This is a genomic window from Thermococcus sp. M36 (assembly GCF_012027355.1).
GTDB lineage: Archaea > Methanobacteriota_B > Thermococci > Thermococcales > Thermococcaceae > Thermococcus.
The window spans coordinates 1,267,534-1,373,234 of the sequence record NZ_SNUH01000001.1 but is presented as its reverse complement, the minus strand read 5'-3'; the positions used below and the strand labels follow the sequence as shown (position 1 = coordinate 1,373,234).

Below are 105,701 nucleotides of genomic sequence, written 5' to 3'. Positions count from 1 at the left end.
CGACGGCAGAGGTGGGCCTTCAGATTACAGAATCACTGCTGAGGGTCGGCAGGAACAGGGCCGCTGCATACCTGATAGGGGCGGCCGCGGTCATAGGAGTGCTCGACTCAGCGCCTGCGGTCGCTGACATGGCCCTCAAGACTGTCACAGCAGCGACGTTCTTCACAGCAATATACGAGCTGTACCCTGTGGTAGCCTTTAGAGAAAGGCTCCCCGCGAGGGGCATACTGGCAGGAACCGCCCTCGTGCTGTTTCTCATCGGCGGCATCCATGCCGTGGTCACTGAGTTTAGGGCAGGAGGGCTCTACATTGCCTCAGGAGTCCTGGCAGTGGTTCTGATCCTCTTCGGCCTGTTCGGCGACAGAATAGTCCCGGCCCCGGAAGAAGCCCTCTGATTCCCTTATTTTTCACTCTCGTCTGGAGCTAAAAAGGAAAACAAAGGAAAATACGATCACTTATGGGCGAATATCGCAACGATCTTTTCTCCGACATCATCAATCCTGACGAAGCCGAAGCGCTCGAACTGGACGATATCGTCTACCTTCAGCTCGGCGTCGTTCTCTAGGAGGCCTTTTCTAATTATCAGCTCGTCGCCCTGTGGGACGAGAACCTCGCAGGGCTTCCCATCGGTCACCCAGTGGACCATCCTCCAGCGGTTCTTCCTGGCTATTTCGTAGTCAACGCTGTGGAACCTCGCCTTAATGCCCTCCTTAGTAATCTCAAGTACCTCAACGTTGAAGAGATCTTTGAGCCGGACGAAGCTCCCCGGCTTGAAGAGGTTCATGTCGTCCTTCGAGACGTAGACCGGCTTTCCGGGTTCAAACTTGAGCTTCCTGACGCCCCTCTCCGGGTGGTCCGGGTGGAGCGGTATCTCGGCGACGAACTCCTCGTCATAGCCCTCTATATACATCGGTATCGGATCAGCAACGAAGAAGTACCTGTTAGCTATCGGCTCGATTATGCGCCTGTTTATCGCAGCAAGGTTGTCCCAGCTTATCGTAGTGTCGCTCCTCTTGAGGCCGACCTCTATGATGAGCTCCCTTATTGCCTCCGGCCTTATGCCGCGCCTCCTGAGGGCCCTTATGGTTCCGAGCCTCGGGTCGTCCCAGCCGAGGTACTTGCCCTCATGGATTCCCTTCCTCGTCTTCGACTTGCTGAGGATGACGCCCTCAATGGAGAGCCTGCCGTGGTGTACCGTAACCGGGTACTCCCAGCCGAAGTAGTCGTAGATGTACCTCTGCCTCGTCTCGTTCTCCGCGTGCTCCTGGCCGCGGAAGATGTGGGTAACGCCGAGCTCGTGGTCATCTATAGCGGAGGCAAAGTTGTAGAGCGGCCAGACGCGGTACTTGTCGCCGACGCGCGGATGGTCTGGGTCGTCGATTATCCTCAAAGCGGGCCAGTCCCTCACGGCTGGGTTCGGGTGCTTGAGGTCGGTCTTTATCCTGACGACCGCTTCACCCTCCCGGTACTCGCCGTTCAACATCTTCTTCCAGCGCTCAAGCTGGACTTCGATCGGCTCTTCCCTGTGCGGGCAGGCTACTCCCTTGTCCCTGAGCTCGCGGAACTTCTCGGGCGGACAGGTGCAGACGTAGGCCTTTCCGCCCCTTATGAGCTCCTCCGCGTACCTATAGTATATCTCAAGCCTGTCGCTGGCTATGTGTATCTCATCTATCCTGAAGCCGAGCCACTCGAGGTCTTCCTTAATCCACTCATAGAACTTCGGTTCGGGCCTCTTGACCTTGGGGTCTGTGTCGTCGAAGCGGAGTATAAACTTCCCGCCGTAGAGCCTCGCGTACTCGTGGCTCAGAATTGCCGCTCTAGCGTTGCCGAGGTGGAATGCTCCGTCAGGGTTCGGGGCGAAGCGGGTAACGACCTTCCCCTTCTCCGCCTTCGGGAGCGGTGGGAGGCCCTTCTTCTCATCCTTCTTGACCTTCTTCTCCTTAAAGAACTCAGGGTAAATCTCCCTCAGCTTTGCCTCCTGCTCCTCAGGAGAGAGAGCGTTTACTTTTTCTACAACCTCGTTCACCAGCGGGATTATCTCCTTTGCCCTGGGTCTCAGCTCCGGATTCTCGCCGAGAACCTTACCTATCACGGCCTTCGGATTTGCCTTTCCCCCGTGCTGGTATGCGTTGATGAGCGCGTACTTCCATATAACCGTCTCAGTCTCCATTTTCACCACCGGGAAAAGAAGAGGCGGGGACGTTATAAAGTTTAGTCTTCATGCCCCTCCATCTCTTCGTTCTCTTCTTTCCACCTCATGACCTCGTAGAACATCAGGACGATGCCGATGCCCCCAAACAGAAGGGCAGCCATCCCAAAACCCACAACCGCCAGGAGAATGCCCCACAGCAACAGGCCGATGCCGAAGAGCATTATCTCAACTCTCATGCGGATGCACCCAGAAGAGGCATTACGCTAACAAGTCAAAAACGTTGTGCCTAAAGAACTGAAGAAATGATAGAAAAGAGAGTCACTCCGCAAAGGTAACTATTTTGAGATTTATCGGCCGCCTGACGACGTTGTACTTCCTGGCGCCGACGAGGTATTTAATCCCGCTCTCGCTGACTGTGTCTATGAGCCTCTGGGTGATGACTCCGTTGAAGACGACCGCGTAGACATCCTTGCGCTCCCGGAGCTGGTTGGTGAGCTCCCTGACGGGTATCTCGGCTATGACGTTCCTGTCCCTGTCAAGGAGCAACGCCATGGACTCCTTCGCACTCTTGACTTTCTCCACGAACTCTTCAAACTCATCAAGCTCGCTAGGTTTGGGCTGCTGGATGGGCTTCACTATCCTCTCTTCCCTCTCCCTGTGTTCGGGCTTCTCGGGAGGCCTCGGCGGTGAAACATGGGGCGGCTGGGGTTTGGCCTCCTTTGGCCTCTCCTCTCTGGGCCTGGCCTTCTCCTTCTCCCGTATCACATCGTAGAAGTTCCTTCCCTTATAGAATATCTCCGTGATTACCTGCTCCGCCGGAACCTTACTCCTGAGGGACTTGACTATCTCCTTCTTGGTGAGCTCCTCGACCTCCTTGCCCTCCGGCGCGCGGGCGACGTAGTCTATGTCCGCCACCTGGAGGAGCTCCTTGAGGATAAGTTCACCGCCGCGGTCACCGTCGGTGAAGGCCGTAACGATGCGCTCCTTGCTGAGCTTTATTATCGTCTCGGGAACCGAGGTTCCCTCGACGGCTATGGCGTTCTTTATGCCGTGCTTGAGCAGGTTGAGGACGTCGGCCCTTCCCTCAACGACTATGATGGAGTCGGAGAACGGCACGTGCGGACCGGCCGGAAGCTTCTCGGGGCCGTACTCGATGAGCTCCTTTGCCCTTACCGCCTTCTTGACCTCTTCGGTGAGCTCCTGGGTCTCAGGAATCTCCTGCTCCATCAGGCTCTCAAGTATCTCCTTCGCCCTCTCTATGATGTACTTTCTCTTGGTCGCCCTGACGTCCTCGATGCGGAGAACCTTTATCTTGGCCTCGGCCGGGCCAACGCGGTCGATGGTCTCCAGCGCCGCCGCAAGTATCGCGGTCTCGACCCTGTCAAGGCTCGACGGAACTGTTATCGTCCCGTATGTCTTTCCGGCCTTAGTGTGAACCTCAACCCTTATCCTTCCGATCCTTCCGGTTTTCTGGAGCTCCCTAAGATCGAGATCGTCACCCAAAAGGCCCTCAGTTTGACCGAAAATAGCACCCACCACGTCGGGCCTTTCAACAATGCCGTTCGCTTCAAATTCAGCGTAGATAACGTATTTTGTGGTTCCAAATTCATCTTTGGCTGACATACCACCACCCTCTTTCATTTTTTCAAACTTCTGCTTTTCAGTTAAAATGTGGTGAAGCACTGTCTTCTTCCTCTTCATCGAATCCCCTCCGTATGGGGGCCAGAAACGGAGATGACCTTCAGGTAGAGGCCGTAGAGGTCTTCAACCCCTTTAATGTCCTTCTTTGCTATTTTCCTGAGCTCCCTTCTCGTTTCTGAATCAACCCTGCAGGGATATCCTTCCAGATACCTGAGGAGCTTCCTTGCGAGTTCCTCGCCCTTTCTGTCGAAGTCCGTTAGTATCATGACCTCCCCAAAGGATGACGCGATGAGCGCGACCTCGGTTAGAGGCAGGCGTGAGAGCCTTATTATCTCCGCTCTGACCCCCAGATTCCTCAGAGCCACCTCGTCTCGCGGGCCCTCAACTATGACGGCCCCCTCAAACTCTCGCAGTTTATCTATAAGCTCCAGGAATCTTTTATAGTTTTCGGCGTACATGACGCCCCGCTGGGGTAAACGAAAGTTCGGGTTATAAGCTTATTGGCCGCCTTCAGAACCTGTCCATGAACCTGAAAAGGGGCCACCATGTATAGTTGCTTTTCTTGCCGTAGTAAAGCGCCAGGATCAATCCAGTGAGCGGCAAAGCCGCCATCATGATGTCCCTGACCGTTTCTGGAAGGGGCAAGGTCATCCCAAGGATCAGGGTGAGTGAGAATCCTCCAAGAAACCCCAAGAGAGCATAGAAGATAGCCCCACCAACCCTGGGTTTCACCGCGGCGAGGTAAACTATCCCTAGGACAAAGGCCCACGAGAGCGTCCATTCTACGTCCCGCTGAGCAGATAAAACACCACCAAAAAGCCGAGTATGAAGCCCAACAGGTCTATGCGCTCCATGCTATCTACCGATATAACTTTTCAAGAGAATCCATAAAAGCATTGCTAACACACGTTTCTAACCGGCACCGTGTGGCTCATGGGTTCCTCATAGAACTCCTCCATAAGCCTCTGGAGCTTTCTTGAGAGCTCAACCTGCTTGCCCCAGGAACCCTCTATTTTGCCCTTCGCTGCCATCCTGCCCAGAAACTTCTTCATCTCCTCGCTCAGAGGTGAAGGCTTGCACCGTGCCCATGGGGTTCCCGGAAGGGGCATGAAGTAGTGGGCCCTGACCTTGCCGCCCTCCTTCATTATCCACTCCATAAGCTCGATGCTCTTTCTCTGGCTTTCAGGTGTCTCGTTCGGCAGGCCAACGATGAAATCAACTACAGGCTCGAAGCCATATTCCAGCATATACTCAACTGCCCTTTTGACGTGCTCCGCCTTGTGGATCCTGTGCATGGCTCTCAGCATCGCGTCGTCACCGCTCTGAGCACCAATAGCCAAGCGCCTGTTGTCGGCATAATCAATCAGAAGCTCTAAAGTCTCTGGAAGGACGAACTCCGGCCTAACCTCACTGGGAAACGTGCCGTAGAAGAGCCGCCTGCCTTCTTTCCTTAGGGGCTGAAGGGCCTTGAGAAGGGCCTCAAGCTTGTTGAGCTTCAGTATCGCTCCCGGTGAGCCGTAGGCAAAAGCGTTTGGAGTGATGTAGCGCATGTCCTTCATCCTGCGGGAGTATTTTACAATCTGGTCTATTGGCCTGTGCCTCATGCGGAGGCCTTTTATGTATGGAGTTTGACAGTAATAGCAGCCGAAGGGGCAGCCGCGGGTTATCTCTATTGGAGAAATGAGACGTAAGCTTTCCGGATACGGTGGAAAGCGCCAGAAGTCCTCAACTTTGGCAAAGCCAGTAAAGACGAACTCGCCATTGAGGTAGAAAGCAAGGCCCGTAATGTTGAGGAGCTCTTTGGTGATTTTGTAGTCCTTTCCTTTGAGCGTCTTCAGGAGATGATACAGAACTTCCTCTCCCTCGCCGATGACCGCTATATCGAAACCGAGCTGATCGAGTGTGTGTTTAGGCATCGCTATCGCGTGATAGCCGCCAGCTATTAACAGCGCACCTCTCTCCTTGAGAAGCCGGATTTCCTGAGGAAGACCTCCCCATATCTCTTCCGTGAAGAACGAGTAGAGAACGACTTTCGGCCGGGCCTTCAGAATCTCGTTGAAGTCCTTCGTTATTAACAGTTCTCCGAGGTCAAAGCCCTGGCTCTCTAGGGCTCCAAGGAGGTGGACAAATGCGTTGTGGTTGCGCTTGGTCATTCTGATGGCTATCTCCGGCATGATGGAACCATAAGAAGAGCCTTTTAAAAATCTGATGACGGCAAAAATCAAGAAGGAAAGGCCTTCAGGCCTTGATGGCGAGCTTGATGTCCTCGGCCTTGACGGTCTTCCTGCCGGCGTGCCTGGCGAAAGCGGCAGCCTTCTTGGAGAGCTCGATGGCGTACTCCTCAAGGTACTCTGCGAGAACCTTGGCGGCCTCCTCACTGACCCTCTCAGCGCCGGCCTTCCTTATAAGCCTGTCAATCGGGGCAATCGGCAACTCAGCCATTCCCAACACCTCCATAAAGGGTTTTTCAGTATTTTTTAGGGGATTGGAGATATATAAACCTTTCGGTAAACGGAGCCGTTTCCGGGGCCCTACCGTCAGATAAACCCTTAGATACATTTAACTCGTGGAGATGAGAATTCCGGAGTATCTGCTCCCACCCCGGATTTATGCGCGGGTTATTAAGAACCATTGGAGGATCCACCCGGGTGGTGCTTCCTGGGAGCCGTATGTCCGCTTGAAAAAAGTAACACCTAAAGGTGAGACGGAGAAGGTTAGTGTACTTTAACATGGAGGCAAGGGGCAATAATTGAGGAAAAAGCCGGTGTATGGAGAAGATCACCTCCTCCTCTTTGAAAGCGCTAGGTGCTGGCTTCCCTGGTAGTTCCCGCGATAGGGCTTCTCCGCAGACCCTTCGAGCCTTATGAAGGCTATCTGGACGAAGCGCTCGCCGTAGGCAAGCTCCACAGGCTCGTCGGAGGCGTTGAAAAGCGCCAGCGTCAGGTTGCCGTCCCAGCCGGGGTCAACCCACGCGAAGGAGCCAAGGAGGCCTTCCCTGGCGAGGCTGCTCCTGAGCTTCATGTCCCCCATCACATCGTCGGGGAGCTTCACGCGCTCCAGGGTCAGGATGAGGGCGTGAGTTTTCGGAGGGATTACAATTTTGCCCTCGCTCTCGACGTCGATGAGCTTCCCGTTTATGTATGCCTCCCTTCCGACGCGCAGATCGTAGCCCGCGGGCTGGAGAGATTTCTCACTGAAGGGCTCGATTAGAATTTCCTTCCTGATTTTCCAGTCCGGGAGCATCATTACCAACCACCGCCAAACGTTGGAGTGAGGACTATAAAAAGAATCCGGCTGGAGTTTTAACGTCCCTTATATTGAGCAAAGCCCGGCATTATGCAGGCGAACAAACTTTGCAAAGCAAAGTTTCTGTGGCGGGCCCGGCGGGATTTGAACCCGCGACTACCGGCTCCGAAGGCCGGCGCCATATCCCCTAGGCCACGGGCCCACGATGGTGGTTCATAACGGCCAAAGATAAACCTTGCGGTCTTTTTCGAAAATCTTTTAGGTTACCATGCCCGATGTTAATCTGGTGGGAGGACATGAGGAAGAGCGTAGCACTGCTCGCGGTAAGCGCCCTGGCGATAGTGGGGTTCTTTGCCCTCGCTCCTGCGTTTTCGCTTTATCCAGTTCTCGCGGGCAGGTATGGGGCAGAGACAATTGACGCGGTGACTGTGATACTCGGAATTGTGGGGCTCTTTTCCCTGATGGCTGGCATCGCCCTCTGGAAGATGGAGACCCTGCCCAGAAAAGTTGCCATTTATGAGATTATCGAGTTCCTGACGATGTGGTTCGGTGGGATGGTGTGGATAAACGTCGTTACAAGCCTCAATGGCTCCACCGAAAAGGCCCTCGTCACGGTCACGTTTTTCCTGACCTTGGTGGTGTTCCTTGAAATGCTCAGGAGAAAGCTCGACCCAGGTAGATACAGACGGATATGGGTTGCATTCTGGATCATTAAGAACCGCGGAGAAAAGTTTTGAGGGTGTCCGCCCGAGGGCGGACAAAAGAGGAAGGGAGTTCAGCCGAAGAGGGCACCGAGTCCAGCGAGGGCCTCCTCCTCGCTGGCCTCCTCCTCTTCCTCCTCCTCTTCCTCCTCAGCCGGAGCGGCCTCGGCGCCAGCGGCCGGAGCGGCGGCAACGGCGACCGGGGCGGCAACCGGCATGGCAGCCTTCTCGATGACCTCGTCGATGTTGACGCCCTCAAGGGCGGCAACGAGAGCCTTTATCCTGGCCTCGTCCGGGCTAACTCCGGCAGCCTCAAGGACGGCCTTGAGGTTCTCCTCGGTTATCTCCTTACCAGCGGCGTGGAGCAGCAGAGCGGCATACACGTACTCCATTTTTCGCACCTCCAATCATCTTCATTTTTTCATTCATTTCACACGGATTCGTTCAGGGATACGAGGGAAATGGAAAGTTCAGCCGAAGAGCGCGCCCAGTCCGGCGAGCGCGTCCTCCTCGGAGGCTTCCTCCTCTTCCTCTTCTTCCTCAGCCTCCTCAACCTTCTCCTCTACCTGAGGCTGAGCGGCAACGGCTATTTGTGCCTGTTGGTTTAAAAGCTCTTTGGTCTTCTCGTCAAGCAGCTCCTCCGGCAACTCCTGGGCTATGAGCAGGACTGCGCGAAGGGCCCTGCCAAAGATGTCCTCGACGGTCTCTGGAGTGATGTAGCCAGCCTCGACTGCAACGTTCTTGGCGCCAAGGAACGCCTTCTGGATGATTGCCTCGATGGTCTGGCTGGTCGGATAGGCGGTGTTGACGGACAGGTTGAACGCGTGCATGTAGGCCTGCTGGAGCATGTTGATGTACTCGTTCTCGTCGATAGCAAGGACGTCCGGGGTGTAGACTATGCCGTCCTCGTAGGCCGCGAGCAGGTTGAGGCCGACCTCGAGCGGCTCGATACCAAGGGCGTTGAGTATCCTCGCGAGCTGCTCGGTGATGACCTCACCGGCCTTGAGGACGGTGTGGTCTTTCTGTATGCTGACCTTACCCTTCTCGATTCTCGCCGGGATTCCAAGGGCCTGCATCTCACCGACGAGCGGGCCCGGAGCTATTGACGTTGGCCCTGCAGGTATAACGACGTCCCTCGGAACCGGCACGCCGGGCTTGGCCGGGGCCGGGGTCTTGCTCTCCTCAAGGAGCTTGTAGAGCTTGAAGGGGTTCATTTCAGTGGCGAGTATTCCGGCTCCGCCCTGAATGTGGTCTATGAGCTTTTCAAGTTCCGGTTTTCCTAGCTCCTGGGCGGCCCTTTTAATGGCGAGCTCGATGAGAGTGTTCCTGCTAACGCGGAGCAGGGCTTTGCCACGGAGCTTCTCACGCATCTTGCTGAGCGGGTAGGCTGGGACGCCGGCCACGTCCACCAGTGCTATCACTGGGTAGCTCTTGATGATGTTGGCGAGCTCTTCAACTTCCTTCTTCTTCCACTCGGCTACGTGGGCCATCTCCCTCACCTCTCCACCTTAACGGCCGGTCCCATGGTGGTCTTGACGTACACTGACTTCACTTGGTTCTCGCCGCGCTCCAGCTTGTTGATGATGGCGTTGAGAACGGCCTCGGCGTTCTCGGCGAGCTTCTCGTCGTCCATATCCTCCGTCCCGATCGGAGCATGCACCACGGGGTTGTTCTTGAGCTGTATCCTGACGGTCCTTTTGAGCCTGGCGACGATCGGCTCCAGGTTGGTCATGGTCGGCGGAACTACCTGCGGCATCTTGTTCCTCGGACCGAGGTACCTACCGAGGTACCTACCGATCTTCGGCATCAGCGGTGCGGCCGCTATGAAGAAGTCGTAGCTCTTCGCCAGCTTCCTTGCCTGTCTTGGGCTCTTGGCAAGTTCCTCAAGCTGCTCTCCACTAATCACATCAAGCCCGAGCTTTTTAGCCGCCTCGGCAACGGCACCATCAGCGATGACCGCGATCTTGGGCTCCTTCCCACGACCGTGGGGCAGCACAACCTCAAGCTTGAACCTGTTCTCCGGCTTGCGGAGGTCTATATCCCTGAGGTTGACTGCCACTTCGACGGTCTGTGTGAAGTTGCGCGGCTTAGCCCGGGCCTTCGCCTCCTTCACCGCTTCCACGAGTTTCTGTCTGTCAAAGGCCATTTACAGCCCTCCTTTCGGTTTTGATTTAAGCCTCAAAAAGTCAAAGATGCGTAAAAAGAGGGATTTTTAAACTTTTCCCTCACTCCTCGGCGTTGGCGAAAATCTCGTCGTAAACGCCTTCGTCAATCTCCTTCTGGACTTCCCTGGGGTCTTTGCCTTCCACCGTAACGCCCATGCTGAGCGCCGTTCCTATGACCTCCTTGGCGGCAGCCTTGAGGTCGGCGGCGAGCATCTGCTCGGCCTTGGCCTTGGCTATCCTGATGACCTGCTCCATGGTCAGGTTCCCGACTGGGCTGTGGCCGGCCTCACTGGAGCCCTTCGGTATGCCGAGCTCCTTCTTGATGAGCTGGCTGACCGGCGGGACACCGACCTCAATGCGGAAGGTCTTCTTCTTGGGGTCCTCGACGATGATCTTGACGGGAACCTGCATTCCCGCGAAGTCCTTGGTGGCCTTGTTTATCTCGTCAACCACCTGCTTGACGTTGAGTCCAAGAGGACCGATAGCGGGACCGAGCGGGGGTCCGGGTGAAGCCTTCCCTCCCTCAACGAGCACCTCAACAACCTGTGCCATTTTTCTCACCTCTGTCTGTTGACCGTTCACTCCTTCTGGCGTTTACTTATAAGTCTAACGTATTCGCCCCTCACCGTGACCGGGATCGGGACGATTGAGCCTATCAGCTCGACGACTATCTCGTCCTTTGCTTCGTCAACCCTGACGACCTTCGCCTTCTCGCCCTTGAACGGGCCGGCGATGAGCTCAACGATGTCGCCAGGCTCGAAGCCGCTCACAGCGGGCTTCTCCTCAAGGAAGTGTTCAATCTCCTCAAACCTTATCTCGCCCGGAAGGGTGCCCTTGGCGTGGCGTATGCCTTTAATCGCCTCATCAACGGCGCTTTTGCTGGGCGCCTCGACGAAGATGTAGCCCTTAACTTTCGAGGGCGCCAGTATGGCATAGACCGGAAGGTTGTAAGTCTTAACCTTACTGTATATCAGCTTGGCCGTTGTCTCCTCCTGACCCACTGTGACGCGCACTGTAAATATCCTGCCGTCGCTCATTTCCACCACCCTTACCGGCTCAGGAGCCGGTGATGACGTAGCCGATAAGACGGATCACAAGCCCGATAAGGCCGACCAGTATCATCCCAATGCCGGTGATTTTGGCGGCCATCTTAAACTCTTTCATTCCCGGCTTTTTTGTTACCAGCAAAACCCTCCGCGATTCCGCGAAGAAGCTTTTAAGCTTTTCCGTGGTTGTTGCCACTCCCGTCACCCCGTTAAATTTTGAAAATGGAGGACATCAAAGCTCCTCAAGGTCGAGCTTAATAACTTTTCTCTCGGTATCTTCGGAGTAGTAGGAGACCTCCTCCTCGGCAACGGCGTAGGGGGAGCTGACCCCCGTGACCACGATGAGGATCCTTATCATCTTGCCGAGCTCTTCGTCGAGCTGGATACCCCAGATGACCTGGGCCTCCGGGTCGAGCTTGCTCGTGACGAGCTCTATTATCTGCTGGGCCTCTTCGAGCTTGACGTCGCTTCCGCTGATGCTGATCAAAGCACCCTTGGCACCGCTTATGTCAACGTCGAGGAGCGGGCTGTTGAGTGCCTGCTGGGCAGCTTCGAGGGCCCTCTTCTCGCTGTCGCTCTCGCCGATACCTATCATCGCAACGCCGCCGTCCTTCATGACTGCCCTGACGTCGTTGAAGTCGAGGTTAACAAGTCCCGGCTTGGTGATGAGCTCGGTGATGCCCTTGACGGCCTGGACGAGTATCTCGTCTGCGACCTTGAAGGCCATGTGTATGGGCAGGTTAGGAGCAACCTCCATGAGCTTGTCGTTCGGTATAACTATAACCGTGTCGCTGTTCTTCCTGAGCCTCTCGAGACCGTACTCGGCGTTCTTGATGCGCCTTATACCCTCCACCGTGAAGGGAAGTGTCACAACGGCGACGGTCAGGGCACCCATCTTCTTGGCAATCTCAGCAACGACCGGAGCCGCACCGGTACCGGTTCCACCGCCGAGACCGCAGGTTATAAATACCATGTCAGCACCTTCGAGGGCTTCCCGGATGTCCCTCTCGTTCTCCCTCGCGGCCTCCTCACCCATTTTGGGGTTGTTTCCAGCACCGAGACCCCTCGTCAGCTCCTTGCCTATGAGTATCTTCTTATGGGCGCGAACCTTAAGGAGGTCCTGGGCATCGGTGTTGACTGCAATTACCTTGGCCCCCTGAATTCCGACCTGCATCATTCTGTTAATGGTGTTACAGCCGGCACCGCCGACACCAACGACATATATTTTGGCCTGTATCTGCTCAAGAATCCTCCTAAGCTCCTCATCAATGTCAGTCTGAGGAACCTGTGTCTCAGGAGCCTTGTTAAGGCCAGCAGAGGTCCTTTCAATGGCATCTTCAATCAGCTTCAGCATCCTTTCACCCTCCGGGCAATTTAACATCTGTTCCACTTTGTAGGCAGGAAGTATATAAATTTAGCTAAGGGCAGGTGCTGTTTTTTAAATCCCGCTTAACATCTTTAAAGATTTCGATTATTCAGTCCCTTATGAACTCCAGGCCGAGTTCTTCGGCAAGGGCCCTAGCCATCTGCCGCGTTTCGCCTTTACTCCCCTTCCAATCAACGTAAATGGCATTGACTCCGCCCCATGTCCTTTCAATAGCCTTCAGGAGAAGCTCCCTGCTCAAGAGGTGGGCGTACTTTGGGGCTATATGGCTGAACGCTATGTCTGTCTCAAGCGCCCTCTTCGTCTGCTTGGGCGCGTAGTGCCCGCCACCTATCCCTATGGCTACTGGGAACTTAGCTTTTTCATAGTTCTCTAGAACGTACATTATTGACTCAGCTATTATCTCCCCAGCCCTGTCTATAACCCACTCCTCCTCGCTTGAGCCTATCTCTATGAAAAGGCTCGGCACTTCCAGCTCGCTCGGGCCGTGGTGCGTCGCCTCGTAACAGACCGTCCAGCCGAGGTCGTTAAGCTCGTTCATCTTCATGAGGGCGAGCTTCATCGCAGCCGGATGGGCCACAGCAAGGCTCTCATCCTTTCCGCCGTACATCGCTTTGCCCCAGTTCCCTGTCACGTGGGTGGTGAGTGAGGGCATCTTCTGCCTGCTGGAGTGCCTGGACGCGAAGACTATCATATCCGGCTTAAGGCCGAGCTGTCTCTCAACCTCCGCATCGAGGTTGTCGTAGTATATCATCTCGCCGTTGGTAGTAAGGATGAAGATGTCACCCCTTGAGTAGACTGGGTTCCCGTCGAATCTCTTCTCGGTCTCTCTGAACCCAAAGTTCTCAATGAGCTTTTCCATTATGTTCATCGAGGCAAGGTCAATTTTGGTTGTCATTATCACCTTCATTGATCACTCCCCGAGGGTGCCTAGAGTTCCCACATTATAATGCTTTTGTTCCAGTGCCTTGAAAAAGGTTGAAACTAGGCCCCAAATTCTGGGGATTTATATAAAATTTAAACTTTACGTATATAAACCGAAAGTCCCCACTTTGACATAAGTTAAATCAACCTTTAGCAATTTTTCAAGATTTTGGGGAAAAATATGTAAAATATTCGCAACTATTGCTTTAAATTTTGAAAAATGTCGTGTTTTACTCAAGAGTAAAAGTAAAATATATATAGCCATTAGAGGCCATTATGAGCGATAACGGGACATCCATGAAGGGACAGGTACACCAATGTCCCCGAGAAACACCGCCCGGAAGGCGGAGGTGGGAGGATGGAGAAGCGGATGGAAAGCGCCGTCTCCACATTTAACGTGGAGGAGTCCCCCTGGGGCCTCAAGCAGGGGGTGGAGCACGAGAGGTTTTTGGAGGTTTTTGAACCACTCCCGGAAATCAGAGAAATCCTGCTCACCAGCAACACACTTGAAGAAGCCAGAAAAAGGCTGTCCAAGTTCGCCGAGGAGCTCCTGTGGAAGTACAAAAACGGCGAGATCAACGTTGATCCAATAGACAGATGGCTCGGAATCGAAGCCACCAGTGTCTTCCTGAACATAATCTCCGAATACGGGGAGAAGGCGGCGGGCTTCAGCACGCTGGAATACCTGTGGAAGGCCACTAGGGGTGACAAGCACGTCCTGAGCATAATAACCGACGGCTTCGTCGAGGAGTTCAGGCACCTCTTCAAGGCCATGGCTGGTGTCAGCGGCTACTCCAAAGGCTGGCTCGGGCCAAAGCTTGAAGCGGCAGGTATTAAATTCGTGGACTTCAGCAAGATAAAGGGCAGAAAGGCGGCATTGGCCCGCTCCGAGTATCTCGATAAGGAATGGAACTACATAAGGAGCTACCTCAAGAAGTACCCGAGCGGCCTCGACAGGGAGATTATCGAGAAGAGGAAGAGGCAGAGAGAACAGCTTATGGAGTACTTTGGCATAACCGAGGACGAGTGGTTCGACTACCGCTGGCAGTTCTCCCACGTCCTCAAGAGGGAGAAGGGTCTCGAAACCCTGAGGGAGCTCAACGAACTGGGCATAGTCAAGGTTCCGGAGGACGACCTCAGGCAGGTTGAGCTCGCCGTTAAATACCGCATCCCATGGGGAATAACGCCCCACTACCTCCACCTGTGGGACTTCCAGGAGCCATACAGGTACGACAGGCACGTGAGGAGGCAGGTAATGCCGCCGGAGTGGTACATGGACAACATGATAGTCCACAGGGAGGACAGGGAGTACTACTTCGACTTCATGGGCGAACATGACACATCTCCTATAGACCTCGTCACCAGGAGGTACGTCACCATTGCCATCCTCAAGGCCTATGACACCTGCCCGCAGATATGTGTCTACTGCCAGAGGAACTGGGAGGTCCTTGAGCCATTCATGGCTGGCTCCTTCCCGGGATGGGACAAGATAGAGAAAGCCCTGGACTGGTTCGCCGAGCACGACTCCATGATGGACGTCCTCATAACCGGCGGAGACCCGATAGCCCTCAGCGACAAGATAATCGACAAGATAATGTCCCGCCTTGCGGAGATGGATCACGTCGTGAACATCCGCTGGGGAACCAGGATACTCGTCACGGTTCCAATGAGAATAACCGACAGCCTCGCCGAGATTCTCGGATCATACATAGAGCCGGGGAAGAGGAACGTCGCCATCTCGACCCACTTCGAGACCGCCTATGAGGTAACTCCTGAGGTCGCTGAGGCCACGTACAAGCTGAGGAAGCAGGGGATATACATCTACAACCAGCTCGTTTACCAGAGGAACGTCAGCAGGCGCTTTGAGAACGTGGCCCTCAGGATTGCCCTCAAGAAAGTGGGCATCGACCCGTACTACACCTTCTATCCGAAGGGCAAGATAGAGCAGAAGGACTACCTCGTGCCCATAGCTAGGGTCGTCCAGGAGAGGAAGGAGGAGGCAAGGCTCCTGCCGGGACAGTTCAGGCCGGACGAGCCCGTTTTCAACGTCCCCAGGATGGGCAAGAACCACCTCCGTGCATGGCAGGACAGGGAGCTGGTCGGAATAAGACCCGACGGCAGCAGGATATACCTCATGCACCCGTGGGAGAAGGGCATCAGCGAGACCAAGCTCTACACCTACCCCGACGTTCCAATCAAGGAGTACCTCGACTACCTGGAGAGCATTGGTGAGGATCCGAACGATTACTGGACGATCTGGTATTATTACTGAAAAATTTTCATTATTTACTCTTTAATATTTGTTTAATTGTATGTAAAACTTCCAACAGGCCAAAAAATATATAACCCTGTAGTGTGCATATACTGCGATACATGTACATGTTTAGACGCCTGCGCACACGTGGGCGTCAGCCGTTAAGGGGGTGGTAAAGAATGAGGAAGTGGACCGCCATTGGTCTGATGTTTGTTTTGTTTTTGGCCGTTGTTGCCGCCGGCTGCACCACCGGCGGTGAAGAAACGACAGCCCAGGGGCTGACCCTTGAAAAGACCGACGACGGAAAGTACGTCCTCACCATCTACACCGGTTCCGGCCCTGGTAGCGTCTATTTCGCACTGGGTTCAATGTACGCCAAGGTGATAAACAAGAAGAGCGATATGATCTACGCTAAGGCTGTCACCAGCGGTGCCAGCGTTGCCAACTGTCTCGCCGTTGGCAAAGGTGAGGCCCAGGCGGCAATAGCCCAGAACGACGTTACGTACTACGCCTGGAACGGGCTCTACCAGTTCGAGAAGAGCGGGCCCATCAAGGATCTGCGTGCCATAGGAACCCTCTACCCCGAGCCTGTCCAGATAGTCGTCAGGGCTGACAGCGACATAAAGACCCTCGATGACCTCGCGGGCAAGAAGGTCGTTGTGGGCGCGGCAGGAAGCGGTGTGGCCGCAACCGCCGAGAGGGTTCTCAAGGCCGCCGGAGTCTGGGACAAGATAGAGCCGATCTACCAGACCTTCGAGGAGGCCGCCCAGAGCCTCGTTCTTGGCCAGGTTGATGCCGAATTCACCGTCATCGCATACCCCGCGCCGGCCATCAACCAGATAGCGGTTAAGGTTCCGGTAAGGCTCATCCCGGTTCCGGATGACGTTATCCAGAAGCTCCACGACCAGGGATACCCGTTCTACGTCAAGGTAACCATACCCGCGGGGACGTACAACGGGATGGACACCGATGTCCAGACCATAGCCGTCAAGTCAACCCTAGTTGTCCACAAGGATCTCCCCGACGACCTCGTTTACGAGATGACCAAGATCCTCTACACTAGCATCGACGACCTCGCAACGGCCCACCAGGTCGCGAAGCAGATAGACATCAACCACGCCTTCGACGGTCTCATGGTGCCGCTCCACCCTGGGGCCATCAAGTACTACGAGGAGCAGGGAATAACCGTCCCCGAGGACGTCAAACCCTGATCTCAGAGGGGTGAGAGGTTGAAAAAACCTTTCATTTTTTTACTGGCACTTCTCGCTGTCGCCCTGGCCATGTATCCCTTTCCCGCAGTCGGGATAGCCTTCAATGGGACGGAATGCTACTATCCCCTCCGGGGCCAGACCGTGCTCGAAGTCAGCTACACCCACAGCGTCTCACTGACCAAGGTCATTGACGTGTATCGAATTTCCAACAGAGGGATATACTTCACGATGGAAAAATGGCAGGAGTTCCTCGCGGGACAGCCCATGGATTTCGACTACCGGGACGGGGAATTCTACGTCAAGCTCGCTGATAGGTTTCTGGGAAAATCTTGGGAGTACTGGTTCATCCCGCTGAACAACTTTACTGTAAAGATTGACGGCAGCAGCGTATTCATCCAGCCAGCGGAGGCCGGCGTCCTCCGTATAGAGGCCGTGAACGTGCCTGGGATCGTTTTAACTGTTAGGAGGTGTTGAGAGTGGGGGAAGATCTGGAGGCTATAGAGAAGAGGATAAAGCTTGAAGCCACCCGAACACTGCCCGAGAAACTGGAAAAAGTCATCAACTCGGCCTCAATACTCATTGGAATATTTGAAATCCTCTTTATATTCAACTTCACATTCCTCCTGTACTCAATATTCAGCAAACTGGGCGTTGAGATGGAGTTTCTGAAGCTCGACTTCCAAGATCAGCAGGTAATGGCCTTCGTGCTCGGCATGATATTTGTCATAGCCATCCTGAGGTACCCAATACGGAAAAAGGAGAAGTACCTCTCAAAGGTTCAGTGGTTCGACTACGCACTCATACTACTGGGGCTCGCGGCGGCATTTTACAAGTTCTGGCGCTGGCCGACGTACATGGTGTACTACGACGTGAACCAGATGGACGTTATTTTCGGAATACTCGCAATAATACTCGTCCTCGAAGCGACGAGGAGGGCGATAGGATGGATACTCCCCACCATCGTGGTGGTCTTCCTCCTCTACGGCATCAGGGACGCGGGCTATAACTGGACCAGGATCGTCCAGTACCTCTACCTCGACCAGGGAATATTCGGGATACCCTTCTACGTCATGACGATTTACGTCTTCGCCTTCGTTTTCTTCGGGGCATTCCTGCTGAGGATAGGGGTCAGCGACTACATAACCGAGTTCATGATAAGCCTGTTCGGAACCCGGCCGGGAGGGCCGGCGAAGGCGGCGGTCATTTCAAGCGGACTGATGGGAACCGTCAGCGGTTCCAGCGTCGCCAACGTCCTGACGACGGGCACTTTCACGATACCCCTGATGAAGAAGGCCGGCTACCCACCAGAGATAGCCGGTGCCGTCGAGCCGGTGGCCTCGACGGGGGGACAGCTAATGCCCCCCGTCATGGGTGCGGCAGCCTTCATCATGGCCCAGTTCCTGGGGGTTCCGTACAACAAGCTCATCATAGCGGCGGTTTTACCGGCGCTGATATACTACACGGGTGTCTACCTCTTCATAGATCTTGAGACCAAGAGGCTTGGACTCAAGGGTATGCCCAGGGAGCACTTCAAACCGCTGAAGTACTTCCTAAGGAAGCTCTACATCCTGCTGCCAATAGTGGTCATCACCGTGGCCCTTGTCTGGGGAATTGCGCCCCATATAGCGGCGGTTTCCTCTCTGGGAATCGCAATCTGGGTCGCGTGGATATCAAAGGACGAGATACCAGGACATGAACACTTCTATGTGGCGATAGCGCTCATAACAACAGTGCTGATGTTCACCAGCAGGGAGTACGCCACCCCAGTTGGGGCGGTGCTCATTGTTCTGGCAGTGGTACTCGTGGCCGCGGCACTGCTGACTGACAAGGCAGAGTTCAACGAGAAGTTCTACATAAGCATGCTGTTCATACTGATGGCGGTTCTCGGAAAGCTGCTCTATATGAGGAAGGAAGAGATACTGCTGATGAGCGGAACCTTCGGAATAATCTTCTCCCTCGTTGTGGGCTACAAGTCGGGAACAGAGGGCGGCAAGAAGATGTACACTGCCACATACGAGTCAATGATAGACGCGGGCAAGACCAGCACAACTGTGATGCTGGCGGCGGCCAGTGCGGGTCTGATACAGGGCGTCCTCACGATGACCGGCCTGGTCACGTCCCTTGGCTACAAGCTCGTTGACCTCGCCGGCGGAAACCTGCTCCTGCTCCTGATAATGGCAATGATATTCAGTCTCATCCTCGGTATGGGCGTCCCAACGACGGCGAACTACGTTATAACCTCCCTCGTCGCCGCCCCAGCGGTTTACACTGCAGTCGCAGGCAACCCGATATATGACGCCTCCGTGCCGGGATACAGCACGGCGATAGCCCTCCTCGCGGCACACTTCTTCGTGTTCTACTTCGGAATACTAGCAGACCTCACGCCACCCGTCGCCCTCGCAGCATATGCGGGTTCAGCGCTGGCGGGGGGAGACTTCTGGAAGACCGCCATAAACTCGGTTAAATACGCACTGGCAGGGTACATAGGGCCGTATATCTACTTCACCCATCCGGAGATGTTCCTCATAACCGTCTCGGAGTGGACGCCCCAGGTGGCACTGAGGGTTCTGTACTACCTAGCGGCAACGATTCTGATAATGTACATACTCGCGATTGCCATAACAGGGCACTTCAAGAGCCTCACGGTACCAAAAGTCCTAAGAGCGGTCATGATAGGCCTCAGCCTCGTCGCGGCGTCGCTCCACGTAGTCCCAGTAGGGCTGGAACTCGCGCTCCTCTTGGGCCTGATAGTATACGAGAGAAGATCCTGAGCATTTCTTTTTTACTATCCGCCCGTCAAATTGGCGAAGTTTCTTAGGATCTCGTCCGAGACTTCGTCCATCTGCCGGCTGGCGGTGCCCAAAGACTCCCGCAGGTACCGTATGACAACGAGGACTATAACCATCACAGCAACCAGCATAAAGAGGTACTCCACCGCGGCCTGCGCCGTCCTCATAGGTACCCCCGCACTGTTTTTGTGGTTCATCCTTAATAACCCTGCCGGCCACAGGGATCGCCAAAAAAGGGAAAGGTTAATAGAGCATTACCTCAAAGCCCAGCTCGCTGAGCAGATCGGCGAGAACTTCACTGTCCACGTAGACGAGGAGGTGGTGGTTCCCGAGGGTTCCGTCTATGAAGTCCATCGCGTCCTCCACGCGGAGCTTCATCTGCGTCCTACAGCGGAAGTCGCTGTGTTCCTGGCCGACGACCTCCACGCCGGCAACAACCGCCTTCCTCCCGCGTATCTTCAGGAGGCTGGCCTTCCCCTTCGGCAGCTGGACGTCGACTCCAACTCCCGTGCCGCTCTCGAAGTGCGAGCGTATTATGTACCTTCCAATCAGGGGAGCCGTGCAGTGGGCAAGGATTATGTAGTCCTCCCCGAAGTCGGCTATGTTGCCCATGAAGGCTGGCTTGTCGAAAAAGCGCCTCACTATCATCATCCCGACGAGCGAGTTGAGCTCGCCCTCGCAAGCAGCCGGGATCCCCTGGGCGTTGAACATCGCGAGCGCGAGGCACGGAGTCATTTTCGACTTCATCACTATGTCAAAGCACCCAATTGTGAAGCCATCCAGCCTGTAGTCCTCCAGAATCCTCTTTATCGCCACGTATATCCTGCCGGCCCTCACGAGGTCTTCCCTGCCGGGCTCCTTTATCTCGACGGCCTTTCCGACTATCTCCTCAACGGCCTCCCACCCTTCCTTCTCCGTCGTCGCGTCGTAGTACTCGTAGAACTTTTTGAGGCTTATCTTCGTGTAAGGAAGCTCAAACTTCTCGTTTATTAGCCACGGAGAAACGCGGCCGATTAAACCGATGCGCATCTTCAGGAACTTATCGAGGGTCTCCTTCATGTCCTCGTAGCCAAGCAGGGCCGCCTTAAGCTCGTTGAAGTCTTTGACGAGGGTTGAAGGGACGAGCCTTTCCCTGAAGTACTCCCTGAGCTCTATTCCAGCCGCAAGGGAATTGTTGAAGGGATCCCCATAAATAACTACGGGCCGCCTGAAAACGGCGAACTCCTTGAGGGGCCCCTCCGTGCCGCCGGTAAGCGGGTAGAGGACTACCGCATCAACTTCGTTGAAGTTCACCCCCTCTTTTGCCTCCTTGAAGTCTGCCTTTGAGGAGATGAAAAAGCCCCCAACGACTTCGAACTCCTTCGCGAGGTTCGTTATGAACTCTGAAGCCTTCTTTTCAAAGGCCTTTGGGCTTGCCAGTTCGCTGACTCCAAAAACAACTCCTACCTTCATGCTTTCACCTAAGCATTTTAAAACTCACCCACTTAAATAAGCTTGTGGTGGAGCGCGTGGCGCTGAGATTCGTCCTTGACACGAGCATCTTCGTTAACCCCGAGATCAGGGGAAAGTTCGGGGAAAGTCCGACCGAGGCCATGAGGTCGTTTCTCAGCTACGCAGAGAGGCTTTTTAGCAGGGTGGAGTTCTACATGCCGCCCGGAATTTACAGGGAAGTGATGCACTTCGTGGACGAGGAAGGCCTTCTTCCAGAGATAGAGCTTTACATCATCAAAAAGCCCCCGAACGTCCACGACATCAAGATCCCCGCCTTCGTCGTTTACGAGCTTATAGACGACATAAGGAGGAGAATAGACAAGGGGCTCCGCGTGGCTGAAAAGGCCGTCCGTGAGAGCGTTATCGAGACGGACAACGTGGACAGGATAATCCAGAAGCTGCGCAGGAACTACAGGAAGGCCCTGCGAGAGGGGATAGTTGACAGCAAGGAGGACTTCGAGCTCATCCTGCTTGCCAAAGAGCTCGACGCGACGATAGTCTCCGCCGACGTCGGGATACTGACCTGGGCCCAGAAGATGGGCATCAAGTGGATAGACGCCGCCAACTTTAAGGAGGTTCTAGAAAGCCTCGCGGAGAAGATGGGATGAAGGGAAAAATTTATAAATGCTGCCCTGCATGGTATCATCGACGCCCCGGTGGCTCAGCCTGGTGGAGCGGCCGCTTGGTAAGCGGCAGGTCGCGGGTTCAAACCCCGCCCGGGGCTCCATTCTAACAAGTTTTGCCGTTGCAACGTTTAATCAAAAGTTGATAGCTCTTTTCAAAGCTACGAACTTTCGATGAAGTTTCTCCAAAAAACTGTCCGGAGCGAAAAGCTTAATAAGGAACCCGCTATTCCACTACCGCCGGATGGGGCCGTAGGGTAGCCTGGTCCATCCTGCGGGCTTTGGGAGCCCGTGACCCGGGTTCGAATCCCGGCGGCCCCACCAGTAAATTTCATTTCTACGACCGGGCGCTTTCTTTTAATTCTCTACTGGAGTCTTGACTTCGTCAAGAACTCACCAAGCCTCATTTCTTTCCTTATCTCTTTCACTTCCTTCCAGCGCTTTTTCGCCTTGCTCCCACCAGCCCTCACCATCCCAAAGCCGACCCAATGGCCAGCTTCAATCGCCCCCCGTCCCACATAGACTTTGAAACGGGATGCCAGCCCCTTTAAAAAGTCTGGATTTACTCAAAGCGCCCCATTGGGGCAGGTTCACGTGCTGAATCCTGCGATAAGTCCTGATTATGAACCGCACTGGCACCCCACAAAGATTTCGCGATGTATTGATACAACTCATCAAAGCCTAGAACTGCGCGGCAGATTCTTTCAGGACAGAAATGGCGTCAAAACAGGTGCATGAGAATTGTGGTGCGGTGGCCGGGATTTGAACCCGGGCCAGCGGCGTGGCAGGCCGCTGTCCTAGACCAGGCTAGACTACCACCGCAGTTCCAGCCCGTAGAATACTCACCCGTGGCCTCTTTATAAATCTTTCGGTGGGCTGAGACGGTTAAATTTATAAAGCGTTGCCGAGAAGGGTTAGCGGGCATGCCCCGGTGGCCTAGTCTGGATAGGGCGCGAGGCTGCGGACCTCGAGGTCCGGGGTTCGAATCCCCGCCGGGGCGCCACAGCATTTCTCATGAGTTCGCCCGGCAGCGTTATTGCGGCCAGAACAGGGATTTGATCGAAACATAGTTAATAAAGAAAAGCAGGGTCACTCCCCAGTTGCACCTTTAAGGGCATCCTTGCAGGCGCAGTGTCTCTCCTTCGGGATATACTTGATGGACGTCATAAGGAGGTACTTTATCTCCTCGCTCTTCTGGGCCATGAGCTCGACAACTTCCGTGTGAGTGAGCTTCTGGGTGCTTATCCCCGCGGCAAAGTTGGTGACTATGGCAACGCTGGCGTAACACATCTCAAGCTCCCTCGCGAGCGCCGCCTCAGGGCACTGGGTCATGCCAACGACGTCGGCGCCGAGTATCTTAAGGGCCCTTATCTCGGCCCTCGTCTCGAAGCGCGGCCCCTCCATGCAGGCGTAGGTACCTGTTGGGTGGTAGTTGAAGCCCAGTTCCTTTGCGGCGGTTATCAGTGCCTTCCTCAGCTCTGGGCAGTAGGGGTCGGTGAAGTCAACGTGGGCCACAAACTTCCTGTCGTGTGGGCTCTCATCGCCGTCGTAGAAGGTGTAGTGCCTCGTTTTGGTGAAGTCAAGCAGCTGGTCGAGAACGACGAAATCACCGGGCTTCATGGCCTCGTTGAGCGAGCCAACAGCCGAAGTTGAGAGTATCCTCTCGACGCCGAGCTCGTAGAGGGCCCAGATGTTAGCGCGGTAGTTTATCTTGTGCGGCGGGACGCTGTGCCCCTCCCCGTGCCTGGGCAGAAAGGCTATCTCCTCCCCGTCATACTCCCCTATCTTCACCCTGACCTTTCCGTACGGCGTGCTCACGAACTCCTCCCTGACGTTCTGGAGCAGCTTGGGGTCGTAGACTCCGGAACCTCCAATAATAGCTATCCTCGGCATGGTATCACCTGAGGAGAGAAACGGGGGAGGGCTTAAAACGTTAGTGCTTTTCCCACATGGCCCTCTGGTGCCGGGCCCTCTCCTCTATGTCCTCCTTCAGCCCACCACCAGCGTGGAGCTCCAGTATTTTAGTGAGTATTTCACTCAGAAGCCACGAGCCCCACTTCGGATCCTTGACCTCAAGGGCCGCATCAATAGCACCGTCTATGTCCCCCGCTTTCAGTTTCGCCACTGCTATGCTCCCGAATGCCAGGGAGCGCAGATAGTGACCCCTCACCCTCTGGGCAAACTGCCACGCGGTCTCAAGCTCCCCGAGCCGGGCGAGGTACGTCGTGACCTTAACAAGAACCGCGTCATTAACGCTCCTCTCTCCGATCCTGAGAACCAAGCCGAGGTACTTCCTATCCGCTGGGAAGGAAAGCAGCTTGTCAATGATAAAGGCTGAGACCTCATCGAGCTCCCTTCCCCCCAGCGACTCAACCAGTTTCAGCATGACTCCTTCGCGATCAGCGGCAGACGTGACTATGCCCTTCAGAACGGAAAGCCGCCTGGCGGGGGGAATCTTTCTGAGCATATCCATTACAAAATCTATCTCGCCCTGAGAGCCCAGCCCGACCAGAAGGGACTCCAGGGCCTCCATTCCATGCTCGGTCGAGAGCGTAAGTGCAATGTCCACAAACTTCTCGTAGGTCTCCCTGGGGACATCTGCGCCCTTCAGGTGAACTGCAACCTCCCTCATGGCCTCACTCAGCCAGTTCCCGTCCCTGAGCTCGGACAGAAGTCGGATGGAGCTCCCGAACTCTTCCCGCTTAAGGTGCCATTTTATTGTCTCCACTATGGCCACGGAGCGCCACGGCTCATCAGTTATCCGCCTAAGCAGGAGGTGGGCCTTGCGCATGTTGCCCCTCTCAAGGTACGCCCCCAGTACCCTGAGAAGAAAATCGTTGCGTTTCGTTGAATCCTCTATGTCGGAGGCATAGAAAAGGGCATCGTCCACCGAGCCGAGCTCAAGAGCCTTCATGACGAGCTCACTGAGCAGCTCATCCCTCAGTGGATCAGGGAATCCCAGTATCGTCTCGTGGGCCTGACTGAAAACCTTCCGGGCCACCTGGGGGTTGGTTCTGTGAAGGTACGCCCCCACACCCATGAGAGCCCTGACCCCCACGAGGGGATTATCAATGGCACCTATAACGTTGAAGGCGTATTTGAACGCCGTTTTGTATCCGGGTTTTTTCGCCAGGTACATGTAGTACCCGATTTTGGAATAGGTTATGGCTCGCAGATACCGGTCGTGTATATTCGATGCCAGCCTGAGGGCTTCCTGATACACGTCATCGGGCATAATACCCACCGACAAAACTTAGGGACATCCTGTATTTAACGGTTATCCAGCCCACCAAAAAGGAGTGCCGGCCAAAAACAAAAAATTCAGCCAAGCTCGTCGTAAACAACGCCCACGACTTCACCGTCGTCGAGCGACACAAAGCTTACTTTGGTCTTCTTGCCACTTCTGGGGTCAACGACGACGAAGTCCGGCTTGGACAGGTACCTGCTCGATGGTATCCTCCAGACATCGCCGTAATGGGCCCGAAGCTCCTTCAAAAACCTCTCGGAATCACGCCTAATCACGGTTGTCATCAATATCACCACTAATATATACTACTTTAAAGTATAAAAACCTTTCCCATAGACATTCATTAAAGATAATATCGACGATTGTCTATTTGCCCCCTTGTCCCACACAGACCAGCGCCCCCTAGCCATGGGCCGACACTTCTCATTAAGAGAGAAGAAAGAATTTCCCCTGAAGAACCCCGTCTTATGGACCACAAAAACATTGCACCTCTCAGCTTTCCAATACCGTCCATGCTCATCTCAGAAATCCCGGATTAGTTAACCGTGCGCGCGGTGCGTTCGCAGTGATCTTCACGGCACCACCACAGAGAAATAGAAAAGCGGGTTAATAATCAAGCCCTGAGGGCGTCAAGGTATTCAAGTTCCTCCGGTATCGGCCGCCTCCTCCGCCTTTCCATCTCACGCTGGAGCATGTAACCGTAAAGCTCGGCCATCCATGTCATCTCTCTCACCTCCTTTTTCTCTCTCCACCACTCCTATATCTCTTAGAATGTTTAAAAGCCTTATGCGACCTTAAAATCTCATTTATGGCCATGAGAATTCCAAAATCCCGGAAAAAAGGACTGATGACCGTGCCAGTTATTTAATGTACAGAAATTGGCAACCAAAATTAACATAACAGCGCCGATTTTCCCTAAAGGATACATCTGTCCACAAGATTCCCACCCAACTGTTTATAAACTTTGGAGACTCCATCCTAACGGTGGGAGAGAATGGCCCTAGAAAAGCTCGGAAAGGCACTTAACAATGCCCTCAGAAAGCTCGCCCGTTCCGGCGCAGTTGACGAGGCCCTCATAAAGGAGGTCGTGAGAGATATACAGAGGGCACTCATCCAGGCAGATGTCAACGTCAGGCTCGTACTCAAGCTGACAAAGACCATAGAAAAGCGGGCCCTCGAGGAGAAGCCTCCCGCGGGGGCTTCCAAAAAAGAGCACATAATACAGATAGTGTACGAAGAACTAACCAAATTCCTCGGAAAAGAGGCAAAGCCTCTGGAAATAAAGGGGAGGCCGACTGTCCTGCTCACAGTGGGAATACAGGGGTCGGGTAAGACCACTAGCGTGGCAAAGCTGGCACGGCACCTTCAGAAGAGGGGTTACAAGGTCGGCCTCGTCTGCTCGGACACCTGGCGCCCAGGTGCATACCACCAGCTGCGGCAGCTCGTGGAGCCCTATGGGATAGAGGTGTTCGGCGACCCCGAAGAGAAAGACGCCGTCAAACTGGCCCGCGAGGGGGTTGAGTACTTCAGGGACAGGGGCGTTGATGTCATCATAGTTGACTCGGCGGGGCGGCACAAGGAGGAGAAGGGCCTGATCGAGGAAATGAGGCAGATCAGCTCCGCCATACAGCCCCACGAGGTCATCCTGGTTATAGACGGAACGATCGGCCAGCAGGCCTACAACCAGGCGCTCGCGTTCAAGGAGGCGACCCCGATAGGGTCGATCATAGTTACAAAGCTCGATGGTTCTGCCAAGGGAGGAGGTGCCCTCTCGGCTGTTGCCGCTACCGGGGCGCCCATAAAGTTCATCGGCGTCGGGGAAAGGATAGATGACCTCGAACCTTTCGACCCAAAACGCTTTGTCTCCAGACTGCTCGGCATGGGCGACATAGAGGGCCTGCTTCAAAAGCTTGAAGAGCTCCAGAAGGCCCAGGAGTTTAAAGAGGAGGATCTCGAAAAGTTCCTCAAGGGCAAGTTCAACCTCAAGGACATGTACGCCCAGCTTGAGGCGATGCAGAAAATGGGGCCGCTAAAGCAGATACTCCAGATGATTCCGGGGCTCGGGTACTCCCTCCCCGACGACGCCGTCCGCATCGGGGAGGAGAAGCTCAGGAGGTACAGGGTCATAATGGACTCGATGACAGAAGAAGAGCTCGAACACCCGGAGATAATCAACTACTCCCGCATAAAGAGGATTGCAAGGGGCTCCGGCACCAGTACTGCAGAAGTCAGGGAGCTGCTCCACCAGTACAACCAGATGAGGAAGATGTTCAAGAGCATGGACAAGAGGAAGCTGTCAAAAATGGCCAAAAAGTTCAATCTCGGGGGGTTCGGGATATGATAGAGGCGTTTGTACTGGTTGTTGTTAAGCCCGGAAACGAGGAGAGCGTCTACAACGAGCTCCTGAAGGTGGGGAACATAAAGGAAATATACCGGGTCTACGGGGAGTACGACATAATACTCCGCGTCGAGGTCGAGAACATTCACGAACTTGATAAGTTTCACGATGAAGTGCTGAGGAGGATACGCAATATAGAGATGACAGAGACGCTCATAGCCAGCTCCTACAGGGGGTGAAGGCTTGGACAAGAGGTGGGTTGCAACGATCCACCTCGACACCCTTGAAGTCGAATGCGACCCCTCGTTCAGGTTCAAGTGCGTTGAGGGCTGCGGAAAATGCTGCTATGAGCTGGAAATACCCATCAGGGACGAAGATATAGCCGGGATAGAGGATCTGGGATACAGCGCATGGGAGTTCGTTGACTATGAGAAGATGTTTTACAGAGGGGACAAGTTCCTCAGCTACGCCCTAAAAAAGAGGCCCTTCGACGGGGGATGCGTCTTTCTCGACCCAGAGACCATGAGGTGCAGAATTTACAGCCGCAGGCCCCTTGCATGCAGGCTATATCCCTTTGTTTTCGTCAGGCACGGAAAGACCATGGAGGTATACGTCAAAATGGACTCGTTCTGCCCCGGCCTCAACCACCCCGAAGGCACTCCCATTTCCAGGGAATTCCTGCTCAGGGAGTATGGGGACGTGATCTATGAGTACCGGGAGAAGGCCACGAAGGCCTCCAGATAACCGAAACGTATTTATACATTTTTTTGTTAATTCCCGGCCACTGGAGGTGAGAGAATGAGCCAGCTAAAGTCGGTGCAGGAAAAGCTCAGACTCGTCAGGGTGCTCAGGCTGCTCAAAAAGACCTACACCTACGAGGAGCTCTCAAGGATAACCGGCCTGCCCATCACGGTGCTCAACCGGTACGTCAGGGGCAAGGTTCTCCCCAGCGCGGAGAGGACAAAGGAGCTCCTCAACCTGCTGCTCCCTTACATCAACATAGAAGAAGAGGTCAGAAGGAGGATAAAGTTCGATGAGTACGGATTCTTCGACAACATGCCGGTTCTGAGCGACACTGCTCTCATGAGCCTTATAGCGGAAGACATCGCGAGCAGGTACCTGGACAAAAACGTGGACAAAGTGCTAACCGCCGCCACCGACGGGATTGCCCTTGGTGTCCACGTCGCCAGAGAACTCAACGTTGACGTTGTATACGCCAAGAAGAAGAAAGAAGTCGGTGTCGAGAAGTTCTACGAGGTCAGCTACGTGCCCAGCGCTTCAGGGAGTGTAACCACCCTGTACCTGCCCCACTGGGCCCTCAAAAAGGGGGAAAACGTACTCATAGTGGACGACGTCATAAGGAGCGGCGAAACCCAGAAAGCCCTCATCGAAATGTGCAGGCAGGCGGGGGCAAGGCCTGTAGGGATGTTTTTCCTGATAAGCGTGGGCGACGTCGTAGAGCGCCTAAAGAAGGAGTACAACATACCCGTGGAGAGTCTCATAAAACTGGAGTGACCTCAAATGAAGGTGTTCATATACAACGTGGATGGTCTGACAGTACCCGTGGAGGCCGAGCCGGGCCTCCGTTTTAGATTTCAATGTAGCTCCGAGGAATGCGGAAAAGAAATCCTGATCGAAGGCGTTATTATGCAGGTAGACGAGGAGGAGTTCACGGAAGTTCTTGAAAGGACGATAGAAGAAAACAGAGACTTCAAGAAAATAAGGGAAATAACGTCCAGGAGGCTAGTCTTTGAGGGAAAGGTCAACGGGAAGCACGTAAAGCTCCCGGCCGAGAGCTTCGAGGACTTTGCAAAGAGGTTCCTGAACGAGGTTCTAGTCCTCCGTTAGCCGGATCCTCAGATCCTCCTTCACGACCTGCATGGCCACACTCGTGTTCGTCTTCTCCACGCCTTCAAGGGAAAGGAGCCACTTAACAAAGCGGTTCATATCTGCCCTGTCCCTAAACTTTGCGACCACCACTATGTCGAACTCCCCCGTTATGTCATAGACCATGACAGCCCTGTCGCTCTCGGCTATTTTCCTCTCGATCTCGACGATCTTCCTGCCCTGAGCCTTGACCCCGATCACTGCCGTGAGCCCGAAGCCCAGCTTTTCGTAGTCCAGGATGGGTGCGAAGCCTCTGATTATCCCCTCCTCTTCCATCTTCTTAATGCGGTTATACACCGTTCCGACAGCCACCCTGAGCTCCCGGGCTATCTCCCTGTACGATAGGCGGGCGTTTTCCTGGAGCAGAGAGATTATCTTGAGATCAAGCTCATCCACCATCCGCACCACCAGTTCTGCTACACCGTAAACTTTAAATACCCTTCCCTGGGAAGGAATAGCGGGCAGTGGACCGGTAGCCTAGCTAGGATAGGGCGGCGGCCTCCTAAGCCGCAGGTCCGGGGTTCAAATCCCCGCCGGTCCGCCAGCATCACAAACTTCTGCCAAACAAAAGTTCGTGGATTCTTCTGAAAGATTCAACATCGGATGTCTCCACTTTCGAGTTGCTCACTCTGGATATGAGAACTTCATTTCATCCAAAGAGTTTGCCCGGCCAAATTGCCACAGGATTAGAAAACATTCTGAGCAGACCTTTCTGAGAGCTACAAACCTTTCACGGCCCCTTTAGAGGTCGAGTGTTGATAGATAGACTTGTTCTTCCTCTCAGACCCCCGAAATCTTTAAATATCTCCAGCACTTTTAGTTAATTTGAGTAAGAAAAAGTGCGGGGGTGGGAGGATGGTGTACGTTGCGGTTCTGGCGAACATTAACGGCAACCTTCCAGCCCTCGCGAAGGCCCTCGAAAAGATAGAGACTCTCAAAGAGGAGGGCTATGAGATCGAGAAGTACTACATCCTCGGAAACATAGTCGGCCTGTTCCCGTATCCAAAGGAAGTTCTCGACACTCTGGACGACCTCATGAGGAGCAACAAGGTCAGAATAATCCGGGGCGAGTTTGACCAGGTCATAGCCGAGAGTGATCCCCACGCCGAAGGTCCGGACTACATCGACCGGGTGAACTATCCCGAGCACATCAAGCTGGCCTTGAAGTACACGTGGGAAAAGCTCGGTCACGAAGGCAGGGAGTTCATACGCGATCTGCCGGTTTACCTAGTCGACAGGGTTGGCAAGAATGACATTTTTGGCGTCTACGGAAGTCCCCTCGACCCATTCGGGGGAAGAGTCCTCCCGGAGCAGCCGACGAGCTACTACGAGGCAATAATGCACCCCGTGAAGGATTACGAGATACTCTTCGTGGCCTCGCCGAAGTATCCAGTCAACGCCATGACCCGCTACGGAAGGGTTATCTGCCCGGGAAGCATAGGATTCCCGCCTGGAAGGGAGCACAAGGCCACGTTCGCTCTCGTGGACGTTGATACGCTCCATACGAAGTTCATAGAGGTAGATTACGACAAGAAACTCATAGAGGAAAGGATACGCAGGGAAGGCCTGCCCGAGGAGCTCGTCAGGACTCTCTACCACGGAAAGATTTGACCAGTCCTATTCCATCCATTATTTCCCTTCTATTGTAGGCAAGGAAAAGCAGAAATCCCCCCAGCAGGGCATACTTCGACAGGAACACTAGGGACTGAAGAAGCAGCGCCAAGGCCAGTGGAACGTATATTCTGGGAGATATATCCAGAAGGGCTCTTGCATAGTGGGCAACACCCGTGAGTATGAGGCCGTAGCCAAGTATCAAGCCCGCCATTACACCTATTGCCTCAAATGCCGGTATCAGGTAGAACCATGAAAGGAGAACCGCAAAGGCGCCGAGGAGCGCCACAAGTGTCCCCCTCTTGACGTAGGCCGTTGAATTCAGGGCGACTATGCTGGGGTTGTATGCTATGTAAATCTCCATTGCCATGAGGGCCAGGTAGAAGGCAGGGCCTACATCGAAGCCAAATATTGCCGAGAGAACCTCCCTGCCGAGTAACATGAGAACGAACACTGCAACGCTGGTCACGAGTATCAGGAGGGCCGTTGTCTTCTCGGCGAGGAGTTTAACGTAGTCGCTCTCATTTCTACCGTACTTGTAGGAAAAGAGCGGCATTATGGCCGACTGAAGAACCTGGGGGAGGTACGTCAGAAGGAAGGCCGCAGAGAGTATCGCCGACACTATTCCAGCAACCTCTGGATTGGAAAGATATTCACTAATGAAATACGGCCCCTGTATCAGGAAGACACCCGAGAGGGTACCCAAAAACGCAAAGGCCGAATACGAGATGAGGAGACCCATCTCACTAGTTCTGGGCTTTCCAACGAAGTCAAACCTCACCAGATAAGCGGCAGAGAAAACCGCAATCAGCCCCAGGAAGAGCAGGTACGGCGCGAAGACGTTGGGAATTAAAAAGCCCACCAGGAAGCCCACGAAGGATAGGGTTATTATGTACGCATAGTGCTCCCCACGGTGGATGCCGTAAAGAAAGTTCCTGAGGGTCAGCTGAATTCCTCTGAGTGTTGCAAGGATTCCCAGATAGAGGTTCAGGGGAAGCAGAAGAAGCCCCGCCAGTGGGAGAAGAAACGAGGGGAGGGTTATGGAGCGTATTGAATCAGTTTTGCCGCTCCCCAAGAATTCGGAGGAATACTTGCCCAAGGCCACCGCAAAGAAGCTCAACGGGATGGCTAAAAAAAACGCCTGGGATATAAGTGAGTTCGCCGCCCCAAGGGCCTCAATGCCAAAGCGTCTCGAAACGAACACGCTGTAGAGAAAGCGGGTTAGCCCGGTCAGTGCCAGGGCCACCACTGAAGCCGTTGAGTGACGTAAAAGAATCCTGCGCTCATAGCTCATGTTGGAAAAATAGGAGGCGGGGATTTAACCTTTTTGGAAGCCTAGGTAGAACCCCACAACAAAAGCCCCTGTCCCGGGGAGTATCCCCAGAACCTTATCCGATAGACTCATTATCTCGCTTGTCCACCCACTAGCAAGGTTGAACAGCTTGTCCTGGTTCACCGTTATGACTCCCTTCTGCTGGAGCCAGAACAGACTCATGACGTAGACCCCTATAAGGGCCAGCGCGAGCTTCATCAGCTTTTTCAGCGCGTATCCAGTGACAAAACCGACGAGACCACCAACCCCAATGTCCCCAGCCATGGTATTCACGTTGAACTCCATTCCAGTCCACCCCTACATAAACCTCACACCCAGAGGATAAAAAAGTTTTTGCCAAAACGTTTAAATTATACGGATCAGAAATATTTCTCAAGCATGAAAATTAGGAGTGATGGTCATGACCACCCCCATGGAGAGGCTCAAAAATAAAATCACCAAGGAAGTCCTGTGGCTTTACATCCTACGCCTCCTGCGGGAAAGGCCCATGTACGCCTATGAGTTGAAGGAGCGCATAAAGGAGGCTTTCAACTTTGAACCCGCAACGGTTAGCTCCTATGTTGTGCTGTACAAGCTGGAGAAGGAGGGCTACGTGACCGCGGAGTGGCAGGAGAGCGAAACTGGAAAACCCTCAAGGAAGTACTACAAGCTCACGCCGGAGGGAGAGAAGCTCTTAGAGGACGGCATAGCTTTTCTTGAGAACATGCTCACGAAGCTCAGGGAGTGAATTTCCACCAGCTTTTCCAGTTTAATAACACAAGCGCGGAGAAAAGTGCAAAAGAGAAACCTTTGAGGGCTAGAGCCCTCAGCGTCCCATTCCACCGCGCGGCTCCCTGGCCTTCGGGCGAAGACCCTTGTAGCCGCACTTCCTGCACTTCTTGGCCTTCCACGGGTTAGTGGCGCCGCAGCGCATGCAGATGTACTTCCTAAAGATTCTGGCCTCAGCCTCTGGGAATCTCGCCATCATGATCACCCCATGATCTTAAACCGTCTTCACCTTCACGGCTCAACTTTTAAAGCTTTGGTGCGGGGGACGGGATTCGAACCCGCGCAGCCCTGCGGCAGCGGATCTTAAGTCCGCCCCCTTTGGCCAGGCTCGGGCACCCCCGCGCGAGGGAGAGTAAAGCGAGGGGATTAAAAGCTTTCCCCTCAGGTCCTGATGATCCTCATCTCAAAGTCCTCGACAGGGACCTTGAAGTCCTCCCTGCTCTCGATCTCCTTCCTGTTGTAGAGTATCTCCCTCGCGAGGATCCAGTAAATGAGCGCGAGGGCCTTCCTACCCTTGTTGTTGGTCGGTATGGCAACGTCGACGTAGCTGAGGAAGTTCTCGGTGTCAACGAGCGACACTATCGGGACACCGATCTCGATGGCCTCCTTCATGGCCTGGTGATCCGCCCTCGGGTCGGTAACGATAAGGACATCGGGCTCGAAGAAGTTCTTGACATTCGGGTTAGTCATGGTTCCAGGCAGGAAACGGCCTGGTATAGCTCTAGCGCCGGTGACCTCGCCGAACTTCTTGACCGGCTTCTGGCCGTAGAGCCTGACGCTAACAGCTAAAATGCTCTCCGGGTCAAACTTGGCGAGGAACTTGCCGGCGACCCTAAGGCGCTCATCAGTCTTCCTGACGTCGAGGACGTAGAGGCCGTCCTGCCTAACGCGGTAGATGAACTTCTTCATGTCCTGGGTCTTCTGCTGGGTGCCGATATGGACACCGGCGGCAAGGTACTGGTCGAGTGGAACAAGGTATTCCTCCATCCTTCACACCTCCTCATCCTTCAAAGGTTATTATCCTACCCCTTTCACCCAAATCTTCGGCTATTCTTATCAGCTCGTTCAGTTTGGCGATGGAATCCCTGCGGAATACCATCGCCGGGCAGCGAAGGCCCACTGCAATGTGGGCCAGTGCCTCGTCGGAGGACTCGTAGCGAGCCTCCGCGAGGATGGGGGTTATCCTCTCCGACTTCGCGTCGTTCACAAGGTTGTATAAGTCGGTGAGCGTGCCAAGGTTGATGGGCTTTATCGAGAGCGCGTTGTAATAGCGCCTGTCCAGTATGTCCCTCTCGCGGAAGAGGTATTCGCCGTCAATGAACACCTCGTGGGTACCAGCTATGAGTTCCAGGAAGAGCTCCTCGTCGCCGAGGGGCTTTATGTAGGCGACGTTGTTATCTTCCACGATGGAGAGGAGCTCCTCAGTCTCAAGGGGCTCCCTCTGCACCAGGCCAAGTGCAACGTCGAGGCCAAGCTCATCGCTCGCCTTTTCGGTGGCCTTTGAAAATGCCCCTACCGTCTTGCCCTCCGCGTGCTCAAGCACCTTGTTGAGCGCATCAACGACGTCGGTTATCTCCATGAGGTCGCGAACCATAACGTAGTAGTCAAAGGCTTCACCGCCCGCTATCTCCAGTATGGGGACGGGCAGCTCGGTCGTAAAGGTGCCGCCGATGTAGCTGTAGAGGGGCATCCTCTTGACGCTTGAGGCGGCCTTTGCAACCGCCACTGATACTGCCAAGGCAGTGTTGGCACCTATGTGGCTGAAGTCCTCGGTGCCATCTATCTCCCATAGGTAGCTGTCTATGAGCTCCTGCTCGCTGGCGTCGAAGCCAATGAGTTCTGGCCCAATTATCTCGTCGACCTCACTAACGGCCCTGTGTGCTTCAGCTATATAGAGGCTCGGGTTCTCGTCTATCGGGGCCGCAAAGCGACCGAAGCCCGAGCTGGTAATCACGTCTACTTCAATGGAGTACCTGCCACCCCTGAGTACCGCGACCCTGCCTATAACGTTCTCTATCACGGTCATCTTTCATCAGCTCGGCCTTATTACGGTGAGCGGTATTATGCCCTTCTCAAACTCAAGCAGCGCGGCGTCGAGCGGCGTGATTCCTTCCGGGACGTCGATGAGGATAGGCGCACCCATCGCTATCTGAAGGGCCCTCGCCCCTATAATACGGGCCTTCTCAAAGCGGGTATACTTAAACATGACTACCACCCCTGCCTTCCACATTTCAAATCAAACCCACTGCAAATTTTGGTGGGGCCGCCGGGATTTGAACCCGGGTCTCCGGCACCCCAAGCCGGGAGGATAGACCAAGCTACCCCACGGCCCCCCGAGAAATGTGGTTTTTAATACACCCTGTAGACCATTACCTGGTCTATGAGCTCAACGTGGCTGAGGAGCATCCTCCTGCAGCAGTACCTCTCGATCCCAAGGTCGTCGAGCACCTTCTCGGGGTCCTCACCCTTCTCGACGCGGGCCTTGAACTCGTAGTATTTGTCTCCTATGACCTTTCCACACGTGAAGCACCTGACGGGGACTATCACCCGTATCACCTTCTCCAATGAATATTAAAGGAAAGCCCTCAGCGGTAGGACTTCTGCCTCTTGGCCCTCGGACCCTTGGTGGAGCGGTTGGGCTTGTGCGGCTCTGTGCGCCTGCTGTCCCCGACGAGCATGGTTCTGTCGTACTTCATAAACTTTTCCTTGAGGTTCATGTCGTTGGTCCACTCGACGAGGGCCCTGGCTATGGCAACCCTCGCTGCCTCAGCCTGTCCCATAAAGCCGCCACCCTCAACCTTGACGTCGATGTCAACCTTGCTGACTATCTCCTCCCCGGCAAGGACGAGCGGCTCAATGATGGTGAAGCGCGCGATTTCCGGCTCGATGATCTCAACTGGCTTGTGGTTGATCCTAACGCGACCCTTTCCTTCCCGGATGGTGGCCCTCGCAATGGCCGTCTTCCTCTTACCAGCAGTCTGGATGACCCTCATCTTCTCTCACCTCAGAACTTTCCACCAAGGAACTTGGCAACCTCGCCAACGGTAACGTACTTAGGTGTTGCAAGCCTCGACATGTGGGCCTCGCTTATGGTCTCAAGCTGCTTCCCCTCGAATTCCTTCGGAACGCCGACATAGACCTTGAGCCTCTTGAAAGCCTTCCTTCCGCGGTCGGTCTTCCAGGGGAGCATGCCCCTGACGGTTCTCCTAACGATCTCGTCGCTCCTCTTCGGGTAGAACGGACCCCTCCTCGGGTTGGTCCTGGTCCTCAGCTCGGTTCTCTGCTTGTACTTGGCGAAGATGTCTTCCCTGTTGCCAGTGATGATGGCCCTGTCGGCGTTGACTATGACGACTTCCTCGCCCTCAAGGAGCATCTTGGCGACCTTCGAGGCGAGCCTTCCGAGTATGAGTCCTTCAGCGTTAATTATCCTCATGGCCCATCACTCCATTATGATTACTCCACTACCCTTCGGGTTCCTCTCGATGAGCTCCTCAATCGTGAGGACCTCTCCACCAGCCTCGACTATTTTTTTCCTAGCGGTCTCGCTGAACTTCCAAGCGGCAACGATGACCTTGTGCTCAAGCTTTCCTGCACCGAGGACGCTTCCTGGGACAACGACTACGTCACCATCCTTGGTGTAGCGGTTGATCCTGCTGACGTTAACCTCAGCCCTCTGCCTCCTCGGTCTCTCAAGGCGCCAAGCAATATCCTTCCATATCTTAACCCCTTCCTCGTTCGATTTCTTTCTGAGGTAGCGGATGAGCCTCCTCAGGTTGATGTCAGTGGGTCCGGTTCTCTTGACCATGAACATACCTCCTTAACGCTCTCTCGCAGGTGGGAAACCGACAGGTCCAACGGGGTGAGCGTAAATACTGGTGCGGGGGCGGGGATTTGAACCCCGGAACCCCTACGGGACGGGACCCTGAATCCCGCGCCTTTGACCAGGCTCGGCAACCCCCGCGTCAGTCGGAGCCTAATTTATGGAGTTCGCTTATAAATCTATCGCTCTTCCTCATGAGGATTTTGAGGGCTATGATCACGATTTCCTCAACGGGGAACTCTCCGTTGGTCTCGACGGTAAACACGAACGTCCCGGGAACTACCTCTTCCCTTATCTTATCGCCCTGGTAGGCCTCGAACTTTCTCGGAAGGTAGAAGGCCTTGGTGGTCGTGATGATGAGCTCCTCCTCAGTCTCCTCCACGGGAAGACCGCGCCTCTCGGCAAGCTTCTTGAGCTCCTTCCAGTCGGGGACTTCTTTGCTCACGTGTATTTTTGTCAGGTACTTGTAGTAGACGAAGCCCGGCTGCCACTTGGCGTGATCTTTTCCGCGCCCAAGCCTCGCGTAGGCGTTGAGGGTGAGCCTCTGTCCTTCCGCCAGTTTGACTATCGGGATGTCCGGGTTGGCGGGCTTTACCCCCTCGTCGTCGCTCTTCAGGTCGCCGGAGTAGACCATACCCGGCCCTTCCACCTCGAGGGACAGTGTAACGGTATAGTCGTCAAGCTCAAGGGCATCGAGTGAAAACCTCTCGACGGGAGTTGTGAGCGGAATCATGGCCAGCCTGTGGGCGATTATCTCGTCAAAAAGGGCTGAATCGTTCTCGAAGAACTCGACCTCATCAACGGCGAAGGTCGGAACCTCAGAGAGGATAGTCCTCCTGAGGGCATTGGCAAAGGGAACGTTGACTCCCTCGATGATGAACTTAATCGAGTCCTCCCTTTTCTCAAGAATCTGAAACTTTGGCTCCATCGGCATCACCAAAAAAGAAGTTGTGGGGTCAGACACGCCTGCCCCTTCTTCCGCCCTTCGGCCTGGTGCCGTCGTGCGGAATCGGGGTGACGTCCTCAACCCTTCCTATCCTGAGGCCGGCCCTGGCGAGGGCACGGATGGCGGCCTGTGCACCCGGACCGGGACTCTTGCTCCTGCTTCCACCCGGGGCGCGGACCTTGATGTGAACGCCGACAAAGCCCTTCTCCATGGCCTCTTCGGCGGCTCTCCTCGCTGCTATCATGGCCGCGTAGGGTGATGGCTCGTCCCTGTCGGCCTTGACGACCATACCACCGCTCCACCTGCTGACGGTCTCAGCCCCGGTGAGGTCGGTGATGTGGATGATGGTGTTGTTGTAAGAGGAGTATATGTGGGCAACTCCCCACTTCTCCTTCTTCTTAAGGTTAACCTGCTGGGTCTGTTCCTCGCTCATGCCTCACCACCCTGCTTGGCCTGTTCAATAACCATCCTCTCGGGGTGGCTCTCCTTGGCGAAAGGAGAGGTCTTCGAGTAGGTTATGGCGTCTTCCTCCTCCCTAAGGACGAGATAGCCCGGAGAGCGGATTATCTGCCCGTTGACCTCGATGTGGCCGTGGACAATGAGCTGCCTGGCCTGCCTGATGGTCCTGGCGAGGCCCTTCTTGTAGACTATGGTCTGAAGGCGCCTGTCGAGGACGTCCTCAACGGTAAGCGAAAGGACATCATCGAGCACCGCATCGGCCGGAAGGAGGCCAAGTCTGTTGAGCCTCTGGAGGAGCTGGACCCTCTCAACCTCGGCCTGCTTGCCCCTCGCCGCAAGGAGGCGCCTGGCCCTACGCCTGAACTCCTTGAGCTGAGTCTCGTGCCTCCAGAGCTCCTTCTTGTTCTTGAGGGCGTACTTCTTCATGAGCACGCGCTCTCTGTCAAGCCTCTCCTTAATCCACGGGTGAGAGGGAGTCTCGTACTTCTTCCTCTGCCTCTTAGGGTCTCCCATTTACACCACCTCACTTCTTTCTCCTTCTCACGCCGACGGTGGTACCGTGCCTGAAGTTCGACCTGGTTCTCTGTCCCCTGAGCGGCAGTCCGAGCTCGTGCCTTATGCCACGGTAAGCCCTGATTCTCCTAAGCCTGTTGATGTCCTCACGCCAGGCCATGACGAGCTTGGCGGTGATAAGGTGCATGTCCTTACCGGTCTCGTAGTCCTTCGGCCTGTTGACTGCCCAAGTCGGGATTCCGTGGGCAACCGGATCCTCGAGGATCTTCTCTATGGTCTTGACCTGCTCGTCGGTCAGGTAACCGGTCTTCATGTACGGGTCGATCCCTGCAACCCTGAGCACCATGGTCGCGAAGTTTATCCCTATGCCCTTGATGCCCGTAAGGGCCCATCTCAGCTGCTTATTTCCGTCCAAATCAACTCCCGCTACACGGACGATGTGTCTGAAGTTGTCCGTCATTACGAATACACCTCCGTCTCAATCCTTCATAGAGGATTTTGGCGCCGGGACGGGGATTTGAACCCCGGTGTCCATACGGACACGGGCTCTCAAGGCCCGCGCCATCCCAGGCTAGGCGATCCCGGCATACACGCGGTAGCCGCTCCCCTTCGCCAGCTCTCTCACTTCGGTGAAGTGGTCATTCATTAGAGCCTTAATATACTTTGCCCCCTGCTTGGTCTTGATAACGAGCTGCAGGAGGCCTCCATCGTTGAGATGCCGGGGAGCATTTATAACTATTTCCCTCAGGATTTCCTTTCCCGCGTGCACCGGGGGGTTAGTGATGATTGTGTCAAACTTTTCGCCCTTAACGGGCTCGTAGAGGCTTCCCCACCTAACCTCGGCGTTTCTAACGTTGTTGATTTTTAAATTTTTCCTCGCTATGCTTACCGCCCGTCTGTTCACGTCGGTCATGACGACGTAGTTGACAAAGCGGGAAGCAACAATGCCTATTGCACCGTAGCCGCAGCCGAGGTCGAGGACGCGCCAGTTCCCGTCAAGTATCATACTCTCTATGAGCAGTTCCGTTCCCCTGTCGAGTTTCCCGAAGGAGAAGACTCCACTGGCCGTTATGAACTTGAAACAATAACCCCTGAGGCAGATTTCGATGGTCTTTGTCTTGAGGGGAACGTTTGGCTCTTCGGAGTAGTAGTGGCTCATGTGCGGGGATAAGAAAAGGGGTTTATAAAGGTGAGTCATGTCCAAGAGGTTTCAGCCAGTTATACCTTTGAACCGCTCCCCAACCACAGCAAAACCGTCACTATAACCACCGCAAGCCATATCCATCCAATCGCGCCCAGCACGTAAAACGGAATGTTCCCATCGGTGATTCCAAAGACCACGAAGCCCGTGAGCACCATGAAGGCCGCCATCTCTAGCTGGATTATCCAAGAAATCCTGTCACGGCCCGCGAAGAAGTCCCTGAAGGCAAAAAGTAGAAAGAAGTAAAGGGTTCCCCCAATTATTCCTGCGTATGCACCATACTCCATCCAAGACATGCTTTACCACCCTACCACAATGTTCCACATTTAACCTTAATAAACCCAAGTGCATAAACACATACTTGCATTGATGGACAGTATCCATAGCATCCTGAGAGTGAAGCCCATGATCCAAAGACTCCCCCTGCGATACAAGCTATACACGCAGCTCCTCCAGACAGTACACAAGCTGCAGTGCATCCAATGACTATTGCATATAATGAGGCACAGCAGGCTCTTACTATAACCCATGAAGGGGCCTCTGGCTGGGTACATATGAACTTTATGTAGATTAAGGGGTTTAGCATAAATTCACATGCAGTCAATGAGTCCATACTAACACTTACCCCTATTGTCCGGTATTGATCATATTCTGAAAGTTTGAGCCGCACTAAGTGTGATAAGTGTCTCAGCTCATAGGCAGTTCTGCCCCAAACCCAGTTCGTCTCGTCTCCGCGCCTAAGCTTCATGAGAACCTTGTTAAGAGTCCAGTAGTACTCCGAAAGGGTCAAGTTGTCGGCAGTAATAATCGTGTCTCCAACGGGAACAACTCTGCCCTCGTCATTGGGAGCAATGTTCATTTTAAAAACAGGTTCCCAGCAATAACTCCACCCAAGGCAGCTACAACCAGGAGGACAACAAAGCCCAGATTTCTCCGCTTCGGGAAGAGGTAAGCCTCAACGGCACCAAAGGCGACACTCTGGGCGGACAGCAGAAGAAGGTCTTTGATGAGGTAGTCACTTCTGCCCAGCTTCAAAAGACGCTCGACAATCTCAAGGGAAGAGCTTTCTACCCTGTGTCCCAGGAGATATACACCAACTATCAAGCCAGCACCAAACAGGGAAGCCTTTGCAATCCATAGGCCAGTGTTCTTGGCCAATGTTATCCCCCAGGAATTTTCATCCTTTCTAGAAAAGAGAACGTATAACAAGAGGGGAATCCCTATTACCCACTGGGTCATGACCGTGAAGAGTGGAATAAACGCGAAAATTTCCAGAAAGATCGCGACCACGGAAATTGCAGCCTCCATAACATTTCCAGTCAAAAGGAGCGCCATATCAAGAAACCACCAGGCGATTAGGTGATAGCCAATTATTTCCTGCACATCCCTTGCGAACCTGTCCCTGCCCCAGTTCTCTTCGAGGATTACATGGAGCCGCTTAACATCTTCCCTACGATAGCCGTGCTTCTTAAGATAACGGCCAATGAAAAAGACCGCCGAAATCCCGAAAGGAACCAACAGAACAAACATCGTCACGAGGAGTCCCGCATCGATGGTCTCTCCATTACCATGGGCGACCAAAAAGAGAAGCGCTATGAAGATGACGATTAAGCCAACAACGGTCTCAATTATCAGCTTGATGCCCCTTCCTCCCTGCATGGGAAGCCCTCCAAAGAGAGGTAGAGTAGAGTGGTAGTGAGCCATGCTCAAAAATGAGGTGAAGGGATTTATTTGGAAGAGATTAGCCACTCTTCCCACTGGCAACTCCTTTGGTCTCCTGACAACCCACATCTCCATAGGAGCAGGCGCGTCTTGGCGTCGATGACAAGTTTGAGGGTGGCATCTTCAGTTTCTGCTTTCACTATAATACACTCCCTCCCATTTATAGTCCTCACATTCTCCACAGTGAGATTGGCGCAGCATAACCTGAGTGTATAGCCCTTTTCAGCCTTCAGCTGCTCGAATACGGGAGAATAGGGATACCCAATCCTGAAAAGGTCAACCCCAGCCCGCTTTCCCTTAACAAAGATGGAACCGTCCGGCTGATATATTATTGGAGTTGAATTAGCTATTTCAGCATGAGTAGTTCCTTCATAAAGTGAGTAGCTGGGTTGCCACCACTCCGTCCTGAACCTCTCAACCATGATAATATCGTTTCCCTTCCTGGATATCGTAAAGATTCTCGTCGAGTTTTGAACCAATTCCCCATTGGAATATTCGCGCGACCTGTACACAAGTGTCAGGTTTGAATTGAGAGGCTTAAGGTTAGTGGCGTTGAACTTTATCTCGGGTTCCACCATATTGCCAGAACTCCGGCCGTGGAGGTAATATGTCCCACCAGCTATCAACAGAAAAAAGATAAGAAGGGCGAAGTACAGAGTCTTAGAACGCTTCACGCGGATCACCTCAGCATTTATCGTGCCAGCGCTCCACAAGTGTCGGCCAGAAATTGTGGAGGAAACCATACCAGTTCCTCTCCGGATTGGGCTCGGGACCTTCAACGTAGCCCATGCGAGTGACATTGTTGTATCTTGCCTCGTAGCGGTAACCATACCCAATCCCCCTTGTGAAGTCCCTGCCATATATCCCATACGCCGCATAAAACTCGGTCTTGTGGTAACCCTTGCTTGTTACCTCCTCAACAAAGCTGTCCAAGTCAGAGAAATATTTATAGTTGCTTGACCATCCGAGTTTTGGATCAACGTTTGTGCATCCCCAGAGGCACGCTACACCCTTTTCCTTACTGCATGATGAGGGGGATCCTGACTTCCTCCATGAACAGTGGGAAATTCCAAGTTTTTCTTTTGTGGGTATTCCCCACGCGTATACTAGTCCATCTCTGCATGAATACGTACCCCCTGAAGAGGAGGTTATTATTGGCGTTATTTCTGTTTGTTTAAGGGCCGAGCAACGAGCGTTAGTTAGGTACACGCTGAGCAGGAGTCTATTTCTGATGATTTTCAACTTTGCCTCATCAGGCAGTCTGCAGAACGCCCTGGCTTTTTTGATATCTTCCTTTGTGAGGCCCTCACGGAGCATTTCTTCGTCACTCATGGTACAAAGTTCACTGTTGAACTCCTCAACTATCTCGTTCGAGTAACCTTCAATCATTGCCATTGTGGTTTCATTAAGCTCTATCGGAGGGAGGTCTTTCTGGAGTTCTAGAGCCCAGTATGCCTCTTCGGGCTTCAATTCAGTCGTATTTCTTGCCCCGTAGGCAACGTTGAAGCCCAGGCTTAGGAGTATAGCTAGCAACACTACCCCGCAAGCCTTTTTGGCCCAATCCTCCACAGAGAACACCTCCGAAGATTATCACCACATGTAACGTTAAAATCTTTAAAAGCTTTTCTTTTATTAGTTGAATTAACTAACGTTTTTTTTTCGTAGGATTTTCAACTTACAACCATTAAAATCCGAGCCGATTCAAACGAAAGAAGCCAGAGTAAAAGAGTGAACAAAAGAGCACAAACAATCATTTTATGGGATCCAAAGTCGAAGCGTAAGGGGTGAAGCCCTCCTAGCAACCTTTGCTTACGCAAAGCTTGACCAAACAATTACTGTTAAGAAGGGCTGAAGAGAGTTTGTACGTGCTGTTTACGGGGCAAGTTTTTAGGGCTTTCCTTTTTAATGGGTTTACTCTCTCCTGCGCCCTTCGGGTGCTTATAAAGAAACCCCCTTGTGAGGAAGGGAATTTTAAGGGAAAGCAACAAAATAATCGCCAAGAGAAAGAACACGTGCCAACTTTGATGAAACTTTGCCCCGCAAAGGTTCTACCACAGCTTTGGATACCAGTCCCTAGGCATGAAGACCTTATCAACATCAACCGCTATTCCCTTGCTCTTCTGGAGCATCTCACCGCTCGTCATGGTGGCCTTACCGAGGGCAACGAGTTCATCCTTGAGGGTCATCACAGCAACTAAATCGCCCTTCTTGATGCCCTTGTGAACCTTGACTATTCCCGGAACGGCTAAGTCAGCACCGTGCGTTACTGCCGCAACGGCCGAATCTCTAATCCAGACCTTCGGCAGGTGTTCAACGGCCTTCTCCATCGGCTGTATCGCCTTCCTGAAGTATTCCTCAATGCCATCCTCCTTCCAGAAGTGGTAGTAGTCCACCAAGTCGTGGAGCGTCACGAGGGTTTCGTCCTCCTTGAACGGCCCACTCCTCGTTCTCCTCAGCTCGGCCATGTGGGCACCGACTCCAAGGGCCAGGCCGATGTGGTGGATAAGCGACCTTATGTAGGTTCCCGCCTCAACTCCAACCCGGAAGAGCACGTCCTTGCCGTCTATTTCGAGTATCTCAATGTAGTACACCTTCCTCGTCCTGAGCCTTCTCTTGACGGCGCTCCTCAGGGGCGGCCTCTGGATTATCTCTCCCTCAAACTCCTTCATGACGGCGTATATTTTGTCCTCCGGGACCTCACTGTGGAGATGCATTAGAGCCACGTACTCCTTACCCGCTGGAAGCAACGCCTGAACCACCCTTGTAGCCCTCTCGAGGGCAACCGGCAGGACTCCGCTCACCTTGGGGTCGAGGGTTCCGCCGTGGCCGGCCTTGTTGAGGTTGAAGAGCCGTTTAATCCACGCGACCACCTCGTGGCTCGTCGGTCCGGGGGGCTTGTCAAGGTTTATTATCCCGAACTGCATGTGCATCTCCATCGGCCTCTTCTCCGGCGGAAAGCCCCACTTTGGATTTGTCTCGGCCTTCTCGTCCTTGACAAGGACCTCTCGCTTTATGTCAGCAGGGAGGATTCTCCTCACTTCGTCCCTCGCCATGAGCATCACCCAGTGAGCGTTATCGCACTAAGTTGGGGTTTCCCTTTATAAACCCGACTAATACTTGAACCGGTACGTGAAGACCGGCCAGTTGGGGAGATATTTGACAAGTTTCATGTACGACGGTACAAAGACCTCGCGCTTTCTCTTCTCAATGCCCCCAAGTATTGCATCCGCAACCTTCTCCGGCTCGATTGAACCCTTGGGAATCCTTCCTCCCCAGAACTCGGTCCTCACCTGCTTTGGATACACACGCAGGATGTGAATGCCCCTCTCCGACAGTTCCCGCTCAAGATTCAGAACCAAGTGGTGAAGTGCTCCCTTTGCGGCACAGTAAGAGGGTATCTCCGGGACGTTCACAAAGGCCACACCGCTAACAACGAAGACGACGGTCGAACCCCATTCCAGCAACGGAAGGAGCTCACGGGTTAACTCTATGGGGGCCATAGCGTTCACTCTAAAAATGTTCTCCAGCTCTTCGGGCTCGTGGTCGGTCAGGGGTTTCCTCACGGCAAAGCCCGCGTTGTTTATGAGCAGGTCAAGTCTGGAAATTCCTAGGGACTCAAGGCTCTGCTTGATGTGCCTAGAAACGTCTCCCTCGGACAGATCCGCGGTTATGTAGTCAAATTTCTCCCCAAACAGGGACTTCAGTTCCCGGAGTTTTTCCTCCCTTCTAGCCACCCCAATGACGCGATAGCCATTCCCTACAAGTCGTTCCACAAGAACCCGTCCAATTCCCCCACTTACACCTGTGATCAGTGCGGCCTTCATAGAACCACCATAAGGAATTGGAAATCGGAGCTTAAAAGCGTTGAGAAGTGAAGGGAGGCCAAAAGGCCTCGGTCTCACTCAAGGCTGATTCCAGCCTGCTCAAGGGCGGCCTTAACGGCCTCGTCGTCGGCGCCGCGCTCGATGTTGACCCTCTCCGGAAGGGGCTCAAGGTGCTTAACGTTCATCCTCCTGCGCTTGACCTTGTTGAGGCCAGCACCGGTAACGAGGACGAAGTTCTTGTCGATGACGTCAACGACGACGACCTTCTGGCCTGCCCTCCTTCCGGCAATAACAACGGCAATCCTTCCGACTTCCATGGCTGGCATTCATCCCACCTCCTCATTTTTTGTTGCCCGGGTCTGAACCCGACCCCGCGTCACCGTCGGGGTATAGGTGGTCGATGGCGGCCTTCACAATCGCGAAGACGCCATCGGGGTCCCAATGGGCAGTGTTTATGATTAGATCGTAAATCGACTTGTCGTCGATGTCAATCCCGTAGAGGTTTAAATACCTTTTCCTGTTTCCCTTCTCACGCTCGGCAATCTGTACGAAGGCCTCCTCAACGGAGATGCCCTCCCTGCGGGCAACCCGCCTGGCGCGCTCCATAATGGGAGCGTCGAGCCATATCTTCAGGTCAGCGTCCTTAACCATCCATCCAGCGAGGCGGCCCTCTATAACGACGTTGCACTCCTTGGCTGCCTCGACCTGCCTCCTGTCGACCTCGCGGTCTATTTCGGGATGAAGCTCCGCGTATTCCTGGAACTCCTGGAGGGTCATCCCCATTTCCTCGGCCATCTGCCGGAAGATGAGCCCGGCGTAGATGTGCTTGAAGCCGTAGTGCCTGGCGAGGTTCCTGCAGAGTGTGGTGGTTCCTGAACCCGCTAAACCGCTGACTGTTATTACGAGGCAGCCCTTTGGCATACAAGCACCTCAGAGGGCGATGCCGGCCCTGACCTGGGCCTTCATGACCTTCCTCATGCAGCTCGGGCAGAGGTTCGGGTAGGGCCTCTCCGGCCTCTTCTTGGTCTTGGGGAGCTTCCTGAGCTCGCTCGGCCTGCCACGTGGGACGCCGTTGAGGGGCCTTCCGCACATGGCACAGTGGGCTATCTTTGGCTTCTTGCGCTCAAAGTGTACAACCGTCCTTCCGCCCGGAGTGCGGACGTACTTCCTCCTCCATGACCTTGACCTGTACATCGGCTTCATCTCTCTCACCTCGGCTTTCCTTTCAGGGAATCGTTTTTAAATTTAACCCATGTCGAGGAGCTTCCTGAGGATGTATCCGGTTATCATGGACGTCAAGATATACCATCCAATGTAGCCGAGTTCGTTGGCAGGTAGTCCGGAGCGATACAGCCCATGGAACCAGTCAAACAGGAAGAAGTTGAAGGGAGCTTTAGCTATCCCCACTTCAACGTACCATCTCCTCAACCATCCAAAGAATATCCAGAATATGGGGAGAGTAAAGAGTGTAACCTTGAGCATCTGATCCTTCATAACATCACTCTGCAGTTTCATTAACTCTATCTGCTCCTGCTGAAGTTTCTTGAGCTTCTTTTCATCCTTAGCAGCCTGTGCCTCCTTATACTTTTTCTGGAACTCCTTGCTCTTTTTCTGAAGCATCTTGACCTTCTCCTGGTCAACAAGGATGTAGTTCAGCAGGGTGAAGAGCCCACCCAATATCATTCCGGATATTGTAACTACCCATATAGGATGGTACGCCTGTATCAGCGGACCGAATATGCTGTCAAGGAAAGAGTATATTCCCTCAATCATATTCTCCCACCGCCAAGTCCAGTACTTCAACAAGCTCGTGGACGGCCTCTTCAAGGCCCTTATCCTCGTGGTTCTCAATAATCTTTATAAGTGCATTGGAATGCATCGCATAGCTCACCGCCGCCGCACGGTTCAGATCCTGGTGCCTCTGTATCTGCTCTTCGGTCTCAACGTCCCTGTCGCGCTTCAGGTCGCGGAGGCGCCTCCCGAGTATCTCACTGGGGGTCGCCTCGATTATGACTATAAAGTTGGGGTTTATGACCTCTATGACCTCCCTGGGGAAGCCAAGGAGATAGCCAACGGGCGTCCTTATCGTCGCATGGGTGTCTATAAGGATAGGCTCGGTGCGGGCCATTTCCACTATTCTCCTGGCCGCCTTCATCTGGAGCTCCTTCTGGACGTTGGGGTTGAGCTTCCTCATCTCGTCGCGGTGCTTCACAAGCCCTGCCCTAACTGCCTCCTCAAACATCAGATCCCCAAAGTTTACGAGCCGGAACTTGGCGCGGGTCTTTCTCAGGGCGAGTCGAGTAATGGTGCTTTTACCAACCCCTGGAATCCCTGTTATCATGACCACAAACGGCATCATGGCCCACCCAGGAAGGCTTCTGGAGGAAGTAACCCGACCGGGTTTAAAAGGTTTTGTGAAAAAGAAAGGAACTCACTTGGAGAAGAACTTTCTCAACGCCGGGAACATCTCCGTTGCCTGCTCCCTCGCTATCTCCTCGTAGAACCTGTAGAGTATGCCGACGGTAAGGAGGATACCTGTCCCCGTACCGAGTGCGCCCAGGAAGTCTGCAAGTACTGCCACTACTGCGAGGGTAAAGGATCCCCAGAAGGTAACGTACGGTATGTACCTGTTGAGCACCCTTTCAAGTATTCTCGGATCCCTTCTGAATCCGGGTATCTGCAGCCCCGCACTCTGCAGCTGTCTGGCAATGCTTCTGGCGTCAAGGCCCGTCAGCTCAACCCACAGGAAACCGAAGATTATTGACCAGAATATGGTCATCAGCGCGTAGACCAGTGCCCTTCCGGGGTCGGCTATGACGTGGTAGATGTCCCTGGGGGGGTAGAGGTAGGTGACAAATCCGGTCAGCGGGTAGCCGTTCTGGTCGAAGGTTCCGAGGAAAGTGTAGCCATAGTTGTTGAGAAGCCTGGCCCACAGCTGGATGTTGGCGTAGAGGGCAAAGGTAAGGATGATGGGTATGTTGCTAACATACATGAACCTTATCGGGTACCTTCCGCGTACTGTAACGCGGCCGTAGCTGAGGGGTATCTCGACGCGCATGCTCTCAAGGTAGACCACCACGAGGAACACCACTATTGTCGCAAGGAGATCCATCATGTCGGGCAGCGCACCCCTGTAGAGTGCCCCCGTGAGGTCTCCGTAGAACAGGTGCTGTATGAAGGCCGGAACCGCACCGATAATTGCGGGGCCTCCTGTGACAGGGTCAATGTAGTCCGGAGTTGTAGCGGGATTCAGTGCCTTTGAGATGACCGTCTGGGAGACACCCGCCGCTATGAAGAGGCTGATACCGCTCCCAATGCCCCACTTGCTGACCAGTTCGTCGAGGAGGATGAGCATGACTGACGCAAAGCCGAGCTGGAGTATTATGAGTATGCCGAGCCCCAGCCCAATGTAAGCGGCCCCGTTGGGAGCGACGACCGTCTGGAACGGTGCGAGAGTGGTGTCCACCTTCCCAAACGCGCCCGCGAACACGTAGATTGCCGCCTCGAAGAAGCTCATAAACACCGCGAACAGCTTCTGGGCGGCTTGATAGAACCTCCTGTCCTCGTGATTTGAGAGATCAAGGTGGACTATCTCAGAACCGACGAGAAGCTGCATTATGATACTCGCGGTGACGATAGGACCGATACCAAGGGTGAGCAGAGAACCGCTTCTACCGGCGAGAACGAACCTGAGCGTTGCAAAGTAGTCCTGTATCTGGGCGGGAATTCCGTAGAGCGGAATCTCAGCAAGCACAAAATACAGCAGCAGAACGATCCCTGTCCACATGAACTTTTCCTTCAGTGGAACGTGCCTTTTGGGCCGCTCAACCTCTGGGAAATACCTTTCTATGGCAAACACCACGTCTCTGAACCCCATGATTAACACCCGCCAAAAGTTAAATTAAAGGAGATCAGGCGAGGAGAACCTCGCCGCCGGCAGCCTTAATCTTCTCCTCGGCCTTCGGGGTGACGTAGTAGGCCTTGATGGTAAGGGGCCTGGTGAGTTTGCCGGTTCCGAGAACCTTGTCGACGCCGAGCTGGGTGACGTCAACGACTATCTTCCCCTCCTCCTCGTAGGCGACGCCCATGTCGAGGAAGAGCTGGAGGTTCTCATCGATGTCGCTGAGGTTTATGGTCTGCGGGGTGTACTGGACGGCTTTAGGCCTGTGGAAACCGCGCTTGCCGAGGTGGTCCGGGGCGTACTTGATGGTCCAGGTCCACTTGGTGTTTTTCCTCTTTCCAGTTCCAGCCATTCCCTTACCGCCCTTGCTTCCACCGCCACGGTGCTTCTTCTTGCAGCCCCATCCGTGAGTGTGACTTCCGCGGAGCTTCCTAACCTTCTTTTTCCTCCTTATCATCTCTCGCCACCTCAGAGCATTCTCTCAATGAGCTCGTTTATCTTCTCGCCACGGTAGCCGAGTGCTCCGCCCTCTTTGAAGGAGCGCTTCTTGCTGCCCTTGAGGCCGCCCCTCGGCGGGTGGAGCCTGAAGACCGGCTTGATGTTCGGCAGGTCAGTGAGCTTCATCTCGCCGTTGACGACCTTCTGGGCAAACTCCTCAATGGTCATTCCGAGCTTCTCCTTGACGTAGTCGTCGGTGACCGGCTTGTTGCCTATGAGTCTGCCCCTCTTCCTGATGAGCTTGGCGAGGGTCTCTGCGTCAATCTCGCCCCAGGTGATGTAGTCCTTAACCTTCTGAACCATTCCCTTGTAGCTCGGGGTGTCGTCGATAAGGACGAGGTGGTTGATCCTGTGGAGGCGGAGCATGGCGAGGGTGTCCCTCACCTCACCCCTCGCCCTTATTCCACTCCTAAGCCTGATGAGTGCAAGCTTTGCCATCTTCTCTCACCTCACTCAACCTGGAAGTTTGCTGATATCTCCCTTCCAACGATTATGCCGTAGCGCTCGATGTCCTCTGGCTTGATGGCGACACTGTTGGTGTTGTAGAGGGCGTTAAAGACTGCCTTTGCGAAGTTGACCGTGGTTCTGGTCTCACCGAGGGTCTGGGACCAGACGTCCTGAACACCAGCGAGGCTGAGTATCTTCTTGCCGACGTCACCTATGACCAGTCCGAGACCACGCGGTCCGGGCATGAGCTTGACCTTAACGCTTCCCTCTTTGCCCTCGACGGCGAACGGAATCGAGTGGGGCCTCCTGCACCTGCACTCCCAGGAACCGCAGCCACGCTTGATCTCGATGATGTTCATCTTGGCGTAGTTGATGGCCTTCCTGATGGCTATTCCGACCTCCTTGCCGTGGCCGATTCCGAGGCCAACATAGCCGTCCCTGTTGCCCACAGCGGCGAGAACCCTGAAGCGGATCCTCCTGCCGCTGTCGGTCATCCTGACGGTGAGGGCTATGTCGAGCACTTCCTGGTTCTCCCTGAGGTTGACCTCCGGAAGGAGAACGTCAACGATCTCGGGCTCCTTTATCTGGTAGCCCTTCCTGAAGATCTCGTGAATGTCAGTTATCTGGCCCTCCTTGACGAGCATGCCGAGTTTCGTCCTCGGCTCCCACTCCTCAAGGACGCGCTGGGCAATCTCTCTCGGGTCGCTCATTCTCTCGCCCCCTCAAACTTCTCGATTATCTTGGCCTTAACCTCTTCAAAGTGCTCAGGGAGCTTCTCGGGCTCAAGCCCCCTGACCAGGTATCCTCCAAACTGCCTCCTGTAGGCGGCCTCGTCCTCCTCCCTGAGAGCCTTGGCGTAGTTCGCCACGTGCTCGCCGTTTATCCTGTAGTCCTCGGGGTATATCTCCTCGCTGTGCGGGACGTTGAGTCCAGCGTCAACGGCACCCTTGAGGACGGCGAATATGCTCGAACCCCTGGTCGGCGGGTGGAGGCCTATGTCGAGGATAGCCTCCTCGATGCCGGCCTGCTTGGCTTTGTAGCCTATGAGGAGACCAAGCAGGTAGGCGCTCGGCGTGTTGCCGCCGTGGCCCTTCCAGCCGAAGTCCCTCATGAGCTCCCTGGTGTGAGCTGAAACAACTGTCCTGTCGCCCTTCGGGTCGTAAACGACGATCTGGGCTATGTGGTGGTTGAGGGTCTTCCTCACAACAAGCCTGGGCTTGCCAGACTTGAGGAGGGCGAGCCTCTTGTGATAGTTAGTCTTACCCTCTCTCCTCCTCCTGAACGGAACCCTATACCTCGGTCCGTGTGCCATCTCTCTCACCTCACTCCTTCAAGATACCGTGCTCCTGCATGAACAGGTAGAGCTGCCTCTTGTTCTTGAACTGGCCGCCCTTGGCCCTGATGTAGAGCCTCCTGTAGGTGTGCTCGTCAAGCTTGCCCTCGGCCTTGAGCTTCCTGAGCTCCTTCCTGAGGGCCCTTATGGTCATCATCCAGCGCTCCTTCTTGCCCATTCTGGCGGTCTTTTTACCCTTCCTGCTTCCCGGACCCCTGTGGCGGCCCTTCTTCCTGGCCTCCTGGTAGGCCCTAGCGCGAGCCCTGCTCTGGCCCTTGACGGGCTTCTTCTTGATGACGCCGTCGTTGATGAGCCTCTTGATGTCCTCCCTGGTTATCGCGGCGACAACGTCGTCAATCCTCTCAGGGTCGATCCAGACCCTGTTCTCACCGCACTTCAACAAATCAGCGGCAATCCTTCTCTGCATCTTGAGCATGAGCCTCACCTCACGGGTTGAGTACCTTCACGCCGAGCTCCTTGGCCCTGGCGAGTATAATCTCTCTCTTCCTGGCACCAACGGTCCTGGCTATCCTCGCCGCCTGCCTGGTCGGGTCTATGGCCTCAAGCTCCTTGACGTTGTGGACGAGGACTTCCTCGTACCCGCTCGGGTGGAGCCCCCTGACGGCTCTAGGGGAGCTCCAGCCGATGCTCGGTGAGCGGGCCTTGCCCTTCTTCTTGAGCCTCATCTTGCTGTCGATTCCCTTCGGCCTGCGCCACTTCGGGTCGTTCTTGAACTTGGGAAACCTCCACCACTCCTGCCTGAGGAAGCGGGGCTTCTTCCTCTTGATCCTGGCCCTTATCCTAAGGAGTCTCGCCTTCTCGTTCATTTCTCACACCTCAGAACTTTATCGGCTTACCAGCCTTCTCAACGATGTAAATTCCATCCTGGAAGACGCGCCTGTCCCACTTGGTTATCCTTGTGGCCTGCTCGATGTTGGCGGCGGTCTGGCCTACCGCTTCCCTGTCAATGCCCTCGACGATGACCTCCTGCCCCATGACCTTGACGGTGACTCCTGGGAGTATCTTGGCCCTCCTCGGGTTCTTCTCACCGAGGAAGTTCTCTATGATAACCTCGTCCCCCTGAACCTTAACGGTCATTGGAAAGTGGCTGTAGACAACCTTGAGCTTGTAGGTGAAGCCCTCAGTGACTCCCCTGAGCATGTTGGCTATATGGGCCTTGAAGGTTCTCGCAATGGCGATGTCACGCCTCCTCGGGAACTCCTTGAAGACGACGACCTTGTCGTCCTCGGTGAATATCTGAACGCCCGGATAGCTGAACTCCCTCTCGAGCTCGCCCTTCGGGCCCTTGACCTTGACGACGTTGTTCTCAACGGTGACCTCAACGCCCTCCGGAATCTCAACCTCTTCCCTTACCCACGCGTCTATCGGCATCTCTCTCACCTCAGTAGACGTAGGCTATCAGCCTTCCGCCGATTCCCTTCTCAATGGCCTCCTTGTGAGTCATGACACCCTGGGAGGTCGAGACTATGAGGATACCGAACTCGAAGGCCGGAAGGAACCTCTTCTCCCAGGCCTCATAGTCCCTGGCTTTGACAGGGAAACGCGGCTTAATGGCGCCTGCCTTGTTGATCTTTCCTATGAGCTGCACCCTGTAGATGCCGGCCCTTCCGTCGTCGATGAACTCGAACTCACCTATGTAGCCGTTTTCCTGCATAACCCTGAGAACCTCTCCGATGAGCTTCGAGGCGGGCTTTATGTATACCTCCTTCTTTCCAACCCTCTCGCTGTTGGTTATGTGGGAGAGAGCGTTCGCCAGCGGGTCAAGCAAAGTCATCTCCTCTCACCTCACTCGTACTTCTTAAAGCCCAGCTTGGGGGCAATCTCTCTAAAGCAGTGCCTGCAGAGCATGAGGCCGTGAATCCTGATTATCGGGCCGTACTGTCCGCAGCGGACGCATCTCCTGGCGCCCTTACCAAACTTCCTGGGCTTCCTCTTGTTGTAGTCAGCCTTCGCCATCTCACAACCCCTCCACGGTTACCTTAAACTCCTCCATAGCGAAGACAATACCCTCTTCTTTGGTCAGCTTGTGCTTCGTCGGTATCTTCTTCCTCTGCCTCTTCCTCTTAGCGACCCTGAAGCCAGGCCTCTCAAGGGTGACGCAGACGTCCATACCAAAGATGCCTATCTCAGGGTCGTACTCGACGCCCGGGATGTTGATGTGCTCGTCTATACCGAAGCAGAAGTTTCCGTGCTCGTCAAAGTTGCTCGCCTTGAGCTTGTTGTCGACCGCAACGAGGAGCCTCCTGAGCATCTCCTCAGCTTTCTTGCCCCTGAGGGTGACCTTCACAGCGATAGGCTCGCCACGTCTGATTCCGAAATCCTTGTTGGTCTGCTTCGCGCGCCTCCTTATCGGCTTCTGGCCGACGAGCTGCTCCAGCATTTTCTCGGCCTTAGTTAAGCGCTCACCGCTCTCGCCAACCCCAATATTGATGGTGACCTTGGCAATCCTAGGCTTCCTCATCGGGTGAGCTTCCCAGTCTGCAAGGATAGCCTCTCTGTTGATCTGCATCTCATCTCACCTCACGGAAGGGAAATCTCCGGCTTGTCCTTACCAACGACGAAGGCGTACTCCTTCAGCGTATCAAAGAGCTCGCCGTTCTCGTCCTCAATGGTGACAACGTCCGGCCAGCCCATCGGGAACTGCCTGACCTCGACGACCTTGCCCTTCCTTGCGACGTTCTTACCCTGGGTAACGAAGACGTAGGCACCGACCTCGAACGGAAGAACCTCTATGACCTCCCTCTCCGGAACCTTCATGATGACAGTGTATGCGGTCATGTACCTGTCCTTCTCGTCCATGGTGACCAGGTGGTTGCTTCCGTCGTGGAGGTTGAGCTGAACCTTCGCGCCCTTGACCATGCGCTTGTTGCTTATCCTGAGCGGCTTTATGTTGGCCTCCTTCTCGCTTATCGGGTGGAGTATGAGCTTCCCTATCCTGTTCGGAAGAACCCTGTAGTGCTCGCCGGTCTCCGGGATGGAGACAACGTCCATGATTCCGACCGGGAACTTGTAGTCCTTCCTAACCCTTCCGTCAACGAGTACCCTGCCCTCGTTGAGGATCTTCCTAGCCTCACGGGCGGTCTTGGCGTAGCCGAGGTAGTCCCTCACTATGTATAGCAGAGGAATTGAAGTCCTCATGCTGTGCGGACCCGGCCTCGGCCTGACCGCCCACTTGTAGGCTTTCCTGTGGATATACCACTGATTGGGAGCAGCAAGCCTCTTAAGGTGCCTCTTAGCGCCTTTCCTCGCCATCAGCCAGCCCTCCTATTAATTATCTTCTCTCTCCTCTCATCCTCGAGGTTGAGGTCAACTATCATAACGTTCGAGGGGTGGAGCGGGTAGAAAACCTCGGTTCCGTCGACCTTCTTCTGGGTAACGCCCTCAACATGTATCCTGTACCTCTTGAGGTCTACCTCAACGACCTTGCCCTCGTGCCCTTTGAAGTCACCGCGCATGACTTTTACCTTGTCCCCGACCCTGATCGGGATGCTCCTGATGCCGTACTTGCTCCTGAGCTCAGGACTCAGGGTGGCGGACATTATCTTGCTCCTAAGGTGAAGGGGAGCGTTGTAGAGGAACTTCCTCTGCTTCTTGGGCTGTCTCGTATCCAACTTCATCTTTCTCACCTCACAACACGATGCTCGCTATGCTTCCGAGCCTGACCCAGCGCTCGGCGGCCTCCCTTGCTATGGCACCCCTGATCTCGGTACCCCTCGGGACACCTTCAGGGGTGACTATAGCTGCCGCGTTGTCCTCGAACTTGACGCGCATGCCATCGAGCCTGCGGTACTCCTTCCTCTGCCTGACTATGACCGCCCTAACCACCTGGTGCCTTATGTCGGGCCTTCCCTTCTTCACGGTCGCAACCACCATGTCTCCAACGCCCGCGCTGGCGAGCCTCCTCCTGGTACCCTTGTAGCCGACAACACCGATTATTTTAATTACCTTCGCACCGCTGTTGTCAGCGACCTTGAGGTAGGCACCTATCGGAAGAGCACGAGTCGGTCTCACGGGGCTGATACCTCTCGTAGCACCTGCACCCTTCTTCGCCATCGCTATCACCTCTCCCCTGCCTTCTGAAGGACCGCAACGACGACAAAGCTCTTGGTCTTGCTAAGCGGCCTGGTCTCAGCTATGAGAACCTTGTCGCCGGGCTTGGCATTGATGCACGGTGGGTTATGGGCATGTATCCTGCTCCTCCTGAGCTCATACCTCTCGTACTTCTTGAGGTAGTGGTAGTGCTGCCTCTCAACGGTGACGGTCCTCTTGGGCTTGTCGCTGATGACAATGCCCTCAAAGTATCTGCCGTGTATCTTGAGGTTCCCGTGCCAGGGGCAGTGCGGGTCATCACACTTCTCAGCGGGAGGCTGAATCTTCAATCCAATCTCTCTCATCGTCTCCACCTCTTCTTCAATCTCATCTCGGGTCTTCCAATCAGTTCCCTTCCGTTGATCCGGATTTTCTTATCGCCAACCTCAAACTCGAGCTCCACCACGTCCTTCGGGATAACCCAAACCCTCTCACCGCCAATGGTGAGGGTGTTCCTCGTCTCGTCAAGGACGTAGCCCTCGATGCCAACCAGCTCTGGATGAGATGCCCTTATAATTTTTGCTTTCAGGCCTATGAGCTCGCTCCAGATGATGTTTCTTGGCGTCACTCGATTTCTATGAGCTCCTCTGAAAATCCAAGGTCTGCTAGCAACTTCTTGACCCTTTCTCTGTGGTCGCCCTGGAGTTCTATCCTTCCTTTCTTTACCGTTCCGCCGCATGCCAGCTTCGCCTTCAGCTTTTTGGCTATGTCCTCGAGGTTGAACTCCTTCTCGTCTATGCCCTCGATTATGGTTTTAAGCTTTCCGTACCTGGCCTTCTCTATGTAGACTCTAATCCTTTGCTGCTCCTTGAGGACCTCCTTAAAGAGCATCTCATCCAGAGGGTTAACAATCCTAGGCACTAACCATCACCTTTTCTCCCTAAGCTTCTCCTTCTTTATGGTAAGCAGGCGCGCGATATCGCGCCTGATATTCCGGATGACCATGGGGTTCTCAAGCGAGGCCCCCATGGTGAGCACACCCCTCTCCTTGGCGAGTTCAAGGCGGAGCTCCCTGATCTTCTTGTCGATCTCCTCGATACTCATCTCTCTAATCTCACTCGGCTTCATTGGCGCTCACCTCTTCCTGAACCTTCTCTATAACCTCGATCTCATCCGGGAGCTTGGCGTCGGGCGGCATGATGGAGACCTTGACACCTATAACACCGAGCTTGAGCTTGGCCTGGGCGTAGCCCTTGCTGACAAGAGTCTCGGCCGGGTTTCCAACCTTGGCGAGGTAGCCCTGGTAGAACCTGACGCTTTTCGCTCTTTCACCAGTGAGCTTACCGCTGAGCCTTATCTCAACGCCCCTGGCACCGTTCCTCATGATGGCCCTGATTGCTGAGTAGGCAGCCCTCCTGAAGTGAACGCCCCTCTCGAGGGCCTGGGCAAGGCGAACCGCCTGAACCTTAGCGTTGAGGTAGGGGTTCTTGATCTCCTCGACCTCGATCTGCGGGTTCTCTAGGTTGAACTGCCTCTCGAGTATCCTGGTGAGTTCCCTAATGCGCCTTCCACCCCTGCCAATAACATAACCAGGGTTGGCGGCGAAGATTATCACCTTGGTTCCGAGCGGGGTCTTCTTGATGTCAATTCCTCCGTAGCCTGCACGCCTAAGCTCCTTCTCAAGGTACTCGTCGATGAGCATCTCCTTAACGCCTTCCCTGATGAAGTATCTCTCGATCGCCAAAGGTCTCACCTCCTAATCTCCTCAACGACTATCTCGATGTGGGTGGTCTGCTCGTTGAACGGTGTGGCCCTTCCGAAGGCCCTCGGGATGTACCCCCTTATGACAGGACCCTTGTGGGCCGCAGCGTGGATGATCCTGAGCCTGTCGGGGTCGAGGCCCTTCTGCTCGGCGTTGTTTCTAGCGTTGAGGAGGATCTTCCTGACGGCCTTGGCCACTTTGACCGGATACCTACCAGGACCGAAGCCCTTGCCAGGCTTGTGACCCTGGCTGTCGTTGAAGCGCTTCATCGGAACCGGTCTCTTAAGGGCTATAACGTCGTCGAGATACTTAAGGGCGTCGTTGAGCATCATGCCCCTGATCTCCCTGAGGAGCTCGACGCTGTGCTTGGGTGAAATCCTGAGGTCCCTTCCACTGGCCCTTGCCATCCTGCTGGGATCAAAATTTTGGAATGAGTAGGAAAACCTGCCCCTGCTCATCTATACCACCTCACTTGATGGCCACGAACATCGAAGACCTGGTGGCACCGACACCAGGCGAGCCGTGCTGGACGACCTTCCTCGTGAGGGCAAACTCGCCAAGGTAGTGGCCAATCATCTCCTCCTTGATCTCAACCGGAACGAACTCCTTTCCGTTGTAAACGTGGATTGTCATGCCGACCATCTCGGGGAGTATAACCATGTCCCTGCTGTGAGTCCTTATCGGCTTCTTGTACTTGCCCTTCTTAGCAAGCCTGATCTTCCTGAGGAGCTTCTTCTGCTCCGGGCTGAGGCCTCTCTTGAGGCTCCTCCTCTGCCTGGCAGGGAGGAGCTTGGCAAAGTCTTCGAGTGACATGTTGAGCAGTTCCTCAAAGGTGTAGCCCCTATACTTAAACTCCTTCCTTCTCGCCATCTTCATCACTTCCTCCTACCAGTTCTTCTCGCGGCTATGTGACCAACCTTCCTTCCGGGCGGAGCTCTACGCGAAACGGTGCTCGGCCTGCCGATGTGGTGCTCCTTACCACCGTGCGGGTGGTTGACGGCGTTCATCTTGACACCCCTCGGCTTCGGCCAGAACCTGTTCCTAGCCTTGGCAATGTAGTATGCCTTACCGGCCTTAACGATGGGCTTCTCAAGCCTTCCACCGCCGGCAACGACACCTATTGTGGCCCTGCACATCGGGTTGAACTGCTTGAGCTCACCGCTCGGAAGCTGGACTATCACCTTGTCCTTCTCCCTGCTGACGACGAGTGCGTAGGCACCGCCAGCGCGAACGTACTTACCGCCGTCTCCAGGGGTTCCCTCTATGTCATAGACGTAGCTTCCCTCTGGTATCATGGCAAGCGGGAGGGTGTTGCCGATCTTGATCGGAGCGTTCGGTCCGATGGCTATCTCCTCGCCGACGAGGACTCCTTCCGGAGCTATTATGAGCTTCTCCATGCCATTCTCGAACTTGACGCGAGCGACTGGAGCAGTTCTTCCCGGGTCATGGAGTATCTCGACGACCTTGCCGACGAGGGTCTTCTCCTTGGTAAGGTTGAGCGGAACGTACCTGACGGCACCCCTATACCTGTGGGAGGGGGCCCTAAAGGTCGTGGTTCCCTTACCTCTCCTCTGCTGAATCAGACTCTTTCCCATCTCACTCACCCCGTCAGAACAATCCTATCCTGGCAGCAACCTCACTTGCGCTGTACTCAGGCTTGAGTTTCACGTAGGCCTTCTTCTCTCCCCTCATGGTTATGAGGGTGTTGACCTTCTCGACCTTGACCTCGAACATCGCTTCCACGGCCCTCTTGATGTCGGCCTTGGTTGCCCTTCTGTCAACTATGAAGGTGAGCTTGTTCTCGTTCTCTATCATCGCCACGGCCTTCTCCGTGACGACCGGCTTGATGATGACCTTGTACGGATCCATCTCTCATCACCCGTAAATCTCCCTAAGCCTCTCTATAGCTCCCTTCGTCCAGATGGTGAGCCTTCCCGGGTGGGTACCCGGAGCGAGCATCTCAACGCCGAGGTTGTCAACGACCACAACGTCGACGCCCGGGTGGTTCCTGGCTCCCTGGACGATGCCTTCGTTCTTCGCAACGACGATGAGCGGCCCCTTGGCCTTCTTGTAGCGCCTTCCGCGCATCTTACCCTTACCTGCACGAATCTTAGTGTTCTTCTTGGCCCTCTCAATGTCGTCCCAGACACCGAGCTTCTTGAATATCTCCCTGGTCTGAGCGGTCTTGAAGACCTTCTCAAGGTCATCAACGACAACGAGGGGGACCTGCGGGATGTTGTCAACGACGTGTCCCCTGGCCCTGACGAGGTCGTAGTTGGTGGTGGCAGCTATGGCGCTCATGATGGCGAGCCTGCGCTCCTTCTTGTTGATGTCCTCCCAGATGATCTTCTCGACCTTCGGCGGGTGGGTTCTCCTTCCACCCCTAGCGAACGGGACGAAGGCAGCGAACCTTGGGGAGGTCTTTATCCTCTCAACCCTCGCCATTCCGTGGCCCTTTCCGATGTTCTCTGTGACCCTTCTCTTTCCAGCGAGCGGATCCCTACCCTGGGGCTGAATCCTGTGGGTCCATGAGGCGATGACAGCCCTCCTGATGAGGTCGGGCCTGAAGGGAGTGGCAAAGACCTTTGGAAGCTCTATCTCCTCGACTGGCTCGCCTTCGAGATTGAAAACCTTAACCTTCATCTATCTCACCTCACTGCTTGGATTCCCTACTGATGTAGGTTATCTGCGGCCTCTCAACGGGCGGCTTCTTCTTCGGCGGCCTTATAGCCGGCCTGACCCTGATTATCCTCTTGAAGGAACCCGGTATAGTGCCCTGTATCATGAGGAAATCGCTCCTTATGATGCCGTAGTGCGGGAAGCCTCCCTTCGGGGTAATCTCTATCTCGTTCTTCTCGTCGAGCTTGAGCTTGCCGTTCTCGCCTATGGCAATGAGCCTCTTGTTGAACTCAGTCCTGTGGTGGAAGCCCATCTGACCGGCCTGCGGAACGGTCCACATGACCCTGGTCGGGTGCCACGGACCGAGGTTACCGACGTGCCTGCCCTTTCCAGCCCTCTGGGCCTTGTGGAACTGGATCTTAATACCCCAGCGCTTGACGGGGCCCTGGGTTCCCTTGCCCTTGGTGACGGCTATGACGTCGAGGAGCTCTCCCTCGTGGAGAACCTCGCTCGCGCGGAGCTCCTTGCCTATCCTCTCCTTGGCGTAGTCAAACTTGGCCTTGACGTCGCCGCCGATGGCGTACTCCATGACCTCGGGCTTCTTCTTGAGCTTGATGAGCCACGGCTGGGTGTGGACGAGAAGCCTGACGTCAACTATCTCGCCGTCGTTGACGAGGTCCTCTAGCTGGCCGAGCTTCTCCTTGAAGGCCTCCTCGTTGTAGTCCTTCGGCAGGGTCTTTATCCTCCTCTTGACGTAGTCGTTGAGCTCGTGGAACCAGACCTCGGTGGCAGTTTCAAGTCCGAGGTAGCCCTGCCTGTAGGCCCTGATGCCGTAGACGAAGAGCGGCGGGACCTCGACTACCGTGACCGGCATGAATATTTCCTTGCCCTTGGTGAGCCCTGGCCTGTCGTCTATCATGAGGATGTGGGTCATGCCAGCCTTGTAGCCGGCGAAACCGAGCATCCTGACTTCGCTGTCCTTCGGCCACTTCCTGATTCTCGGGACTATGCTCTTGGCCCTCTTTCTCGGGGAGTAAGCCAGTGAACCTCTCCTTGGCCTGTGTATTTTTCCCATCTCAATCCCTCCTTATGAGATTAAACACCGCGAGTGTGGCCAGCACGGCCTCCTCGGTGCGGACCGTTTTAGTCCGCTGATTCGGAACCGTGTTGAGGATTAGATCAAAGTTATAATCCTCCTCGCCGAGGAGCTCCATCACGCCTTTCCTCGGTGAGCCGAAGACGAATCCGACCTCCCCCTCTAGTGGGGGAAGCTTCACCTCTCGAATGTCGCGACCCTTCCTCGAGGTCGCGATGACCAGATCCAGCCTGGCCTTTTTAAGTGTTTTCGCCAGTGACTTCCCCGTGAGATGCACTCTGTATCCCCAATACTCCTCTGGCCTTGCTGGTATGACCCTGAGCGGCCTTACTGAGACAATCCTGAACGTTGCACGTCCTTCAACGTCCCCCTCTACCAAAGCGAGCTCGTCGAGGCCGATGTCGGCGTAAACCCTGCGGCCCTTCCTGAAGGAGAAGCCCTCGCGGATTTCGCCGACCCTTGGTTTTCCCTTGAGCTTGTGGTGAGGGGTTCTCAGCGGCGGGATGACGCCGACGTACCTGAGTTCCGGCATGAGGGGGAACAGCCTCTTTCTGAGGTACTGGGGCGTTTCCGCGTACTCCAGTATGGTTTTGATGAACCTTCCGTCCCTGCCGCCGGCCCTGTAGATCCAGACATGCTCGACACCGAAGATCGCCGCTGCCCTGGCTATTTGGCCAACCTTGTACGTCCTGATTTTCGGGTCGTCGGTTTCTTCGAGGAGCGAATCCGGAATGAAGACGTGCCAGGCCATTTTTCCGTCATCCTTCGCTATGAGTACTCTAAAGCTGAGGGGAAGTCTATGGAGACTATTTAAAAGGCTTTCGAACCCTTCCACCCTTTTTTGGGTTTGGAGGTGTACAAAATTTTTGCAAACGAAAGACAAGGGGGCTCCGCCCCCTTATCTCTCTGTACTCTCAAACCCCCGATGCGAGGTTTCACCCCGCGACCCCGTTTTCTCTTAAACTTCGGGGGGCTAACGCCCCCACGCCCCCAATCAGACCTTGCTCGCGCAAGCGCTGGCGGAAAATTTGTGTGCGATTTTGAAATGCTAATTTTCGGCAGGGTTACTCTTCAGATGGCAGTTTTACAATGTTTCACCCCCACAAGGCGTCCAAAGGACGCCAAAAAAGATGTGAAACCTCTTCAATGACTCATTTTAGGGATTAAACCCTAATTTAAAGGTGCTGCTTTAATAGTGCACACTTTTATTCTCTGTCAATTTGGCAGAAAGGGAACTCTTTTGGTCAAGCTTTTTCTAAAAGCTTGTTCGCCTTCGCGAAGTTTGATTAAGGTTGGTAGCTCCTTTCTGGGAACTTTCACTTTCCAAGAGCGTGATTTCTTCTTAAACGCTCACCTGAAAAACGGAATCCAAATTAATGGACAAGCATTATTGAGGGTTCTCGTTCGCTGACGCCCTTTGGGCGTCGATTTAAAAGTGAACTCCCATCAAAGACTTGCTCTCGTGGATTCCACAATTAAAACACAGCAGTCAATAGATAAATCACCAGTTTAGATCGATGTTCACAACAAGAGCTACGAACTTTGATGAAACTTTGCGAAGGCAAAGTTTCCTGTACTCTCAAACCCCCGAAGTAGGGTTTCGCCCCCACACCCCCAGTAACTTTGGCTGGATAAAGTTTCTTGGTCAAGCTTTGTGGGGCAAACGTTGGGGAAGCATTATATACTTACATCATATGCCTTCAAAAACGAAAACTTCAATCTACAAACGCCAGCCCGTTCCACAGTTCTCTAATCTCGCGCGTGGCATCTGGGTAGACCCGCTTGAAGGTTATCCTCCAGTAGCCGTTCTTCAAGTCCTCGATATCCTCGATGTGAATCTTTACGCCAAGCCTCTCGAAGTGGGTGACCATCTTGTGGGCCGTTACTATGTTCTTGACCCTGACTGTGAAAGTTTCCTCGACCTCGCCCCCGTGGGAGACCTCGTGGATGCTCTCAACGAAGGGCCTGAGCAGGGCTTTTCCGAGGGCCTTGGCATATTCGTCGAATTCCTCTCCCTTGACGTGCTTCTCAGCCAGATAGAAGGCGAGGCGTTTTATCCTCCCCATGAAGTAGCCGTGGGGCAGGTCGAAGAATATGTGTGAGCCTATCCTGATGTCGTTGATGTTGGCGTAGGGGGTAACGTACTTGGCTATCCTCCTCATGTCCGGCGTCTTCATCACAATTCCTTCCCTCTTCTCCCGGCTTAGCCTTTCGACCAGGTCGTAGAGCTCGTCAATCCGTGAGCGGTCAAAGAGACCAAAGCGCTCCACCTGCAGGATGTCGTACTCTTCAGCCAGCCTGTAGCGCTCCTCAACCGGCAGGCTCCTCCCGGTTCCTTTCTCCTGGATGTCGAAGAGGAAGAACCGGAGGTCCTCCTTCACGTAGGGCGGCCCTTCCACTATGTACGGGCTCTCTGGCCCGGCCATTTCCCCCGCCAAAACGAGGTTGGGGTAGTCCTTGAAGAAGTCGAAGTTGATGAAGTCCTCAACCCTCTCCGTCGTGAAGGGACAGACGAAGCCGCCCCTCGTGAGGGCAAGGATTCTGTCTTTAATCCTCACAACGCGGACATTGTAGCCATCCACCTTTTCCTCGACGTAGAAAGGCCGGTTCTTGAAAACGCGCCTTATCCCGTTCTCAAGCTGGACGACGCGCTTTATGTGGGGAAAGCCCAGAACCACCTCGCCGTTCTCGAAGACGAGGGTTCCACGCCTGAAGCCCTTGGCGGAATCGCGGAAGCGGACGTATCTGATACCCTCAAACTCGTCTTCGACGAGGCCTCCTTTACCCTCGAGGACTGATAATCGGTCCTCAGGGATGCCGAGCTTGAGCAGAATGTTCCTGAAGTGAGAGCTTACCATCGTCTCACCAATCTAAGTGGGGTGACATTGTTAATAATCATTATGAATATATGGCAAAGCTTCACGGAACAGAAAAGAGGTTGAGGGAAGCGCCGCGCTTCAGCGCTGCGCTTTAGCGTTTCATGGTCGAGAGGACCTTGGTGGTGACGTCGTTGCCTTCCTTGTCGTAAATCCTGTAGTAGGCACTGTAGGGCAGCTTCATCTTGGCCCTGTGCATGGCACCGAGGGCGAACTTGAGGTGGCCCTCGTTGACCCAGACGGTGAGTATCTTCTGGTCCTTCTTGACGCGAGCGGCAAGGCCAATCGGCTTTCCGAAGGGCCTGCGCATACCGTTACCGTAACGGTCAGCCTTCCTTCCGGTAGCCATTGGGTTCTCACGGAGAACCTGGAACGGGTAGACCCTTATCTTGAAGTGGTAGTTGCTCCTACCGACGTTCTTCTGGAGGTACCTGTTGACCTGTATACGGATGGCCTCGAGGGCGTTCTGCCTTATCTGCATGGCCTGCTCGGCGTGAAGGCTCACCTCGTACTGGAACTCGGCTGAAAGGTTGCCCATGTCGAAGATCGTTATCTTCGGACCGGGCGCACCGCGTATGTATTCCCTTCTCGTGTAAGCGGGCTTGTCAACGTCCCTATCAATCTTGGCTGGTCTCAGTCCCATACTCTCACCTCCAAATGAGCGTAAGCTAAGCCTAAACTTAGGCGAGTGGAGTGGCTTATAAAAGTTTTGGAAAGCCCGTCACCCCATCTTACTCCCCAGTCCCTTTAAGCTTAACGGACTCCCAGAGGAGTGCCAGTGAAAACGGCAGGAAGGAAAGCAGGGCGAGGTTCAACGTTACGCCCACGCTTATCTCCCCGAGAGAGTAGGCCAGGCCGAAGAGCATTCCCCCGAGGAATGTCGATAGGTTCTGGACTCCGTTTACACCTCCAATGGCCAGCGATGAGCGGTGGTAGGAAGCGAGAACCTTCCTCGAAATCGGGCGGAAGCTCTGGAAGGCGAAGAGAGCCAGGAATATCCCCAGAAAAACCGTAGGAGCAGTCTTCACGGCCGCGAGTAGGGGAGAAACTGCAGCCATCAGAGAGGTTAGTAGGACCATTCTCCTCTCGCTCCTGACGTCGGCGAGCCAGGAAACGGCGTAGCTTAGGAGTGCCGATAAAAAGCCTGCCCATCCAATAAGCGTCGCTGTTTTGGCCTTGTCCATGCCCAAAGCTTCGGAAACATAGATGTAGGTTATCTCGCCGGAGGTGAAGGCGACTATGATCGCCATCAGCGACGCGATTATGAGAATCCTTTTTGGGTTGAGGCTCGGCTTCTCCCCATCGGGCGTTTTCTTTCTCTTGGGCACTATCCAGCCGTAGAGCAGGAAGTAGGCAAGGAGCATTATCACGCCGGTGAATACAAAGAATGCAGAGGCAATCCACATCTGACCGGACAAGCCAAGGTTAATGGTGTAGGCGTAAACGTAGTTGCCGAGGAGTGAAGCTATACTGCCAAAGAGGAAGTAAACCGATGTGACCCTTGCCCTTATCTCTTTTGGCGTAGTCACTGCTATGACAAATTGGGCCATTGGCCAGCTCAGTCCATTGAGGAAGCCGTTGAGAAGCTTTATTCCGGCCACCTGAACCCAGGTGCTCGTGAGGGGATAGAGATGGACCGCCAGAGCGTTGCCCATCATGGCCAGCGCACCGATGTAAACGAGCTTCCTACCTTTCTCAAGGGTGAGACCACCGAGAACAGACGAAAATGCCCTTGCCAGGACAAATGACATGGAAACAATGGAGACCGAGAACATTGATGCCTGGAGAATGTCCCTCGTGTAGAAGGCTATCGCTGGAGTCGCGAGGCGGAAAGCTATCGTTCCGGTGAAGGCGGAGATGATGAGCAGGATTATTCCAGCCAGGCGCTTGCGCTCCATCAAACCACCTTCTAAACGTTAGGGTGAAGCTTTTAAAAGTCTTGGTCAGGTCGAAAATTCTTCATTTTATTGCCTGCGAAACGAACATAGCTTCGATAAGTTACGGGAAGGAACTAACGAACCCTTTTTATATTTCCCCTCCAACCTCCGCCGAGGTGATGCTGATGGAGCTCAGGTTCGACATGGAGTATGAGGAAGCTTACAGGGAGCTCTACGAGATAGTCAAGCCGAAGTACAAGCTCTTCACGGCCGGCCCGGTTGCTTGTTTCCCGGAGGTTCTCGCGATAATGAGCGTCCAGATGTTCAGCCACCGTTCGGCCGAAGCGAAGGAGGTTCACGTTGATACCCTCAACAGGCTCAAGGCCTTCCTTGAGGCAGATAAAGGCGAGATAATCCTCTTCCCGAGCTCTGGAACGGGCTTCATGGAGGCCGCTGTAAGGAACACGATACCCTACGGTGGAAAAGTTCTCGTTACGGTCATCGGTGCGTTCGGAAAGCGCTTTGCAGAGGTAGTCAACACCAACGGAAGAAAGGCAGTCGTCCTTGAGAAGGAGCCCGGAAAAGCCATCAAGCCAGAGGAGCTTGATGAAGTCCTCAAGAAGAACCCCGATGTCGAGGCCGTCACCATAACCTACAACGAGACCTCAACAGGCGTTCTCAACCCGCTTCCGGAGCTTGCCAAGGTCGTCAAGGAGCACGACAAGCTGCTCTTCGTCGATGCTGTCTCTGCCATGGGCGGAGCGGACATAAAGTTCGACAAGTGGGGCATCGACCTCATCTTCGCGAGCTCTCAGAAGGCCTTCGGCGTCCCGCCAGGTCTTGCCGTCGCCGCCGTCAGCGAGCGCGTTTTTGAGATAGCCGAGAAGATGCCCGAGCGCGGCTGGTACTTCGACCTTCCGCTTTACAAGAAGTTCAACGAGAAGAAGAAGGGAACGCCCTCAACCCCACCGCTCCCGCAGATATTTGGCCTCAACGTCGTCCTCAGGATAATCGAGAAGATGGGCGGCAAAGGGGCCTGGCTCGATATGTACAGGAAGAGGAGCGAGATGATACGCGAGGGCGTCAAGGAGATGGGCCTCGGAATCCTCGCCGAGCCAGGCTACGAGAGCCCGACCATCACTGCCGTCGTCGTTCCTGAGGGAATGAAGGGCGTTGACGTCTACAACGCTATGCGCGAGAGGGGCTTTGAGCTCGCCAAGGGCTATGGAAGCGTCGCCGAGAAGACCTTCAGGATTGGAAACATGGGCTACATGACATTCGACGACATAAGGGAGATGCTCGACAACCTGAGGGTGGTCATAGAAAAGCTTAAGGCTTGATGCCACCTTTATATTTTTCTAGTGAAAATAATGGCAAAGGAAATATGGATTGCACTGTGGCTTTTCGCCAATCTTCTAATATTTTGGAGTGTTGGGCTCTACACGAGTGGGTATTCCCTCGAGGGTTACCTCCCCTGGGAGAGTGTCAAGATTCAAGAGTACACCCCCATCATCCGCACCTTCCCCGGAGATGAACCTTACGGAATTCTCTACATGGTGGACATAAAGGGCAACATCTACTACTACATCGTATGGGAGGACGAGTATTTTCACAACACGATAATCGACAGGCTCTACCGCTTCTTCCGTTCCCTGGTCTACAGCGGGAACACTTACGATATAGAGGTCGTGAAGGTCTACCCAGACAACAACAGTATATACCTCCAAACCTACGAGCACACCGATGTATGGGCAACGATGCAGCCTGACGGGAGCTGCCTCTGGAACGGGCAGACCATCCCCAACTGCACCGAGAAGGGAACCCACGTGAAGGTCTACGTCGTGACATGGAACCACATGCTCTCACTGACTCCAGAGAACGGCACCATCAGGGTTGAAAACCTCACTATGAGACACATGACGGTGGACGACTATGTTTCCCTCGGCATGTTCCGGAGAACCCAGAAGACCATCGGTGGTGTTACTGTAAACTCCCTCCTGATAGCAGTTCTGATAACCGTTCTGTTCAACGTGACCCTCTACGCCGGCTGGAAAAGGGGCTATCTATCCATGGAATACTATCGCAAACTGAAGGAAGAGATACACAAGAACTTTAAAAGGATAAGGAAATAAGTCTAAAGAAGCGGCTCGAGCTCCACTTTTTCTCCCGACTTTTTGACAGCGTATATCCTGTTGATCTTTCTGGTTCCAGTTCTGAAGTCCCTCTTGAGTTCGACCACAATATCAAACTTGCTCATGACGTCATTGTTTGCCCTTAGCCAGTGCTTGACTTCCTCGATTATATCGCCAGAGATGGCCAGTGAGGTCGCTATGAAGGTGTAGTCATCAAGGAGCTCGCTCAGAATCGTGGGCACGTGGACGGTGTGGATGGTGTCTATGACGATGTAGTCCGGGTTTATGCGCTTTATCTTTTCGATGACATCCTTGGTGCGGGCCTCAAGGCTTCTTGAGTCGAACTGCGTGTCTATGACTACTATGTTAGGCTTAAACGGCTTGAACTCCCCATAGGCCGTTATTACAGCGATTTTTCTGTCTTCAGGGATTAGATGAATCAGAGCCTCGACGAGCTTGGTCTTTCCAGACCTGCTGGAGCCAACGATTAGAACATCCTTTCTGTCGAGGAGAGCCTTCTTCAGAACTTCAAGCTGCTCCTCAGTTATCGTTCCGTAGCGCAGGAGGTCTTCAGGAGTAAATATGTAGACGCCCATGCTTTACCACCGTATAGGGTTCCCCTCGGGCATTATAACGCTATCGTTTACCCGTCCCGCTCTTCGTCAATTAAATTGGGATTTTCTGACATTTATTCAAAATTAACCCATATTTTATGTCTAATCTTGCCTAAAATTCAACTTTTCTTGCACAAAAGACATAAAGGTGAAAATCATTGACAAAAACTAGGTGATGAAAATGAACGCTCTCCAAATTGTGACCCGAAAAATTGAACCGGTTATAGAAGTTCAGACGAGAGTGATTGACTATATGACAAGATACATGGTAGGCAAGGGCTTCAAGTGGATGCTTCCGGTGATGCTCAGCTCCATAACTGACCCCCTCTGGCCAGACCCCGCTGCTAGCGAGGCCCTAAAGCCGCCAGAAGTCGAGGTCTATGGCGAGAGGCTGAGGCTGACCCACAGCATGATACTCCACAAGCAGATGACGGTAGCTATGGGAATTGACAGGCTCTTCATACTCTCACCGAACATAAGGCTCGAAGGGAGAAGCGCCGACGATGGCAGACACGCCTACGAGTTTACGCAGCTTGACTTCGAGATAGCCTACGCGAGCATGGACGACGTCATGAGCCTCATAGAGGAGCTGATAAGCGGATTGTTCAAGGAAGCTAGGAGCTGGGGACTGGAGAGGGAAGTACCCAAGGTAAGGCCGCCCTTCAAGCGCTTCACCCTTGAGGAGATTAAGGCCGAGTTTGGAAGCGAGGACGAGGCCAGTAAGGCCATGGACGAGCCCTTCTGGGTGACGGACATTGAGAGGGAGTTCTACGACAGGGAGGACCCCGAAAGGCCCGGCCACTTCAGGAACTACGACCTCTACCTACCGGAGGGCTACGGAGAGGTTTCCAGCGGTGGCGAGAGGGAGTGGGAGTACGAGGTAATAGTCAGAAAAATGAAGAAGGCAGGCATAAGCCTTGACGCCTTCAGACCCTACCTCGAGGTCGCCAAAGCGGGCCTCCTGAGGCCGAGCGCTGGAGCGGGCATAGGCATCGAGAGGCTCATCAGGTACATGGTCGGGGCTGAGCACATAGCGGAGGTTCAGCCCTTCCCGAGAATCCCGGGAGTTCCGGCGGTTATTTGAGCTCCCAATCGTTATTTCCGTTTTTTCACTCATCCATGGAGAGAGGTAAAAGAAAAGTCACTGGAAGAGCTCCACCGGGCTGAAGCCCTCCCTGGCCCTTCCGACCTTCAGCTCCATGTTGAAGGCGTTGGTGACCGTTCCGGCTTTCTCCGCCCACAGACCAGCAGGAAGGACTAAGACTTCACCTTTGAGCTCTCCCTTAGGCCTCCCTATTACCACGTAGGCGTCGCTCTGGGGAATGCCCTTTATCCCAGCTCTCAGCAGTCCAGCGGCATTGACGCCTTCGTGTAGGATCAGCGTTGGGACGTCGAGCGGCTGAGCCGGAGCCTCGAGCACGGCTACATCATAGCCCTCCTCGACGATTTCCTTGCCCTTCAGCAGTATCTTGAGGAGCGGGAACTTCTCAACGTCAGCCTTGAGGAGAACGCGCTTCGCCTTCCTGATGTCCTCGAAGGTTGCTGTAGAGAGGCCCTCCTCGACCATCGCGCCTATTGGGATGCCCTTCCTCTCGGCAAACTCCTTGAAAAAGACTATCTCCTCGTTGGTGAGCTCGGGCGTGAGGATTAATGCATAGCTCTTCTCGGCAAGGAACTTTTTAGCCTCCTCCCAGCTCACCGGTTCGCCGTTGAGGAGCGGCTGAGCCAGATCCTCGGCCCAGGGCCTTCCGAAGCGGCAGTAGTCGCAGAGGTGAAGGTTCCATGAATCAGCTCTGCTCGACGCCCTTACGAGAATGCCGTCGTAGACCTCTATATTCATCTCGCAGGCAAAGGAACAGCCGTTGCAGACCGTTGGAACGGCTTTCGTCTTCCACGGACCGGGCTTGATGAAGGGCAGCTTCTCTGTAATCGCTCCAACCGGGCAGATGTCGATGAGCTCGCCTATGAACCTCCCATCCATATCACCGAGCTTCTCCCCGAGGGGCGGTGAAATCATGGTCTTGAAGCCCCTGAAGAGGTAGTCCACGACTCCTTCTCCGGCTACCTCATGGGTGAAGTTGATGCACTGGCCGCAGAGGACGCACTTGTTGTTGTCAAGGGTGATCCATGGGTGGCTCTCATCAAGCTCAAACTTGTTCTGCTCTCCCTCGAAAGCATCCTGCTTCGCGTCGTAGAGCGTTGCGTATTCCCTCAGCTTGCAGCGGAAGACCTCCATACAGCCGCAGCTCATACACCGCTCTGCTTCCTTGAGCACCTGCTCCTCGGTCAAAGCGGGCTCGACCTCCTCGAAGCTTCTCCTCCGCTTTTCGGGATCGAGGAGCTTCACCTTTGCCCTCGGCTTTCTCTCCACATGCTCGTAGTCCTTCTCCGTGACCTTCTTCCAGTGGTTGTAGGGCCTCAGGTCGAAGAGAACCCGATAGAGGTCTTCGTCCTCAACTACGTCCTTCACGTGCTTCACCGGCTCCGTGAGAACGGCTTTTGCCTTCTCAAGCTTGCCTTTGAGGTAGAGGTCTATCATTATCGCGGCTCTCCTGCCCGTGGCTATGCTTTCTATGACAGTCGATGGGCCGAGAACGAGGTCTCCACCGGCGAAAACACCTTCAATGCTAGTTTGGAGTGTTATCTCATCCACAAGGGCTTTGCCCCTCTTTGCCTCTATCCCGAGACTCTTGAGGAACTCTTCGTCGCAGTACTGGCCTATGGCCAGGATCACGTTGTCCGCTTTAACTCTGAAGTTCGAGCCCTCTATCGGGATCGGCCTCCTCCTTCCGCTCGCGTCCGGCTCTCCAAGCTTCATTCTGATGAGCTCTACCTCCTCGACTCTGCCATCGCCGAGTATCTTAACCGGGTTCGTCAGGAATAGGAACTCGACGCCTTCCTCCTCGGCCTCCTCCACCTCGCGCTCGTTGGCCGGCATTTCAGCCCTGGAGCGCCTGTAGACGACGGTAACCTTTGCACCGAGCCTCAGTGCCGTCCTAGCGACGTCCATGGCAGTGTTTCCACCGCCGACAACTATAACGCGCTCCCCGAGCTCGACCTTCTCGCCCATGTTTACCTTTCTCAGGAACTCTATACCGTGCATGACGCCGTCGAGGTCTTCCCCCGGAATGCCCATCTTCCTGCTTCTCCACGCACCGACACCGAGGAAGACAGCATCGTACTTCTCCCTGAGCTCCTCTAAGGTGATGTCCCTTCCAAGGGCAGTGTTCGTTCTCACCTCTATCCCCGTGTTTATGACCGTCGCTATGTCCTTGTCGAGCACGTCCCTCGGGAGCCTGTAGGGTGGAATGCCGTAGCGCATCATGCCGCCGAGCTCCGGCATCGCCTCAAAGATAGTAACTTCATGTCCCATCGTCCTGAGGTAGTAGGCACATGCGAGACCCGCGGGCCCACCACCCACCACCGCCACCCTCTTCCCGGTCGAAGGCGGAATCTCGGGCATCCACGGGCCGTGCTCAAGGTCGTAGTCGGCGGCAAACCTCTTGAGCTGCCTTATTGCCAGAGGCTCCTCCACGAGGTTCCTCCTGCAGGCGTCCTCACAGAAGGCCGGACAAACTCTCCCAAGAACGGCCGGAAGGATGTACTTCTCCTTCATGAGCTTAACGGCCTCGTGGTACTTGCCCATCGCTATGAGAGCGAGGTAGCCCTGTACGTCGCTGTGTGCAGGACAGCCTTCCTGACACGGACCGATACAGTCGCCGTAGTGGTCTGAGAGGATAAGCTCAAGGGCAGTCTTTCTCATTGAGACGACTTCGTCGGTGAGTGTCTCGACCGAGAGTCCCTCCATCGGCCTGAGGGTGCACGATGTTGTAACTCCCCTCTGCGTCTTTACAAGGCACAGCCTGCAGGAGCCGTAGGGCTCAAGCTCCCCGGTGTAGCAGAAACCGGGCACGTGCTCCCCGATTTCACGGAGGAAATCCATGAGGGGCTTCCCTTCAGGGGCGTCAACTTCCTTACCGTTTATGATGACCCTGACCATCACTCATCCCTCCCGGTGAGGATTTCAATCGCGTTGAACCGGCACACCTCGTAGCAGGTGCCGCACTTTATGCATGCCTCCTGATCAATGAAGTGCGGTTTGAGCCTCTCGCCGCTGATGGCCTTGACGGGACAGAAGATCGCACATGCTGTACAGCCCGTGCACCTGTCGGCGATTATTACGTACTTGATGAGCGGCTTGCACACCTTGGCTGGACACTTGCCCTCAATGTGGGCGAGGTATTCGTCCCTGAAGTAACGGAGCGTCGTCAGAACCGGGTTGGGCGCGGTCTGACCTAGGCCGCAGAGCGAACCAGCTTTGACCTGGTAGGCAAGCCTTTCGAGCTTCTCAAGGTCCTCTTCGGTTGCCTCTCCCCTCGTGAACTTGTCCAGAATCTCCCACATCCTCTTCGTCCCCAGGCGGCAGAAGGTGCACTTGCCGCAGGATTCTTTCACCGTGAAGTCGAGGAAGAACCTAGCAACGTCGACCATACAGGTGTCCTCATCCATAACGACCATTCCGCCGCTCCCCATTATCGCTCCGGTGGCATTGACGCTCTCGTAGTCAACGGGGGTGTCGAACAGGTACTCGGGAATACAGCCGCCCGAGGGGCCGCCGAGCTGGACGGCTTTAATCCTCTTACCCGTCTTCGTCCCCCCGCCAATCTCGTAGAGTATCTCGCGGAGGGTTATGCCCATAGGAACTTCGACGTTTCCGCCGTGCTTTATCTTGCCCGAGAGCGCGAAGACCTTTGTCCCCTTGCTCTTCTCGGTGCCGATGGCGGCGTAGGCCTCCCAGCCGTGCTTTATTATCCAGGGCACATTTGCCCAGGTTTCGACGTTGTTTATGTTCGTGGGCTTGCCCCAGAGGCCCTTTTGAGCTGGATAGGGCGGTCTCGGCCTCGGCATTCCGCGCTTGCCCTCAATGGAAGCTATCAGAGCCGTTTCCTCACCGCAGACGAAGGCCCCAGCACCTTCCTTGATGACGATGTCGAAGGAGAAGCCCGAGCCGAGGATGTTCTCGCCGAGGAAGCCCCTCTCTCGCGCCTGCTTCAGAGCTATCTTGAGGCGCCTTATGGCGAGCGGGTACTCAGCCCTGACGTAGATGAACCCTTTGGTCGCCCCAATAGCGTAGGCACCGATTATCATGCCCTCGATTACACGGTGAGGGTCGCCTTCCAGAACGTTCCTGTCCATAAAAGCACCGGGGTCACCTTCATCGGCGTTGCAGACAATGTATTTCTCGTCCCCTTTCGCCTGGCGGGTGAACTTCCACTTCAGTCCGGTTGGGAAGCCTGCTCCGCCCCTCCCTCTGAGTCCGGACTTGGTGATGACCTCTATGATCTCCTCAGGCTCCATCTGAAGGGCCTTTTTGAGTGCCTCGTAGCCTCCTGCTTGAATGTACTCGTCTATGTTCTCCGGGTCAATGTAGCCGGAGTTTTCGAGAACTATTTTCTTCTGCTTGGCGAAGTAGCCGTCAACGTCCCACGTTTTCCTCTTGCCGTTCTCCCACCAGTCCCTCTTCACTATCCACTCCTCTACAGGCTTTCCATTTATGACATGCTCCTCAATAATCCTTGGAACCTTTTTGGGGTCAACGTGCCCGTAGGTGATTATCTCGTCCTCAGTGATGATGTCAACCAGTGGCTCGCGGTAGCACATCCCAACGCAGCCGACTATCTTGAGCTTAACATCAAGGTTTCTCTTCTCAAGCTCCTGCTTTATGGCCTCGTAGGTCTCCTTTGCTCCCGCCGCGATACCGCAGGAGTTCATGCCAACCGCTATGGCCTTGATCTCAGACATCGAGCTTCCCCTCCTTGAGCTGCTTCATCAGTTTTCTGACCTTCTCGGGCGTGAGCTTGCCGAAGACCTTCTCGTTTATCATTATCACAGGTGCCAAACTGCAGCAGCCGAGGCAGGCGACGCGCTCGAGAGTTACGAGGCCGTCCTCCGTTGTCTGGCCCTCCTCAATGCCGAGCTCCTCGGTTATAGCCTGGGAGATGTTCACGGCACCGTTGACATGGCAGGCTGTACCGTGGCAGATTTTAATGACGTACTTTCCAAGGGGCTCAAAGCGGAACTGGGCGTAGAAGGTGGCCACTCCGTAGACCCTGCTGAGCGGGACGCCGAGGTAGTTCGCTATCTCCTCCATGGCCTCCCTGGGAAGGTAGCCAAAGCGCTCCTGCGTCCGCTGGAGGAGAGGTATCAGTGAACTCGGTTCCGGGGGATAAGAGAGTATGTAATCAAAGGAGGATTCCATCTTGCATCACCAGGAGGGTTTTCGAAAAAGTCTCGACACCAATGTTTATAAGGGTGCACTAAAGTACAAGTTCGCAACATCTGGTTAACAACCAACCGTTTGAAAAATTCTTAAATCACCCCTTTACAAACTTAAAACTGTAAGCCCTTACAAGGCGGTGATGCCCTTGAGATACATAAAATTGTCTTCCGAAAATTTTGAGAAGTTCTTCAACTCATTAAAGGCCCTAGGAAAAGTATACGGCCCCGTAAAAAAGGGCAACATCTATTCTTTCCAGGAGGTTCAGAGGGCGGAAGAGATGTCCCTTGATTACAACAGGACAATGCTCCCACCGAAGAAGTTCTTCGTAATGCCCAGGGACACGATTCTCCGCCTGAAGAACGGCAGATGGGAGAATGGTATCAACGATGAACCGTTCGTCCTCTTCGGGGTACACTCCTGTGATATCCACGGGCTGAAAATCCTCGACAAGGTGTACCTGGAGGAGCCGGCCGACCCGTACTACAGGGTCAGGCGAGAGAACGCCATCGTAATCGGCATCAGCTGCATGCCCGACGAGTACTGCTTCTGCAAAAGCCTCGGAACGGACTTTGCGATGGACGGCTTCGACCTCTTCCTCCATGAGCTCCCCGACGGCTGGCTGGTAAGGGTCGGAAGCGTGAGGGGGCATGAGATAGCCTGGGAGCACGAGGAGCTCTTTGATGAGGTAACAGAAGAAGACCTCGCCAATTTCAGGGCCTTTGAGGAGAGGAGAGCGAAGTCCTTCAAGAAGGAGCTCAACAAGGAGGGCCTGGCGGACATGCTCGACCTAGCCTACAACAGCCCGGTGTGGAAGAAGTATGCAGACATATGCCTCGCCTGCGGCAACTGCAACATGGTGTGTCCGACGTGCCGCTGTTATGAGGTATGTGACAAGTGGCTCAACGCCTATGAGGCAGTGAGGGAGAGGCGCTACGACTCGTGTTTCATGGAGAGCCATGGGTTAGTCGCCGGGGGGCACAACTTCAGGCCGACCCGCTTAGACCGCTTCAGGCACAGGTATTACTGCAAGAGCTACTTCGATCCCTCGGCCGGCTTCAACTGCGTCGGTTGCGGGAGGTGTGACGAGTTCTGCCCGGCAAAGATAGAGCACGTTAAGGTTCTCGACGAGGTGAGGGGGTCCCTGCAATGACCGAGAATCCATACATATCCTACGACGCGAGGATCCTGGAGGTCAAGGACCTCACCCCCAGGGAGAAGCTCTTCACGCTACGCTTTATAGACCCCGATGTTGGGGAGAAGTTCGAGTTCAAGCCGGGCCAGTTCGTCATCGTGGACATAAGGGGCTTCGGCGAGTTCCCGATAAGCCTCTGTTCATCCCCGACGAGAAGGGGCTACCTCCAGCTATGCATCAGGAAGGTCGGCAGGATGACGAAGTTTATCCACAGGATGAAGGAGGGTGAGATAGTAGGCATTAGAGGACCCTACGGCAACGGCTTTCCGATGGAGAGGATGGAAGGCTCGAACCTTATCCTCGTCGCCGGCGGTCTCGGGATGGCGCCGTTGAGGTCCGTCCTCTGGTACGCGATTGATTCAGGAAAATATGAACACATCTGGCTCCTCTACGGCACGAAGGCCTACGAGGACATCCTCTTCCGCGACGAGATAATCCACCTCCTGAAGCACGGTGAGGCCATGAACTGCTCCGTAAAGCTGGCCTATGAGGTGGAAAGCCCGTCGTGCATCTACCTTGAGAAGGGCTTCTCGGACAGGGTCTGCCGGGGCGTCGTTACCGACCTCTTCCGCGGGGAGGAGTTCGACGTGAACAACACCTACGCCCTCATTTGCGGCCCCCCGGTCATGTACAAGTTCGTTATCAGGGAGCTCCTTGACAGGAAGCTCTCTCCGGGGAGGATTTACATGACCCTCGAAAGGCGCATGCGCTGCGGAGTAGGCAAGTGCGGCCACTGCATCGTCGGGACAAGCACCTCAATCAAGTACGTCTGCAAGGACGGCCCGGTCTTCACGTACTGGGACGCCCTCTCCACAAGGGGGTTGATATGATGGAGAAGCTCAAGCTGGGTGTTTTCGAGCTCACCGACTGCGGCGGCTGTGCCCTGAACATTCTCTTCCTCTACGAGAGGCTCTTCGACCTGTTAGAGTTCTATGAGATAAGCGAGTTCCACATGGCCAGCAGCCTGAAGACGGAGAACCACTACGACGTGGCCATCGTCACCGGCACCGTTTCGAGTCACCGCGACCTGGAGCTGCTCAAGGAGGCCAGAAACCACTCGAACTACCTAATCGCCCTGGGGACGTGTGCCACCCACGGCTCAGTTCAGGCAAGTGTTGAGCTCCCCATCAGGGAGAAGCTGAAAGCTGTTTACGGCGACGAAGGCAACCCGATGAGGGCCCTCGACTCAAAGCCGGCCGTTGAGTACGTGGCCGTTGATCTTGCCATTCCCGGCTGTCCCTACAACAAGGACGAGCTGTACCAAGCACTGATGGACATAGCCAAGGGCGTTGACCCAGTGAGGCCGGACTACCCGGTCTGCATTGAGTGCAAGCTCAACGAGTATGAGTGCGTCCTGGTCAAGAAGGGATTGCCCTGCCTCGGCCCGATAACCCTCGGCGGCTGCAACGCGGCCTGCATAAAGTCGGGCCTCGGCTGTATAGGCTGTCGCGGCCCGCTACCCGGCGAGGTGAACCCAGCGAGCGAGTACGAGATACTCAGGGGGCTCGGCTACAATGACGAGTACATAGTTAAGAAGTTCAAGACCTTTGCGAGGTGGGAACCATGATAATCGAGCTGCGCGAATTTACCCGCGTCGAGGGCAACGGTAAGGCCGAGATAGTCATCGAGGACGGGGAAGTCAAGGAAGTGAGGCTCAAAATTGTCGAAGGGCCGCGCTTCTTCGAGCTGCTCACCCTCGGGAGGCACTACTACGACGTGCCCGACCTGGAGGCGAGGATATGCGCCATATGCTACTTAGCGCACAGCGTTGCCTCCGTTATAGGCATAGAGAGGGCATTTGGCGTTGAAGTCCCAGAGGAGATTCAACTGCTGAGGGAGCTGGGCCTCATCGGGGAGTTCCTTGAGAGCCACGCGCTCCACCTCTACCTCCTCGTTGCGCCCGATGTGTTCGGCTATCCTGACGCAATAAGGATGGCCACAAAACACGGTGAACTGGTGAGGGAGGGACTGACCCTCAAAGCGTTCGGCAACAGGCTGAGGGAGCTGATAGGCGGGAGGGAGATACACGGCATCAACGTCAAGCCCGGAGGCTTTGGAAGGTACCCGACCGTTGAAGAGCTAGAGGAGATAGAGAAACAGAGCGAGGCCCTGATAAGGCTCGCCAAGAGGGCCGTGAGAGTATTCGCCGGTCTCGATCCCTACGGGGAGAAGGCGGAACACTTTGTAGCGACCGACGGCTACCTGTGGGGAGACATGCTGATCGCAGAGGACGGGGAACCGTTCCACTACACGGACAGGATAGAGGAGCACTCCCTCGTTTACAGCTTCGCCAAGCAGAGCCACTATAAAGGGGAGGCGTTTTTCGTAGGTGCCCTGCCGAGGCTCCTCCTCAAGGCGGAGATGCTCACGCCAGAGGCCAGGAGGCTCTTTGAGGAGCACAGGAAGAAGCTCGAAACCGGCCACGTGAGCTACAACAACCTCGCCCAGGCGATAGAACTTGTGTATTCCCTTGAGCGGGCAGGAGAGATAGCAAGGACACTCCTCGACCGCGGGATAGAGGGTGAGAACGTCCCCATCGAGCCGAGGGAGGGGGAAGGAATAGGCTACGTCGAAGCGCCCAGGGGCTTGCTCATACACCACTACCGCATTGACTCCGAGGGCAAAATCACGTATTCCAACATCATAACGCCAACAGCGCTGAACCACGCCATGATAGAGGCCAGCCTGCTGAGGGAGGCGAAAGCCCTCTACGGCGAGACTGACGAGAGGGAGATGGTGCAGAGGCTGGAGGAGACTGTCAGGGCGTTTGACCCCTGCATCTCCTGTTCCGTGCATATTGTCAAACTGTAGACTTTTCCTTTTTGTTATTTCAATATATTCCGCATTTTCCCGAAAGTTCTTCGAAGACGTAAACAAAAGGCATATATTGTAACACCCATTACCATATTATATGGGGGATGAACCATGAACAGCATCGAAGATCTATTGAGGGCAATAGATGCCGTAAAGCCAGGGGAGACTGTTCTAGTGGAATACTACCCGTCCTACGTTCCGGAGTTCGTGACACTGGCTCTCCTGATGTACGCACGGAGGAAGGGTATGCCGGTGGTGATAGACGACAACTTTGACGCGCTCCACGTCATACAGAAGCACCTCGCCCTGTGGGGGATTCGCGAGGACTTCAGAGACGTTTTTGTCATCAAGTCCGACGGCCACGTGGATGTGGGCAACGTCATTGCCAGGATAAAGTTCAGCGACTCACCCGATGTCTACGTCAGGAAGTACGAGGACATCGGCAGGGAGCTGCTCTCCAGCATAGGGCCCTCCGTGAACATAGTCCTGGGGTTTGAGAAAATATTCGCCTTCATTCACAGCGTCAGGGAGTTCTACCTCGTCATGACGCGGATCCAGAAGTTTCTTGGAAACCCGAGAAAGGCGTTTTACCTCGTGAACAAGGAAACCGCAGAGGCGCTGGAGTTTAGTCCCCTGCCGGAGATGGAGCGTATAGCCAGTACCGTGGTCGAGATAATCCCGACCCCCACTTCGGGCAGAATCGTTTTCAAGAAGACCCCACTGTTCGAACTGATCGGAAAGGAGCTTGAGATCCCAGTAGGGGTGATAGAAGATGCAGCCGGTGGCAAAGGAGATCGCGTTTAGGTTCATAGAAGAGGCCCCCTTCGGGGACGTAATACTGATGGAGGACGAGTCCCCCTACGGAACCGCCCTCGCCACGTACGTCCTCGTGAAGTACGCCGGAGATAGAGGACTGCCTGTTTACATTGACGACGTGTTAGACTCCCTTGCACTCGTGAGGAAGCACCTGAAGTTCCTCGGCATTGACGAGGACTTCTCCGATGTCGAGGTCATCAAGACGGGGGGCATGGAGCCCGTGGGGAAGATCGTGAGCAAAATCCACCTGGAGGCCGAGCCCGTTCTCTACATAACCCGGCACAGGGAAATAACCAACAGGATACTCTCATCCGGAAAGCACCTGAACATAGTCCTCGGCATGGAGAGACTGTTTGCGTTCCTTGAGACACGCAGGGAGTTCTACATGTTCATAGCATACCTCAAAGAATTCCTCGGAAACCCCAACAGGAAATCCTTCTACATAGTCAACAAGCCTGTGCTGTCAACGCTGAGGTTCAACCCACTCCCGGAACTCGAAGAGATTGCCAGCACCGTCGTTGAAATAAAGATTAAAAACGGAACCCACGTTGTCATTCCCAAGAAGGCCCTGTTTACAGATATAATCGGAAAGGAGTTCCCCGGGATCCCCGAGGAGATAGCCCGGTGGTGATCCCTTGCCCTTCGGTTTTTTCAGGAAGACCAAAAAGCGAGAGGACACTAACATAGCATCGAGAAAACCCGTCGGCAGGTTCAGGGTTGAAAAATCCCTTAAGGTGTTCTCCCGACAGGTTCTGATCGGGGAAGTGATCGAAGGGCTTATCTATCCAGGCTACAAGGTAAAGGGAAAATCCGTCAGCCCAATCATGAAGATAGAGCGGGACCATCGGAGGGTTGACTTCGCCGTTGCGGGCGATAGGGTCGCCCTGATGCTTGAGTACGAAGTCCCATGTGAGGAAGGAGAAGAGCTGGAAATTTACCAATCGTGAGGTGATGGCATGATAATCTGGGACGACCACTTCCACGTTGATCCGTTCAAGGGGCTCTTCCTTGAGGCCGTGAGGCAGTTCCACAGGGCGGGAGGAACTCACCTCGTCGTCGTCTACAAGACAGCCCACGACTATGGCTTTCCCGGTCTCAAGGCGGAGGACTTCATGGAGGCGATGGACTTCCACATCGAGCTCGTCGAGAAAATCAATAAGGAAACGCCCGTCAAAGCCTATGCCGTCGTTGGCGTTCACCCAGCTGAGTTCGTCTATCTCGCCCAGCAAAAAAGCCTTGAATACGCGAAGAACGAGGTCATGAAGGCTTTGGAATACTCCCAGAAGCTCTGCCTTGAGGGGAAAGCGATAGCCATAGGCGAGATAGGCAGGCCGCATTACGAGGTGAGTGAAGAAATCTGGCAAGCGAGCATCGAGCTGATGAAGTACGGAATGGCCTTGGCCAAAGAGGCCGACTGCGCCGTCCAGCTACACACCGAGAGCTTCGACGAGGAAAAGTTCAGGGAGCTGGGGAGATATGTTAGAGAGGTCGGGATAAAGCCCTACAAGGTAGTTAAACACTTCTCCCCGCCCCTCGTGAAAGTTGCCGAAGAGGTCGGCGTCTTCCCGAGCATAATAGCAAGCAGGAAGAACATCAAAGCGGCGATAGAGCAGGGCAACCGCTTCATGATGGAGACCGACTACCTAGATGATAAGAGAAGGCCTGGAGCTGTCCTCGGACCGAAGACCGTGCCGAAGAGAACTAAAGCGTTTCTCCAGAACGGCATCTTCACCGAGGAGGACGTCTATAAGATTCACGTTGAGAACCCGAGGAAGGTCTACGGAGTTGAGGTGGAGGAGGATTAAACCTCCACCCTCCTCACCACCCTCACAACCCCCGGCCCCCCGATTTCTCCTTCTATCTCAAAGATTCTGCCCAAAAACTGCTCCACGACCCAGACGTTCGTCACGAGGTGGTTCGTTATCTCGGCAACTTTTATCTCACCGCCGGCGAAAGCTAAGAACGGTATCAGCTGGTCCCCGAGGAACCTGTCAACGGCGGCTTTGCCCGTCAGCTGGTCGAGGAGGTCATCAGCGGCTTCCCTCCCGACGACTTCGGCCGGCTTACCGCGCTTTCCGAGGGCATCACCGCCGAGCCTCAACGAATCGGTTTCCGCCCAGACAACAATACCGCTTCCCGGCCCGAGGGAGCGGGAAAGTTCGGTCTCTATCTCCACAGGAACGCTGTACAGCTCCTCAAGCCTCTCCCTTGCTGCCTTTGCCTGCCTCTCTGCCACGTGGGCCGGCAAATTGGTGGCGTGGCTTATCCCACCAAAGCGCTCTATCCTGCCCCATTCAAGGGCCTTCAAAGGTTTTTTCTCCTCCCATGGCTCTACCCTTCCGAGGACCAGCCCACCGCCCTTCGGGTAGTGGCCACGCCGCTTGACCTCTATTTCAGCCCCAATTCCCATCTTCTCAAGGGCGCAAAGCGTTACGTTCTTCAGATAGTCCACCGGCGGGCTCCAGGGGACGTCGGTTCCGCCGGTTATCTCAAAGCTTCCTCCGGTGAATGCCATCGCCGGTAGCAACGCCTGAAGGACGAGAGTCACACTGCCGGCAGTCTTTATCGGAACTCTAACGTGCTTCGGCTTCGGTTCACCGGGAATGAACTCAAGAACCGTCGAACCGACCTTCGCCCCCTTAACCCTCGCGTTGCTCAACTCCTTCAGAGCCAGAATTCCATGGAGGTGCTGAGGTCTGAGACCGGGGTTCGGCCGGTTGGCGCGAATCTTAACGATTTTAACGGGCTTTCCAGTGATAACGGAGAGGGCAACGCTTGTCCTCAGTATCTGACCGCCACCCTCACCGTAGGAGCCGTCTATCTCCACCCACTCCATCTTCTCACCGTGATTGGTTTCGATGGGGAGCTCTAAAAACCTTGCCGAAAGGCTTTTACTACATGGAACGAATTTCAGACGGTGTGGGTATGGACGAGCTGGAGTTCTGCATCAAAAGCCTGAGCTACCCTCTGGGAACCCTCTTGGAGGGACTCGAGAGGAGAAGAGGGGAGCTCGTCAATGTGAGGAGGGATGTCATTATACTCCCTGAAGCTCCCTTCGCGGCCCTCTGCTACCTCACAGGAATAGCCCTCTTTGACGCTCTCGACCTCGTGGACAAAAAGCGCCTTCAGGACGACTACGGTGCCATTGAGGGGTTCCGTAAAAAGCTTTTGAATTCCAAGCTCGGGGAGAGATTGAGGCCGTACCTTGAAAGCCCTGGCAGGTATATCTCGCCAGGAGACAGACTTTCAATCGACTGGCTGGAGTTCGAGAGGAGGGCCGAGAAGATCAGACCGTACCTGGAGAAGGTAATAGAAGTCCAGAGAACCAGCCACACCAGGGAGGGGTTCCTGGAAAGAACCGGATTTCTGTCAGAGATTACTGCCGACCAGGGACTGCTCCTCAGCTATCTGGCTGAGGACGAAAAGCTGAGGGAGATGATAAACGCCGCCTTGGGGAAACACCAACCGGAGTTTAGGACGATGGTCGTTAGGTATTTCAAAGCCCTCCGAGGTTGAGTCTCACGGCTATTGAGAGGGCCTCTTTCTCAGACAGGCCCTTCTTTTCAGCGAGAGCCTTGACCAGCCGGGCCAGGGCCTCAACATTCCTGAGATTGAGCCTTTCGGGAGGATAATCCATGAAGTAACCGGAGGAAACCTCAAAACCAAGCCTTTCAGAGAGTTTTTCCGCGAACTCTTCTGGTGAAAGGGGCGGAATTCTAAGAACGGCCGGGAAGTCCAGGGACTCGTACTTCCCCGCGTCCTTGGTCTCAACGACAACTGGATAATCCCGCTCCCCCCAGAGAAGTTCGGCCACTTTATCAACGGGCGGTTCCCTGAGAAGGACCGCGTTTTGGGGAAGGAGTTCGGATAGTTCGACCCCAGCGAGGTTCTCCACGAGGATGTCAACACCGAGGGAGAGCACTTCTTCCGGGGCCACCGAGTGGACGTCCCTGTAGGGGGTGGCACCGCTTTCCCCGCCCTTCTCAGAGGTTATCCTCTGGTAGAGGGTCTCGCTCACGAGGGTAAACTGATAAACCTTCTCAACACCATCAAGGTACAGGACACCGTTGGAAAGAAGTTTAAGACCTAATCTGGCAAGGGAAGCGCTGAGGGAGCTCTCGCTTTTGGTCGTTATCGCCCTTCTCCCACTAACGTCCTCACTGCCCCTGCTGACGAGGCGATAGTCGGCAGGAAACAGTCCCTTGGCATTAAAGAACTCCTCAAGGGCCTGCCTCGCCTTCTCCTCGCTCACCGCGTAGACCTTTATGAACTCCACGTTCTCGCCGCTGTCAACGCCTATCAGCACCACTGCGTCGCGTCTCTCTTTGGGTATCAGCACGTCTTCCATAGCCACCGCCGTTTATTCATTTGATTCATAAAGAAAAATGGGGTGCGGCCAAAAAACAAGCAGCCCGGAGCCCGTTAGAGGCTCATTGCGCCCAGGAGCTCCCCCGTCTCAAGGTTGAGTATCCGGACCTCCCTCTTCCTCGTGTCGAGCAGGGCGATACTCTTGATTCCGCTGACGTAGCCGCAGACCTCACCAGGATTAACCAGTATCGTCCTGCCCTCCTCGCGTATCTCGTAGCGGTGAGTGTGGCCGACTATAACAACGTCGTAAAGCCTGCTCCTTGCCAGAGCGCGGGCTATCCTTTCGTCCGTGCCGTGGGTGACGGCGATCTTCATGCCGTCTGCCTCGACCTCAAGTATCTCGTCGTAGATACCGAGTGCCTCATAGAGTCCCTTTCTCTCACCGTCGTTGTTGCCGAATACCCCCTTGAGGGGGGCCTTGAGCTCTTTGAGCTCCCTGGCAACGAACGGGGCAACGAAATCACCCGCGTGGATGACCAGCTCCACGTTCTGCCTGTTGAACAGCTCGACGGCCCTCCTGATGGCCGGGAGATTGTCGTGAGTATCGCTCATTATACCTATCAGCATGCTACCACCTGCGGTTAATACGACGGCTTGGCTTATAGGATTAACCGTTGGGATCATATAAAGGACATAGCAAAAATTTATAGGCCCAGGGGGCCATGGGTATATTCAAGAGGGTGGTGTTATGTTCACCGGCAGGGCCGTGATAGCAGTCAAGATCCTCCGTCCTTTCAGGGACTGGAACGCCGGAGACGTCGTTCTCCTTGAGGACTGGAAGGCGAAGGAGCTCTGGGAAGCGAGGGTGGTTGAGGTCATTGACGAGACGGACAAGGTTATAGGTGAGATAGACCGGGCCATAGCGGAGGAGAGGAAAAACGAGCCTCTCATGCCTCTGCCGGCGGGGCTCTATGAGAGGGCCGAGTTCTACATGTACTACCTCGAAAACTATGTGAAGATGAACGCCGGGGAGAGCGTGGAGACCATAAACGTCAAGCTCACCAAGCTAGCCAACCTAAAGAAGAAGCTGGAGCACCTCAAAACAATACGCTTCAACAAGATCCTGAGGGCCGTGATGCTACGTCCCAACAGTCTGGAGCTCCTATCGAGGCTCTCACCGGAGGAGAGGAGGATATACCTCCAGCTGTCGAAGATACGCAACGAATGGCTGGGTGAGGGATGATGGACAGGGAGGACATGATTGAGAGGTACGCACGGTTTCTGAGGGAGTACGTTGACGACGAGGGGAGAGAAGTCTATCTGAACAAGCTGAAGGATTTACTCACGCTCACACCGAGGCGCTCCCTCCCGATAGACTGGACTCACCTCAACTCCTTCGACCCGGAGCTGGCGGGAGAGCTTTTAAACAGTCCTGAGGAGAGCATCCTGGCAGCAGAAGACGCTATACAGATAGTCCTCCGCGAGCCGCCAATCCTCAAGGAAGAGGAGTTCAAAATACATGCCCGCTTCCACAATCTTCCCCACACCTTCATGGTCAAAGAACTCGGGAGCGAGCACATAAACAGGCTCATCCAAGTCGAAGGCATCATCACCCGCGTCAGCGAGGTCAAGCCCTTCGTCGAGAAGGCCGTCTTTGTGTGCAAGGACTGTGGAAACGAGATGATCCGCCTTCAGAGGCCCTACGAGAACCTCGTGAAGCCGGCAAAGTGCGATGCCTGCGGCTCAAGAAATGTCGACCTCCACGTGGAAAAAAGCCGCTTTATTAACCTCCAGAGCTTTAGGTTACAGGACAGGCCCGAGAGTTTGAAGGGCGGCCAGATGCCGCGCTTCGTTGATGCAATCCTGCTCGACGACATGGTCGACACCGCCCTGCCCGGCGACCGCGTTTTAGTTACTGGAATCCTCCGCGTCATCCTGGAGCAGAAGGACAAGAGGCCGATTTTCAAGAAGGTTCTCGAGGTGAACCACATAGAGCAGCTCAGCAAGGAGATAGAGGAGCTTGAAATCTCTCCCGAGGACGAGCAGAAGATACGGGAGCTGGCGAAGAGGAAGGACATCGTCGATGCCATAGTAGATTCGATAGCCCCCGCAATCTGGGGCCACCGGACGGTGAAGAAGGGAATAGCCCTCGCCCTGTTCGGAGGTGTGCAGAGGACTCTCCCGGATGGGACTAAGCTCAGGGGAGAGAGCCACGTCCTGCTGGTTGGAGATCCAGGAGTTGCTAAGTGCGTTGACTACAACACTGAGGTCGTTTTGGGAGATGGGAGCCTGAAGAAGATTGGAGAGATTGTTGAAGAAGCCGTGGAGAAGGCCCGGAAAAAAGGAATCCTCGGAAAAGTCGATGATGGCTTTTACGCCCCCATTGACCTCGAACTCTATGCCCTAGACGCGAAGACTCTGAAGGTAAGGAAGATCAAGGCCAACATAGCCTGGAAGAGAACCGCTCCAGAGAGAATGTTCAGAATAAAAACCGCCAGTGGCAGGGAGATAATGGTAACACCAACCCACCCGTTCTTCGTCTTTGAAGATGGGCAGTTCAAGACGAGGAAGGCGGAGGAACTCAAAGCTGGAGAGTTCATAGCCGTCCCACGCGTTATACCTGCGGGTGGAGAGAAGGTAAGGTTAACGGATGCGCCAATTCAAAAACCGAAAACCGCAAAGAGTAGGCTTATTCTCCCGGAGTTTGCTGATGAGGAATTCTGGTATGTTATGGGGCTTATAGCAGGGGAGGGCTACGCTCAGAACAAAGAAGGAAGTGCCACCCTCTATTTCACAAATAATGAAACCAAGCTTATAGACAGGGTTTACGGATACCTTAAGGACGTTGGTCTTACCCCTAAGATAAGAGAACCTCACAAAGGCAAGAATTCCAAAGAAGTCTATGCGTCCAGCATCGAGCTCTACCAGCTCCTGGAGTGGCTCAGGCTTTCAAAGCCTTCTGCCAAAAAGGCTGTCCCGCCACAGCTTTTCAGAGCAAGGAAAGAGGAGATCAGAGCATTCCTTAAGGGGTACTTTGATGCCGAAGGAACCGTTGACAAGAAGAGGCCAAAAATAACCGTTGTTTCGGCGTCGAAAGAGATGCTGAGAGGCATCCAGCACCTGCTTCTCAGGTTCGGTATAAAATCCCAGTTGCATGAGACTAAGGCTAGGGCCACTAACGGAACAATGAAGAATAAGAAAACCTACTATCGCCTCGTTATAACCGGAGAAGATGCATTGAAGTTCAGGGATGAAATCAGATTCGGACTTGAAAAGAAACAGCTCATCCTTAGGGAGGTCACAAGGAACGTTAGCACCAACACCAATGTGGACGTTGTTCCGGGAGTCGGGAAGATTCTTAGAGAGCTGAGAACTCGGGCTGGATTAACCCAAAGGGAGATGGGCATAAATCGCTCGACTTACCTTCACTACGAGCAGGGAGACAGGTTGCCCAGCAAGGAGAAGCTTGGAACCATCGCTGAAACACTCAGGAAGCATCTACCAGACTCCAGAGATGTCGAAATCCTCAGCCTTCTAGCGAACGCTGATATTTTCTGGGACAGAGTTGAAGAGATCGAGGAATACAAACCGGAGCACCCGTGGGTATACGACCTTCAGGTTCCGGAGCACCACAACTTCATTGCAAACGACATCTTCGTCCACAACAGCCAAATTCTCCGCTACGTTGCCAACTTGGCGCCAAGAGCGATTTATACAAGCGGTAAGAGCAGTTCGGCGGCCGGTCTATGCGTCGCTCCGGACTCCATTGTAACTACGGACTCAGGTGCGTTTGAGATTGGAAAGCTGACTGAGAGCTGGATGAGGGAAGTTGGTTCCATTAAATATGAGGAGGGAATCCAGCACGCTCCTTATCTCGGGGAGAGCATCTCAATTGAAGGGGGGAGGGTTAAGGAAGCTCCCTTAAGCAGGGTCTGGAAGCTCAAAGCACCAAAGAAGCTCATAAGGATAACGACCTCAACTGGAAAGAGTCTCGTGACGACACCTGAGACGAAACTCCTGACCCTTGGAGAGAACGGGTTCGAATGGGTAAAAGCACAGGACGTTACCAAGTCAACATACATAGCCACCGTTAGGGAGTTAAAAGTACGGGAAACGCCCATTCACGTTATCGAACTCGTTTCAGACCTCGATGAACTGGTTCTGTACGGAATAAAAGGAGACGTCAAAAGGCTGGTTGAAAAAATCGTTGCCGAGAAGGGAATAACCAAGAGGGAGCTGGCTAAGGCTCTGGGCGTTAGTGAAAGCACGCTCTACTACAACTGGGTCAACGAAAAAGCGCGCGGCAACATCACCATGAAGCACCTCAGGAAGCTCGTTGAACTGGCCGGGGAGGAAATCACAACTATAAAACCATCAGAGGTAGCACTTCAGGACGGTACGAGAATTAAGTTGCCCGAAGTTGTTGACGAAAGGCTGGCGTACTTTGCCGGATTAGTCGCCGGTGATGGAGACGTATCAAAGGCCGGATGGGGCGTCTCCGTAAGGTTTTCAAACGACAACACCGAGCTGAGGAAAGAGTTTATTGAACTTACAGGGGAGCTTTTTGGAATCGAAGCAAAGGAAAGCGCCCAGGATGGCAGAACCCCTGCGGTACGCTTCCACTCCAGGGTGATCGCCCACATCCTTGAAAAGCTAGGTGTTCCACTTTCACCTAAATCAAATAGACTGGACATCCCACCGAGACTTTTCAATGCCCCCAGGAAAGTCCTTGCCGCGTACATAAGGGGACTGTTTGACTGTGACGGGAACGTTGTTCTGAGGAAGGAAGGCTCGTCGTACATCGAGTTCGATACCACGAGTGAAAAGCTCGCGAGAAAGCTCCAGCTGGCACTGCTTCGCTTCGGTATCATCTCTCACCTACGCAAGAGGAAGAGAAGGAGATATGAGAGCACGATAAATGGAAAGAAAGTCGTATCTAGACATGACCGCTGGGAGCTGAAGATTTACGGTGAAAATGCCCTCCGCTTTGCAAGGGAGATAGGGTTCAGACACCCCGATAAGAGGAAACGCCTGGAAAAACTCATTGAAACGCTGGAGAACTCCAAGCGCGACACAAACGTCGACGTGATTCCTGGAGTAGGAAAGATTGTAAGGGAGATACGGAAGTTTTACGGCATCAGCGCAGGCGATATTTACGGTTCAAAGACAGGGGCAACAATAGAAACTCGGGAAACGTTCTCAAGGAGACTCCTCACCAGAGTCGTGGAGAGCCTGGAAGAGGCGATAAAGACAGCCGATATCCCAATAACCCTCCCCAATGAGCTAAGACTCAATATAGGCAGGGTAGTAAAGCCAGAAGAGCTCGGAATGGAACCGAAAAAGTTCTACGAACTTTTCCGCAGGGAGAATAGAAATCCAAAGCTAACCTATGGACTTCTTGTAAAAGTGGCAAAAATCCTCTCGGAGAGAGACCCCAAGATCTACAGTGAACTCGCATGGCTATTGAGCAACGTAATCGCCAAAGAGTCGGAGGTTAGAGAGAAACTTGAATTCCTGAAATCCTTGGCATACTCTGATATTCTGTGGGAAAGGGTCAAGAAAGTTGAAACAATCCCCTCCCCCCATGAGTACGTCTACGACCTCACGGTTGAGGGTTCCCACAGCTTCATAGCCAACGGCTTCGTTGTTCACAACACGGCGGCAGCAGTCCGCGACGAGTTCACCGGTTCCTGGGTTCTCGAAGCTGGTGTTCTCGTCCTCGCCGATGGCGGATTCGCACTAATTGATGAATTTGACAAGATGAGCGACAGGGACAGAAGCGCGATACATGAGGCGCTTGAGCAGCAGAGCGTCAGCATCTCCAAAGCTGGCATCACTGCGACGCTCAACGCGAGGACAACCGTCATAGCCGCCGCCAATCCCAAGTACGGCCGCTTCAACCGCCACAAGCCCCTCCCAGAGCAGCTCGACCTGCCGCCGACCCTGCTGAGCCGTTTCGATTTGATCTTCCTACTCCTAGACGAGCCAGACGAGAAGATAGATGGGGCCATAGCCGAACACATACTGAAGGTTCGCAGGGGTGAGGCGGAGGCAGTCACACCGAAGATACCCTACGACCTGCTCAGGAAGTACATAGCCTACGCAAGGAAGAACATCCATCCCGTCCTGAGCAGGGAAGCCATGGAGGAGATAAAGCGCTACTACGTCAGAATGAGGAAGGGCCTCCGCAGGAAAGGAGACGACGAAGAACTCCAGCCCATACCTATCACCGCAAGACAGCTGGAGGCACTCATCCGCCTAAGTGAGGCCCACGCGAGGATGAGGCTAAGCGAGACCGTCACGAGAGAGGACGCCAAGGCAGCCATAGCCATAATAGAGGACATGCTCAAAACGATAGCCGTGGACGAGGAGGGGGCACTTGACGTCTCCATCCTTGAAGTTGGCAAGAGCTCCAGGAAAATAAGCAAGATCGAGAAGATGATAGACATAATCAAGAACCTAGAAGGGGAGGGCGAGTTCGGCGCACCGGAGGAACGGGTGATAGAGGCCGCTAAGCAGTCGGGGCTCGGATCAGAAGGGGAGATAAAGAAGCTCATCTCGGACCTCAAACGGGACGCCAGAATATACGAGCCGAGGGCAGGTTTCTACCGCGTCCTCTGATTTTTCCCTCCCACTCCAAAAGGTTATAAACGCCTCTGGATAGTTAAGTTGGAGGTGAGGAAAGTGAGCGAGGGGAAGGTTGACTTTTATGATTTCGAGAGCTTACTCGATAAGGCTTACGAGGAGCTGCCGGAGAACGTCAAACATCACACCTCCCGTTTCGAGGTTCCTGCGGCGGTGGTCACGATCGCGGGCAACAGAACTATAATCGAGAACTTCGTGGACATAGCCGAAGCCATGAACCGCGACCCCAACCACCTGCTCAAGTTCATACTGAGGGAGGTCGCCACTGCGGGAAGCCTGGAGGGCAGGCGCGTTATCCTGCAGGGCCGCTTTACCCCGTACCTCATAGCCAACAAGATGAAGAAGTATCTGAAAGACTACGTCATCTGTCCGGTCTGTGGGAGCCCTGACACGAAGATCACCAAACGTGGACGCTTCCACTTCCTGAAGTGTGAGGCCTGTGGTGCCGAGACACCAATCCAGCACCTCTGAAACCCTTTTTCTTTTCCAAATTTGCCAGCCGATAAAAACTCTTTTAAACTTTACAAACTACAAGTAGGCGACACTCTCAGACACCAGGGGGAGTTCTCATGAGCATGGAAGAGAAGGTTAACGACCTGTACGAGAGGAAAAGGAAGATTCTGGAGATGGGTGGGGAAAAAGCTGTTGAAAAACAGCACGCCAAGGGCAAGCTCACCGCTCGCGAGAGGATCGAAAAGCTCCTTGATCCAGGGAGCTTCGTCGAGATAGGCGCATTCGTCAAGCACCGCGGAACAGAGTTCGGGCTCGACAAGAAGGAGCTTCCAGCTGACGGTGTTATAACCGGTTACGGAACCATAGACGGTCGCTTGGTCTTCGTCTATGCCCAAGACTTCACCGTCATGGGAGGTTCCCTCGGCGAGATGCACGCGGCGAAGATAAAGCGCGTTATGGAGCTTGCCCTCGAAGCCGGGGCACCGGTAATAGGCCTCAACGACTCAGGAGGAGCAAGGATACAGGAGGGCGTTGACTCACTCAAGGGCTACGGCGAGATCTTTAAGATGAACACCATCCTCAGCGGTGTCGTTCCGCAGATAACCGCGATAATGGGCCCCTGTGCCGGTGGAGCCGTATACAGCCCGGCGATAGGAGACTTCATCCTCATGGTGGACAACCCTGCGAGCTTCATGTTCATCACAGGTCCGCAGGTCGTCAAGGCTGTGACAGGTGTCGAGGTCACGCCAATACAGCTCGGCGGTGCCATGATTCACGCCCAGCGTTCTGGCCAAGCCCACCTTGTCGGAAAGAGCGATGAGGAGGTTCTGGCACTCATAAGGAGGCTCATAAGTTACCTCCCGTCCAACAACATGGAGAAACCGCCGAGGGTTAAGACGAACGACCTGCCCTTCAGGAAGACCGAGAACCTCTACTCCATCGTCCCGGACGACCCGAACAAGGGCTACGACGTGAGGCAGGTAATCTACGAGATAGTCGACCGCGATGAGAACGGCAACCCGGACTTCCTTGAGATCCTCCCGTACTTTGCACCAAACGCCGTCGTCGGCTTTGCTAGGATGAACGGTCAGACCGTCGGTATAGTCGCCAACAACCCGATACACTTCGCGGGCGTCCTGGACATAGACAGCTCCGACAAGATAGCGCGCTTTGTAAGAACCTGTGACGCATTCAACATCCCGATAGTCACCCTAGTTGACGTTCCGGGCTACCTCCCGGGAACCCAGCAGGAGTACGGCGGAATTATCAGGCACGGGGCTAAAGTCCTCTACGCCTACGCGGAAGCGACCGTCCCGATGGTGACCGTGATACTCAGGAAGGCTTACGGTGGAGCGTACCTCGCCATGGGAAGCAAGCACCTCGGAGCGGACTTCGTCTTCGCCTGGCCGACGGCGGAGATAGCCGTCATGGGGCCGGAGGGAGCGGCCAACATCATCTTCAGGAAGGAGATAGCCGCAGCCGAGAACCCGGAGGAGGTCAGACAGAAGAAGATACAGGAGTACCGTGAAAGGTTTGCTAACCCGTACGTCGCGGCTGCGAGGGGCTACATCGACGACGTCATTGACCCCGCTGAGACCAGGGCGAAGGTGATAATGGCCCTTGAGGCAATGGAGAGCAAGCGCGTCAAGCTCCCGCCGAAGAAGCACGGCAACATACCGCTGTGAGGTGTGAATGATGGTGTCTGCGGCCGAGTTCATAGAGGGCCTCAACATAACGGCCCTCGGAGTGACGGTGGTCTTCGCCGTCCTCACAATTTTAGCTTTGGTGCTCCACTTCGTCGGCTGGCTGGAGAGGAGGTTGATAGAGAGGGAAGAGGCCTGGGAGCCTGCTCCAGCCCCGAAAGAGGCCGGAGAGACAGCGGAAGAGAAACCCGCCATACCCCCGAGGGACCTCGCAATCATAACCGCGGCGGTGCTGGCATACACCGCGGAAAGGGCCTCACAGCTCAGACCCCTGCCGTTCAGGAGGAAAGTTTCAGACGCCTGGCGCCTTTACGGCGTCCAGTCATCAATGGAAGAGGTTGAGGACTTCAACTACGGAATAGGGAAGTGGTAAAAATGGCAAAGGTTAGGGTCATCGTTGACGGTGTTGAGTACGAGGTGGATGTTGAAGAACTCCCAGGAGGAAGGTTCAAGGTCAGCTTCGAGGACAAAACCTACACCGTGGAGGCCACGGGGCTCGGGATAGACGTGAGCGCCCTCAGCACAGCTCCTGTCCAGGCCCCGGTTGCCCCGGCCGCCGCTTCGGCCCCATCCCCTGCGCCGGTTCCAAGTGCACCTGCGGCTCCAGCTCCAGTTGCTGGGGAGGGTGTCGTCACTGCCCCAATGCCCGGCAAAATCCTCAAGATCCTTGTCAAAGAAGGCGAGAACGTCAAAACCGGACAGGGACTCCTAATCCTCGAAGCAATGAAAATGGAGAACGAGATACCAGCACCAAAGGACGGAGTCGTAAAGAAAATCCTAGTCAAAGAAGGCGACACCGTAGACACCGGACAAACACTAATAGAACTCGGGTGATGTGTGATGGCTGGACTGGAGCAGGCCATAATAGACTTCTTCGAACACATGGGGCTCCTCAACCTCACCCTTGGGAACGTAATAATGATAGCCGTCGGCCTGGCCCTCGTATACCTGGCCGTCAGATACGAGATGGAGCCGCTGCTCCTCCTCCCGATAGGCATCAGCGCGGTTCTGGTAAACCTCCCGCTGAGCCACCTCGTCAACTGGCCGGTGGCACCCCAGCTCCCTGCGGGGATGGAGGATAACATATTCAGCACCATGGCATATCTCAACCAGCAGTACGGCCCGCCCGGGCTCTTTGACCTGATATACTACCTGCTCATTAAGACGGAGATAGTGCCGCTCCTGATATTCTTCGGCCTCGGGGCAATGACCGACTTCGGGCCGATGATAGCCGACCCCAAAACGGCCCTCCTCGGGGCCGCGGCCCAGATAGGTGTTTTTATCGCCATGCTGACTGCTATTGCCCTCGGGTTCACACTCCCCGAGGCGGCTTCGATAGGTATCATCGGTGGCGCCGATGGACCGACGACGATATACCTCACAACGAAGCTCGCGCCGCACATCCTGGGTGCGACGGCAGTTGCCGCATACAGCTACATGAGCCTTGTCCCCCTGATCCAGCCGCCGGTCATCAGGGCACTAACCACCAGGGAGGAGAGGAGAATACGCATGGAGCAGCTCAGGCCGGTCTCAAAGAGGGAGAAGATACTCTTCCCGATCGTCAGCATGATAGTCATAGCCCTCCTCGTCCCCACGGCCGCACCGCTCGTCGGGATGCTCATGATAGGAAACCTCTTCAGGGAGAGCGGCGTCGTCGAGAGGCTCAGCAAAGCAGCCCAGGAGGAACTCATGAACATAGTCACAATTTTCCTCGGACTAGGCGTCGGCTCAACCATGCGTGCTGACAGCTTCCTCACAGCACAGACCCTCATGATCCTTGGACTCGGAATAGTCGCCTTTGCCAGCGCCACGGCCGGAGGAGTGCTCCTCGGAAAGCTCATGATGAAGCTCTCCGGAGGCAAGATAAACCCGATGATAGGTGCCGCGGGAGTCTCGGCCGTGCCTATGAGCGCGCGCGTCGTCCAGAGGATGGCCAGCGAGGAGGATCCCGGAAACTTCCTCCTGATGCACGCCATGGGACCGAACGTCGCTGGGGTGATAGGTACGGCAGTCGCGGCAGGGGTTCTGCTCTCCGTTCTGGGCTGATGCCCACCAACTTTTTTGTCAATTCTTTAATGAAAAGCTTAAAATAGGAGAAGGGCCCTTTAACTTAAAGCGGTGGTGAGGGAAATGCGTGTGAAGACCCTTATGACTCCGGATCCAGTTGTGGTGGAACTCCCTGCAACGAGGGAGTACGCCCTTGAACTCTTCAAAAAGCATAAGGTAAGGTCATTCCCGGTCATCAACAAGAACACAAAAGCCCTCGTTGGGATAATAAGCATAAAGAGGGTTCTGCTCCGTCCGGACGAGGAGCAGCTCGCGATGCTGATACGGAGGGAGGTCCCCACAGTCAGGCCCAACGATGACCTCAAAAAAGCTGTTCGGGCAATGCTTGAAATGGACTACAGGCGCGTCGTTGTTGTTGACGACGAGAACAGGGTTCTGGGCATACTCACAGTGGGGGACATCGTGAGGCGCTACCTGGCCAAAAACGAGAAGCTGAAGAATGTCACGATAGAGAAGTACTACCAGAAAAACGTCGGGCTCGTCTGGCAGGGCACTCCCCTCAAGGCAGCCCTCAAGGCACTCCTGCTCTGCAATGCAATGGCCATTCCCGTTATAGATGACGACGGGAACCTCGTGGGGATGGTCGACGAAACTGACCTGCTCAAGGACAGTGAGGTCATAAGGGTCATGAGGCAGACTGCACTTTCCGCGTCGAGCGAGGAGGACTGGATACTCGAGAGCAACCCGACGCTCCTCTTTGAGAAGGCAGAGCTCCAGCTCCCCAAGAAGCCGGTGGCAGAGATAATGAACCGGGATCTCGTCGTTGCGACGCCGCACATGAGCGTCTACGACGTCGCCCAGAAGATGGTGCAGTACCACATCGAGCAGCTCCCAGTCATCAGGGGCGAGGGCGAGCTGGTGGGCATCATCAGGGATATGGACATCATAAGGGTTATACTCAATAAGTGAGCGTTTTTAAGTCCCTCTTCTTCCATTCTTAAGTGGTGGTGTCTGTGAAGGAGATAAAACTCTCGCTCTTTGGTTTTGGGAACGTTGGAAAGGCCGTCTCACGGGTTTTGCTGGAGAAGGGAGTGTTCTTCCGCGAGAAATACGGTGTGGAATTCAAGGTCGTAAGCATAGCCGATACCAGCGGGGTCGTCTGGCTTCCCGAGGGCATAGACCTCAGGGAGGCACTCATAATCAGGGAGAACTTCGGAAAGCTATCGGCATGGACGAACGACTACGAGGTCTACAACTTCACACCCGACGAAGCGGTTAGGGAGATCGACGCCGACGTCGTTATAGACGTTACCAACGACAGGAACGCCTGGAGGTGGCACCTTGCGGCCCTGAGGGAGGGGAAGGGGGTCATTACAAGCAACAAGCCTCCTCTGGCTTTCCACTACGCCGAGCTGACCAAGGAGGCGGAGAGGAGAGACGTCCCCTACCTGTTCGAGGCAACTGTGATGGCTGGGACGCCGGTGATAGGCCTCCTCCGCGAGAACCTGCTGGGGGACGCTGTCGAGAGAATTGATGCCGTCCTCAACGCAACCACGACGTTCATCCTCAGCAGGATGGAGGTGGGGCTGAACTTCGAGGATGCCCTCAGAGAGGCCCAGGCTCTCGGGATAGCCGAGAGAGACCCGAGCGGAGATATCCTCGGGATAGACGCGGGGTACAAAGCAACGATACTTCACTGCGTCGCCTTCTCGCCGGTAACCTTCGACGAGGTCCGTGTGAGGGGCATAGCCGAAGTGACCCCGGATGAAGTCCGGAGGGCGAGGGCGAAGGGAAAGACGGTAAGGCTCGTCGCGACGGTGGAGAGGGGAGAGGTCACAGTTGAACCTAAGGAGGTACCCCTTGAAAGCCCTCTAGCGGTTGGGAGTCACGAGAACGCCGCGGTAATAAAGACCGACCTGCTCGGAGAACTGCTCATCAAAGGGGCGGGGGCCGGACTGAAGGAGACCGCCAGCGGCGTGGTGAGCGACATCATAAAGGCATCCCTACGGCTCTGACCTAAACTTTTTTAATCCCAGCGGATGGCCTTAGCGCTGGTGAGAGGATGGAACATGTAATAGCGCTCCACCAAGTCTACGCGGAGCTGATATTCCGGGGGCTGAAGACGGTAGAGCTGAGGAAGGCTAGAGCATTCGGTGAGGGGGATACCGTTTTCCTCTACGTCGCCCGCGGAAATCCTTATGAGCTCCGCGACACGCTCAGAAGGCTCGGCCTCCATGAGGAGCAGACGCTGACAAAGCGGGGGACGATAGCGGGGGGCTTTGAGGTGGGGGAGGTCATGAAGGCAGACCTCAACACGCTCTGGGAAATGACGAAAGATACGAGCGGTCTAACGCTGGTTCACGGCGAAAACGGGAAGAAGTGGCTGGGGGAGTACATAAAGGACTACGGCTACGCCTTCACAATAGAGAGGCCTTTCCTCTTCAAAGAGCCGATGAGCAGGGAGGAGATGAGGGAGCGCTACGGGGTCCAAGTCGAGGGCATAATACACCTGTCAAGAAAGACGAGAAAGGAGTGGGTCAAGAACCTGATAGAGGACCTCCTGGCGAGGGAGGCCATCTATCTCTGACCTCAGCGTTCGTTCTCCGGCTCGACCTTAACGTACGGCCCGAGGCTCAGTGAGTCTATTTCCTCCTTCGTCAGGAGCCGGCTCTTTACCTTGTCACCTACCAGGGCGCTGTTCCCCAGGGGATCCATTATCCTGACAGTAAGGGGTTTTTTCCCTGCCTTAACCTCCTCGATATACTTCAGTATCTCGTCCGCCCGTCTCACGGCCTCCTCGTCCCCCTCCTGCTCCCTGAAATGCCTGGCCATTAGAATGGTCTCCCTGACCCTCTCAAGGACTCCCTCCACGTTGCTGACGAAGCCCTCCGCCGCAGGGCCTGGCTCTATCTTGACGCCTATCTCGTCCAGCTCGATGGTTCCGCTCTTGCTCCTGACAACGCGGGTGAAGAGATCCCTCTCCTCCTCGACTCTAACTGTGTAGAGCTTCGGTGGCCTGTCTTCGAGCATCATGACGTCAGCGTTTCTATACCCGCATTTCTCGCAGATTATCGTGCTCTCCATGACCTTCCCGAAGTAGGGGATGTCGTGGACATGCTGGAGAACCTTGAGGGTCCCCTTTCCCCCGCAGATAGGGCAGTCACCGAGCGGAATGACCTGGATGCCTTCAAGGTTTGCATTCTCACCGCTACCCACCATTCTCACCACCGAAAAATAGAGCACATGGACCCTTTATAAAATCATGGTAAGGGCGAGAAAAGAAAGGCCGTCACTTGGCTATCCTTATGTCCGACGGAACGAGGATGAGTTTTATCTCGTGCTTGCAGATTTTAGCGGCCTGACCGTCGAGGGCGCTGACTATGCCCTTAATCTGCTCAGCCACCTTCTCAAGGACGTCCGGCTTGACTTCAAGGGGAGTGAGATCCACCAGCAGTATATTGCCGTTCTGAAGCTCCTCCGATATGCGCTCAAGGTCTGCATAGCTGGTGACGACGATTTTCTTGAGGTACCTAATCTGGGGCTTAACTATCTCCTTAGCAAGAACATCCTCCTCAAGAGGGACGACATCGATGTCATGCCTGGGAGCAACATCCTTTTTAATGACCGCAGGCGGCTTCCTCCTGGGCTTTTCGCTCTTCTTTTTAAGGCTGTCAAACAATCCCATGACGATTCCCCCCAGTTAATCGTAAGGCTGGATTAATTTGGGCATTGGTGTTTATATCTCTTTCTGAAATCAAATGGAATCGCACTGAAACCCCCGATGCCGCATACCTGGGGACTTTTAGAACTCAAAAAGTTTATATCCCTTCAGATCGTAAAGACCGCATGCTTCCGGAGACGGTTCCACCCCGCGAAGTTGTGAGGAACAGAAAATTCATGAAGCAGATCGCGGCATATTCCCTCCTATGTGCCGGAAGGTTCCTCTTTCCACATCCAGGGATCGAGACGGCGTTATCATCCAAGTTTTACGGGGCAGTGATACTCTACTTCCTGCTGACACTGGCACTTGTTTTTAGCTACGAGCTCATCCACGATGCTTTCTCTTCCAGTATGGACGAGTTCTCAAGGGCAACCCCCAAAGAAAGGTGGGGAATAAGGCTCTCTATTTCAGCATACTTCTCGTTCCTGCTGGCAACCCCCAAAGAAGAAAAACTAACGCTTCTGGCGGCATGGGGGTTTGGGACTGTCCTCGCATACCTAACCACGAAGGTGAACCTCAGAGGATTTGAACAAAAATAGGGGAAGTTCACCCGGCCTTAACGGCCTCAAGAACCTTCTCCCTTACCTCTGCCGCCTTCCTGAGCGCCAGGTCAACGGCGTACATGACTTCTTCCAGCTTGAAGCTCCCTCCCTCGCTCTTCTGAACGGACGAAATCATGCCGTTCTCATCGGTGGTTATGGTTATCCTGCCGTCCATAACGCGCTCCTCGTCGAGGTTCGGGTCAACAAGGAGATTCTGGCCGATCTTGGCTATGGTCACCGGGATGGGCACCTTGCTCACCGGCAGGGGCTCGTACTCGTCGAGTATCTGGACTTCACCTGTTTCCTCGTCGTACTGCACCTTGGGCATCTTCGCGCTAAGCAGTGCTGCTATTGCCCCAATCCCGCTCGCGTCGAGCAGGTTGCCGTCGTGATCGAGAACGTGGACGTCTATAAAGACCACCCTTACGAGCTTGCCGGGAACTATGACGAGCTTTTCAAGCTCTACCGCCTGGCTCTCCCTGATGCCCCTGTCAACTACACGGGCGAGTTCGATAGCGTTCTCGTCCGGTGGGCCGGGCTCAAAGCTCGGCGAGGCGAGCGGGACAAGCTCAACATTTGTTGTTATGACTCCCTTCTCGGGAAGGTCAGGGAACGGCTCACCCATCTCGATCTTTATACCCACGAGAACCTGGGTGTTGCCAAGCCTGACCCACGCCGAGCCCTCGGCCTTTTCGATGACGTTGACCTTTATCTCGAGGTCCCTGTAGTCCTCAAGACCGCGACCGTCGACACGCTTGCTGTCCTTGAGGAGCGCGAGTATGTGATCGCGCATTATTCCTGCCATCACTTCCATCTCACTCACCTCCACCGACCTCCTCCGCTATTTTGAGGTACTTGACCTTCAGTGCCTCGCGCTGCTTCTGGTAGACCGCCTTGGCACCCTTTATTGCCAGCCTCACGGCCTCCAGGAACTCGTCCCGGCTCAGGTAGCCGTCCATCTGGAGGAGTGTTATGTCATTTTTGAGGGGCATTATCGCAACCGGCACGTCCGCCTCGCCGTAGTTGTCCTCATCCTTGTTGAGGTCGAGAACTATCTCGCCCTCGATCTTTCCAGCGGCGCAGGCGGCGACCAGGTCTTTCATGGGCACTCCAGCGTCAGCCAGAGCCAGCGATGCGGCCGTTATGCCGGCAACCCTCGTCCCCGCGTCAGCCTGAAGAACCTCTATGAAGACGTCTATGGCAGTCCTAGGGAACATCTCAAGTATGAGAGCCGGCTCCAGGGCCCCCTTTATGACCTTGCTTATCTCGACGCTCCTTCTGTCCGGGCCGGGCTTTTTCCTCTCCTCAACGCTGAACGGGGCCATGTTATACCTCACGCGGAGTATCGCCCTGTCCGGCCTCTGGAGGTGCTTGGGGTGGATTTCCCTCGGCCCGTAAACGGCAGCGAGGATCCTGTTCTTCCCCCACTCAACATAAGCGGAACCGTCAGCATTTTTGAGGACGCCAACTTCCATCTTGATAGGCCTGAGTTCATACTTTTTCCTACCATCTATCCTTCTACCGTTCTCGTCTATGAGCTTCAACCCCTCTGGTTTGCCCATCATTCTCCTTCACCCTCTTCAGCAGTAGGTTCCTCAACCCGGGGCACCTCTTCAATGATCCCCCTTTCCTTGAGCTCTTGAAGCCTCATGATCAGAAGCTCCTTAACGCGGTCGGTGAGGCCCTGAGTGTGGCTTTCCCTGTCCACCTTCAGTATGGCCTCAATGGCGAGCCTCTCCAGCTCGTCGTTCTTTCCGCTGACCCAGACCCAGCCGTTCTGGCCAACGATTATCCTTGTGCTGGTCAGTTTCTTGATGAGGTTTATCATTGAGCCCCCCTTACCGATAAGCCTGGGAACTTTGGATGGGGTTATCCTGACTATCTGTCCTCCCCTCAGGGGACCGCCCCTGAAAGGCATACCTTTTGTGATGAGGTCTATCTGGTTTATTTCGTTGTATGCCTTGATCCTGGCGTAGATGATGTCGCCGATGTCGTATATCTTCCTCAGGTCGGTCTTCAGTATGTCTATGCGCTCCTCGACAGCGTCCTGAACACGCAGGCTCGCCTGGTACGGGGCACCTATATCAACCGTCCAGCTGGAGAACTTGACGTCTATTATCTTGCCTATGACGTTGTCTCCCACCTCTGGTATGTACGGGCCTTCAAGGGGGATTACCCTTATGGCATCTCCCCGTATCTCAACAAGGCCCACTACGGTGGAGTATATCCTGTTGCCTTCCCTGAAAGTCCCTCTTCCGTTCTTAAAAGGCCCCTGGGCAAGCAGAGTCCCAGGGACGACCAGTTCCCTACTCTTTACGAAAATCCGCCTCATAGTCCCTTCCTCTCTATCAGTTTAGTTACCGCACTGCCCTTGGTAAGGGCGTTGAGCTTCTCATAAAACTCCCCCTCAACTCCTCCCGGGATCTCAATGAGGAACATCCACGAGCCGTCGCTGGCCCACTCCTCCCTTTTTATGGTTCCAAACTTCCGTACTTCCCCGTAGGCCCTGCCAACGTAGTCACCCGGTATTTTGACGGCTATCACTTTCATCTCAAGCTTTATCGGAAGGAGCGGCCTTATGGCCTTTATAACGCCCGGAACCTGAGCCTCGGCGTCCTTGAAGAGGTCAATGTGGACGCCTGCCTCTTCCATGGCGCGGAGAATCCTGTCAACAGGGTGAGGATAGCCGGTTCTTGGATCCACAGCGTGCCTGTGAATCACCGTCGCTATGTAGCGCCTCTTGTCCTCAAGCATCTGCTTCCTCTGCTCGGCGGTGAGCTGGACGTCCCCCTTCCTAAGGATTATCTTTGCCACCTCGTAGGGATCGCTCGTACCGAATATCTTCTCCATCTCGTGCTCGCTGGCCTTGTCGCCCTTGTGGGCGTCCTTGAAAACGTAGGGGGTGGCGAGGATCTCCTCTATGGGAACGTCCTTGCCCTCCTTGAAGTCCCTCGCCAGGTACGGGTCCACCAGTATCTCAAACGTCTCGCCGTGCGTCTTCAGACGGGCGATGACGGCTTTATCAACGCTTATGGGCATCGCCCGTCACCTCAGTAGTTCTGGTCGAGTTCGGAGTAGTCCTCTTCCCTCTCCTCAACTTCCTCTTCCCTGACCTCTTCGAGGACTTCGGCAAGGTACTTCTCGACGTCATCTCTTGAGAGCTTCTTCCAGCGCTTGTCTCTGGTTGTTATGTAGGCGACCTCTATGCCCTCGGCGCTCGGCTCCTCCAGGGTCTTTGCAAGGGCCAGGACCGCGAGCTTTATCGCGCCCTCCATGTCGAGGTCATCTCTGTAGTGCTCCTCGAAGATAGCCATCGCAACGTTCCTTCCGCTACCTATGGCGACCGCTTTCCACTCGAAGTAGGCCCCGCTCGGGTCGGTCTCGTATAGCTCCGGCTTGTTGTTAACGCCAGCCATAAGAAGGGCCGCTCCAAAGGGCCTCACACCGCCGTACTGGGTGTGGGCCTGCTTGAGGTCGCATATCTTCTTCACCAAGACGGTGAGCGGAACCGGTTCGCCGTAGGTCAAGCGGTAAACCTGGGCCTCCAGCCTGGCCCTGTCAACTAGAACACGGGCGTCGGCTATTATGCCGCTCGGGGCGGCCGCTATGTGGTCGTCGATCTGGAATATTTTCTCGTAGCTGCTCGGCTCAATGAGCTTGCTAGTTATCCTCTTCTCAACCGCGAGGACAACACCGTCTTTCCACTTGACACCCACTGCAGTCGCTCCGCGCTTCACTGCCTCCCTAGCGTAGTTAACCTGGAAGAGCCTCCCGTCAGGGCTGAAAACCGTAATAGCCCTGTCGTAACCGGCCTGTGGCGGTACAAACGCCATTTTACATCACCTCTATGGATTATCGTAATTCCCTCTACCCTCTTCACTTAATTCGGGCGGCGGTTAATTAAGCTTTTCTATTCACCCCTCAGCGCCACCAGCGCCATCCTTCTCGCTATCCTCCTGGCAAACTCAAGGGGAATGAAACCAACCACGAAAAGTATCACCGCCAGGAGCAGGGAAACGTTTCTCCCGAAGGGCTGAACTATCATCAGGGCAAAGGCCACCAGCAGAAAACCCATGCCAAACGCGAGGAACTTCCGGTAGGTTTTGTTCATTACCTCAAGGTTTTCCTCCATCCTGCCCCACCGAGGGCTTTTTATTCCGAACCGGTTTTAAGCCTTTGGTGTTGACGATGGAGTGCCCGTTCTGCAGGCTGAAGAAAGAGGTAGTGCTCTACGAGGACGGGCTGATCAGAATCCTCCTCGACTCCTACCCGGCGAACAGGGGGCATCTGCTCGTTGTCCCGAGGAGGCACGTGGAGAGCTGGTGGGAGCTAAGGGAAGAGGAGAAAGTTGCCCTGATGAAGGGCATGGAGCTGGCGATGGAGAAGCTGAGGGAGACCCTGAAGCCGGACGGGTTCAACGTTGGAATGAACCTGGGCAGGGCCGCTGGCCAGACTGTCCCGCACCTGCACGTCCATGTGATTCCGCGCTGGGAAGGGGACTGCGCTCACCCGCGCGGCGGCGTCAGAAAGGCGGTCCTCGATCTGGAAGACGAGAACTTGAACTTGAGAGAGCGGTGGGAGAAGAACAGGCTTAGCGCGGAAGAAATCGAAAGGCTCAGGAAAGCGTTTAACTGACCTCTACATGTCCTGAAGGGCGAGGCTTGAAGAAGAAAAAAGTCAATTTTCCAGTTACAGTGTTCCCAAAAGCGGGCTTTCATAGAAGTAATCACTTTGAGTGACAAAATTTTAAATCATTCGAAAAGCTTTTTTACTTTTTTATTCAAACTTAATTGCTTAAGCCCCATTGTTGGGTGATGGCAATGAACAGAAGGGTATGTGTGTTACTATTGGGCATATTGCTAATTCTTGGAGGACTTCCAACGGGAGCCTCAGTAAAAGAAACGCATCGCTACAGGGGGGGGCGTTATCAACCCGTTCTTTGAGGGCTACCTAAAGGTATTGCCCAATGCAACGGAAGAAGAAAAAGAAGCACTGTTAACCCTTATAGAGGCCATGCTAAACGGGACGCTCAACGGTGAAATAACAGTCTCTGACACAATGAAAATCAAAAACGCCCAATGGAACGGGACTGACCTGATATTCGAAATCTGGTGGTACGACGGAATTAACCCTGTTGCCATAAAAACATACCGTTGGAGAAATCCCAGGCAGGCGCTCCAACTGGTGCATCAAATGAAAAACGGGAAAGCCTCAGAGGAATCCCTAGAGGAAGCCTTCACTGTTGAGCCCCTGACAATATCCTATGCCGTTCACATTGAGGACGTTGACTACCTCACCAACGATGGGAGCGGGGAGTACGTTTTCCTCCACAACCCAGGCCTTTCAACTGTAAGTTTACTGGGCTGGTACATAATGGACGAATACGCTTATAACAACCCGAGCTGCTGGATAAACAACACAATCCCGAGGGACGACTGTATAGATTCGTATGGAAAAGACCACGTGGTTAGGTTCTCCATTAATATACCTCCGGGGGCAGTTGTGAGGATACCAGTTGCCAGCTCCCCTTACAACGCCATTCTAAACAACGATGGAGACACGGTTTACCTCATCGATGACAAGGGATATTTTGCCGGCATGTACTCCTACTCGGCATCACCCGAGATAACTGTGGAGGGAATATCCTACTATCCAAACCCGCTCAGAGAGGGCAATTACATGGATTTAACCATAGTCCTCGACAACAGGGGTGCCCTCGATGGAACTGGGACGATAGAAGTTTACATAGACGGAAAACTCGTAAAAAGCTCCACAGAAACCGTATGGAAATACCACATATGGTACTACAAAATGTATGACGTCTGGAAAGCAACGTCTGGAACCCACGTTCTGACCGTCAAGTTTGTCCCGCAGTACGGTGGAGAAGTTTCTTCAAAGTCTATAACGTTCACAGTCTCGGCTTCAAAACCGTACATAGCGGAAGTAACCCACAACGACCTGGTCGAGGGTTATCCGGCGGAATTCCACGTTGATGTCGTCAATCCAGCTGGAGAGAGAAAGGACATCATTCTGAAGCTCTTCGTTGATGGCGTTGAGGTAGACACCGTAACCAGCTACGTTTATGAAAAGTGGGGGTTTGACCTACAGTGGAGCAACCCCGAAAAAGAATTCCACAAAGTGGAGATAAAGCTTTATGATGAATCTGGGACAGTGCTCTACTCCCAGTGGGCGAGCACGCTGTACTTCAGGCCCAACACACCTCCGAGGATAGAAAGTGTCCAGCTGCCTTCATGGGTGTACGCAAACGAGTGGAGTAATGGAACGATCCAAGTTTACGATTCGGAGGGGGACTTAGTAGACGTTAAGGTGAACGTTATTGGAAGATTCAGCTTCACTCGCAGTGACCTATCCTCGGGTGTTCCATATGAGTTCCCCCTCGCACCCATATACAACCACACCAACTGCCGTGAGAACGTCACCGTGGAGTTTACACCAACAGATCAATACGGAATGACGGGAGAAACCATAACAAAGGTCCTAACAGTAGTCACCGACAGCGATAAAGACGGATGGTGCAACGGCCTTGAGCTTGAATACGGCACGAACCCGTACAGCAAGGATACCGACGGGGATGGGGTAATTGACCCCAAAGACTTTGACCCGTTGAGGGATGCCGTAATTGAGCTGTACCTCTTCAGAGCGAGGGCCCTAGATCCCGCCGAGGACGATGACCAAGACTGGAACGTTGACTTCCGCAT

The 105,701-nt window shown here is 54.5% G+C and carries 133 protein-coding genes and 10 tRNA genes (2 of these 143 only partly in view); 43 read left to right on the top strand and 100 right to left on the bottom strand.

Annotated elements, in window-relative coordinates:
- On the top strand, positions 1-395 hold the final stretch of the coding sequence (locus E3E36_RS07720) for a sodium-dependent transporter (protein ID WP_167894621.1). Its footprint begins 898 nt before the window's first position; 395 of the gene's 1,293 nt are visible here — the last part of the coding sequence; its start codon lies beyond the left edge, outside the window; its stop codon occupies positions 393-395.
- Between the two features lie 56 nt (positions 396-451).
- Here E3E36_RS07720 and E3E36_RS07715 read toward each other — a convergent pair whose 3' ends face one another.
- From E3E36_RS07715 to E3E36_RS07675, 9 genes are all read right to left on the bottom strand, one after another.
- On the bottom strand, positions 452-2,170 hold the full coding sequence (locus E3E36_RS07715; RefSeq protein ID WP_167894893.1) for a glutamate--tRNA ligase: 1,719 nt from the start codon (positions 2,168-2,170) through the stop codon (positions 452-454).
- A gap of 41 nt (positions 2,171-2,211) precedes the next feature.
- A complete protein-coding gene (locus E3E36_RS07710) occupies positions 2,212-2,388 on the bottom strand; it encodes a hypothetical protein (protein WP_167894620.1) in 177 nt (58 codons plus the stop codon).
- 82 nt (positions 2,389-2,470) lie between these two features.
- On the bottom strand, positions 2,471-3,853 hold the full coding sequence (dnaG, locus tag E3E36_RS07705; RefSeq protein WP_167894619.1) for a DNA primase DnaG: 1,383 nt from the start codon (positions 3,851-3,853) through the stop codon (positions 2,471-2,473).
- On the bottom strand, positions 3,850-4,251 hold the full coding sequence (locus E3E36_RS07700; RefSeq protein WP_167894618.1) for a toprim domain-containing protein: 402 nt from the start codon (positions 4,249-4,251) through the stop codon (positions 3,850-3,852). Before E3E36_RS07700 ends, dnaG begins: the two co-directional genes overlap by 4 nt.
- 52 nt (positions 4,252-4,303) lie before the next feature.
- Positions 4,304-4,525 (bottom strand): hypothetical protein, encoded by a 222-nt coding sequence (locus tag E3E36_RS07695; RefSeq protein ID WP_167894617.1) that lies wholly within the window; start codon positions 4,523-4,525, stop codon positions 4,304-4,306.
- Between the two features lie 167 nt (positions 4,526-4,692).
- Positions 4,693-5,967: a TIGR04013 family B12-binding domain/radical SAM domain-containing protein gene (locus E3E36_RS07690; protein ID WP_167894616.1), complete on the bottom strand. Its 1,275-nt coding sequence runs from the start codon at positions 5,965-5,967 to the stop codon at positions 4,693-4,695.
- A 64-nt stretch (positions 5,968-6,031) separates the two neighbouring features.
- A complete protein-coding gene (gene hpkA / locus E3E36_RS07685; RefSeq protein ID WP_167894615.1) occupies positions 6,032-6,235 on the bottom strand; it encodes an archaeal histone HpkA in 204 nt (67 codons plus the stop codon).
- A gap of 336 nt (positions 6,236-6,571) precedes the next feature.
- Positions 6,572-7,039, bottom strand: coding sequence for a dCTP deaminase (gene dcd / locus E3E36_RS07680; RefSeq protein ID WP_167894614.1), 468 nt, complete (start codon positions 7,037-7,039; stop codon positions 6,572-6,574).
- A 126-nt stretch (positions 7,040-7,165) separates the two neighbouring features.
- Positions 7,166-7,241 (bottom strand) — tRNA-Arg (locus tag E3E36_RS07675).
- A 94-nt stretch (positions 7,242-7,335) separates the two neighbouring features.
- On the opposite strand from E3E36_RS07675, the gene E3E36_RS07670 reads away from it, so the two are divergent.
- Complete coding sequence (locus E3E36_RS07670) at positions 7,336-7,776, top strand: hypothetical protein (RefSeq protein WP_167894613.1); 441 nt, start codon at positions 7,336-7,338, stop codon at positions 7,774-7,776.
- Between the two features lie 38 nt (positions 7,777-7,814).
- Here E3E36_RS07670 and rpl12p read toward each other — a convergent pair whose 3' ends face one another.
- The 8 genes from rpl12p to E3E36_RS07630 form a co-directional block, all read right to left on the bottom strand.
- Entirely contained in the window at positions 7,815-8,132 is a 318-nt protein-coding gene (gene rpl12p / locus E3E36_RS07665; RefSeq protein ID WP_012571140.1) for a 50S ribosomal protein P1, read from the bottom strand.
- A gap of 78 nt (positions 8,133-8,210) precedes the next feature.
- Positions 8,211-9,230: a 50S ribosomal protein L10 gene (locus tag E3E36_RS07660; protein WP_167894892.1), complete on the bottom strand. Its 1,020-nt coding sequence runs from the start codon at positions 9,228-9,230 to the stop codon at positions 8,211-8,213.
- A 5-nt stretch (positions 9,231-9,235) separates the two neighbouring features.
- Positions 9,236-9,886, bottom strand: a complete 651-nt coding sequence (locus E3E36_RS07655) for a 50S ribosomal protein L1 (RefSeq protein ID WP_167894612.1) — start codon at positions 9,884-9,886, stop codon at positions 9,236-9,238.
- Positions 9,887-9,965: 79 nt separating this feature from the next.
- Positions 9,966-10,457 carry a 50S ribosomal protein L11 gene (locus tag E3E36_RS07650; protein ID WP_167894611.1) on the bottom strand — a complete coding sequence of 164 codons (492 nt, stop codon included), beginning with the start codon at positions 10,455-10,457 and terminating at the stop codon, positions 9,966-9,968.
- A 26-nt stretch (positions 10,458-10,483) separates the two neighbouring features.
- Positions 10,484-10,942 (bottom strand): transcription elongation factor Spt5, encoded by a 459-nt coding sequence (locus E3E36_RS07645; protein ID WP_167894891.1) that lies wholly within the window; start codon positions 10,940-10,942, stop codon positions 10,484-10,486.
- Between the two features lie 19 nt (positions 10,943-10,961).
- Positions 10,962-11,147, bottom strand: a complete 186-nt coding sequence (locus E3E36_RS07640; protein ID WP_167894610.1) for a protein translocase SEC61 complex subunit gamma — start codon at positions 11,145-11,147, stop codon at positions 10,962-10,964.
- 36 nt (positions 11,148-11,183) lie between these two features.
- A complete protein-coding gene (gene ftsZ / locus E3E36_RS07635; protein ID WP_167894609.1) occupies positions 11,184-12,305 on the bottom strand; it encodes a cell division protein FtsZ in 1,122 nt (373 codons plus the stop codon).
- 121 nt (positions 12,306-12,426) lie between these two features.
- A complete protein-coding gene (locus E3E36_RS07630; RefSeq protein WP_167894608.1) occupies positions 12,427-13,245 on the bottom strand; it encodes a D-aminoacyl-tRNA deacylase in 819 nt (272 codons plus the stop codon).
- Positions 13,246-13,617: 372 nt separating this feature from the next.
- On the opposite strand from E3E36_RS07630, the gene E3E36_RS07625 reads away from it, so the two are divergent.
- The 4 genes from E3E36_RS07625 to E3E36_RS07610 all read left to right on the top strand — a co-directional run bounded on the left by E3E36_RS07625 (position 13,618) and on the right by E3E36_RS07610 (position 19,495).
- Positions 13,618-15,531: a KamA family radical SAM protein gene (locus E3E36_RS07625; protein WP_206203496.1), complete on the top strand. Its 1,914-nt coding sequence runs from the start codon at positions 13,618-13,620 to the stop codon at positions 15,529-15,531.
- Positions 15,532-15,692: 161 nt separating this feature from the next.
- Positions 15,693-16,724, top strand: coding sequence for a TAXI family TRAP transporter solute-binding subunit (locus tag E3E36_RS07620; protein ID WP_167894607.1), 1,032 nt, complete (start codon positions 15,693-15,695; stop codon positions 16,722-16,724).
- Between the two features lie 18 nt (positions 16,725-16,742).
- Entirely contained in the window at positions 16,743-17,198 is a 456-nt protein-coding gene (locus tag E3E36_RS07615; protein ID WP_167894606.1) for a DUF1850 domain-containing protein, read from the top strand.
- Positions 17,199-17,200: 2 nt separating this feature from the next.
- Entirely contained in the window at positions 17,201-19,495 is a 2,295-nt protein-coding gene (locus tag E3E36_RS07610; protein WP_167894605.1) for a TRAP transporter fused permease subunit, read from the top strand.
- A 14-nt stretch (positions 19,496-19,509) separates the two neighbouring features.
- Here the strand turns inward: E3E36_RS07610 and E3E36_RS07605 are convergent, their stop codons facing one another.
- Both E3E36_RS07605 and E3E36_RS07600 read right to left on the bottom strand, forming a co-directional pair.
- Positions 19,510-19,680, bottom strand: a complete 171-nt coding sequence (locus E3E36_RS07605) for a class III signal peptide (protein ID WP_167894604.1) — start codon at positions 19,678-19,680, stop codon at positions 19,510-19,512.
- 76 nt (positions 19,681-19,756) lie between these two features.
- A complete protein-coding gene (locus E3E36_RS07600; protein ID WP_167894603.1) occupies positions 19,757-20,965 on the bottom strand; it encodes a hypothetical protein in 1,209 nt (402 codons plus the stop codon).
- Positions 20,966-21,027: 62 nt separating this feature from the next.
- Between E3E36_RS07600 and E3E36_RS07595 the strand changes: the two genes are divergently transcribed.
- The 3 genes from E3E36_RS07595 to E3E36_RS07585 all read left to right on the top strand — a co-directional run bounded on the left by E3E36_RS07595 (position 21,028) and on the right by E3E36_RS07585 (position 21,951).
- Positions 21,028-21,612, top strand: coding sequence for an RNA ligase partner protein (locus E3E36_RS07595; RefSeq protein ID WP_167894889.1), 585 nt, complete (start codon positions 21,028-21,030; stop codon positions 21,610-21,612).
- Positions 21,613-21,654: 42 nt separating this feature from the next.
- Positions 21,655-21,731, top strand: a tRNA-Thr gene (locus E3E36_RS07590).
- A gap of 142 nt (positions 21,732-21,873) precedes the next feature.
- A tRNA-Pro gene (locus E3E36_RS07585) sits at positions 21,874-21,951 on the top strand.
- Between the two features lie 41 nt (positions 21,952-21,992).
- Here E3E36_RS07585 and E3E36_RS07580 read toward each other — a convergent pair.
- The gene (locus E3E36_RS07580; RefSeq protein WP_167894602.1) at positions 21,993-22,145 is read right to left on the bottom strand and encodes a hypothetical protein; all 153 of its coding nucleotides are present in this window, start codon (positions 22,143-22,145) and stop codon (positions 21,993-21,995) included.
- A gap of 226 nt (positions 22,146-22,371) precedes the next feature.
- Positions 22,372-22,449 (bottom strand) — tRNA-Gly (locus E3E36_RS07575).
- Between the two features lie 103 nt (positions 22,450-22,552).
- Here E3E36_RS07575 and E3E36_RS07570 point away from each other — a divergent pair.
- Positions 22,553-22,630 (top strand) — tRNA-Arg (locus tag E3E36_RS07570).
- An 86-nt stretch (positions 22,631-22,716) separates the two neighbouring features.
- On the opposite strand, the gene mtnP is transcribed toward E3E36_RS07570, so the two are convergent.
- The 3 genes from mtnP to E3E36_RS07555 all read right to left on the bottom strand — a co-directional run bounded on the left by mtnP (position 22,717) and on the right by E3E36_RS07555 (position 25,158).
- Positions 22,717-23,520 (bottom strand): S-methyl-5'-thioadenosine phosphorylase, encoded by an 804-nt coding sequence (mtnP, locus tag E3E36_RS07565; protein WP_167894601.1) that lies wholly within the window; start codon positions 23,518-23,520, stop codon positions 22,717-22,719.
- 40 nt (positions 23,521-23,560) lie between these two features.
- The gene (locus E3E36_RS07560) at positions 23,561-24,862 is read right to left on the bottom strand and encodes a hypothetical protein (protein ID WP_167894600.1); all 1,302 of its coding nucleotides are present in this window, start codon (positions 24,860-24,862) and stop codon (positions 23,561-23,563) included.
- A gap of 86 nt (positions 24,863-24,948) precedes the next feature.
- Positions 24,949-25,158, bottom strand: a complete 210-nt coding sequence (locus E3E36_RS07555; protein WP_167894888.1) for a hypothetical protein — start codon at positions 25,156-25,158, stop codon at positions 24,949-24,951.
- A gap of 710 nt (positions 25,159-25,868) precedes the next feature.
- On the opposite strand from E3E36_RS07555, the gene E3E36_RS07550 reads away from it, so the two are divergent.
- The 5 genes from E3E36_RS07550 to E3E36_RS07530 are packed head-to-tail and all read left to right on the top strand — an operon-like array spanning position 25,869 to position 29,060.
- Positions 25,869-27,215, top strand: coding sequence for a signal recognition particle protein Srp54 (locus E3E36_RS07550; protein ID WP_167894599.1), 1,347 nt, complete (start codon positions 25,869-25,871; stop codon positions 27,213-27,215).
- Positions 27,212-27,451, top strand: a complete 240-nt coding sequence (locus E3E36_RS07545; RefSeq protein WP_167894598.1) for an Lrp/AsnC family transcriptional regulator — start codon at positions 27,212-27,214, stop codon at positions 27,449-27,451. Before E3E36_RS07550 ends, E3E36_RS07545 begins: the two co-directional genes overlap by 4 nt.
- 4 nt (positions 27,452-27,455) lie before the next feature.
- On the top strand, positions 27,456-27,956 hold the full coding sequence (locus E3E36_RS07540; protein WP_167894597.1) for a YkgJ family cysteine cluster protein: 501 nt from the start codon (positions 27,456-27,458) through the stop codon (positions 27,954-27,956).
- Positions 27,957-28,010: 54 nt separating this feature from the next.
- Complete coding sequence (locus E3E36_RS07535) at positions 28,011-28,727, top strand: phosphoribosyltransferase family protein (RefSeq protein WP_167894596.1); 717 nt, start codon at positions 28,011-28,013, stop codon at positions 28,725-28,727.
- A gap of 6 nt (positions 28,728-28,733) precedes the next feature.
- Positions 28,734-29,060 (top strand): hypothetical protein, encoded by a 327-nt coding sequence (locus tag E3E36_RS07530; protein WP_167894595.1) that lies wholly within the window; start codon positions 28,734-28,736, stop codon positions 29,058-29,060.
- On the opposite strand, the gene E3E36_RS07525 is transcribed toward E3E36_RS07530, so the two are convergent.
- Positions 29,046-29,498: an Lrp/AsnC family transcriptional regulator gene (locus tag E3E36_RS07525; RefSeq protein WP_206203559.1), complete on the bottom strand. Its 453-nt coding sequence runs from the start codon at positions 29,496-29,498 to the stop codon at positions 29,046-29,048. The two genes, E3E36_RS07530 and E3E36_RS07525, sit on opposite strands and share 15 nt — an antisense overlap.
- Before the next feature lie 67 nt (positions 29,499-29,565).
- On the opposite strand from E3E36_RS07525, the gene E3E36_RS07520 reads away from it, so the two are divergent.
- Together E3E36_RS07520 and E3E36_RS07515 are read left to right on the top strand one after the other, a co-directional pair.
- A tRNA-Arg gene (locus tag E3E36_RS07520) sits at positions 29,566-29,643 on the top strand.
- 311 nt (positions 29,644-29,954) lie between these two features.
- Positions 29,955-30,710 carry a metallophosphoesterase gene (locus E3E36_RS07515; RefSeq protein ID WP_167894594.1) on the top strand — a complete coding sequence of 252 codons (756 nt, stop codon included), beginning with the start codon at positions 29,955-29,957 and terminating at the stop codon, positions 30,708-30,710.
- Here the strand turns inward: E3E36_RS07515 and E3E36_RS07510 are convergent.
- Both E3E36_RS07510 and E3E36_RS07505 read right to left on the bottom strand, forming a co-directional pair.
- Positions 30,682-32,004 carry a lipopolysaccharide biosynthesis protein gene (locus tag E3E36_RS07510; RefSeq protein WP_167894593.1) on the bottom strand — a complete coding sequence of 441 codons (1,323 nt, stop codon included), beginning with the start codon at positions 32,002-32,004 and terminating at the stop codon, positions 30,682-30,684. The genes E3E36_RS07515 and E3E36_RS07510 overlap by 29 nt on opposite strands.
- A 24-nt stretch (positions 32,005-32,028) precedes the next feature.
- Complete coding sequence (locus E3E36_RS07505; protein WP_167894592.1) at positions 32,029-32,328, bottom strand: FUN14 domain-containing protein; 300 nt, start codon at positions 32,326-32,328, stop codon at positions 32,029-32,031.
- A gap of 115 nt (positions 32,329-32,443) precedes the next feature.
- Between E3E36_RS07505 and E3E36_RS07500 the strand changes: the two genes are divergently transcribed.
- Complete coding sequence (locus E3E36_RS07500; RefSeq protein WP_167894886.1) at positions 32,444-32,770, top strand: PadR family transcriptional regulator; 327 nt, start codon at positions 32,444-32,446, stop codon at positions 32,768-32,770.
- A 78-nt stretch (positions 32,771-32,848) separates the two neighbouring features.
- Here the strand turns inward: E3E36_RS07500 and E3E36_RS07495 are convergent, their stop codons facing one another.
- The 58 genes from E3E36_RS07495 to E3E36_RS07210 all read right to left on the bottom strand — a co-directional run bounded on the left by E3E36_RS07495 (position 32,849) and on the right by E3E36_RS07210 (position 65,776).
- A complete protein-coding gene (locus E3E36_RS07495; protein WP_012571071.1) occupies positions 32,849-33,007 on the bottom strand; it encodes a 50S ribosomal protein L40e in 159 nt (52 codons plus the stop codon).
- Positions 33,008-33,065: 58 nt separating this feature from the next.
- Positions 33,066-33,153, bottom strand: a tRNA-Leu gene (locus E3E36_RS07490).
- A 39-nt stretch (positions 33,154-33,192) separates the two neighbouring features.
- Positions 33,193-33,798 (bottom strand): 30S ribosomal protein S2, encoded by a 606-nt coding sequence (gene rpsB / locus E3E36_RS07485; RefSeq protein ID WP_167894591.1) that lies wholly within the window; start codon positions 33,796-33,798, stop codon positions 33,193-33,195.
- A 13-nt stretch (positions 33,799-33,811) separates the two neighbouring features.
- A complete protein-coding gene (locus tag E3E36_RS07480; protein WP_167894590.1) occupies positions 33,812-34,837 on the bottom strand; it encodes a hypothetical protein in 1,026 nt (341 codons plus the stop codon).
- A 6-nt stretch (positions 34,838-34,843) separates the two neighbouring features.
- Positions 34,844-35,017: a DNA-directed RNA polymerase subunit K gene (locus tag E3E36_RS07475; RefSeq protein ID WP_088855859.1), complete on the bottom strand. Its 174-nt coding sequence runs from the start codon at positions 35,015-35,017 to the stop codon at positions 34,844-34,846.
- 49 nt (positions 35,018-35,066) lie between these two features.
- Positions 35,067-35,144: transfer RNA gene (locus E3E36_RS07470), tRNA-Pro, on the bottom strand.
- 16 nt (positions 35,145-35,160) lie between these two features.
- Entirely contained in the window at positions 35,161-35,358 is a 198-nt protein-coding gene (locus E3E36_RS07465; protein WP_167894589.1) for a DNA-directed RNA polymerase subunit N, read from the bottom strand.
- 38 nt (positions 35,359-35,396) lie between these two features.
- Positions 35,397-35,804, bottom strand: a complete 408-nt coding sequence (locus tag E3E36_RS07460) for a 30S ribosomal protein S9 (protein ID WP_167894588.1) — start codon at positions 35,802-35,804, stop codon at positions 35,397-35,399.
- An 11-nt stretch (positions 35,805-35,815) separates the two neighbouring features.
- A complete protein-coding gene (rplM, locus tag E3E36_RS07455; RefSeq protein ID WP_167894587.1) occupies positions 35,816-36,244 on the bottom strand; it encodes a 50S ribosomal protein L13 in 429 nt (142 codons plus the stop codon).
- A gap of 6 nt (positions 36,245-36,250) precedes the next feature.
- Positions 36,251-36,616, bottom strand: a complete 366-nt coding sequence (locus tag E3E36_RS07450) for a 50S ribosomal protein L18e (protein WP_167894586.1) — start codon at positions 36,614-36,616, stop codon at positions 36,251-36,253.
- 68 nt (positions 36,617-36,684) lie between these two features.
- Positions 36,685-36,772: transfer RNA gene (locus E3E36_RS07445), tRNA-Leu, on the bottom strand.
- Position 36,773: 1 nt separating this feature from the next.
- A complete protein-coding gene (locus E3E36_RS07440) occupies positions 36,774-37,559 on the bottom strand; it encodes a DNA-directed RNA polymerase subunit D (protein ID WP_167894885.1) in 786 nt (261 codons plus the stop codon).
- A 28-nt stretch (positions 37,560-37,587) separates the two neighbouring features.
- Entirely contained in the window at positions 37,588-38,010 is a 423-nt protein-coding gene (locus tag E3E36_RS07435; protein ID WP_167894585.1) for a 30S ribosomal protein S11, read from the bottom strand.
- Complete coding sequence (locus E3E36_RS07430; protein WP_167894584.1) at positions 38,007-38,549, bottom strand: 30S ribosomal protein S4; 543 nt, start codon at positions 38,547-38,549, stop codon at positions 38,007-38,009. Before E3E36_RS07430 ends, E3E36_RS07435 begins: the two co-directional genes overlap by 4 nt.
- Positions 38,550-38,559: 10 nt before the next feature.
- A complete protein-coding gene (locus E3E36_RS07425; protein WP_167894583.1) occupies positions 38,560-39,009 on the bottom strand; it encodes a 30S ribosomal protein S13 in 450 nt (149 codons plus the stop codon).
- A gap of 39 nt (positions 39,010-39,048) precedes the next feature.
- Positions 39,049-39,135: transfer RNA gene (locus E3E36_RS07420), tRNA-Ser, on the bottom strand.
- Positions 39,121-39,708, bottom strand: a complete 588-nt coding sequence (locus tag E3E36_RS07415) for a class I SAM-dependent methyltransferase (RefSeq protein WP_167894582.1) — start codon at positions 39,706-39,708, stop codon at positions 39,121-39,123. Before E3E36_RS07415 ends, E3E36_RS07420 begins: the two co-directional genes overlap by 15 nt.
- Positions 39,709-39,767: 59 nt before the next feature.
- Entirely contained in the window at positions 39,768-40,046 is a 279-nt protein-coding gene (locus E3E36_RS07410; RefSeq protein WP_167894581.1) for a hypothetical protein, read from the bottom strand.
- An 11-nt stretch (positions 40,047-40,057) separates the two neighbouring features.
- Positions 40,058-40,609 (bottom strand): hypothetical protein, encoded by a 552-nt coding sequence (locus E3E36_RS13210; protein WP_240911783.1) that lies wholly within the window; start codon positions 40,607-40,609, stop codon positions 40,058-40,060.
- Entirely contained in the window at positions 40,606-41,547 is a 942-nt protein-coding gene (locus E3E36_RS07400; RefSeq protein ID WP_167894580.1) for a hypothetical protein, read from the bottom strand. Before E3E36_RS07400 ends, E3E36_RS13210 begins: the two co-directional genes overlap by 4 nt.
- Positions 41,478-42,146 (bottom strand): hypothetical protein, encoded by a 669-nt coding sequence (locus E3E36_RS07395; RefSeq protein WP_167894579.1) that lies wholly within the window; start codon positions 42,144-42,146, stop codon positions 41,478-41,480. The genes E3E36_RS07400 and E3E36_RS07395 overlap by 70 nt, the downstream gene beginning before the upstream one ends.
- Positions 42,147-42,156: 10 nt before the next feature.
- Entirely contained in the window at positions 42,157-43,041 is an 885-nt protein-coding gene (locus tag E3E36_RS07390) for a hypothetical protein (RefSeq protein ID WP_167894578.1), read from the bottom strand.
- Positions 43,042-43,520: 479 nt separating this feature from the next.
- Entirely contained in the window at positions 43,521-44,525 is a 1,005-nt protein-coding gene (locus tag E3E36_RS07385) for an RNA-guided pseudouridylation complex pseudouridine synthase subunit Cbf5 (protein ID WP_167894884.1), read from the bottom strand.
- Between the two features lie 57 nt (positions 44,526-44,582).
- The gene (locus tag E3E36_RS07380; RefSeq protein ID WP_167894577.1) at positions 44,583-45,296 is read right to left on the bottom strand and encodes an SDR family oxidoreductase; all 714 of its coding nucleotides are present in this window, start codon (positions 45,294-45,296) and stop codon (positions 44,583-44,585) included.
- A 74-nt stretch (positions 45,297-45,370) separates the two neighbouring features.
- Positions 45,371-45,622, bottom strand: a complete 252-nt coding sequence (locus E3E36_RS07375) for a 50S ribosomal protein L14e (protein WP_167894576.1) — start codon at positions 45,620-45,622, stop codon at positions 45,371-45,373.
- Positions 45,623-45,635: 13 nt separating this feature from the next.
- The gene (gene cmk / locus E3E36_RS07370) at positions 45,636-46,217 is read right to left on the bottom strand and encodes a (d)CMP kinase (protein WP_167894575.1); all 582 of its coding nucleotides are present in this window, start codon (positions 46,215-46,217) and stop codon (positions 45,636-45,638) included.
- 9 nt (positions 46,218-46,226) lie between these two features.
- Positions 46,227-46,499, bottom strand: coding sequence for a 50S ribosomal protein L34e (locus tag E3E36_RS07365; RefSeq protein WP_167894574.1), 273 nt, complete (start codon positions 46,497-46,499; stop codon positions 46,227-46,229).
- Between the two features lie 42 nt (positions 46,500-46,541).
- Entirely contained in the window at positions 46,542-47,069 is a 528-nt protein-coding gene (locus tag E3E36_RS07360; RefSeq protein WP_167894573.1) for a DUF106 domain-containing protein, read from the bottom strand.
- Entirely contained in the window at positions 47,062-47,652 is a 591-nt protein-coding gene (locus tag E3E36_RS07355; RefSeq protein WP_167894572.1) for an adenylate kinase, read from the bottom strand. The genes E3E36_RS07360 and E3E36_RS07355 overlap by 8 nt, the downstream gene beginning before the upstream one ends.
- A gap of 75 nt (positions 47,653-47,727) precedes the next feature.
- Positions 47,728-49,173: a preprotein translocase subunit SecY gene (gene secY / locus E3E36_RS07350; protein WP_167894571.1), complete on the bottom strand. Its 1,446-nt coding sequence runs from the start codon at positions 49,171-49,173 to the stop codon at positions 47,728-47,730.
- 34 nt (positions 49,174-49,207) lie between these two features.
- The gene (locus E3E36_RS07345) at positions 49,208-49,654 is read right to left on the bottom strand and encodes an uL15m family ribosomal protein (protein WP_167894570.1); all 447 of its coding nucleotides are present in this window, start codon (positions 49,652-49,654) and stop codon (positions 49,208-49,210) included.
- Between the two features lie 11 nt (positions 49,655-49,665).
- Positions 49,666-50,133, bottom strand: a complete 468-nt coding sequence (locus E3E36_RS07340) for a 50S ribosomal protein L30 (RefSeq protein ID WP_167894569.1) — start codon at positions 50,131-50,133, stop codon at positions 49,666-49,668.
- An 11-nt stretch (positions 50,134-50,144) separates the two neighbouring features.
- Positions 50,145-50,852, bottom strand: a complete 708-nt coding sequence (rpsE, locus tag E3E36_RS07335) for a 30S ribosomal protein S5 (RefSeq protein WP_167894568.1) — start codon at positions 50,850-50,852, stop codon at positions 50,145-50,147.
- Positions 50,849-51,454, bottom strand: a complete 606-nt coding sequence (locus tag E3E36_RS07330) for a 50S ribosomal protein L18 (RefSeq protein WP_167894567.1) — start codon at positions 51,452-51,454, stop codon at positions 50,849-50,851. Before E3E36_RS07330 ends, rpsE begins: the two co-directional genes overlap by 4 nt.
- 10 nt (positions 51,455-51,464) lie before the next feature.
- Positions 51,465-51,911, bottom strand: a complete 447-nt coding sequence (locus E3E36_RS07325) for a 50S ribosomal protein L19e (protein ID WP_167894566.1) — start codon at positions 51,909-51,911, stop codon at positions 51,465-51,467.
- Between the two features lie 10 nt (positions 51,912-51,921).
- Positions 51,922-52,302, bottom strand: a complete 381-nt coding sequence (locus E3E36_RS07320; protein ID WP_167894565.1) for a 50S ribosomal protein L32e — start codon at positions 52,300-52,302, stop codon at positions 51,922-51,924.
- A 10-nt stretch (positions 52,303-52,312) separates the two neighbouring features.
- Entirely contained in the window at positions 52,313-52,867 is a 555-nt protein-coding gene (locus E3E36_RS07315) for a 50S ribosomal protein L6 (protein WP_167894564.1), read from the bottom strand.
- Between the two features lie 10 nt (positions 52,868-52,877).
- Positions 52,878-53,270, bottom strand: coding sequence for a 30S ribosomal protein S8 (locus E3E36_RS07310; protein ID WP_167894563.1), 393 nt, complete (start codon positions 53,268-53,270; stop codon positions 52,878-52,880).
- Positions 53,271-53,281: 11 nt separating this feature from the next.
- Positions 53,282-53,452 (bottom strand): 30S ribosomal protein S14, encoded by a 171-nt coding sequence (locus E3E36_RS07305; RefSeq protein ID WP_012571038.1) that lies wholly within the window; start codon positions 53,450-53,452, stop codon positions 53,282-53,284.
- Position 53,453: 1 nt separating this feature from the next.
- Entirely contained in the window at positions 53,454-54,005 is a 552-nt protein-coding gene (locus tag E3E36_RS07300; protein WP_167894562.1) for a 50S ribosomal protein L5, read from the bottom strand.
- 11 nt (positions 54,006-54,016) lie between these two features.
- Entirely contained in the window at positions 54,017-54,748 is a 732-nt protein-coding gene (locus tag E3E36_RS07295; protein ID WP_167894561.1) for a 30S ribosomal protein S4e, read from the bottom strand.
- Positions 54,748-55,113: a 50S ribosomal protein L24 gene (rplX, locus tag E3E36_RS07290; protein ID WP_167894560.1), complete on the bottom strand. Its 366-nt coding sequence runs from the start codon at positions 55,111-55,113 to the stop codon at positions 54,748-54,750. The genes E3E36_RS07295 and rplX overlap by 1 nt, the downstream gene beginning before the upstream one ends.
- A gap of 10 nt (positions 55,114-55,123) precedes the next feature.
- Entirely contained in the window at positions 55,124-55,549 is a 426-nt protein-coding gene (locus E3E36_RS07285) for a 50S ribosomal protein L14 (RefSeq protein WP_167894559.1), read from the bottom strand.
- Between the two features lie 5 nt (positions 55,550-55,554).
- On the bottom strand, positions 55,555-55,890 hold the full coding sequence (locus tag E3E36_RS07280) for a 30S ribosomal protein S17 (RefSeq protein ID WP_167894558.1): 336 nt from the start codon (positions 55,888-55,890) through the stop codon (positions 55,555-55,557).
- Positions 55,887-56,264, bottom strand: coding sequence for a ribonuclease P protein component 1 (locus E3E36_RS07275; protein ID WP_167894557.1), 378 nt, complete (start codon positions 56,262-56,264; stop codon positions 55,887-55,889). Before E3E36_RS07275 ends, E3E36_RS07280 begins: the two co-directional genes overlap by 4 nt.
- On the bottom strand, positions 56,150-56,416 hold the full coding sequence (gene yciH / locus E3E36_RS07270) for a stress response translation initiation inhibitor YciH (RefSeq protein WP_206203558.1): 267 nt from the start codon (positions 56,414-56,416) through the stop codon (positions 56,150-56,152). The genes E3E36_RS07275 and yciH overlap by 115 nt, the downstream gene beginning before the upstream one ends.
- A gap of 36 nt (positions 56,417-56,452) precedes the next feature.
- Positions 56,453-56,653 (bottom strand): 50S ribosomal protein L29, encoded by a 201-nt coding sequence (gene rpmC, locus E3E36_RS07265; RefSeq protein ID WP_167894555.1) that lies wholly within the window; start codon positions 56,651-56,653, stop codon positions 56,453-56,455.
- Complete coding sequence (locus tag E3E36_RS07260; protein WP_167894554.1) at positions 56,640-57,269, bottom strand: 30S ribosomal protein S3; 630 nt, start codon at positions 57,267-57,269, stop codon at positions 56,640-56,642. Before E3E36_RS07260 ends, rpmC begins: the two co-directional genes overlap by 14 nt.
- 5 nt (positions 57,270-57,274) lie before the next feature.
- Positions 57,275-57,745, bottom strand: coding sequence for a 50S ribosomal protein L22 (rplV, locus tag E3E36_RS07255; RefSeq protein WP_167894553.1), 471 nt, complete (start codon positions 57,743-57,745; stop codon positions 57,275-57,277).
- A 10-nt stretch (positions 57,746-57,755) separates the two neighbouring features.
- The gene (locus E3E36_RS07250) at positions 57,756-58,157 is read right to left on the bottom strand and encodes a 30S ribosomal protein S19 (RefSeq protein ID WP_167894883.1); all 402 of its coding nucleotides are present in this window, start codon (positions 58,155-58,157) and stop codon (positions 57,756-57,758) included.
- A 5-nt stretch (positions 58,158-58,162) separates the two neighbouring features.
- Complete coding sequence (locus E3E36_RS07245; RefSeq protein WP_167894552.1) at positions 58,163-58,882, bottom strand: 50S ribosomal protein L2; 720 nt, start codon at positions 58,880-58,882, stop codon at positions 58,163-58,165.
- Positions 58,883-58,895: 13 nt separating this feature from the next.
- Positions 58,896-59,156, bottom strand: a complete 261-nt coding sequence (locus E3E36_RS07240; protein ID WP_055429651.1) for a 50S ribosomal protein L23 — start codon at positions 59,154-59,156, stop codon at positions 58,896-58,898.
- A 6-nt stretch (positions 59,157-59,162) separates the two neighbouring features.
- On the bottom strand, positions 59,163-59,930 hold the full coding sequence (gene rpl4p / locus E3E36_RS07235) for a 50S ribosomal protein L4 (RefSeq protein ID WP_167894551.1): 768 nt from the start codon (positions 59,928-59,930) through the stop codon (positions 59,163-59,165).
- Positions 59,931-59,940: 10 nt separating this feature from the next.
- Positions 59,941-60,981: a 50S ribosomal protein L3 gene (locus E3E36_RS07230; protein WP_167894550.1), complete on the bottom strand. Its 1,041-nt coding sequence runs from the start codon at positions 60,979-60,981 to the stop codon at positions 59,941-59,943.
- Position 60,982: 1 nt separating this feature from the next.
- On the bottom strand, positions 60,983-61,753 hold the full coding sequence (locus E3E36_RS07225) for a putative RNA uridine N3 methyltransferase (protein WP_167894882.1): 771 nt from the start codon (positions 61,751-61,753) through the stop codon (positions 60,983-60,985).
- A 964-nt stretch (positions 61,754-62,717) separates the two neighbouring features.
- Positions 62,718-63,860: an RNA ligase gene (locus E3E36_RS07220; protein ID WP_167894549.1), complete on the bottom strand. Its 1,143-nt coding sequence runs from the start codon at positions 63,858-63,860 to the stop codon at positions 62,718-62,720.
- 112 nt (positions 63,861-63,972) lie between these two features.
- Positions 63,973-64,521 (bottom strand): 50S ribosomal protein L16, encoded by a 549-nt coding sequence (locus E3E36_RS07215; protein WP_167894548.1) that lies wholly within the window; start codon positions 64,519-64,521, stop codon positions 63,973-63,975.
- A gap of 88 nt (positions 64,522-64,609) precedes the next feature.
- Positions 64,610-65,776, bottom strand: a complete 1,167-nt coding sequence (locus E3E36_RS07210; RefSeq protein WP_167894547.1) for an MFS transporter — start codon at positions 65,774-65,776, stop codon at positions 64,610-64,612.
- A gap of 164 nt (positions 65,777-65,940) precedes the next feature.
- Here E3E36_RS07210 and E3E36_RS07205 point away from each other — a divergent pair, with 164 nt between their 5' ends.
- Both E3E36_RS07205 and E3E36_RS07200 read left to right on the top strand, forming a co-directional pair.
- Positions 65,941-67,095, top strand: coding sequence for an alanine--glyoxylate aminotransferase family protein (locus tag E3E36_RS07205; protein WP_167894881.1), 1,155 nt, complete (start codon positions 65,941-65,943; stop codon positions 67,093-67,095).
- 30 nt (positions 67,096-67,125) lie between these two features.
- Positions 67,126-67,887 (top strand): hypothetical protein, encoded by a 762-nt coding sequence (locus E3E36_RS07200; protein ID WP_167894546.1) that lies wholly within the window; start codon positions 67,126-67,128, stop codon positions 67,885-67,887.
- 2 nt (positions 67,888-67,889) lie between these two features.
- Here E3E36_RS07200 and E3E36_RS07195 read toward each other — a convergent pair whose 3' ends face one another.
- Positions 67,890-68,483 (bottom strand): ATPase, T2SS/T4P/T4SS family, encoded by a 594-nt coding sequence (locus E3E36_RS07195; RefSeq protein ID WP_167894545.1) that lies wholly within the window; start codon positions 68,481-68,483, stop codon positions 67,890-67,892.
- Positions 68,484-68,682: 199 nt separating this feature from the next.
- On the opposite strand from E3E36_RS07195, the gene E3E36_RS07190 reads away from it, so the two are divergent.
- A complete protein-coding gene (locus E3E36_RS07190) occupies positions 68,683-69,585 on the top strand; it encodes an asparagine synthetase A (RefSeq protein WP_167894544.1) in 903 nt (300 codons plus the stop codon).
- A gap of 57 nt (positions 69,586-69,642) precedes the next feature.
- On the opposite strand, the gene E3E36_RS07185 is transcribed toward E3E36_RS07190, so the two are convergent.
- From E3E36_RS07185 to nuoE, 3 genes are read right to left on the bottom strand one after another with little or no spacing between them, the layout of a single operon-like run.
- Positions 69,643-72,501, bottom strand: a complete 2,859-nt coding sequence (locus tag E3E36_RS07185; protein WP_167894543.1) for an NAD(P)-binding protein — start codon at positions 72,499-72,501, stop codon at positions 69,643-69,645.
- Complete coding sequence (gene nuoF / locus E3E36_RS07180; RefSeq protein WP_167894542.1) at positions 72,501-74,303, bottom strand: NADH-quinone oxidoreductase subunit NuoF; 1,803 nt, start codon at positions 74,301-74,303, stop codon at positions 72,501-72,503. The genes E3E36_RS07185 and nuoF overlap by 1 nt, the downstream gene beginning before the upstream one ends.
- Positions 74,296-74,760 carry an NADH-quinone oxidoreductase subunit NuoE gene (gene nuoE, locus E3E36_RS07175; protein WP_167894541.1) on the bottom strand — a complete coding sequence of 155 codons (465 nt, stop codon included), beginning with the start codon at positions 74,758-74,760 and terminating at the stop codon, positions 74,296-74,298. Before nuoE ends, nuoF begins: the two co-directional genes overlap by 8 nt.
- 166 nt (positions 74,761-74,926) lie before the next feature.
- Between nuoE and shyB the strand changes: the two genes are divergently transcribed.
- From shyB to E3E36_RS07135, 8 genes are all read left to right on the top strand, one after another.
- Complete coding sequence (gene shyB / locus E3E36_RS07170; RefSeq protein WP_167894880.1) at positions 74,927-75,931, top strand: NAD(P)-dependent hydrogenase/sulfhydrogenase 2 subunit beta; 1,005 nt, start codon at positions 74,927-74,929, stop codon at positions 75,929-75,931.
- The gene (gene shyC / locus E3E36_RS07165; RefSeq protein WP_167894540.1) at positions 75,928-76,803 is read left to right on the top strand and encodes an NAD(P)-dependent hydrogenase/sulfhydrogenase 2 subunit gamma; all 876 of its coding nucleotides are present in this window, start codon (positions 75,928-75,930) and stop codon (positions 76,801-76,803) included. Before shyB ends, shyC begins: the two co-directional genes overlap by 4 nt.
- The gene (gene shyD, locus E3E36_RS07160; protein ID WP_167894539.1) at positions 76,800-77,540 is read left to right on the top strand and encodes an NAD(P)-dependent hydrogenase/sulfhydrogenase 2 subunit delta; all 741 of its coding nucleotides are present in this window, start codon (positions 76,800-76,802) and stop codon (positions 77,538-77,540) included. The genes shyC and shyD overlap by 4 nt, the downstream gene beginning before the upstream one ends.
- A complete protein-coding gene (gene shyA, locus E3E36_RS07155) occupies positions 77,537-78,784 on the top strand; it encodes an NAD(P)-dependent hydrogenase/sulfhydrogenase 2 subunit alpha (protein WP_167894538.1) in 1,248 nt (415 codons plus the stop codon). The genes shyD and shyA overlap by 4 nt, the downstream gene beginning before the upstream one ends.
- Positions 78,785-78,898: 114 nt before the next feature.
- A complete protein-coding gene (locus E3E36_RS07150) occupies positions 78,899-79,591 on the top strand; it encodes a DUF257 family protein (protein ID WP_167894537.1) in 693 nt (230 codons plus the stop codon).
- The gene (locus E3E36_RS07145) at positions 79,560-80,234 is read left to right on the top strand and encodes a DUF257 family protein (RefSeq protein ID WP_167894536.1); all 675 of its coding nucleotides are present in this window, start codon (positions 79,560-79,562) and stop codon (positions 80,232-80,234) included. Before E3E36_RS07150 ends, E3E36_RS07145 begins: the two co-directional genes overlap by 32 nt.
- A 4-nt stretch (positions 80,235-80,238) precedes the next feature.
- Positions 80,239-80,550 (top strand): tRNA-binding protein Pbp11, encoded by a 312-nt coding sequence (gene pbp11, locus E3E36_RS07140; RefSeq protein WP_167894535.1) that lies wholly within the window; start codon positions 80,239-80,241, stop codon positions 80,548-80,550.
- 9 nt (positions 80,551-80,559) lie between these two features.
- Positions 80,560-81,408 (top strand): TatD family hydrolase, encoded by an 849-nt coding sequence (locus E3E36_RS07135; protein WP_167894534.1) that lies wholly within the window; start codon positions 80,560-80,562, stop codon positions 81,406-81,408.
- On the opposite strand, the gene rtcA is transcribed toward E3E36_RS07135, so the two are convergent.
- Complete coding sequence (gene rtcA, locus E3E36_RS07130) at positions 81,405-82,439, bottom strand: RNA 3'-terminal phosphate cyclase (RefSeq protein WP_167894533.1); 1,035 nt, start codon at positions 82,437-82,439, stop codon at positions 81,405-81,407. The two genes, E3E36_RS07135 and rtcA, sit on opposite strands and share 4 nt — an antisense overlap.
- 62 nt (positions 82,440-82,501) lie before the next feature.
- Between rtcA and E3E36_RS07125 the strand changes: the two genes are divergently transcribed.
- Entirely contained in the window at positions 82,502-83,119 is a 618-nt protein-coding gene (locus tag E3E36_RS07125) for a hypothetical protein (protein ID WP_240911782.1), read from the top strand.
- Here the strand turns inward: E3E36_RS07125 and E3E36_RS07120 are convergent.
- Together E3E36_RS07120 and E3E36_RS07115 are read right to left on the bottom strand one after the other, a co-directional pair.
- Positions 83,100-83,951 (bottom strand): hypothetical protein, encoded by an 852-nt coding sequence (locus E3E36_RS07120; protein ID WP_167894532.1) that lies wholly within the window; start codon positions 83,949-83,951, stop codon positions 83,100-83,102. The genes E3E36_RS07125 and E3E36_RS07120 overlap by 20 nt on opposite strands.
- 74 nt (positions 83,952-84,025) lie before the next feature.
- The gene (locus E3E36_RS07115; RefSeq protein ID WP_167894531.1) at positions 84,026-84,538 is read right to left on the bottom strand and encodes a metallophosphoesterase; all 513 of its coding nucleotides are present in this window, start codon (positions 84,536-84,538) and stop codon (positions 84,026-84,028) included.
- A 121-nt stretch (positions 84,539-84,659) separates the two neighbouring features.
- Between E3E36_RS07115 and E3E36_RS07110 the strand changes: the two genes are divergently transcribed.
- From E3E36_RS07110 to E3E36_RS07065, 10 genes are all read left to right on the top strand, one after another.
- Positions 84,660-85,154, top strand: coding sequence for a DNA replication complex GINS family protein (locus tag E3E36_RS07110; protein WP_167894530.1), 495 nt, complete (start codon positions 84,660-84,662; stop codon positions 85,152-85,154).
- A complete protein-coding gene (locus tag E3E36_RS07105; protein WP_167894878.1) occupies positions 85,154-90,532 on the top strand; it encodes an LAGLIDADG family homing endonuclease in 5,379 nt (1,792 codons plus the stop codon). Before E3E36_RS07110 ends, E3E36_RS07105 begins: the two co-directional genes overlap by 1 nt.
- A 63-nt stretch (positions 90,533-90,595) precedes the next feature.
- Positions 90,596-91,027, top strand: coding sequence for a translation initiation factor IF-2 subunit beta (locus E3E36_RS07100; protein ID WP_167894877.1), 432 nt, complete (start codon positions 90,596-90,598; stop codon positions 91,025-91,027).
- A gap of 98 nt (positions 91,028-91,125) precedes the next feature.
- Positions 91,126-92,694, top strand: a complete 1,569-nt coding sequence (locus E3E36_RS07095; protein ID WP_167894529.1) for a carboxyl transferase domain-containing protein — start codon at positions 91,126-91,128, stop codon at positions 92,692-92,694.
- 10 nt (positions 92,695-92,704) lie between these two features.
- Positions 92,705-93,085: an OadG family protein gene (locus E3E36_RS07090; RefSeq protein WP_167894876.1), complete on the top strand. Its 381-nt coding sequence runs from the start codon at positions 92,705-92,707 to the stop codon at positions 93,083-93,085.
- Between the two features lie 2 nt (positions 93,086-93,087).
- On the top strand, positions 93,088-93,546 hold the full coding sequence (locus E3E36_RS07085; protein WP_167894528.1) for an acetyl-CoA carboxylase biotin carboxyl carrier protein subunit: 459 nt from the start codon (positions 93,088-93,090) through the stop codon (positions 93,544-93,546).
- Between the two features lie 6 nt (positions 93,547-93,552).
- On the top strand, positions 93,553-94,758 hold the full coding sequence (locus E3E36_RS07080; protein WP_167894527.1) for a sodium ion-translocating decarboxylase subunit beta: 1,206 nt from the start codon (positions 93,553-93,555) through the stop codon (positions 94,756-94,758).
- 84 nt (positions 94,759-94,842) lie between these two features.
- Positions 94,843-95,688 carry a CBS domain-containing protein gene (locus tag E3E36_RS07075; RefSeq protein ID WP_167894875.1) on the top strand — a complete coding sequence of 282 codons (846 nt, stop codon included), beginning with the start codon at positions 94,843-94,845 and terminating at the stop codon, positions 95,686-95,688.
- Between the two features lie 44 nt (positions 95,689-95,732).
- Entirely contained in the window at positions 95,733-96,734 is a 1,002-nt protein-coding gene (locus E3E36_RS07070; protein WP_167894874.1) for a homoserine dehydrogenase, read from the top strand.
- Between the two features lie 47 nt (positions 96,735-96,781).
- Positions 96,782-97,306, top strand: a complete 525-nt coding sequence (locus E3E36_RS07065) for an ASCH domain-containing protein (RefSeq protein ID WP_167894526.1) — start codon at positions 96,782-96,784, stop codon at positions 97,304-97,306.
- 2 nt (positions 97,307-97,308) lie between these two features.
- Here E3E36_RS07065 and E3E36_RS07060 read toward each other — a convergent pair whose 3' ends face one another.
- The gene (locus tag E3E36_RS07060; protein ID WP_167894873.1) at positions 97,309-97,938 is read right to left on the bottom strand and encodes a ZPR1 zinc finger domain-containing protein; all 630 of its coding nucleotides are present in this window, start codon (positions 97,936-97,938) and stop codon (positions 97,309-97,311) included.
- 70 nt (positions 97,939-98,008) lie between these two features.
- A complete protein-coding gene (locus E3E36_RS07055) occupies positions 98,009-98,404 on the bottom strand; it encodes a cell division protein SepF (RefSeq protein WP_167894525.1) in 396 nt (131 codons plus the stop codon).
- A 161-nt stretch (positions 98,405-98,565) separates the two neighbouring features.
- Between E3E36_RS07055 and E3E36_RS07050 the strand changes: the two genes are divergently transcribed.
- Positions 98,566-98,979, top strand: a complete 414-nt coding sequence (locus E3E36_RS07050; RefSeq protein WP_167894524.1) for a hypothetical protein — start codon at positions 98,566-98,568, stop codon at positions 98,977-98,979.
- Positions 98,980-98,986: 7 nt separating this feature from the next.
- Here E3E36_RS07050 and rrp42 read toward each other — a convergent pair whose 3' ends face one another.
- The 6 genes from rrp42 to E3E36_RS07020 form a co-directional block, all read right to left on the bottom strand.
- Positions 98,987-99,796 carry an exosome complex protein Rrp42 gene (rrp42, locus tag E3E36_RS07045; RefSeq protein ID WP_167894523.1) on the bottom strand — a complete coding sequence of 270 codons (810 nt, stop codon included), beginning with the start codon at positions 99,794-99,796 and terminating at the stop codon, positions 98,987-98,989.
- A gap of 1 nt (position 99,797) precedes the next feature.
- Positions 99,798-100,547 (bottom strand): exosome complex exonuclease Rrp41, encoded by a 750-nt coding sequence (gene rrp41, locus E3E36_RS07040; protein ID WP_167894522.1) that lies wholly within the window; start codon positions 100,545-100,547, stop codon positions 99,798-99,800.
- Entirely contained in the window at positions 100,544-101,314 is a 771-nt protein-coding gene (gene rrp4, locus E3E36_RS07035; RefSeq protein ID WP_167894521.1) for an exosome complex RNA-binding protein Rrp4, read from the bottom strand. Before rrp4 ends, rrp41 begins: the two co-directional genes overlap by 4 nt.
- Positions 101,311-102,021 (bottom strand): ribosome assembly factor SBDS, encoded by a 711-nt coding sequence (locus E3E36_RS07030; protein WP_167894520.1) that lies wholly within the window; start codon positions 102,019-102,021, stop codon positions 101,311-101,313. Before E3E36_RS07030 ends, rrp4 begins: the two co-directional genes overlap by 4 nt.
- Positions 102,022-102,032: 11 nt before the next feature.
- On the bottom strand, positions 102,033-102,815 hold the full coding sequence (gene psmA, locus E3E36_RS07025) for an archaeal proteasome endopeptidase complex subunit alpha (RefSeq protein ID WP_167894519.1): 783 nt from the start codon (positions 102,813-102,815) through the stop codon (positions 102,033-102,035).
- A 77-nt stretch (positions 102,816-102,892) separates the two neighbouring features.
- Complete coding sequence (locus E3E36_RS07020) at positions 102,893-103,114, bottom strand: hypothetical protein (protein ID WP_167894518.1); 222 nt, start codon at positions 103,112-103,114, stop codon at positions 102,893-102,895.
- Positions 103,115-103,170: 56 nt separating this feature from the next.
- Between E3E36_RS07020 and E3E36_RS07015 the strand changes: the two genes are divergently transcribed.
- Both E3E36_RS07015 and E3E36_RS07010 read left to right on the top strand, forming a co-directional pair.
- Positions 103,171-103,617, top strand: a complete 447-nt coding sequence (locus E3E36_RS07015) for an HIT family protein (protein ID WP_167894872.1) — start codon at positions 103,171-103,173, stop codon at positions 103,615-103,617.
- 324 nt (positions 103,618-103,941) lie between these two features.
- Positions 103,942-105,701, top strand: partial view of a lamin tail domain-containing protein gene (locus E3E36_RS07010; protein ID WP_167894517.1) — the 5' end (the start) only. The gene runs 2,104 nt beyond the window's last position; only the first 1,760 of its 3,864 coding nucleotides appear in the window; its start codon is at positions 103,942-103,944; its stop codon lies off the right edge, out of view.

What these genes read in the sequence shown, in the direction of transcription:
- E3E36_RS07120 (WP_167894532.1), bottom strand. Translation starts at nt 83,951, where the DNA reads ATGGAAGACGTGCTGATACCCAAAGAGAGACGCGACGCAGTGGTGCTG.
- E3E36_RS07080 (WP_167894527.1), top strand. Translation starts at nt 93,553, where the DNA reads ATGGCTGGACTGGAGCAGGCCATAATAGACTTCTTCGAACACATGGGG.
- E3E36_RS07345 (WP_167894570.1), bottom strand. Translation starts at nt 49,654, where the DNA reads ATGATAAGGAGGAAAAAGAAGGTTAGGAAGCTCCGCGGAAGTCACACT.
- E3E36_RS07700 (WP_167894618.1), bottom strand. Translation starts at nt 4,251, where the DNA reads ATGTACGCCGAAAACTATAAAAGATTCCTGGAGCTTATAGATAAACTG.
- E3E36_RS07305 (WP_012571038.1), bottom strand. Translation starts at nt 53,452, where the DNA reads ATGGCGAAGGCTGACTACAACAAGAGGAAGCCCAGGAAGTTTGGTAAG.
- E3E36_RS07605 (WP_167894604.1), bottom strand. Translation starts at nt 19,680, where the DNA reads ATGAGGACGGCGCAGGCCGCGGTGGAGTACCTCTTTATGCTGGTTGCT.
- E3E36_RS07450 (WP_167894586.1), bottom strand. Translation starts at nt 36,616, where the DNA reads ATGGTCAAGAGAACCGGACCCACTGACATCAACCTGAGGAGGCTCATC.
- nuoE (WP_167894541.1), bottom strand. Translation starts at nt 74,760, where the DNA reads ATGGAATCCTCCTTTGATTACATACTCTCTTATCCCCCGGAACCGAGT.
- E3E36_RS07050 (WP_167894524.1), top strand. Translation starts at nt 98,566, where the DNA reads ATGCTTCCGGAGACGGTTCCACCCCGCGAAGTTGTGAGGAACAGAAAA.
- rpmC (WP_167894555.1), bottom strand. Translation starts at nt 56,653, where the DNA reads ATGAAGCCGAGTGAGATTAGAGAGATGAGTATCGAGGAGATCGACAAG.
- E3E36_RS07560 (WP_167894600.1), bottom strand. Translation starts at nt 24,862, where the DNA reads ATGCCCGATGACGTGTATCAGGAAGCCCTCAGGCTGGCATCGAATATA.
- E3E36_RS07510 (WP_167894593.1), bottom strand. Translation starts at nt 32,004, where the DNA reads ATGAGCTATGAGCGCAGGATTCTTTTACGTCACTCAACGGCTTCAGTG.
- rrp42 (WP_167894523.1), bottom strand. Translation starts at nt 99,796, where the DNA reads ATGGAAGTGATGGCAGGAATAATGCGCGATCACATACTCGCGCTCCTC.
- E3E36_RS07315 (WP_167894564.1), bottom strand. Translation starts at nt 52,867, where the DNA reads ATGCCGATAGACGCGTGGGTAAGGGAAGAGGTTGAGATTCCGGAGGGC.
- cmk (WP_167894575.1), bottom strand. Translation starts at nt 46,217, where the DNA reads ATGCCAAAGGGCTGCCTCGTAATAACAGTCAGCGGTTTAGCGGGTTCA.
- E3E36_RS07085 (WP_167894528.1), top strand. Translation starts at nt 93,088, where the DNA reads ATGGCAAAGGTTAGGGTCATCGTTGACGGTGTTGAGTACGAGGTGGAT.
- E3E36_RS07245 (WP_167894552.1), bottom strand. Translation starts at nt 58,882, where the DNA reads ATGGGAAAGAGTCTGATTCAGCAGAGGAGAGGTAAGGGAACCACGACC.
- E3E36_RS07435 (WP_167894585.1), bottom strand. Translation starts at nt 38,010, where the DNA reads ATGAGCGAGGAACAGACCCAGCAGGTTAACCTTAAGAAGAAGGAGAAG.
- E3E36_RS07275 (WP_167894557.1), bottom strand. Translation starts at nt 56,264, where the DNA reads ATGCGGCGGAACGGTAAAGAAAGGAAGGATAGAACTCCAGGGCGACCA.
- E3E36_RS07115 (WP_167894531.1), bottom strand. Translation starts at nt 84,538, where the DNA reads ATGCTGATAGGTATAATGAGCGATACTCACGACAATCTCCCGGCCATC.
- E3E36_RS07060 (WP_167894873.1), bottom strand. Translation starts at nt 97,938, where the DNA reads ATGGTGGGTAGCGGTGAGAATGCAAACCTTGAAGGCATCCAGGTCATT.
- E3E36_RS07710 (WP_167894620.1), bottom strand. Translation starts at nt 2,388, where the DNA reads ATGAGAGTTGAGATAATGCTCTTCGGCATCGGCCTGTTGCTGTGGGGC.
- E3E36_RS07375 (WP_167894576.1), bottom strand. Translation starts at nt 45,622, where the DNA reads ATGCCAGCCATGGAAGTCGGAAGGATTGCCGTTGTTATTGCCGGAAGG.
- E3E36_RS07500 (WP_167894886.1), top strand. Translation starts at nt 32,444, where the DNA reads ATGACCACCCCCATGGAGAGGCTCAAAAATAAAATCACCAAGGAAGTC.
- E3E36_RS07015 (WP_167894872.1), top strand. Translation starts at nt 103,171, where the DNA reads ATGGAGTGCCCGTTCTGCAGGCTGAAGAAAGAGGTAGTGCTCTACGAG.
- E3E36_RS07340 (WP_167894569.1), bottom strand. Translation starts at nt 50,133, where the DNA reads ATGGCAAAGCTTGCACTCATCAGGCTTAGGAGTGGAATAAGGGCGAGG.
- yciH (WP_206203558.1), bottom strand. Translation starts at nt 56,416, where the DNA reads ATGCTCTTTAAGGAGGTCCTCAAGGAGCAGCAAAGGATTAGAGTCTAC.
- E3E36_RS07475 (WP_088855859.1), bottom strand. Translation starts at nt 35,017, where the DNA reads ATGTTTAAGTATACCCGCTTTGAGAAGGCCCGTATTATAGGGGCGAGG.
- E3E36_RS07310 (WP_167894563.1), bottom strand. Translation starts at nt 53,270, where the DNA reads ATGACTTTGCTTGACCCGCTGGCGAACGCTCTCTCCCACATAACCAAC.
- E3E36_RS07385 (WP_167894884.1), bottom strand. Translation starts at nt 44,525, where the DNA reads ATGGCGAGGGACGAAGTGAGGAGAATCCTCCCTGCTGACATAAAGCGA.
- E3E36_RS07530 (WP_167894595.1), top strand. Translation starts at nt 28,734, where the DNA reads ATGAAGGTGTTCATATACAACGTGGATGGTCTGACAGTACCCGTGGAG.
- rrp41 (WP_167894522.1), bottom strand. Translation starts at nt 100,547, where the DNA reads ATGATGGGCAAACCAGAGGGGTTGAAGCTCATAGACGAGAACGGTAGA.
- E3E36_RS07625 (WP_206203496.1), top strand. Translation starts at nt 13,618, where the DNA reads ATGGAGAAGCGGATGGAAAGCGCCGTCTCCACATTTAACGTGGAGGAG.
- shyA (WP_167894538.1), top strand. Translation starts at nt 77,537, where the DNA reads ATGATAATCGAGCTGCGCGAATTTACCCGCGTCGAGGGCAACGGTAAG.
- E3E36_RS07210 (WP_167894547.1), bottom strand. Translation starts at nt 65,776, where the DNA reads ATGGAGCGCAAGCGCCTGGCTGGAATAATCCTGCTCATCATCTCCGCC.
- rtcA (WP_167894533.1), bottom strand. Translation starts at nt 82,439, where the DNA reads ATGGAGTGGGTGGAGATAGACGGCTCCTACGGTGAGGGTGGCGGTCAG.
- E3E36_RS07715 (WP_167894893.1), bottom strand. Translation starts at nt 2,170, where the DNA reads ATGGAGACTGAGACGGTTATATGGAAGTACGCGCTCATCAACGCATAC.
- E3E36_RS07670 (WP_167894613.1), top strand. Translation starts at nt 7,336, where the DNA reads ATGAGGAAGAGCGTAGCACTGCTCGCGGTAAGCGCCCTGGCGATAGTG.
- E3E36_RS07505 (WP_167894592.1), bottom strand. Translation starts at nt 32,328, where the DNA reads ATGGAGTTCAACGTGAATACCATGGCTGGGGACATTGGGGTTGGTGGT.
- rplX (WP_167894560.1), bottom strand. Translation starts at nt 55,113, where the DNA reads ATGAAGTTGGATACGAGACAGCCCAAGAAGCAGAGGAAGTTCCTCTAC.
- E3E36_RS07240 (WP_055429651.1), bottom strand. Translation starts at nt 59,156, where the DNA reads ATGGATCCGTACAAGGTCATCATCAAGCCGGTCGTCACGGAGAAGGCC.
- E3E36_RS07055 (WP_167894525.1), bottom strand. Translation starts at nt 98,404, where the DNA reads ATGGGATTGTTTGACAGCCTTAAAAAGAAGAGCGAAAAGCCCAGGAGG.
- E3E36_RS07425 (WP_167894583.1), bottom strand. Translation starts at nt 39,009, where the DNA reads ATGACGGACAACTTCAGACACATCGTCCGTGTAGCGGGAGTTGATTTG.
- E3E36_RS07410 (WP_167894581.1), bottom strand. Translation starts at nt 40,046, where the DNA reads ATGTCTTGGATGGAGTATGGTGCATACGCAGGAATAATTGGGGGAACC.
- E3E36_RS07525 (WP_206203559.1), bottom strand. Translation starts at nt 29,498, where the DNA reads ATGGTGGATGAGCTTGATCTCAAGATAATCTCTCTGCTCCAGGAAAAC.
- E3E36_RS07690 (WP_167894616.1), bottom strand. Translation starts at nt 5,967, where the DNA reads ATGCCGGAGATAGCCATCAGAATGACCAAGCGCAACCACAACGCATTT.
- E3E36_RS07150 (WP_167894537.1), top strand. Translation starts at nt 78,899, where the DNA reads ATGAACAGCATCGAAGATCTATTGAGGGCAATAGATGCCGTAAAGCCA.
- E3E36_RS07535 (WP_167894596.1), top strand. Translation starts at nt 28,011, where the DNA reads ATGAGCCAGCTAAAGTCGGTGCAGGAAAAGCTCAGACTCGTCAGGGTG.
- E3E36_RS07650 (WP_167894611.1), bottom strand. Translation starts at nt 10,457, where the DNA reads ATGGCACAGGTTGTTGAGGTGCTCGTTGAGGGAGGGAAGGCTTCACCC.
- E3E36_RS07380 (WP_167894577.1), bottom strand. Translation starts at nt 45,296, where the DNA reads ATGAAGGCCGCACTGATCACAGGTGTAAGTGGGGGAATTGGACGGGTT.
- hpkA (WP_167894615.1), bottom strand. Translation starts at nt 6,235, where the DNA reads ATGGCTGAGTTGCCGATTGCCCCGATTGACAGGCTTATAAGGAAGGCC.
- E3E36_RS07185 (WP_167894543.1), bottom strand. Translation starts at nt 72,501, where the DNA reads ATGGTCAGGGTCATCATAAACGGTAAGGAAGTTGACGCCCCTGAAGGG.
- E3E36_RS07095 (WP_167894529.1), top strand. Translation starts at nt 91,126, where the DNA reads ATGAGCATGGAAGAGAAGGTTAACGACCTGTACGAGAGGAAAAGGAAG.
- E3E36_RS07190 (WP_167894544.1), top strand. Translation starts at nt 68,683, where the DNA reads ATGAACGCTCTCCAAATTGTGACCCGAAAAATTGAACCGGTTATAGAA.
- rpl12p (WP_012571140.1), bottom strand. Translation starts at nt 8,132, where the DNA reads ATGGAGTACGTGTATGCCGCTCTGCTGCTCCACGCCGCTGGTAAGGAG.
- E3E36_RS07460 (WP_167894588.1), bottom strand. Translation starts at nt 35,804, where the DNA reads ATGAGGGTCATCCAGACTGCTGGTAAGAGGAAGACGGCCATTGCGAGG.
- E3E36_RS07205 (WP_167894881.1), top strand. Translation starts at nt 65,941, where the DNA reads ATGGAGCTCAGGTTCGACATGGAGTATGAGGAAGCTTACAGGGAGCTC.
- rrp4 (WP_167894521.1), bottom strand. Translation starts at nt 101,314, where the DNA reads ATGAGGCGGATTTTCGTAAAGAGTAGGGAACTGGTCGTCCCTGGGACT.
- E3E36_RS07400 (WP_167894580.1), bottom strand. Translation starts at nt 41,547, where the DNA reads ATGGAGATGTGGGTTGTCAGGAGACCAAAGGAGTTGCCAGTGGGAAGA.
- E3E36_RS07555 (WP_167894888.1), bottom strand. Translation starts at nt 25,158, where the DNA reads ATGACAACCGTGATTAGGCGTGATTCCGAGAGGTTTTTGAAGGAGCTT.
- shyD (WP_167894539.1), top strand. Translation starts at nt 76,800, where the DNA reads ATGATGGAGAAGCTCAAGCTGGGTGTTTTCGAGCTCACCGACTGCGGC.
- E3E36_RS07480 (WP_167894590.1), bottom strand. Translation starts at nt 34,837, where the DNA reads ATGACCGTGATAGAGAACGTTATAGGCAGGGTCGCGGTACTCAGGGGT.
- rpsE (WP_167894568.1), bottom strand. Translation starts at nt 50,852, where the DNA reads ATGAGCGACCCGAGAGAGATTGCCCAGCGCGTCCTTGAGGAGTGGGAG.
- rplV (WP_167894553.1), bottom strand. Translation starts at nt 57,745, where the DNA reads ATGAGCAGGGGCAGGTTTTCCTACTCATTCCAAAATTTTGATCCCAGC.
- E3E36_RS07550 (WP_167894599.1), top strand. Translation starts at nt 25,869, where the DNA reads ATGGCCCTAGAAAAGCTCGGAAAGGCACTTAACAATGCCCTCAGAAAG.
- E3E36_RS07105 (WP_167894878.1), top strand. Translation starts at nt 85,154, where the DNA reads ATGGACAGGGAGGACATGATTGAGAGGTACGCACGGTTTCTGAGGGAG.
- E3E36_RS07125 (WP_240911782.1), top strand. Translation starts at nt 82,502, where the DNA reads ATGGAACGAATTTCAGACGGTGTGGGTATGGACGAGCTGGAGTTCTGC.
- E3E36_RS13210 (WP_240911783.1), bottom strand. Translation starts at nt 40,609, where the DNA reads ATGAACATTGCTCCCAATGACGAGGGCAGAGTTGTTCCCGTTGGAGAC.
- E3E36_RS07285 (WP_167894559.1), bottom strand. Translation starts at nt 55,549, where the DNA reads ATGGCGAAGAAGGGTGCAGGTGCTACGAGAGGTATCAGCCCCGTGAGA.
- secY (WP_167894571.1), bottom strand. Translation starts at nt 49,173, where the DNA reads ATGGGGTTCAGAGACGTGGTGTTTGCCATAGAAAGGTATTTCCCAGAG.
- E3E36_RS07620 (WP_167894607.1), top strand. Translation starts at nt 15,693, where the DNA reads ATGAGGAAGTGGACCGCCATTGGTCTGATGTTTGTTTTGTTTTTGGCC.
- E3E36_RS07195 (WP_167894545.1), bottom strand. Translation starts at nt 68,483, where the DNA reads ATGGGCGTCTACATATTTACTCCTGAAGACCTCCTGCGCTACGGAACG.
- E3E36_RS07280 (WP_167894558.1), bottom strand. Translation starts at nt 55,890, where the DNA reads ATGAGAGAGATTGGATTGAAGATTCAGCCTCCCGCTGAGAAGTGTGAT.
- E3E36_RS07360 (WP_167894573.1), bottom strand. Translation starts at nt 47,069, where the DNA reads ATGATTGAGGGAATATACTCTTTCCTTGACAGCATATTCGGTCCGCTG.
- E3E36_RS07515 (WP_167894594.1), top strand. Translation starts at nt 29,955, where the DNA reads ATGGTGTACGTTGCGGTTCTGGCGAACATTAACGGCAACCTTCCAGCC.
- nuoF (WP_167894542.1), bottom strand. Translation starts at nt 74,303, where the DNA reads ATGTCTGAGATCAAGGCCATAGCGGTTGGCATGAACTCCTGCGGTATC.
- E3E36_RS07145 (WP_167894536.1), top strand. Translation starts at nt 79,560, where the DNA reads ATGCAGCCGGTGGCAAAGGAGATCGCGTTTAGGTTCATAGAAGAGGCC.
- E3E36_RS07090 (WP_167894876.1), top strand. Translation starts at nt 92,705, where the DNA reads ATGGTGTCTGCGGCCGAGTTCATAGAGGGCCTCAACATAACGGCCCTC.
- E3E36_RS07030 (WP_167894520.1), bottom strand. Translation starts at nt 102,021, where the DNA reads ATGCCCATAAGCGTTGATAAAGCCGTCATCGCCCGTCTGAAGACGCAC.
- E3E36_RS07495 (WP_012571071.1), bottom strand. Translation starts at nt 33,007, where the DNA reads ATGGCGAGATTCCCAGAGGCTGAGGCCAGAATCTTTAGGAAGTACATC.
- E3E36_RS07330 (WP_167894567.1), bottom strand. Translation starts at nt 51,454, where the DNA reads ATGGCACACGGACCGAGGTATAGGGTTCCGTTCAGGAGGAGGAGAGAG.
- E3E36_RS07415 (WP_167894582.1), bottom strand. Translation starts at nt 39,708, where the DNA reads ATGAGCCACTACTACTCCGAAGAGCCAAACGTTCCCCTCAAGACAAAG.
- shyC (WP_167894540.1), top strand. Translation starts at nt 75,928, where the DNA reads ATGACCGAGAATCCATACATATCCTACGACGCGAGGATCCTGGAGGTC.
- dcd (WP_167894614.1), bottom strand. Translation starts at nt 7,039, where the DNA reads ATGATGCTCCCGGACTGGAAAATCAGGAAGGAAATTCTAATCGAGCCC.
- E3E36_RS07250 (WP_167894883.1), bottom strand. Translation starts at nt 58,157, where the DNA reads ATGGCGAGAAGGAAGGAGTTTAAGTATAGGGGCTACACCTTTGAGGAA.
- E3E36_RS07325 (WP_167894566.1), bottom strand. Translation starts at nt 51,911, where the DNA reads ATGCTCAAGATGCAGAGAAGGATTGCCGCTGATTTGTTGAAGTGCGGT.
- mtnP (WP_167894601.1), bottom strand. Translation starts at nt 23,520, where the DNA reads ATGCCGAGGATAGCTATTATTGGAGGTTCCGGAGTCTACGACCCCAAG.
- E3E36_RS07300 (WP_167894562.1), bottom strand. Translation starts at nt 54,005, where the DNA reads ATGCAGATCAACAGAGAGGCTATCCTTGCAGACTGGGAAGCTCACCCG.
- E3E36_RS07440 (WP_167894885.1), bottom strand. Translation starts at nt 37,559, where the DNA reads ATGGAGCCAAAGTTTCAGATTCTTGAGAAAAGGGAGGACTCGATTAAG.
- rplM (WP_167894587.1), bottom strand. Translation starts at nt 36,244, where the DNA reads ATGAGGATAATTAACGCTGAAGGACTCATACTCGGAAGGCTCGCCTCG.
- E3E36_RS07320 (WP_167894565.1), bottom strand. Translation starts at nt 52,302, where the DNA reads ATGAACGAGAAGGCGAGACTCCTTAGGATAAGGGCCAGGATCAAGAGG.
- E3E36_RS07230 (WP_167894550.1), bottom strand. Translation starts at nt 60,981, where the DNA reads ATGGGAAAAATACACAGGCCAAGGAGAGGTTCACTGGCTTACTCCCCG.
- E3E36_RS07020 (WP_167894518.1), bottom strand. Translation starts at nt 103,114, where the DNA reads ATGGAGGAAAACCTTGAGGTAATGAACAAAACCTACCGGAAGTTCCTC.
- dnaG (WP_167894619.1), bottom strand. Translation starts at nt 3,853, where the DNA reads ATGAAGAGGAAGAAGACAGTGCTTCACCACATTTTAACTGAAAAGCAG.
- E3E36_RS07660 (WP_167894892.1), bottom strand. Translation starts at nt 9,230, where the DNA reads ATGGCCCACGTAGCCGAGTGGAAGAAGAAGGAAGTTGAAGAGCTCGCC.
- rpl4p (WP_167894551.1), bottom strand. Translation starts at nt 59,930, where the DNA reads ATGAAGGTTAAGGTTTTCAATCTCGAAGGCGAGCCAGTCGAGGAGATA.
- E3E36_RS07545 (WP_167894598.1), top strand. Translation starts at nt 27,212, where the DNA reads ATGATAGAGGCGTTTGTACTGGTTGTTGTTAAGCCCGGAAACGAGGAG.
- E3E36_RS07365 (WP_167894574.1), bottom strand. Translation starts at nt 46,499, where the DNA reads ATGAAGCCGATGTACAGGTCAAGGTCATGGAGGAGGAAGTACGTCCGC.
- E3E36_RS07355 (WP_167894572.1), bottom strand. Translation starts at nt 47,652, where the DNA reads ATGCCGTTTGTGGTCATGATAACAGGGATTCCAGGGGTTGGTAAAAGC.
- E3E36_RS07200 (WP_167894546.1), top strand. Translation starts at nt 67,126, where the DNA reads ATGGCAAAGGAAATATGGATTGCACTGTGGCTTTTCGCCAATCTTCTA.
- E3E36_RS07600 (WP_167894603.1), bottom strand. Translation starts at nt 20,965, where the DNA reads ATGAAGGTAGGAGTTGTTTTTGGAGTCAGCGAACTGGCAAGCCCAAAG.
- E3E36_RS07645 (WP_167894891.1), bottom strand. Translation starts at nt 10,942, where the DNA reads ATGAGCGACGGCAGGATATTTACAGTGCGCGTCACAGTGGGTCAGGAG.
- E3E36_RS07225 (WP_167894882.1), bottom strand. Translation starts at nt 61,753, where the DNA reads ATGGCCTGGCACGTCTTCATTCCGGATTCGCTCCTCGAAGAAACCGAC.
- E3E36_RS07630 (WP_167894608.1), bottom strand. Translation starts at nt 13,245, where the DNA reads ATGAAGGTGATAATGACAACCAAAATTGACCTTGCCTCGATGAACATA.
- E3E36_RS07065 (WP_167894526.1), top strand. Translation starts at nt 96,782, where the DNA reads ATGGAACATGTAATAGCGCTCCACCAAGTCTACGCGGAGCTGATATTC.
- E3E36_RS07295 (WP_167894561.1), bottom strand. Translation starts at nt 54,748, where the DNA reads ATGGCGAGGAAAGGCGCTAAGAGGCACCTTAAGAGGCTTGCTGCTCCC.
- rpsB (WP_167894591.1), bottom strand. Translation starts at nt 33,798, where the DNA reads ATGGAGGAATACCTTGTTCCACTCGACCAGTACCTTGCCGCCGGTGTC.
- ftsZ (WP_167894609.1), bottom strand. Translation starts at nt 12,305, where the DNA reads ATGCTGAAGCTGATTGAAGATGCCATTGAAAGGACCTCTGCTGGCCTT.
- E3E36_RS07655 (WP_167894612.1), bottom strand. Translation starts at nt 9,886, where the DNA reads ATGGCCTTTGACAGACAGAAACTCGTGGAAGCGGTGAAGGAGGCGAAG.
- E3E36_RS07110 (WP_167894530.1), top strand. Translation starts at nt 84,660, where the DNA reads ATGTTCACCGGCAGGGCCGTGATAGCAGTCAAGATCCTCCGTCCTTTC.
- E3E36_RS07075 (WP_167894875.1), top strand. Translation starts at nt 94,843, where the DNA reads ATGCGTGTGAAGACCCTTATGACTCCGGATCCAGTTGTGGTGGAACTC.
- E3E36_RS07135 (WP_167894534.1), top strand. Translation starts at nt 80,560, where the DNA reads ATGATAATCTGGGACGACCACTTCCACGTTGATCCGTTCAAGGGGCTC.
- E3E36_RS07220 (WP_167894549.1), bottom strand. Translation starts at nt 63,860, where the DNA reads ATGGTAAGCTCTCACTTCAGGAACATTCTGCTCAAGCTCGGCATCCCT.
- E3E36_RS07215 (WP_167894548.1), bottom strand. Translation starts at nt 64,521, where the DNA reads ATGGGACTGAGACCAGCCAAGATTGATAGGGACGTTGACAAGCCCGCT.
- psmA (WP_167894519.1), bottom strand. Translation starts at nt 102,815, where the DNA reads ATGGCGTTTGTACCGCCACAGGCCGGTTACGACAGGGCTATTACGGTT.
- E3E36_RS07430 (WP_167894584.1), bottom strand. Translation starts at nt 38,549, where the DNA reads ATGGGAGACCCTAAGAGGCAGAGGAAGAAGTACGAGACTCCCTCTCAC.